The sequence below is a fragment of the Roseobacter sp. MH60115 genome (assembly GCF_015644665.1).
GTDB lineage: Bacteria > Pseudomonadota > Alphaproteobacteria > Rhodobacterales > Rhodobacteraceae > Roseobacter.
The window spans coordinates 1-92,022 of sequence record NZ_JADOBQ010000012.1; the positions used below are offsets into that span (position 1 = coordinate 1).

A 92,022-nucleotide genomic window follows, 5' to 3' on the forward strand; every position below is an offset into this window, starting at 1 on the left:
GGGGGCTCTGCAGAGACCTTCGCCGCGATCTGCACGAAGGTCAGCTTTACCACTTTTCAAAATTTGGGTTACTCATCTTTGATTCGATGCACCGAATTTTCTGAATCCAATCAATGGGCTGCGTCAGACAATAATGACCCAAACGTCAAGCATTCCTGACCCAGACCGGATCTACATCAACACTTGGGCCAAAGCAGCGAAGTACATTGAACCGCCGTTCGCAGTAGCTCCACTGAAGGCCGATCGGGGATACGCACTGACACGGCAATAGACAGATTTAGTCTGAAAGGGCTTTGGTGTGCGACCTCTCGTCCGGACTTAAGGTCTTATTCCGCTGCGATTGCTTTATCAAAAGTCACGTTGGGTATTGAAAGGACGAACACGCTGCCACGTTCATTGGGGCAGTTGACATGAATGCTTCCACCCCATTGTTGCAGCGTCTTGTTGATAAACGACAGCCCTAAGCCAGTGCCCTCGATGTTCGCCGACAACCGCTTGAAAGGCTCAAAAATTGCCTGTCGATATCGTTCTGGAATCCCTGGTCCATCATCTTCAAATTCAATGACAACTATCCCGTCTGCTTCGTGCCCTCGGATCTTGACCATGCCTTCATTGCGATCATGGTGTTTGGCAGCGTTCGAGATGAGATTCCTCACTATAGTGTCGAAGGCCACCGGATCGACGCGCACCATGGGAATCTCGCCTTCGATCTTGACCCGGAACTCATCGGGAAGACCCGCCAGATCGAGAATGTCAGGCAACCTACCATTCAGATCCACGTCCTCGAATTGCTCCGGATTTGCAGCACTACGGGAATGATCGAGAAGATCCCGGATCAGCAGCTTCATCTTGCCGGACAGATCTCTCAGCATGCTGAAGTGCTCAAGGATTTCGTCAGGGAGATCGAATCCGATGTCCGCGATGTCTTCCTCTATGAAGCCCACCAGCCTCGCTTGCTGAACCAGCGGCGCCTTCAAGTCATGGGCGGCAATCGTCGCGAACATGGACAGCCGTTCATTGGCAGCTTCCAATTCAATTTTTTGCTTTCGGATCATGTCGGCCTGCTTGTGGAGCTTAGTGACATCGACCCTCACCGATGCGAATTGATCCCCACCAACGGCGAAATCTGTCGCATCAAACACCCGCCCATCCCTGGTGTGGACAATGCGGTTCTGGGTTTCGCCGTTCGCAAGTCGTCGAACGATACCGTCTGCGAAGCTCTTTGCCTCTGCAGGAGTCATTCCTTTGTCTATGGTTCCATTGACGTAAGACGATGCAATCAGTGTTCGCAGATGGGCTCCTTTGGACAGCGAGTCGACCATTGTGGGCAAGGTTCGTGCAAACCCCTTGTTCCAGTGCACGGCGCGCATGTTTTTGTCGAAAATCACTATGGCTGCATTGATGCCATCCAAGGCGTCGGTAAGGAGGCGGATTTCTGCATTTTCATTGGAAAGATTGCAGGCGCGACGGCTTTGGCGTCGGGAATTGACGGTTGCGCCAATGGCGATGACCAAAATGACTATCCCTGCGATCGAGCCCCAAAAGATGAGTTCATGCTCAGGAAGCCGGGTGGGCTCTCCGAACCATGTCTGTTGGATTTCACTGAGAACTTCGGGTGTTAGCTGCGCTTCGATCTGAGCATTGAGGAGGCTCATCAAGTTGCCAGATGATGGCGATGCGAAAAGTCCGTAAGGGGTTTCACCCAACGGTGGCGCTATTGCTTCAACGAAGATATCCGAACCCATTTGACGCAGCCGTTTATTGAAGCCGTCAGCTGCACTGACCGTTGCATCGACCTCGCCAGTCAGCAACCCCATGATCAGCGCATCGGCGTTTGAATATTCCACAATGTTGGCGTCCGGAATGTCGGTCGCATGTTTGGCTGACAACGAGCCGGTTACCACGCCGACACTCATGCCATGAAAATGATCCAGTCCTCGCCCTGGTCCGTTTTTCCTCGCAAACAGAACGATTTGGAAAGAGCCTAAGGGTAGCGTGGCTCTGGCCATCGCCATTCGGTTCGCAGTGAACCCTAGCAGCGAAGTCATGTCAGCTTCGCCAGAAGCCACCGTCTCTACCATCACGCCGGGATCTTCGGCAGCGATGAACTCCAGTTCGCGACCTGCGCCTTCAATCAATCTTCGCGCAATATCTATGGCCATACCGCGAGCTTGGCCATCCGTATCGGTGAAGCTGTATGGGTAGAACTCGGAGTAGACCATCCTGAACGGCGGGGCTTCTGAGTCTTGCGCGTTGAGCGGTGAACCGACTGTCGCCACCCACATAGTCGCAACCAGTAGAGCCCTGACTATCCTAGTACCACCTATGCCAAACATCGCTCATCCCGCAGCTTTGTGCTTTTCCCGCGATGTGGATACCCCAAGCCAATTACCTTAAAGCAAACATATCTCGGTATTATTCGGCAGGTTTTAGCTAATCTCTTGAGATGGTCGCAGCGCATGTCGCAAATGCACGTAGTGAAAAGTGTCTGACGTCAGCGCCTATGGGTCCAAATAGGGCTATTTGCTAAGAGAGTGTTTGTTGCTCATCGTGACCACCGAGGAGTGGACGATGAGAAAGACAACCAAGAGCTCTGGCGAGAAGATCGTCATGAAAACTTCCTCCACCCAAGATTGGGTAATTTACAGGAAGTATCCCAGGAGTCCGTACATATTTGCATTTTCAAATCGTTCGTCATCTCAGGCAACCCGCCGCAACGCTGTGCCATCCGTGGCAAACAGATGTGCGTTTTCTGTTTGAATGCGCAGGCCAAGCCGCTCGCCGGGCTTCACGGGGATATTGCCATGCTTGCGCACCATTATTGATCCGATGCCCTCGACGTTGACATAGATGTTCGTGTCTGACCCCAGATGTTCAACGACATCAGCCACGGCCGACAGATCACCAGTGCCATTGTTCACGACATCGATGTGCTCCGGCCTCACCCCCAGCTCTTTCGCCTGAGCGGCAAGCGGTTGATCGGGCAGCTTGATTTCGGTGCCATTCCCGGCAGTTACACCGAATTCGGTGCCAACGACGGGCACGACATTCATGGCGGGCGAGCCGATGAACTGCGCTACAAATTTGTTGGCCGGACGTTCGTAGAGTTCCAAGGGGCTGCCGACCTGTTGGATATCCCCGCCATTCAGAACAACGATCCGGTCTGCCAGTGTCAACGCCTCGACCTGATCATGGGTCACGTAGATCATGGTCGCGCTGAGTTTCTGGTGCAGCCGTGCAATCTCCAACCGCATTTCCACGCGCAGCGCCGCGTCGAGATTTGAGAGAGGCTCGTCAAACAGAAAGGCTTGCGGATCGCGGATGATGGCTCTGCCCATGGCAACCCTCTGACGTTGACCACCTGAGAGCGCCTTGGGCAAGCGATCCGTCAGGTTGGCCAGCCCCAGGGTCTCTGCCGCCTGGGCCACTTTTGATTTGCGTTCTGCGAGCGGATCTTTGCGGATTTCCATTGAGAACCCCATATTCCGCGCGACATCCATATGCGGATAGAGAGCATAGGATTGGAACACCATTGCGATGTCCCGATCTCTTGGGCGCACGTCGTTCATACGCTCATCATCGATCAGGAAGTCGCCGCTTGATATCGGCTCAAGTCCCGCAACCATGCGCAGCAGAGTGGACTTGCCGCAGCCCGACGGGCCGACCAGAACGATGAACTCACCATCCTGGATCTCAAGGTTGATGTCGCGCAGAACCTCAACCGATCCATATCGTTTTGCAACGTCACGAAGTTCAATACGTGCCATGATCTGGCCTCCTATCCTTTGACCGCGCCGGACGTGAGGCCCTGCACGAGATAGCGTTGAATGAAGATGAAGAAGAGGCAGCTCGGGATCAGCGCCAGCACGCCGGCCGCCATCATTTGCCCCCAATCAACCGAGAACTTGGAAACAAACGTCAACAAGCCAACCGGGAAGGTCATCGCGTCGTTCCTCGAAATCAGCATCAGCGCAAACAGCAACTCTGACCATGCCGCGGTAAAGACGAAACCAAGCGTCGCCCCGAGGCCAGGTAATGTTAGTGGGAACACCACTTTGCGCAGCGCCTGAAACCGCGAACAGCCATCCATCATTGCGGCGTCTTCCAGATCTTTTGGAATGCCGTCGAAGAAGGACTGCATCAGGAACGTTGCAAAGGGGATGTTGAACGCCGTGTAGACAACGACCAGGCTTGTCAGCGAATTCAGCAGCCCGAGGTCGGCGACGACCTTGTAGATCGGTGCAATGATCATCAGCAGCGGGAACATCTGGGTGACCAGCATCAAGGCGATAATGATCCGCTTGCCCGCAAATACGAAGCGTGAAAAGGCATAGCCTGCCCCGGCCGCAAACAGCGTGGTAAAGAAGGCCGCCCCAAGGGACACCATCAGAGAATTCCGGAAATAGGCCACAAAATCGGTCTGGAAAATGACCGTTGTGAAGTTTGAAAAGGTGATCTCACTTGGAAACAGCCGGGTGCCTTCCGAATAGATCAGCGCATCCGGCGTCAATCCGATCTTGAGCAACCAATAAAGCGGGAACAGCGCGAAGATCAGATAGAACGCAAGCGCCGCGTATTTTCCCACGATCAACGCAGGGTTGGTTTTCTTGACGGCTGACATGGCCAATTCCTCAAATCTTGACCAGCTTCTTGCGAAGCCAGAGCAGGATGACCGCGCAGATCAGAAGGATCACCAAAAGCGCAACGGCAACGGTTGACGCATAGCCAAAATCCAATTTGCGGAAGGCAGTGGTGAAGATATAGGTCGACAGAATCTGCGTTGAATTGGCAGGCCCACCGCCGGTCATCACGTAGATTAGATCAGCGAAGTTTGCGATCCAGATCGTGCGCAGCATGACGGTGATTGCGATCATCGGAGCAAGGAACGGCAAGGTGATCTTGGTGAAGGTCTGCCATGGGGTGGCGCCGTCCACTTCTGCTGCTTCGTAGAGTTCACCGGGTATCGATTGCAAAGCCGCCAACAGCGTGATGGCAAAGAATGGCACACCGAACCAGATATTCGCGGTGATCGGACCCCACATCGCCAGCTTGGGATCGCCAAGGATGTTGTAGGGTTCTGACAAAATGCCAAGCGCAGCCAGCCAATGCGGCAACGGGCCAATGACAGGATTGAAAAGCCACGCCCATGTCAACGCGGACAGAAAGGTCGGGACGGCCCAAGGGAGGAAAACAAGAGCCTGAAAAAGCTTCTTTCCAAAGAATTGGGTATTCAGGAGCATGGCAAGGCCGAGGCCGAGCAGAAACTGGAACGTTATCGACCAGAAGGTCCAGAACAGTGTGTTCTCCATCGCGATCCAGAATTTGCGGTCGCTCCAGAGGTCGACATAGTTTTTAAACCCGATCCAGCCGTAGGCAAAAGGCTTCAACAGCTCGATGGATTGGAAGGAGTAGGAAATCCCGATGATCAGCGGAAGCATGACGACAGCACCGATCAGAATGATCGCCGGTGACAGATAGAAAAACGGCTCGACCATGTATTGCAGGTAGAGCGAACGTCGTGCCCGGGTTTCCCCGGGCCTGACACTTTTTTGAGTGCGGGAGATCACTGGTTTGCCTTCCACTTGGCGTGCTCGTCGGTGAGGAACTCTGCCCATTCATCCGCAACATCCTGCGCGCTGCGCTGGCCCAGCAAAGCTTCCTGGCTGGTTTCCAGCAGAAGCGTGCTGCCAAAGTAACCCCACTGCTCAAGGTTGGTTGGCATTGTGGTCGGCACATATTGCTCGCCATTCAATTCCTCGAACCAGCCTTTAAACTGCTCGGTCTGGAAATGCGGATCCTGATCGGCGCCTTTATGGATCGGAATGACACCGACCCGCTTGGCCCATGTGGCGTTGGCTTCCGGCGATGACAGAGCCGCGACCAGATCAAAGGCTTCTTCTTCGTGATCGGTTGCGCGGAAGATCGACCAGCCTGCGAAACCGATGGTCGGGAACGCTTTGCCCGACGGTCCAACCGGCATTGGAATAACGGCAAAATCTTCGGCTGGCATCCGTTCGGCGATCGCGATCAGCGCATCGGGATCTTGGTCAAGAAACGCGCAGGTGCCGGAATAGAAACCGGCCACGATTTCGTTGAAGCCCCAGCTGACGCTGTCTTTGGGTGCATATCCGTTCTGATACATGTCGATCATGAACTGGATACCTTCGACCGAGCCGGGCTCGTTGATGCGGCTGACGCCGTCTTCGGTGAAGAACTCGTTGGTGCCGTTCATGGCTGCGGCGAACATGATCCAGCCATTGGTGCCGCCGGGACCACCGCGCAAACAATACCCATATTTACCATCAAGTTCGGATACTGCAGCCGAGGCTTTTTGAAACTCTTCCATCGTTGTCGGTGGGGTGTCGATACCCGCTTCGGCCAGCAGTTTCTTGTTGTAGAACATTGCCCGCAGGTAGAAGCCGTACGGGATCATATAGAGATCGCCCGCCTGACTGCCCATCGCGACGGTCTTGTCGGTCAGAGTTGCTCCCTGGTCCCATCCGGCTACATGGTCTTTGAGGCTGACCAACTGATCGGATCCTGCGTAGAGAGCCTGCCACGTGTCGGGCATTTCAACCACATCCGGGATGTCGCCACCCGCCACCATTGTGGCCAGTTTTTCAAATGCGCTGCCCCATGGCAGCGATACGATCTCAACCGTGACGTCAGGATTGTTGGCCTCAAACTCATCGACGATCCCCTGAAGCACCTTGGTACGCTCGGGGCTTGTGATCACCTCAACCAGCTTCAGTGTGGTTTCGGCATAGGCAGCCGAGCCCATCAGCACGGCAGCAGCTGTCATTCCTGCGAGTAATTTTTTCATTTCTTCCTCCAGTTGGTTTTGATTTCTGTGTGGTGCGCATCTCTAAGCAGTGCTTTTGGCGAGCGCTGATGTGAAATCGGCCCATAGATCGTCTGCAGACTCGAGCCCGAGGTTCAGGCGCACCAGATTGGGTGAGACGCCAAACTTCTGCATTGAATTCTGCTCGCCCGCCTGCGCAAGGCCTACACGCGCCGGCAGGATCAGACTTTCGAATCCCCCCCAACTCACGCCGAGGCGAAACAGGCTCAAAGCATCGGAAAACCTTGCGATGTCGACACTGTCATCAAACTCAATCGACATGAGTCCAGACCGTCCCGTCAATCCAGGAACATCGTTGGCGCCCGGTGAATTGACTTGCCGAACCTGTTGAGCAGTGGTCAAGCGATCCATAAACAGGTTGGCCGTCGCCTGGTGCTGCATCATGCGCGCACTCAAAGTCCGCAGGCCTCGCGTCAGCAGGAACGCCTCGAATGGTGCCAGTTTTGCGCCGAGCAAGGGTAAGGTCAGATCACGGATGCGGGCAATATGGTCCAGAGAGGAGACCACCACGCCCGCAACCGTGTCCGAATGCCCCGAGATGTATTTCGAGGCTGAGTGGATGACGATGTCGATGCCCAGTGTGAGAGGGCGCTGAAACACCGGACTTGCCCAGGAATTGTCGATCATCGTCAACACATTGTGACGTTTGGCATGTTCCGCGACACGGCGCAGATCCATTGCTTTAAAAACGACCGATCCAGGGCTTTCCAGATAGGCCAACGTCACATCAGCGAGCAGATCCGGATCATTCTCAAAACGCTCTGGCGCATGGTATTCGATTTGTACCCCGAGCGGGCGCAACATGCGTTCCAGAAACCGGAAGGTATCCGGGTAGACATGCTGGACGCAGGCGATCCGATCCCCGGGTTTGATGAATGCCAGGATCGTAGACGAAATGGCCGCCATCCCGGAGGCAAACCCAACTGCAGCCTCACCTTGCTCAGCTTGTACCATGAGCTCTTCAAACGCTGCAACGGTGGGGTTTTCTATACGGGTGTAGATCGCGTGATCCGATCGGCCCGCCATCCTATCTTCAAAGCTCTGATAGCTGTCGAATGTGAATAGAGAGGTCTGGACGATCGGCGGCGTCACCGCCCCATCCGCGTCGGGCAGTACTGCCGTAAGCAGAGTTGCGAGGTCCTCGTGTTCAGGCATTCTGGCTCTCCATGATCTGGAGAATTTCTGCTTCGACCATGTCCATGATCTCACCGACAATCCGCGCAGCTTCGTCTGCGTTGCGAGAGACAACCGCCTCGGCAAGCAGGGTGTGTATCGGGATTGTCGCCTGACCTAGATGTGGCTGGCCGAACGGTGCTTGGTAAACCTCGTTGAAGCCTTGCTGTATCTGACGGATCAATTGCCCGAACAGAGGGTTTCCGCAGGCGTCATGCAGTGACGAGTGGAACCGATGGTCAGCCTGACGCCAATCTTCGCCGGCTGCATGTGTGGCTATGAGTTCAGCAACGCGGGCAGCAATCAACCGTCCTTGCGTCTTAGTGCAATTCAGTGCCGCCATCCTTGCCGCTTCGATTTCCAAAGGCCTGCGTACTGCGTGGGTTCGCAATAGGCTCTCCGCCTCAAGCTTTAGTGTCAGTGGGAGGTGAATTGCATTAGCCGACACTTCAGCCGCCAAACGTGTCCCGGCTTTCTTGTTGCGAACGACGATGCCCATGTTCTGCCAACTCGTCAGGGCCTCGCGGACCTTTGCCCGTCCAATCCCAAGCCGACGCGCGATTTCCACTTCCGGCGGCAGACGGTCGCCAACTCTCAAACCTTCCGCGTCAATCATAGCGGACAGTGCATCCAGAACATCCCGGCTGTTGCTGCCGGGAGGTAACTCTTTAAGCGAGTTGCCTGCCTCTTCGCTCTGTTCCTGGGGTGGCAAATTTTCTGTCACGTGTAGCCGCTCCGAATCAATGTACATCCAATACTAAATATATTGTCGGAGAAAATATACTATAATGTCCGACATTAATTGAAAGAGGTCTTATCAACGGCTGCCAAAACAGTCTTGCGTGGATCAGAACTGAGGCAGAATGGCCCCAAACTGAAAGATTTTTTGTTTCTTGAAAGCTCAATCCCAAATTAGGAGAAACGGTGCGTCCTACTAAACGCAGGCGACCCACCACGCTGATATGGGTAAGGCCAGAATGAGAAGTGCCAGCAACCAGAATGCCGTCACGAGCGAGGATGCATCCGAGATGAAGTCAATCATTGCTGTGCCGAGGAGAATTCCCGCGTACCCGGTTGTTGTCACCTCAGCAATGGCGATGCCAGGTGGCATTGTCGTCTGACGGCCCGCAACGCTGAACAGAATGGGCACAAGGTTCGCGGCACCCAGCCCGATCAGGACAAATCCAAAAAGAGCTACCGGTACAAACGATGCGACCAAAACGGTCGTGATTCCCACCATTGTGATCAATCCGCCCAGAACGAGAGTTGCGAACCCGCCGATCCTACCGATCAGGCGATCCCCGGTTAGACAGGCGATAAACATTGCAACTGAAAAAAGGATGTAGCCAGCCCCGGCGTTTTCTGCGGGGGCGAGTTCTCTGTCGATCACTAGCAGCGCCCCCCAATCCAGCACCGCGCCTTCGACCAGAAAGATAATTCCGGCAAGGACCGCTAAAAGAAGGGCGATGCCCCGCGGAATGGCAAATGGCTAGGGCTCTTCCCCTGCAACACTCAGGAACCTTGGCCGGGCAGACAATATGGCGACAAGCGCAGTTGCAGCGCCAAATGCTGCGCAGACGGCCACCTGGTTGTCACTGCCGCGTCAGGCCGCAGGACGGGCTTTGTCCTTACCTGCCCTGCCGTTCGGAATGCATGGGCATTCCAAACAACAGAACAGAAAGGCCCGTCAAGTGACTATGGCGTGTTTATATGGTTCATTCTGATGGAGCGCTGAACGGCTATTTTGGGCCAAAAGTTAGGCCGCTGGCGGTATGTGCATTTGACCATTTTGGCGCTAAGAAAGGGGAACGACAGCTTCTTGCATCGCTCACAAAACATCATGCGGATCGCAGGGGCACTTATGTCGTGACCTGACATCAACCTGAACGCCCTCCAAGCCAACTTAATCCGTCCGATGTGGATCGCCGAATTTCAAAAAACTCTCAATATAGTTATCCATGGGATGTGCCGTGCCCAGGGTATGAATTTTTCCAGTCCCACGTTCGACAAGTAGTGGCGCATTCCCAGCCAGAGCATCTATGAGGTTATTTTTCTGCAGATATTCCGCGCGCTGATAGCCAAAAACCCACCCGTAATCTCCGCATGCAATGGGGTTTGAAAGCAGCACTAGGTCCGCGCCAAGTTCACTGACGTGCTTTTTTGCCAATGCCCTTGCATCGTCTTGTGTGAGCACAGTTTGAACTCCGTTCAATGGCGAGTGGCGTGGAGCGCGATCAGAAAAGCTCTTGAAGCTTTATTTACTGAGGCATGGAATCGGCATGAACTCCGAGTGCAAGCCGATGCGTTGTGTTGTCAATTTGCCAGAAAGCCCTTATCGGTCAGGATCATACGATCCAAATCAAGGCCGGATGCCAACGCGCCTTTCTTTACAGCCGTTTTCAATGCGTCCAGCTGCGCCGGATTTGGCTGCATCTCCTGGACGCCGGAATCGATCAGCGCAGCCTGAAGCAGATAAGCCTCCGCGAATTGTTGTTTCTCAGCTTCGGAGGCTGAGGCCATGGCCTTGCTGGACAGCAAGGCGCCTTCAGATTGCTGACGGACAGCCTGGTACTGTCGGCGGGGTGGTGTTTTGGCCGACCCCTGACTGGCCTGGTATGAACTGATCCACCACACCGCATAGGCGTCCGCGACGTTGTTGGCATCCATACCCATCGACGTCATGGCGTCGGCAATCATGGTCATGACATCGGCGGAGGCAAAAATTGCCTCAAGCTTTGCCGCACCCTCTGGATCGCTCTCCCTGATCTGACTCAAGAAGCCTTGCATGTTCTCTGCGCGGCGTCCCTGATCAGGGGTGAAACGCAAGACGGATCTGTCCAGCTGCAAAGGAGCCGGTGCATTTGAAGTGTTGGTGTTATCGTCATTTTGCGCGGCGTTTCGTCTGTCGAGCAGTTCCCTATTCAGGTTTGACATGGCGAAATCCGGCGCAATCTGGATCATTGGCATTGAGAAATCCTGGGCAGAGCCTGTCCGCGGTGAAACGCCGGCGACAAAGGTGAACGTTGTCATGCAGATCAAAATTCTTCGCATCGTTATATGCTCCGTTGAGGGGGGCGTTACATCCCGGCTGTGACGTCTGGTGTTTCGGCTACTTGAGCTGATATGTGCTGAAGTCGTCGTCATAGATGGAGTGGTAGACGACCCCTGACGGCGCATTCTCCGCATGCAGTGGTTTGCCATCATATTCGCCAACCCTGACCAGGTCGCGACCCTCTTTCCAGACCAGTTGTAGACCATGCTCGTCTTCCCAGTCGCAGTTCGCTTCGAGGATCACATAAGGGATCGGATCGGTTCCGGGCCGCGGCGGCCGGGACGTGATCGTGAGCGCCAATGGCCGAACATGGGCCCAGATGTCGGCGGGATGCGCAGGAGCCGTCATGTTCTCGTCGATCCACGCGCCATCCGCATGCATGTGCATGTCACGATAATAAGCATGGACGTGTGGTGTGGTCGCCAACCGGTCCGCGGGTGTCATTTGCGTAAAACGCCGCAGGGCTTCAGCCGCTGCAGGGGATAGTGCGGCTGCATTGCTGTCGAGGTCAACCGACGCGCCATCAAAAAGGGGGAGGTTCACCTTTTCAGCCATACACCACTGACGCTTTTAAGCACGGTCCCGGTCAAGGAGGGTCATCAGCAGTGCGGCAAAACGGCATAAGTCTGCCGACCCTGCACCGGTTTCCAGAAGGAGGCGGCTTTCGGGATGGCTTTGGCTGATGATGTCATCAATCTTTGACCCCTTCCGGTAGAGTTGGGGAGATGTGGTCAATGATCGGGCATCGGTGATGCCGCATGTTTTTTGTTGGAGGAGTGTTGCAAAATGCGGAAAGTCGTCAGAGCTTTTTTAGTGGTGGTCCTGCTGACAGCGGCAGGCAAAGTCCCCGCGCAATTCATGGATATCGGCGGCGGCTTTATCGATGCGGGTGTTCACGGCGCGGTGATGAAGGGCATCACCCGCAAATCGGCAAAACAGAGCGACGTGACCGGGCCCGCGCCTCTGAGCCCCGCGCAAAAGGCGGCACTGCAGTTTGTACCGTCGATGGAACAGCGGCAGCGAAACTATGCAAGCTTTGTCGAAAAAACCCGCGCCGTTGATCCGGCAGGGGCGGATCAGTTGCAGCAAACCCTGTCGCAAAATGACATTCTCGCCGTCGCCGAAGCGCCGTTCAGAGACCTGGGCTTTGACATGTATAATGTTGCAGACGCCTATGCCATGTGGTTTGTGACCGCGTGGCTTGCAGGTCAGGGGCGCGTCGATACGCCCTCCGCTGAAACACTGGGGGCCGTCCGGGATCAGGTGGAAAGCGCATTTGGAACCCTCCCGGTGTTGCTGTCGACGGATGATGCCACCAAACAGGAGGCTGCCGAGGCGCATTATCTGCAAAGCATCCTGATCAGTGTGACGGTAGAGGCTGCGCAGTCGGATGCGGCCTATCTTGAAAAGGTTAAGGTGGCTGTCAAACAGGGCGCTGTAGCGTCCGGGATGGACCTCGATGCGTTTGAGTTGACAGAAACGGGCTTTGTTCTCAGGCAGTAGTCGAGGAAGGCGCGGTTTCTACCGGGAAGCGCTGGCTGCCGCAGGTAAGTGTTTGAATGGGGGGGCGGTTCGATGCTGAGCAAATTGATGATCGGAGCAGGGGTGTTGATCGCGGCAGCGTTGCTGGCGTTGGCTATTTTCGTATTCGAGCCCTTCAAGCGGATCCCTGACATCGGGCGCGGTTTGCCTGGCCGCGACGGCCCCGCAAGTGAAGAACTCAGAGCGCGCGTCAAGGCCCAGTTTCCCTTGCCGATGGCCTCTACCGACATCGTCTCGGCGCTTGCCGCGCAGGGTTTTGACATATCCACCGTTCACAATGTGGCGTCTTTCAGCAAAAACGGATTCCCCTGTCGTACGGTCTGGCAGGTGTTCTGGGAGGTTGATGACGCAGGTCAGGCAACAGCAATAGACGCAGTTTATGGCGGTGTATGTTTGTGAACCGGGGTGGGAGCGGTGATGTGGCCAGGACAACAAAGATGGCGCCGGAAGCAGATGAAGCTTTGCATGCAATTGCGTTGCTGATTGCTCAGGATGAGAAGTACGTGGATCGTGAATGGGACGCGATGTCTCTGGTGGCCATCGTCACGGATACCAGCGTCGACATGACGGGGTTTTCCTATGTCGCGGGCGAGAAACCAAAACCGGGGACGCCGCGAAATGGCGATATCATGGACCAGCTGGTGCAGTTCCGGCAGCTGAAGCGGCGAGATGGAAATGCACCTTGGAAAGCGGTGCTGATCCAGATCGTCAAAGCGGAGATGCGCATTGGTATCACGTTTGAGTACGATGACGCACAGAGATGGAAAGTGACGCCCGACAATCTTGTCAGGATGAGAGAGAAGCTGCGCCCCTTTTTTGCGAAGTGAGGTTGGTCAATGAGTGCAGAAAAGCGCAGAGCTGTCCTTGTGCTATCCGCCCTGTTGGCCCTTGGTGCTGCTGCGGTCGTAACCGATCATCTGGTCAAAAGCGGTGCGTCTGCGGCCGAACGACCGCAATGACCCGCACATCTGGCGGCCCTGCCGTCGAATGAGCCGCGGGGGTAAATCGCTTCCTCGACAGAGGTGTGCCAAACCAAACATGTCGGGAAGGCGCTCAGACCGGACGCTTCGGGCACCCGATACGATGGTCGGCCGATGATAGCGGCCCCGATGATCATCAGGCGCCGGGTTTCGGAATGTGAGGGCGTGATATGAAAGGACTTCTCGACCGCGTGGCGGCAGAGCAATCCAGTGCCGATGAAACCACAAACGGGCCCGCCTTGCCGCAGCAGATCAAGGTGCTGAAATCTGCTGCAGCAGGGCAGCTGTCGGCAGATATCCCTGCTGACTTTCTGGCCCTGTCGAACGGAACCGATTTTAACGGCCTTGTCCTTTATGGGGCTGATCAGTCAACGGACGCGCCGGGCGCTGGGGGCTTCTGGCAGGGGCTTGTCAACGCCAATCTTGTCTGGCGCGAGGACGGCCAGCACAGCGAATACATCATTCTGGGCGAAACCGGCATGGATCTGCTGACCGTGGATTTGAACGGAGAAAACGCCACCAGCCGTGATCGCATCTCCGGCGATGAGGTGGAACGGTTTCCTTTGGTGCGGGCTTTGATTGAGCACTATCTTGCCACACATCTCGTCGCGTGATTTTATGGCGTGGAACTACTCATCCGGCAGGTCTTCGAGATCGAATGGCAAGAACGGCACATCAACGGCTGGCTCGAACCCAAAATCCGCCACAAGTTCGAATCCGTTGGGCTGCCAGGACGGGGATCCAAGTGATCCCAGATCAAACAATGCAATGACAATTGCAGGTTCCGAGGTTCGGTTGTCCGTGACTTCAACGAAAATGCGAGCCAGACCTGCGGCTTGGTCGACCATTTCTGTCTCGCTTGCCCGGAACACAAAATCACCTGCAGCGCGATGCGGTTTGATCTCTGCAAGCCACGCCAGAAGCGGCGGTTTCAGCGCCGTGCGAATGTGATTTTCCTTCATGTTGGGAGGAGCCGAGATCGATAATGGCCCAGCGGTAATCGTACCCTCCTTCGCAGTCAGATGAAACTCAATCGTGTGGCCATATTTTCGGATCAAGGATCCGTCGCTTCCTTTTCTATAGGGGCCGAATTCCAAAACAGGTGGCGCCGCCGGGGGCACATGGTCCGTGATCAAAGGCACGGACAGCAGCACCAGCGACACATCATCCGTTATCAGGTGCCAGCCGGGATTGTCGGTCGGGTCCTGCAGGAGCCGGGTCATGCAGGCTTTGGCAAGGGTCTGAAACCCGTCGGTGTCGTCTTCGACCTGCGCTGATGCCAACAACACGGTCGCATTCAGATCGAGGCTTTCGCCGAGAGGGCGTTGGTCGGAAATCCCGTTCGTTCCCCAAAGCAAATTGATCTCGGGCAGGGCGATGGGGGGCAGACCGCATTGATCGAATGTCTCCAGCATATGAACTGCAACCTCGTGCTGCACATCTCTTCCCCAGAGCGCACTGGACAGGGTGCTCAGACACCGCGACGGGCTACATCGCCTGATTTTAAGCGGTGCAAGCGGGACTGGGTCGCCGGCGCGGATGAAGCGTACTTCGGTGTTGTTACCACGCCCCTCTATGGCGTGGATATGAAGGCCTGCTTCGCCGGTCTGGTCAGCAAGGCGATTAGCTTCGATCCGCGTCAGAGCGCGGCCTGTCAGCGTGCTGTCTGTCGCGACCAGTAGGGCCCCTATAACTAAAATGCCAGAGAGCAGGAGAATTGCACGATATTTAGCGGATGTCATAAGGGACGATCCCTATTGCTTTGAGTCTCTCGTACTACACTGCACAGGCTTTGAGTCTTACAAGATGTATCGAAGGGGTTTGGCGTGATGGGCAAAAAGCGGCCTCGTCGCGCGCTCCACAGGGTTCGTTGCTAAATGCTAGTGTTTTCGCGGAAGTCTATGCTTCAAGGGTTTGTCTGTATGTCGACGAGTGCTACGCAGCCCTGCACGATCTGAACCACGACCTCGTGTTTTATCAATGGTGAACACTCAAGGAATAGAAATCACGACCACACCGAGGGATGCATCCGGCGGTGCGGGCGAAACAGCCCATGTGCTGTCAGTGAGTTGAAGCAAGGCCAGTGTGCCATCGGATGTAGGTACCACGCCCTTGGCCCTCACAATCTGACGATCTGTGGCTAAGTCCTGCGCCAGGGCCTCGACGTCAACTGCACCGTCGAATATTAGCAGCTCGGTATGATGATGCGCGCCATGTGGCTCGACCGCAGGACGGGCGCTGCGGTTCGCAAAGATCAAAGCGTTTGAAACTTGGTCTGCATCAACCACCGGTAGTCCAGGGGCTGTGTGCGCGATTAGGTCGCGAACCGTATCAGCTGCGGCGATGTCCGCCTTGGTGATCACAATCAAATCGGCCGAGTTCAGTTGCCGCTCTATTGTGTCGGTCAGGTAGCTGTTGGCCAGATGCGCGGGCATATGCTCGGCGTCCGCCAGAACGATGATTGAGGACAGCTCGATCCCCGGCACCAGGCCGATGGAGGCCCCAATGGCGCCCGGCATGGCGATGCCAGAGGCCTCTAGCACGATCCTTTGGGGCGGCGGCTCCATGTTGCGCATGCTCATCAGCGCTGACATTAGATCGTCGCCGTAAGAGCAGCAGACGCATCCGCCCGCCAGTGAGATGATGTCGCCATCTTCGGCCTCGATCAAATCGGCATCGACGGCGAGCTCGCCAAAATCATTGACCAGAATAGCGATCCGTTCACCATCTCCCTCTCGCAGGAGCTTGTTGACCAGCGTCGTCTTGCCCGCGCCCAGATAGCCGCCCAGAACCGTCAGCGGCAGGGTCACAGGGCAGCGGCCTCGAATACCCGCCCGCCCTGCACCGTGCCCCAAACACTGATGTCGCGCAGATCGTCGGCGGTTTCGGGATCGGCATCAAGCACCGCGAAATCGGCGCGTTTGCCCGCCTCGATCGATCCCACATCCTGTTCGATCTTCAGCGTGTAGGCCGCGCCCATTGTTATTGCCCAGAGCGCCTCCGCACGCGAGATGCACTCATGCCCGCCTTGCACCCGCCCGCTTGCGGTGATCCGTGTCTCGGCAGCCCATGCTGTGAACAGAGGGCCAAGCGGCGTGATTGGCGCGTCGGAATGGATACCGACCGTCAGCCCCAGATCAAGCGCTGTGCGCGCAGCATTCATCCGCTCCGCACGTTCCGGGCCGACTGTCAGGCGGTAGTGCTCGTCGCCCCAGTAATAGTGGTGGTTGGCAAAGAAATTAACGCAGGCCCCCAGTTTCGCCAGCCGGGCCAGCTGGGCGCGGTCGGCAAGCTGGCAATGCTGTACTGTCAGACGATGATCGATGGCGGGGCGATCCGACAGGATGGTTGTCATCGTCTCGATCAATAGCTGCGTGGCCTCGTCGCCATTGGTGTGCGTGTGGACTTGCAGATCGCGTGCAAAGGCCTCGCGCAGGATCACCTCCAAGTGCTCAGGTGTGATATACCACAGCCCGTTGGGTGCTCCGTTGTAATAGCCCGGCGTACGCAAACGGGCCGAAAAGCCCTGAATCGAGCCATCCATGATCACCTTGATCCGGCCCATCCGGCACATGTCGGTCGAGCGGTCGCGCAAATCCTCCACCTGTGCGATCAGCTCTTGCGGCGTGACGCCGTGATGGAACCGATGACAAACGATGCGGGCGGGGTATCTTGGCTCTTCGATCACACGGAGCATGGTTTTCACCGCATGCTCATCCAGCCGGGCGGCAAGGTCGGTGGCCGTCGTCACCCCTGACCGCACGCAGAGCTTGCCAAAGGCGCGCATCCCCGCTGCATCGCTGGCTAGCATGTCACGACCGAAGCCGACGTGAAGGCCCGCCGGGGTCATCACGTCCGGGCCTTTCAGCTCGCCCGTCGGCAAACCGTCCGCGCCCAGAGGAATACCGGGATGGTTCAGACCGAGTTTCAGCAGCCCCGCTGCCTCAAGCGCCGGGGTGTTGAGGTTCATGATATGGCCAGAGGCGTGCATGATCCCGATGGGTATGCTGTCTGAGACACGATCCAGATCGGCGCGGCTGACGCGCACATTGTCAAAGTAGATCGGGTCCAGACCCCAAGCGGACAAAGGCGCATTGGGGTTTTTCGCCAACGCCTTGGCGAGGCGCGCAACGACCGCTTCGATATCCGTGCAGCCGGCATGGATCACGCCGTCCGGGTCCATCCGGTCGAAAAACCCGGTATAGGATTTGGTCCAGAGCGCACCTTCCAGCATGTGCGAGTGTCCCTCGATCAGACCGGGCATTAGCACCTTGTCCTCGAAGCGTGTGTCGATCACCGGGTCTCCCCAACCGGCAAGCTCCTCCTTGGTACCTGCGCCCAGGATCGTGCCATCGCGCGCCGCGACATGGGTCGCATGGGGCCGCGCCGGGTTCATGGTGATGATCTTGCGGGCGGGATAGAGCGTGACGGTCATCGAGGGCCTCCAAATCTTGAGATTTGACGCTATGTCTCTTCGCTTCCCGAGGAAACTGGAATTATCATAGGCAAAACCATCATAGAATGAGGTAACGATGCTGGATGTCTCTTTGAAACAGTTGGCCTACGTGGAGGCTGCGGGCCGTCTGGGCTCCATTGCAAGTGCGTCCAAGGCGTTGCAAATCAGTGAGAGCTCGATCACCGCTGCCATTGACGGGCTGGAGACGCGGCTTGGTTTTGACCTGTTCGTGCGGGTACCCGCCAAAGGCATCAGCACCACACCGGTGGGAGAGGAGGCGCTGGCGCTGATCTCGCGCTTTTTGAAAGACGCCCGCGCGACCCGTGCCGAGCTTGGCAGCTTGGGCGGGCTGGCACAGGGCTTTGTGCAGGTTGCCTGTTTTGCGACGGCGGCTGCGAATTTCCTGCCCGATCTGCTGATACAATACGCCGAAGATTATCCCAGCGTCGAGGTGCATCTGGCCGAGGGTGATATCGAGCTGGCGATTGAGCATCTTGATCACGGTCGCGCGGATGTGGCCTTCACCTACGAGGATGTGGTTCTCGATACGCAGGACTTTCGCCCGCTGGTCCCAGCCCCAGCCTATGCGTTGATTGCCCGCTCAAACCCTTTATCCGAGGCCCCGGATGTCACGCTGGAGGAATTGTCAAGATATGGCATGATCGCCCTGACACTGCGGCGCACGCGGGATTACTACACTGGTATGTTCGCCAAGGCGGGGCTGCCAGTGCGCGTGGTCCATGCTACCCCCTCGACCGAGATGATCCGACCTTTGGTCGCGGCCGGTCTTGGTTTTACCATCCTGAACGCCCTGCCTCCGAACTATCTGACCGATGATCCGCGCTTCCGCGCTGTGCCGCTGAAAAACGGGCCGGAGCCGCGCATCTTCGGCATCGCGACGATGAAAGGCGTGCGCCAGACTCGGGCCTGCGAGAGCTTCCTGAAAACAGTTGATAACTTCCGCGACAGCGGCGGATTTCAGGCACTCGCCATTTCAACCGCTAAAAATTAGGGGAAGTGGCGCAATATAAAACACTTTTCTACAGTCAGCCGGTCTGCCTAGTCTTTGGGATGTGAAGGCGTGTCGCCCCTTAGGATTTGGTGCGCCCAAAAAACAGGGAGATACTGATGCTTGGTAAAGTACTTGCAATTGGCCTGCTGACGGTTGTTGCGACTGGCGCTTTCGCAGACGGCCATGCCGAACCGAAAGCGGGTGGAACGCTGATCACCACATTGCCGCAAACGCCGCGCCACCTGAACCCGGCGGTGCAATCGGGCATCGTCACCGGTGCCCCCGGTGCGCAGCTTTTTGCGACTCCGCTGCGCTATGACGAGAATTTTGAGCCGCAGCCCTATCTGGCTGAAAGCTGGGAATTTAGCCCCGACGGGCTGAGCATGACACTGAAGCTGCGCGACAATGCCGTGTTCCATGACGGCGAGCCCATCGAAAGCCACGATGTTGCGTTCTCGATCAAGGCTATTCAGGACAACCACCCGTTCAAGACGATGTTTGCGCCGGTGACGGATGTTGACACGTCCGACCCCAAAACCGTTGTGATGACGCTGGATAAGCCGCATCCTGCGCTGTTGCTTGCGATGTCGTCGCAACTGATGTCGATCATCCCCGAACACATCTATGGCGACGGGCAAGACCTCAAGTCGCACCCGCGAAACTCGGCTGATGTGGTGGGCTCTGGTCCATTCAAGTTTGCCGAGTTCACACCGGATCAGCACGTGATCCTTGAGCGGTTTGACGATTTCTTCATGGGCGATGGACGTCCCTATCTCGACCGCATCGTCTTCCGCATCATCAAGGACGCCTCGGCCCGCACCATCGGTCTGGAGAATGGTGAGCTGCACCTTTCCACCTTCGAGAACACGGTCAACAACATCACTCGGATGCAGGAAAATGACGGTCTGGTTGTGACCGATGAAGGCTATGCGGCCATCGGTGCGATCAATTGGCTGGCTTTCAACACACAATCCGAGGGACCGACTTCCAACGTCAAGGTGCGTCAGGCAATTGCCTATGCGGTGGACCGCAACTTTATCCTCAACGCGATCATGCAAGGGATCAGCCAACCAGCGCTGACGGGTATTCACCCGGGCTCCCCGTTCTATGATGACAGTGTGGAGCCGTATGATCTTGATCTGGACAAAGCCAATGCGCTTTTGGATGAGGCCGGGTTCCCGCGTGGTGACAATGGCACGCGGTTCGCCCTGACCATTGATTACGGTAACCCGACCACCCGTCCGCAGGCAGAGTTCACCAAAGCATCGCTGGCCCGCGTGGGCATTAACGTGACGGTCAACGCGCTCGTGGATTTCCCGACATGGGCGCAGAAGATCTCCAATCACGAATTCGACATGACTTGGGACACCGTGTTCAACTGGGGCGATCCGGTGATTGGTGTTCACCGCACCTATTCCTCCGACAACATCAAGAAAGGTGTGATCTGGTCGAACACACAGCAATATGTGAACCCCAAGGTCGACGCGCTGATGGACGCCGCCGGTCAGGAATTGGATCAAGAAAAGCGCATCGCGCTCTATGCCGAGTTCCAGCAGATCCTGTCCGAAGAGCTGCCGGTCTACTGGACCAACACGCTGCCCTATCACACGATCAGCCAGACGGTTGTGCAAAACGCACCCCGCGGCATCTGGGCATCTTCGGCGCCTTATGATCTGGTGTGGCTGAACGAAGAATAAGACATCCGGGCGGGGCCGCATCGCCGCGGTCCCGCCCACCCTTTGCCGGAGCCGTCCTGACATGGCCATTGTGCTGACCATCCTGAAACGCCTCGGCTATGCGGCCGGTCTGTTGCTGGCCGTCATCGTTCTGAACTTCTCGATGATCCATCTAGCTCCCGGCGACGTGGCCGACACGATTGCAGCCGATGCGGGCGGAGCAACTGAGGAGACCATGGCCGCCATCCGCGAGGAATACGGGCTGGATCAACCCTTTGTCGTGCAGCTTGGCCGGTATCTGGCGCGGGTCGCTACCCTCGATCTGGGTCAGAGCTATTTCTACAATCGCGACGTGCTGGACTTGATTCTTGAGCGTCTGCCTGCGACGCTGCTTCTGGTGGTCTCCGCGCAGCTTGTGGCACTGATTGTCGGCACGCTTTTGGGGGTTTACGCCGCGCGCAATTCGCGTGGGATTATCAGCCATCTTGTGACGCTGTTTGCGCTGTTTGGCTATGCCGCGCCGGTGTTCTGGACGGGCATCTTGCTGCTGATCGCGTTTTCACTGAAAATCCCGATATTTCCCGTCGCGGGTATGGTCGATGTCACCGTCGAGGACGGCTGGTTCATCAAGACGCTCGACATTGCGCACCACCTTGTGCTCCCGATGTTCACGCTCGCCACGATCTTCTTCGCGCTCTACTCGCGCCTGTGTCGCGCCTCGATGCTGGAGGTTTTGGGGTCCGACTACGTGCGTACCGCGCGCGCGAAAGGACTGACCCCGCGCGAGGTCACGCTGAAACATGCTTTGAAAAACGCGTTGCCGCCGGTTGTCACGCTGGCGGGGTTGCAATTCTCTGCCGTGATTTCCGGCGCCGTGCTTGTGGAGACGGTTTATTCCTGGCCCGGCCTTGGGCAATTGGCGCTGACGTCCATCTTGGCGCGGGACACACCGACAATCCTTGGTATCCTGTTCTTCTCGGCGCTGGTCGTCATCATCGGCAACCTGATCACCGACGCGGTGCTGCGTGCGATTGATCCAAGGTTGAGGGGGCAGGCATGAGCGACATGTCCGATCCGCGCAAAGCTGCTGGGGAACAGCCCATTGAAAAGCCCCGCTCGCCTGCGTCCGAGGCGTGGTCGATGTTTCGCCGCAACCACGCGGCCGTGGCTGGGTTGATCGTCTTATCGGTCATTTTTGCCATCGCGATCTTCGGCCCGTTTTATTACAAAGAAGACCCGTTCATGATGGTCTGGACTCCGTTCTCCCCACCCGGGGAGCAAGGTTATCTGTTTGGCACCGACTATCTGGGCCGCGATATCATGGCCTTGATGATCCACGGCGCACGGGTGTCGATCACCGTGGGTCTGGCGGCGGCCTTCGTCACCGTCACCATCGGCATCACCGTGGGCGCTTTGGCGGGCTTTTTCCGAGGCATCGTCGAAGAGGCGCTGATGCGCCTGACGGAGTTTTTTCAAGTGCTGCCGACCCTGTTGTTTTCCATGGTCATCGTGGCGCTGTTTGGTGCATCCCTGCCGATGATCACACTGGCCATCGGGCTGGTCTCATGGCCCGCCGTGGCCCGTGTCACCCGGTCGGAATTTCTGCGTATACGCGAATTGGAATACGTCACCGCCGCGCGCTCCGGCGGGGTGCGCAACGCGCGGCTGATCTTCTCGGTGATCCTGCCCAACGCGGCGCCGCCGATTATCGTGCAGGCCGCGCTGATGGTGGGCTCCGCGATTCTGTTTGAGGCGGGCCTCAGCTTTCTGGGGCTGACTGATCCGAATGTCGCCTCATGGGGGCAGATCATCGGCTCGAACCGGCCCTATATTCTGGATGCAGGTTACACGGTGACCGTCCCCGGCCTTGCCATCTTTATCACGGTGTTGGCAATCAGCCTTGTGGGCGACGGGTTGAACGACGCGCTGAACCCAAAACTGCGTGCCAGATGAGTCTTCTGACCGTCGAAAACCTGCGCATCGAACTTGCGCTGCGCTCCGGCCCGGCCCCCGTGATCGACGATCTGTCGCTATCGCTGGAGGCGGGCAAGACCCTGTCGTTCGTGGGCGAATCCGGCTGTGGCAAATCCATGACCGCGCTGGCCATCATGGGGCTGTTGCCTGATGTGGGCCGGGTGGCCCACGGCTCGATCAGGTTTGACGGAGACGAGCTGACCACCCTGCCCGATGCCCGCCTGCGCGAAATCCGGGGCAATGACATTTCAATGATCTTTCAGGAGCCGATGACCTCGCTCAATCCGGTCTACACCGTAGGAGAACAGATCGCCGAGGTGCTGCGCCGCCACAAGAGCATGTCGCAGCGCGACGCGCTGGCCCGCGCGGTCGATCTCTTGGACAGCGTGCGCATTCCCAATGCGAAGTCGCGTGTCTCCGCTTACCCGCATGAGATGTCGGGCGGGCAGCGGCAACGGGTGATGATTGCGATGGCACTGTCCTGCGCACCCAAGCTGATCATCGCAGATGAGCCCACGACCGCGCTCGACGTCACCGTGCAGGCGCAGATATTCGAGCTTCTGCGCGATCTCGCCCGTGACACCGGCACCGCGCTGATCCTGATCACCCACGACATGGGGGCCGTGGCCGAAATGGCCGACGATGTGGTGGTGATGTATGCAGGCCGCGCAGCGGAGGTTGGCCCTGTTCACGCCATCCTCAAAGACCCGCGACACCCCTACACGCAAGGCCTGATCTCCTGCGTGCCGCATCTGAAGGCGGACCCGACCGCCGCGCGCGAAGAATTGACCGAAATCCCCGGCATCGTCCCGCCCCTGTCGGCGTTTGGGACCGACAGCTGCCTCTTCGCCTCCCGCTGCGCCCATGTGCATGACCGCTGCCTTGAACGGCGCCCACCGGCTTTCCCTTGCCCGGCGGGTCAAGCAGCGTCCTGCTGGCTGAAGGAGGACACATGAGCCTGCTCGAAATCAGAAACCTCAGCGTCAGGTTCCGCGTCAAACGCACCTGGGGCCGGTCCACCTATCTGTATGCCGTCGATGATGTCTCGCTGTCCCTGCCCCAGGGCCAGACCCTTGCGCTGGTGGGCGAGAGTGGCTCTGGCAAGACCACCGCCGCGCTGGCCGCCGCCCGTCTGGTGCCGGCCTCTGGCGGCTCGGTCGAATTGGCCGGCACGGACCTTCTCAAGCTCGAGGGTGAGGCGCTCAGGCAAGCCCGCGCCCGGGTGCAGGTGATCTTCCAGGACCCCTATTCCTCGCTCAACCCCCGTCTGCGTGCAGGTGCCATCGTGCGCGAGCCGATGGATGCGCTCGGCACCCCCGCCAAGCCCGACCGCGACGCCCGCGTCGAGGAATTATTCGCGCAGGTGGGCCTGCGTCCCGAGCAACGCGCGCTCTTCCCGCACCAGTTCTCGGGTGGGCAGCGACAGCGCATCGGCATCGCCCGCGCACTGGCGACTTCGCCCGAATTGATCATCTGTGACGAGGCGGTCAGCGCGCTGGATGTGGCCGTGCAGGCGCAGATCCTGAACCTTTTGCGCCGCCTGCAGACCAATCTGGGGCTGACCTATCTGTTCATCAGTCATGATCTTGGCGTTGTGCAGCACATGTCCGATCGGGTCGCTGTGATGTATATGGGCCGGATCGTGGAAGAGGCCGACCGCGTGGCCCTCTTCACCGCGCCCCAACATCCCTACACCCAGGCCCTACTTGCCGCGGTGCCATCTGTCGAACGTGCCAAGCGCAAAAGCGTGAAGGTCACGGGCGAGACGCCCGACCCTCTGAACCCACCCCGGGGCTGCATGTTCGCCAGCCGCTGCCCAAAGGTGCAAGACAGCTGCAAAACCACGCACCCATCGCTGGAGGAGTTGAGCGGCGGGCATAAAGTGGCGTGCTATTTTCCGGGTGAATGATTGGGCCCGTTGATCGGCAACCCAGCTGGTTGCGCGGCGTCAATCTATCCGTTCTCCTCATTGAGTCTGCGGCGAAAACGTTTGTTTTGACCAGCTCGACACCAGCAGGCGTTGGCGCAGTTACGGCAAATGTACACTTTGTCCGGCAAACCGAAAGTTGCGATAAGGTCCAGTTTTCGTAAGCAGAAAAAGGTGTTATGGGCAGAGATCAGATGTTAACGACAGTGGGACCCACTACAGGCAATCATCAGGCGGCGAACTTGGTCATTCTGCATCACCGAAGTAAGACTTCGCTGCGGGATGGTCACGCAGTTGCTTGGGTCTGTACGGTCGCGTCTCTCCGACGTGGGAGACTTGCTCGGCTTCAAGACGTTCAATGACTGATGGATGGAGAGAGAAGGCGGCGTTCACTTCGCGCGGCTCCATCGGCCACCGTCTCCGAATTGGGCCGTATGCAAACATGAAGGTTTCCTCGTGCTGCATTCCAATTGGATCGGGCATGACATAGAGCTTGTGGTCGTTCACTTGGACATCAGGCACACAGGCCTTCAGTTCCTCGAGCATCCAGCCGAGCGCGATGTCGCTGAGACGGGACTCCGGTTCGGGATAGCTGCCTCCAACGTCGCTGTGACAGCCCGCGAACCAGACCTGCTTCAACCAAGGCGGATCACGGCCTTCGGTCTTCTTCGCTTCCGCGACCATCGCCCATTTCACGCGGGGGAAGTTCTTGCGATGCTCGTCTATCGCGAGGGCATGACGGGCGTGGCCTACATCGGAATCCAGCCATTGGTCATAGTTTTCCAGGTTCCACTTGGCGTAGTGGCCATATTTCCAGATCTCGGGCCAGTCGGAGAGACGGGTCAGCTTGAGCGGCTTCATCTCATTCGGTGAGAAGTATTTCCACTGTGACCACTTCAGCTTCGCGTACCAGAATCCGATGAGACCAAGGAGCCCGAGGAGGGGGAGCCAGACGTACCAGGGCCAGGAGAGCCAGAGCGCTGCGCCGAATGTGGCAAAAAGGGCTAAGACGACCACGCCGGCCAGAAGGCTGACCTGGGCGTTCCCGAGCGCAGCGACTGTGTCGAAGACACCAATGAACGTTGGTTGGACGTTACCCTGGACGTCCTCCTCCGCATCCGGCACGAAGCTTCCATACTTTTGTCGGAACCGCCGACCCAATTCCTCGCGGCGCTCATAATAGGGCTTCTGACCGCGGGGGTAGCCGTTTCCATGGTTGTAGACGAAGTTCACGGCGTCGCTCGCGATCTTCCTCAGCCGCGGTCCAAAGCGTGGAACCGGCGATCCGTCCGGCATCTTTGTCGGGACGCCGCAGAGGTTCATCACGTTCGCAACGGCACGGACGGTGTAGGCGCCTCTCGAAAACCCGAAGAGGAGGACGCGGTCACCTGGCTCATAGTAGGAGATGATCTTCTCGTAGCAATCGATGACGTTTTCGTCGATCCCAGTCCCGACCGCGGCCGACAGTATGTTCCTGATCCGCCGGAGCGTGAAACCGCCCACCTCGCCTGCACCAAGACCAGCGTCATAGAAGCAGACCTGTTCCTTCGGGTCGATCGGCGAGGAGGGCCCGGGACGCATCGCGCGATACATCTTGTAAACGTTTGAGAGCCGCTGGTCGGGTCTCAAACCTCCGACCTGGCCAGTGCCATCAGAGAAAATCAGGATGTTTTTCGGCATGCTCGACGGCCCGTGTTCGTTATTCGTTCCACTATCGTAGAGCCCGGCCACTGCGTCAACGTTTACATCCAGAATTAGATCGGAACAGCAGCTGTGCCGATCTATGCATTCTAGACATGTGGATGGGATTGTTGCGTTAACGGGAGACGAGTTGGCAGTCTGGCCATGACAGATAAGGAAGACTCATGCCGAAGCCCCGCGATCCGTTCAAACGTCACCGTTTTCCGAAGGATGTGATCCTGATGGCAGTACGATGGTACTGCCGTTTTGCTTTGTCGTATCGGGATGTTCGAGATCTGCTAGAAGAACGCGGCGTGTTTGTAGATGCGGCGACGGTCTATCGCTGGGTTCGCAAGTGCGGCCCGGAAGTCGCCAAGCGCTCGTTCAAGTATAAGTCCTGTCGGGGTTTGGACTGGCACGTGGATGAGACCTACGTCCGCGTCGGAGGCAAGTGGAGATATCTGTGGCGTGCCGTTGACGCTGCCATCGGTGCGTCTTGCGGCTAAGGTCAGCGAAGAGCCCAATTTGACCAGTGCTGCGCTAAGCATGAAGGGCAGCTTCCGCAGATCGTGCTGCGGCGGCAGCATGGTTTTCCATATGGATTTAGACTTGCTGGCAGGACCGTTTCCAAAGCAAGCAAGGACGCTATTGCAACGGCAGGCATCGGTACCGTCATGGCACATACTACTGCGCCGTTTGATCGGTCCGCTGTCGCACGTTCGCTTCCACTGCTCGACCCGGCACAACAATATGCTCGGAAAGAAGCGCAGCTGCCCCGTCAGCGTCACGGGCATAGCAAGCGTTCAGCAAGGCGCGATGCTCGCGCGACGACCGAGGGTTAAGCCCTAGATCACTGATCGGGATCCGTAGGTATCGTTCCGACAGGCTGTGGAAAGTAGAGATCTGGCGGAGCAGGAGCGGCCGACCCGCCGCTTCATAGAGCGTCATGTGGAATTGGGCGTTTAGAGCGACGAACGCCTCGTCGTCTCCGCGCTCGATCTCGTCCTGGACTGCGGCGGCCGCGTCAATACTGTCGTTGGAAAGCCGCGGTACGGCGTGGCGGATCGCCATCGTTTCCAGCGCTGCGCGCAGGTCGGTGATTTCAAGCAGCTCGTCCGCGTCGATCGGTGCGACCGCAGCACCCCGGTTGGGTCGGATCGTCACCAGACCCTCAGCCGCGAGCGTCCGGAGCGCTTCGCGTAAGGGCATGCGGCTCACATCAAAGCGGGGGGCCAGATCTTCCTGACGAAGCGGTGTTCCAGCTACGATCTCGCCCGCAACGATACGACGGCGCAGGATACAACCTGTACGATATGCTGCGCAAATAACGCTGGCCGGACGTACTGTTGTACACATTCTGATAGTCGCCCTCCGAATCTCGGCCATCAATTTTGACTGCGGGTCCTCGAAATTTCTGCAGTGCCGGTTGATGGTAGAGGATCGCTGCCCTTAGAGATGCGAGCTTTGTGTCTGGTACTCGTCCACTCAATATGTAACCCGAAACTGTTGGCGTAAGCGGGATGTCGATCTTTACCGACTCTAGATCGGGTGATCCACTGGTAGAATCAGCAGAGAACGACATCAGTGGGTGAACTAGCTGGGCATGCCGGTGCAGCATTAGTATGAGGTGGGACATGATTGGAAAACTGAAGAAGTTGAAGGGAGTAGTCAAACCCGCGCTCTTGAAAACAGGCTATGAGCAGTACTGCGAAAACAACTACGGTAAAGTAGCGCGCATTTACGAGTGACGGGGTGTCTCGCTGCACAAAACTCCGCAGTCCTACAATTAACTGCCAAGTCACACAGGGGCAAACGCGGTGCTGATAGTTGAAACTAAGGACATTGCGCGCCTTGGCGAAAATTCAACCCAGAGGGTTGACAAATCTGTGACGTTAATTAGCGTCATAAGGCGGCAATGAATTTATTATTTAGTTCTAGTTGCTTAAAAACAGATGCCGGGAGATTGGCTCTCGCACAGGTTGCGCTGAGCCGAGTTTGAAAATGTCTAAAAGCAGTTTTCCAAATGAAGCTACTTTTGCGTCGGCCATGGGGCAAGCCGTTTGGTTGATGACGGTAAGCAAAGCGCATCGTGACCTGAAGATCAGCGACATTGAAACCCAAGTTACGCCGGCCATCCTGCTCCAACAGTTCAAGATATACATGAAAGACAAACAGCCAATTGCATTTCTTGCCTGGGCGTCAGTTTCGAACGAAGTAAAAGCCCGCTTTGCCAAGGGTAGTCGGCAACTCGAACCGAACGAGTGGCGGTCTGGTCCGAACGTTGTTGTCGTAGAGTGCGTTTCGCCGTTTGCCGCAGCTGATGACATTGAGCAGCAGTTTTTTCAAAGTCTCAAATCCGGTGCTCCGCGCACGTCAAACGTCTGATTGGAGATGCAAATTATGAAAGATCCTTTGCAACGCCCTGACGATTGGATTGATCCTCGCGAACGCAGACAGAACCTCGATGACAGCAAGGTCCCGCGGTATGTCGAGCCGGATGGGCTCGAGCATTGGTGGGATGTCAAAGAAAACGTCATCCGCACAAACGATGCTGGTACATATCTGTCATTCCACAGTTTTTACACACGGGACTACGAAGGACACTCATATGCCAAGCTGTATTTCGACGGTTCTTTTGTCACGATAACGCAAGAGGGCAAGTTCCCGGGTCATGTCTCCTTCTCTCCGAACTATCGAGAGAAAACTGACGCAGGGGAGCTGGTCTGGCATGTTGACCATATTCTCAGGGAATTTGTGCTGCCGGATCATGAGAGCTACCGATGGGTGAAGCACGCGGACGCTTTGCCCAAAGTCACCATAAGCGGTTTGGACCTCTTCGACGATTGCGCTCAGCAAGACCGGTTCATCTACCTTCTCACCACACTGTTGTCTCGCCACGACGGCGTGGTCGAGCTGGCGCTCGTGGGCAAAAAGGCCAAGGGAAAAGTGATCTTTGGCGACACGTTGCTGAACTCTTTTGAAACTGGGGAACTTATCCGATGACCTACCCGCCAGGAACGTTCAACAGTGCTCAAAGTGCATTCGATTATCTTGACAGTCTCCCTGCAGGAACGCCTGCGCCAGCCGACTTTTTTGAACGGGCTCTAAGAGAGTTGCCAGCAGTCGGCCCGGCCGGTTCCAGTTCGGTTTTTTACGGCGGCTATAACACCGCCATTTCTCCAAGCGGAACAACGGTTGGAAATGTTGTTGATGGGTTGACGCAAGGGAATGTCGGAACACTAATTTCGCAAACGGAAGTTGGGATTTTTGCTGGTGCGCTGAATGACGCAGACTCAGTATATCGAGACAAGCTGGTACTCACTTTAACCAATGAGAATGTGCTTGGTGTCGGCACTATCGAAGAACTGTTTTCCGGCAACGCGCCAGTTTGGGATGCTGCCTCGCTCAACTATGCCAATGCTGCGAGCGGCAATATCCTCGCCGTTTTCCCGGAAGGCCTTGACCCTGAGGCGAGCATTTTCACAACAACAGAGCTCGATGCACTGATCAATAGCGGCAAGGTCAACACCATCAACGGTATTGAAGTGTCGCGGCTTGCGAGTCTGGATGACACCGCCCGATTGTCCCTTTTGCGCGAGGGTATGGGTGAACAGATCACCCGCATGGCGTCCCTGTCAGCTGCGGCAGGGGATCTTGACCGAGCCAATTACCTGAATATCGTCGACAGTGGAACAACGACCGATTTTGACCCGCGAACGAATTCCGACTTCTTCATTGATGATACAAAGTGGTCGGACCTCCAATCAGGCCGCATGATCTCGCTGGGCTCCGGCTCCAACACCATAAACCTCGCGCCGCCTGATCTGAACGTCAAAGTTCTTGGCATTCTCGACAAGCTGGACGGGGGCATTGTCGGAACGGCAGCCATCGGCCTGCTTCTCATGGGGGTCGCGAACCAGGCGGATGCGGCGCTGACAGACGAATATGGACCAAACTACAATACAGCCAATGTGCTTGAGTTTGTTGCCAATTCGAACCTCCCGATTTCTCCCGAATTGCTTACGTCGATTGCACAGGGTGCGCTGCAGGATGTTCTGCTGAAGGGGGCGGCTTCTTTGCTCGGGGTCGGCCTGCTTTGGACCGCATTCGATGTGTACCAAAACATCGACGGTTTGACCGAAGCCATGGACTTCGCCGCCCAAGGTGCCGCACCGGGATCCGCACTCAGCGAATTGAACAATACTGTTCAAGGCGTGAAGCAATGGCTTCAAGACCGGTTTGGAAATGATGCAGACTACGTGCCGCAACATGCCGAACTGGCGGCACTCATCGAGAGCCAATTCGACTACGAAACACAGGTATCCATTGGCAGTGCGATCAAGAGCTATCTGGCGGAGTTCGGGGTCACGCCCGGGTTGCTTCGGGAAGACGTCGCAGGTTGGATGGCCGAACTCCAGGCTCTTGTTGATGTTATCTCGTTGGATCTGGACAGTGGCGTCACATCTTTGGAGGACGCGCTCCAAGCCGCATTGTACAAGTCGGATCTGCTGACGATTCAACAAAAGATCGCCATCGATCCGACCCGCTGTTTCCCGGCGGGCACGCAGATTTCGTTGTGGGATGGCTCCAGTAAATCCATTGAAGACATCGCCGTGTCTGACGTGGTGCTGTGTTTTGACAATGCGGGACAACCGCAGCCGGGGTACGTCACGCGCCTCTTCCGCAACCTGACCACGGAATGGGTGCGGCTTGATTTTGTCGACAGGCGCGAAACGATCCACGTGACCCCAGGGCACCGGTTCCTGACCGAAACCGGCGACTACATGGAAATCGGCCACATGCTGCGCCTCGGTGGCGGTGTGGCCCGTGTGGTGATGTCGGACGGGTCGCTGCAGACGGTCCGCGGGTGCGCCATCGAGTTTGGCAAGGAAACCGCCGGGCTCTTTGAAACTGTGGGTTTGCAAAAGGCGGCCGGAACCCCGGACCTGCTGATACGGCAGGGATGGCAGACCTATAACTTCGAGGTTCGGGCGCACCACAATTACGTGGCTAATGACGTCCGCGTCCACAACGACTCGATCTTCGCATTCCTGCAGCCGCACGAATATTCGCAGGTAACCGAAGTGCGGGACACCAACAACGACAGCTTCCCGGACTACGTCCTGCTGAAGGAACCCGGCGTGGCGACCGAGCGGGAAAAATATCTCGACGGTGTAAACGCGGTTGAAGAAATCACCACGTCTGACGGGCGTGGCAACATCATTTACCAAAGGGTCGTCAAGGATACCGATGGCAATGTCATCGAACGGGGCGAACCGCAGTATCTGAGCGGTCAGTTTATTGGGGAAAGCATTGGGTCGGCGCTGACCCCCTTCCTCACCAACGCCTTGCTGGGCGACGGTCTGAACGCCTTCGAAAACATTGCCGCCAACACGGTTCTGGGAACGACGCTGGAGAATGTCAGCGGTGTGATCGGCGCGCTGATCGATCGCGGGTTCATCACCAATTACGGTGAAGTTTCTATCGCCGGTCACTTTGACACAATTGCAGGCGGCGTCTTCGAAGATTTCGGCGGTGAGCTCATCGTGAACGGAATCAATAATGTCACGAGCACCATCAACCAGCTGGTGATGGCAGAAATCTTCGAGTTTATCGATGCGGACGGCGTGCCTGGCGCTGTCTATGAAGCGGTAATCGGTGCCGGTGTGTCCAATGTGGTTTCGTTCGGTGTCGATTGGTTTGTGGACACCGAGCTGTTCGAATCCTTTTTCAGCCCGGGTTCGGAACTCTACCAAGAAATCAACGAGAGCATTCGCGTCACATCCCTCCCGGATGCAATCCTGCCGACATACGATGATGCCGGGAATGTCGTAAGTTCCGGGTGGGCGAGCTTGGTCCTTGGCGCGGTGGTCCGGGAAATTCTGCCGCCGCTGGAAACCACCGAAGGACAGATTGCCTCTGCGATAACAGGTGCTGTGCTCTACACCAGCACGGCACTCAGCTCGATGCTGCTCAACCTCGGAGCCTTTGCCGGCCCGGTGGGGGCGGTGATCACCTGGGCCATCGGGGCCATTGTGGACGCTCTCTTTGACAAGGACCCGCAGGCCTGGACCAGCGTTGGTTTTGATGCGGACACCGGGCGGTTCGTTCTGACCGGCACATGGTCGGATGACGGTGGCGACACGGAGTTGTCGCAAGCTTTGGCGCAGGCCTATGTCAACGGCATGAACGGGTTTGTCGACACCATGATGTCGCAGTCTCACAACTATGGCGCTTTGGCACAGTGGTCGTTCGGCCACTACGAGGAATCGCTGAAGAACGCGGGATCGAACGGGCAGACCTTCGCCAATTTCCAGAACACATACCTTGATGCCTACATCCGTGACCTGGCAAATGTGAACTTGCAGGATGGTCAGATGACGGCCGTGCGGGCTCTGAACAACCTGAACCTCGATATTCTGATCGACCGGAAAATCGCGACACCTTCTGACGAAACCAGGATATTCTCGGAGGTCCTGAACGATGACGGAGTAACAACCTCCGTTGTCGAAGGTGTCGTCGAAGGCGCGTTGCGCCAGATCACTATCGAGGGTGGTGCAACCCACGCCTACGATGGGCGAAACCCTGTCCAAATTTATCAGATGGTCGCAGCCGCTTTGCAGATCGCTGAAGACTACCACACCTACCTGGAAAACACCGAGGCCATTAACGCCCTTATGGTGGCGTCCCCGGATTCAGCCTTTGCTGCTGGGTGGTACACGACGCTTTTGGAAGCAGAGCGTCTTGGCCTGACCGATAGCTATGATTTGACAGGTAGCGCCATTGATAACGTGTTTTACACCGGCGAGGGCAATGACAGCGTGCTCGGCGGTGCCGGAGACGATCTGATCAAGACCTACCTTGGTGATGACACCCTGTCGGGTGACGAAGGCAACGATACGCTACATGCGGGCGCGGGAACCGATCAGGTATCCGGTGGCTCCGGAGACGACTCTTTGGAGGGTGGAGACGGCGCCGATGTGATTGACGGCGGTTCCGGCACTGACTGGGCCACTTTCGCGACCTCCGGTGCCGGGGTGACGGTTGATCTCTTCGCAGGTGTTGGCCTCGCCGGAGAGGCCGCAGGCGACACGTACGTCAATATCGAAAACCTGCGTGGGTCTCTGCATGAAGACGAACTCAAGGGAGACGCGTTTGCAAATGTGGTCGAAGCGGGGGCTGGTCAAGACACGGTTTTCGGTCATGGCGGCAATGACACAGTCTATGGCCAGGACGGCAACGATATGCTGTATGGCGATCTGGCTGAAGACATCTCTGTTGTGGGCGACGACACACTTTATGGAGATGCTGGCAACGATACACTGCACGGCGGCGAAGGTGTCGACAGGTTTGATGGCGGCGCAGATTTCGACGTTGTTTCGTACCGCCATTCAACCGTGGGCACGGTCGCGTCGCTGACGACAAATCTTGCCAAGATACACGGCGACATTGAGTATTTCACCTCCATCGAAGGTCTGATCGGGTCAGCTCACTCTGATATTTTAGTCGGCAATAGCGGTGTCAACACGCTCGAAGGCCTGAAGGGCAACGACACGCTCAAAGGCGGCGAAGGCGGCGACACATATCGCTACAGCTTTGGCGACGGAAATGACCGGATATCGGATTTCCACAATGGTGTGAGCGTCGACCGCCTGATCTTTACAGACCTCAACGTCGATGATGTCTCATTTGCGTCAGACAGCGACGAAGATCTTGTGATCACCATGTCCAATGGTGAGCGTATTTCGGTTGCAGATCATTTTTCAGAGAATACGAACTACGCGATCGAGCAGATCGAATTCGCTGATGGGACCGTGCTCAACCTGCAGGGTATTCGCGACAAGTCCGTTTTTGATCAAAAGGTTACGGGCGGTGGCACCGTGCGCGGGTCGGATCTGTCAGAGGTTTATACGCACAGTCTGGGTGATGGGTCCTACCGGATCAGCGATTTTGACAACGATTCCCGCGTCGACCGGCTGCTGTTTCTGGATGTGAATCCCGAAGACGTTTCGTTCGCGTCTTCTTCAGGAGAGAACCTGATCATCACGCTGGCAAACGGTGAACGTATCTCGGTCATCGATCACTTTGCAGAATCCGGTTCTTATGCGATCGAGCAGATCGAGTTTGCGGACGGAACCATTCTTGATGAGGCTGGCATCCGCAACAAATCTGTCGCGGACCAGAAAAGCGGTGGCACTGGCACCGTGATTGGGTCGGATCTGAGCGAAACCTATGTTCATGCACTGGGAGACGGCTCTTACCGTATCAGCGATTTTGATAATAATGATCGCGTCGACCGGTTGGTGTTTACCGATGTGAACAGCACGGATGTCGTCCTCAGCAGCGATGGCGACAATCTGCGGATTATTGTCATGGGGGTCGAAACTGTAACAATTGCGGGGCAACTGGACAGCAGCAAATCTTATCATATCGAAACCATCGAATTCGCTGACGGTGTAATCTACAGCCCATCCGATTTGCCGGCGTTGCTGGTAGATCCGGCTGCCGTTCCCGGCAATCAAATTGGCCAGGAAACAACGAACAACTACGTCCACACTGCCGGGGATGGATCATATACGATCAAAGACTATGACTACCTCAGCAATAACGGTACTGACACGCTGACATTTTCAGATGTCGCGTCGAGTGATGTTTCTCTGGGCCGTATCGGCAGTAGCCTTGTCTTTACTCTGAACAATGGTGAAGAGATCACGGTTTTGGGTCAGTTGGGCCGTACTCATTACAATGCCATTGAAAGTGTCAGCTTTGCAGACGGCGTGACCCTCAATCAGGACCAACTGCGCGACAGGCTCGTGTCCGATATGAAAGACGCAGGCCGCGTGATCGGAACGGAGAATTCAGAGAATTACACGCATACGTCCGGCGACGGCTCCTACACCATCAGTGACTATGATTACCTGAAGAACGATGGGGTCGACACTCTGACCTTTACGGACGTTACGGCGGATGACGTAACCCTGAGCCGCGTGGGCAATAACGTCATTTTCACCCTTTCGAAGGGTGAACAGGTCACCATCCTGGATCAACTGATCCATGACCGGTGGTGGTCGGTCGAAACTGTCTCGTTCTCGGATGGCACCACCTGGAACGAACAAGCTTTGCGCGACAGGCTCGTTGCAGACATGAAATCCGCTGGAACGGTGGTGGGGTCTGAGCTCTCCGAAGGATATGTGCACGCATCGGGAGACGGCTCCTACACGATCAGCGACTACGACTACCTGAACAACGATGGCACTGACACGCTGACCTTCCTGGATGTGACGTCGACCGAGGTGACTTTTGGGCGCACGGTAGCCGATGTTGTGATCAAGCTCCAAAACGGTGAGCAGATAACCCTACTCAACCAGTTTCATGATGATCAGTGGCATCGCATGGAGAGCATTTCCTTTGCCGATGGCGTTACGCTCAATCTGCAAGGAATACGTGACCGAGCGGTCGCCGACATGAAACAGACCGGTATCGTGATCGGATCGGAACTGGTCGAGAACTACACTTTCACCCTGGGCGACGGCTCGCACTATATTTCGGACTACGACTATCTGAAAAACGGTGGCGACGACCGGTTGATCTTTACCGATGTGAACGCGTCCGACGTCACGTTCTGGCAGGGTCTCAATTTCGATCTCAACATGCGCTTTTCAACCGGAGAAGCGATAACCATCTCTCAACAGTTTGACGTCAAGCAATACAAGGCAATCGAACAATTCGTCTTTGCCGATGGCACGACGCTCGACAAGCAGGCGATCCGGAACAAATCAGTCGCTGACATGAAACCCTTGGGTCTTGTGCTGGGGTCGGAGCAAACCGAAAACTTTTTCCATACGCTGGGGGATGGAACCTATCGAATTAGGGACTATGACTACCTGAACAACAACGGGTCGGACACGCTCACGCTCACGGATACAACCGCAGCAGATGTCACTTTCTCACACGATGGCGATTACGATTTGCTCATCACATTCGCAAACGGCGAGGTCGTGACGATCACAGACCAATTTGTGAATGATCGCCGTCACGCATTGCAGGAAATCACATTTGCCGACGGCACAACGATTGATGAACAGGGTATTCGCGACAAGTCATCAGCGGACATGAAGTCTACCGGTTTCGTGCGGGGATCTGAGTTGACCGACAACTATTTCCATGCACTAGGGGATGGAAGCTACAGGATCAGCGACTACGACTACTTGAACAACGAGGGCTTCGATACGCTGACCCTGACGGATGTGAATGCATCCGACGTGAGCTTCGCGAATACCGGTGGCTACGATTTGACTGTGACCTTCGCGAACGGCGAAACGATTACTGTCACGGATCATTTTGTGAATGACCGCCGCCACGCAATTCAGGAAATTACGTTCGCTGATGGCAGCGCTTTGAGCGAGCAAGGCATTCGCAACAAATCCGCAGCAGACATGAAGGACACCGGGTTTGTAAGAGGATCTGAACTGACGGAAAACTTCTTCCACAGTTTCGGTGACGGTAGTTATCGGATCACCGACTATGACTACCTCAACAACGAGGGTTTTGACACGCTTACGTTGACGGATGTGAACCCAGGAGATGTTACATTCCTGCACAATGGCGATCTTGATTTGGTTATCACCTTCAGCAATGGAGAAACGATCACGGTTACGGATCATTTCCTGAACAACCGACGCTACGCTCTGCAACAGATTAATTTTGCAGATGGAACGTCTTTGGACGAACAGGGTATTCGCAACAAGTCAGCTGCGGATATGAAGGCCACCGGCTTTGTGCGCGGCTCTGAATTGACCGAAAACTTCTATCACAACATGGGAGACGGTTCCTATCAGATCCTCGATTACGACTACCTCAACAACGAAGGCTACGACACACTCACCTTCCTTGATGTGAATTCTGATCAGGTGATGATTACCCAGGATAGTGATCTGGACATGATCCTTCGCCTGGACAACGGCGAAGTCATTACGGTGACAGACCACTTTAACTCCAATAACCGCTATGCACTGCAAGCGGTCACATTCGCCGATGGCGTGACGCTCAACCAGCAAGAGCTGATTGACCGATCGCTTGCGGACGCGCAACGCGCGCGTGACCTCGCGGTGGCCGAACAGAAGGCTTCGGGAGCCGTGGTTGGAACGGAGGAAGTGGAGAACTACTTCCACGCTCTAGGGGACGGCTCTTATACCATCACCGAAAGCAGCGCGACAAATCATGACAGGCTGACCTTTACAGACCTCAATGTCGACGATGTCACGTTTGCGAACACACTTGATGATGATCTGGTTATCACGATGTCCAATGGCGAAACTGTCACTATCGTCAATCACTTCCTCGATTATGCCTCGGACATGGCTTACATCGAATTCGCGGATGGGACGGTGCTCGGCAGCCAGGCGCAGCGGGACAAGGCAGCGGCCGATCAGAAAGCCAGCGGCGCGATCCTTGGGTCCAACAAGGTGGAAAACTATTTCCACGCTCTCGGAGATGGCTCTTACACCATTACCGAACAAAGCACCGACGCGCATGATCGCCTGACGTTCACTGATCTGAATGCCAGCGAGGTCACGTTCAAGGCAACAGCCGATGATGACCTGATTATCGCCATGTCCAATGGCGAGACTGTCACCATCGTCGATCATTTCCTCGATTACGCCTCGGACGTGAGATACATCGAGTTTTCGGACGGAACGGTGCTGGAGAGCCAGGCACAGCGGGACAAAGCTGCAAGTGACCAGAAGGCAAGCGGTGCCGTTCAAGGGACCAACAAATTCGAAAACTACATCCATACCCTGGGCGATGGGTCATACACCATTGCCGAGAAGAGCGCTAACTCGAACGACTTGCTGACGTTTGTCGATATCAATCCCGATCAGGCGGACTTTGGCCGCAATGCCGCCGACGATCTGGTGATTACTCTGTCGAATGGCGAGACTGTCACTGTTCTGGGGCACTTTGCTGGCGGCGATACGGACATCAGTTCCATTGCTTTTGCTGACGCTACCGTCATGGGCCTCGCCGACATCGAAATCAAGATGAATGATGACTCCTACGCCGCGCTATTCTCTGACGTTGACACGGTGTTGCTGGTCGGAAGTATGGATTCAGTTCAGGTCGCTAATGGGCTGAACGGCATGACGGATGCAGACGGGATATTCAACGTCGGCCTCGTGACCCAAGGCACGGATGTCGATCTGTCATTGGTCGCATGGGACATTGACTACGACTACGAAATCGAGGTCTTCCTGAACAACGAATACCATTCGAGCCTGGCCGTTGGCGTGAATGGCGCGTTTTCCGTGCACACAGTCAGCTTTGACGCTGCACAACTAAACGATGGAAACAACGTCATTACCTTCAAGAACCATGATGCAACGTGGAACTGGGGACTCGACGATCTGGCCGCAGTTGATCCGAATACAGGTGTTCCTGCCATCAGTCGCAACGACCTTTTTGTCGGCACGGGTGGCAGTGACAAATTCTACTCTGATACCCAACGCGGTCACGATCAAATCAAGACCACAACATCGAACTACCAGGAAGTTGACAGGCTCTATTTCGGTGCCGGGATCACCGTCGCCGATCTGTATTCTGTGAATGCTCATGTTGGCGGTGGTGGGGACTATGACATGACGATCCACTACCGCAATGCCAATGCATCCATCACGATTCTCGACTACGGTAACAACGGCTCCAGTTCCCAGAAATACCACATCAACGAGTTCATTTTCGCGGATGGTACCGTCATGGGACGCAATGCCTTTATGCGGGCGACCTTGGGCACGGATGGCAACGACCACTTCGATGGTACCGGCGAAAGCGACGACTTTGTCTTTGATATCAACCAAGGCGACGACACCATTGGCGAATCCGTATCCAACTACCAAGAGGTCGACCGGCTGTTTTTTGGTGCCGGAATTACCGTAGACGATCTCTATTCTCTCAACAGTCATGTCGGTGGCAGTAGCGCATATGACCTGACAATTCGCGTCAAGGATCAAGACGGTTCGATCACCATTCTGGACTACGGCGACAACAGTTCCAGCTCTCAAAAATACCACATCAACCAATTCGTTTTTGCAGATGGTACCGTCCTGAACCGCAATGCCTTTATGCGCGAGACGATGGGCACGGATGGCAACGATCATTTCGATGGTACCGGTGAAAGCGACGATTTTGTCTTTGACATCAACCAAGGCGACGACACAATCGGGGAAGCTGTTTCGAACTATCAGGAAGTTGACCGGATTGTGTTTGGGGAGGGGATAACCGTTTCCGATGTATATACCGTCTCAGACTATACAGGGGGCGCACTGAGCAACCTCAGGATAGCTGTTACAGGCGAAGCAGGATCAATCACGATCAACAACTACGGCAACAATGCGTCCAGTTCCCAGAAATACCACATCAACCAATTCGTCTTCAGCGATGGAACGGTTCTCAGCCGCAACAGTTTCATGCTGCAAACAATGGGCACGTCGGGAGACGACATGTTTGATGGAACAGGTGAGTCTGACGACTATAAATTTAACCTCGGCGAAGGCCATGACAGTATCCTAGAATGGTCCAGTAACTATCAGGAGGTTGATCGTCTCGTCTTTGATAGTGACGCGGCTGTCGCGGATGTGTTCTCCTTCCGGGATGATGTGGATGACAACGGAACTGATGATCTCGTTATTGGTGTGACCGGCTATGAGGGATCGTCAATGACCATCCTCAACGCGTACAACGGATCGGACAAATATCGGGTCGCCCTATTTGAATTCTCGGATGGGACTGTATTGGATTATGATAACTTCGTGCTTGCTACTTTGGATCAAAGCCAGGAAACCGGTTTTTTCGTGTAAAGTGGACTTCTCTGCGCGCGCTAACTTAAGATATGATCCGGCCCACAGTTCGAGTTGGCCAGCCCCACCTGTGTGGTCCAATTTGATTGTTAGTGCATGACTGTTTTGAGCTGCTCCCCTCTGTCGGACCACCCGGCTGGAGATTTTCCGGGGGTTTTGAGCTCAGGACGGTTCTTCGAGCCCAGAGCCATCAGATCCGACATTGCGTAAACCACGCCTATCCGGTTCCAATTTCCAATGTGATCTGTGGCCGCAATTTCTTCCCAGCACGCGCGAACAACCGGCTTTGGTCGGCACCAGTCAACCGAGCGCGCACCACAGGCGCGCCCGTGCGTTCCTGGAGCCACTGGACGCCGGCTTTGTGCGGCAGGTGCTCGTCAGACCGCGCTATACGACCTTCAGGAAAGATCGCGACGCTGCGACCGGCCTCCAGTGCGCGTTGGAGCTGTCGCAGGGCGTAAGGATGATGTGAGTTCATCGGAACGACCCAACCGAGGCCCAGGCGTTCCAGCAGCCGCAGCCCACAGCTTGTGAACAGGTTTTCGACGGAGTGTTTCGGCGTGACCGGAAAGACCATCTTGGTCGGGCAGGCAAAGGCAAGGATCAGACCGTCGAGCAGGGATTGATGATTGCAGGTCAGGATCATCGGCACACCAGATGTCACCGCGTCAACATCAGAGAAGCGAACCTTTACCCGAAGCGCGGCTAAGATCATCCGCCGCCATAGGGCCATGTGAACTTGCTTTGGTTTCATCATCAGACCTTTTTTGTTGATCGCATTGAAGCCAAAGCGATCCGTCAGAACTGGATATTGACCTTTGTTCCGGCCGAGAACGGATCGACGTGTTCTGCATCCATTCCACCGGACCTGGTTTCTTCCGGAACAGGACCAGTGGCCCGCCAAGTCTCATAACGATCCGTTAAGTCGATTGGACCATCTGAACCAGCCGCAGGGCCCGTCGCTTGCCAGCTTGTCGGTGCCTCGGGCTCAATCTGCCCCAAGCTGGCAACGCGGGTGGCCGCTTCGGCGACCCGCAGGTCATGTGCCGCCAGGGAATTTACTGTCGGGATGGTTCCGAGCTTACGGGCATACTGATTGTAGAACGCCACCACAGCGGCCACGTAGCCCTGCGTTTCCTTGTAAGGTGGAACCCCGCCAAACTTTTTCACCGCATTGGGACCTGCGTTGTAGGCCGCAAGGGCAAGGGGCATCGAACCGTAGGTCTCCAGCTGATCGAGCAGATACCGCGCCCCGCCATCGACCTGCAGCTCCGGGCTCTTGTAGTAGTCGGGATAGATCCCGAGAGACTTCGCAGTTGGCGGGATGATCTGCGTGAGGCCAAAGGCATCCTTTGGCGACTTCGCCTTGGCAGAGAAGCGGGACTCTTGCTTGATCAGCGCCATGAGCCACGCCCGGAATGCATCTTGGGTGATACCAAGCCGCGCGAGTGCATCGTGGTTGCGGTACTTCTCAGCTGTGGCGAACACGAGTTCTTCCACGTCCTCGTGTTTTCCATCGAACAGGCGGCGACCGATGGTTGGCAAAGCATCGGGGTGCCATTGTTCTTGAATGGCCCAGGGTGTCGATACCGATGCCGCCAAACGGGTCTCGGCTGTATCTTGATCTGCTGGACTAGCGGCGCTGAGCGCACTCAAGACCGCCGCCGCGGCTGTGTTGCCCGAGTTTATCCAATCGGTCATCTGTTGAAACTCGCTGTCAGGGACATGTTGAAGAGGCGGGCCCAGGCCGTCATAGCTGTCATATGAATGCCGGGTATGGACGTGCCGTCAGCCCACCAGAGACTGGCGATACCCAAAACATGATCTGCGCCAGCGAAACGCGACTGGAGCACTGGCCAGACAAGTAATTGCTCATAACAGATCAGCACTGCAGTTGGCCGTCCCTCCAACACCACCACTGGCGCTTGACCAAAATGAGCCTTCGCTGATTGCGCAGACCAGGGACGCCACATCGAGACCGGCACCGGCATACGCTGCCGGTAGACGATCTCGACGTCCGCGCTGGTGACACGAGCGAGCGCATTGTCGTAGCCCTTGCCGTTAGCGTCTTCGACACCGGCATAGATCGTTTTACCAGAATGCTGGGCAAGATCCTTCTATGCCCATTCCCCTGTGTTCGTCCGCCAACCCATTGCGCCCTCTGGAAAGACAACAATGGGTGCATCGGATTGTGATACGAGCCGTTTTCCTTCAGTGACAAACGCGAACGACCGTTGGAAATCACGTGATCCGGCACTGTAGTGCACGCTGCTCTCTATGCCTTCCCAGCTGTCCAGTATGCTTGGTTCTTCACCCATCAGAACGCCACCGGCCCAGAGAACGCTTGTGAGGGCCAGGAGGGCAGGGCGGGCCTTTCCGTAGGCCAGAGCCATGAACAGGCCCAGAGTGGCCACCAGCCCAGCCCAGCCGAGCCTGGGAAGCAGAATACCAGCTGCGGTGGCTGGAGAAACCCACCCCAGGATGCCGAACGGCGGGATCGCCATGAGGATCGTCGCGGCGACGAACCCGAACGCGCGACGAGCGGGCCGAGCTGACCACAGTGCGCCATGCACCAAGACGAAGACCGACGAGGCTGCGAGCCAGAGGATCAGGCCAACGGCGATGTCAGAGCCAAAGAAGGTTGCGGCCCCGACGGGCAGGCCGCGACTGGCTGCAAGAAAGTAGCCCATAGCGAGCATGATCGCGGAGATTCGCGTCGGGGCCAGACCAAAACAGAGAGGGAAGAGGGCGACCAGCGGCAGGAGCGCTGCGTTCTCGTTCCACGCCGCCGCCCCAATGGCACATCCGGCCAGACCAAAGGCCAGGGCGGCGAGAGAGCCTTTTCTGGCGACCAATCTACCAGGTGAGGACAGGCTTTGCGTTGCCAATGATCTGTCTCCGATGAAGCGGGCCAAAATAGCGGCTGTCGAAACTGCCCGCATAGAAGTCCGACAAAAGCAGGTAATGGTTCGGTGCGATCACGCCGCCCTGATAGGGTTTTAGCGGACGGCCCTGGACGTCCGTCGCGGCTAGGTCAGTGTTGCGTTGCATAACGCTGTTGACCGACACCGCAGATCCCACCTCCACGAGATCACCGGGTATTGCAGCCACCTTCTTGATGATGGGTGTGTATCCCGCAGGGCAGGTGCCTCTCCCGATGTAGTGCCGGCGACGCGCCTCGCGGAACGCCTCCGTGTCCGGCGGACAGGCAAACATCAGAGCGCCCAGCTCCGGCGTCCTGTCCAGCCCTTTCAGCAAGTAGAAGCCCATGGGATAGCTGGGCGACCCATTGTAGCGAACGCCACTGGCATAGGCCGCGAGCATCGCGACCATCAGAAGAACGAAGCCACCGAGAAGGACCGCGACCATCTGTTTGTCGCCGCCAATCGAACGCCGTGGTGCCGCGCCGGCATGATCAAGTGCCCTATCCATAAGGCTTCAGAACCATGTCTTTGTCGACAACGATCAGGAACCGATAGCCCGGGCGGATTTCGAGCGTGGGTTGGACGGAAAGGCTGCGTTCCACGCTGCGCGTCGCCACGGAGCTGAACGTGTCCCCAAAGCTATCACGGATGGCATCGGCCACATCATCGGAGTCACCAGAGTCCGTCAGGTTTTCGACACCGGCTCCAATCACGGAAATCAGCAAGGCGCTGCTGAGCGTCCGCCCCCAATGATTGTTGACGCGATCAGTGAAGCCACCCGCTCCGGCCTGATCCGTTCCTGCCATCCCCTCGATGTTGATGGACGATCCGTTGGGAAACACCAGTCGGGTCCAGGCCACCAAGACGCGCTGCTGACCAAAAGCCACGTCATTGTCGTAGCGACCAAAGATCTTGGTGCCTTGCGGGATGAGCAGATATTGCCCGGTCGTACTGTCATAGACGTTCCGGCTCACCTGCCCAATTATGCGCCCGGGCAGATCACTGTTGATCCCGGTGATCATGACACCGGGGATCACCGAGCCTTGCTTCAGCTCGTATGGAGACAGGGGCTTTTGAACCGAGCGCTGCAGGTAATCAGACGTGTCCAACCGGCCAGCGCCTTCCAGAAAGGCGGCTTTGGCAGCCTCGTTGCTCGCCTCACCAGTCTCCGCAGTTCTGGACCCCTGAATGGCGGTGAGCGCTTCACCGGCAGTCAGGGGCTGCCCTGTGCCCTGTGGTGAGGCGGTTGGTGTCGCCTGTGGTCCCGGCAAACCGGGGAAGGCGACACCTGCTGTTGCAACCGCCTGCGCATTGGTTGTTGAACCCTGACCATTGCGCGGGTTCTGGGCACCATCGAGGCCCGGCAGAGCCAGCCGGGTGTTCGAGTTCAGCGCATCAGTCTCAAGCCGATCTTCCAGCTGCATTTGCTGCATCAATCGCTCGTCTTCATACTCTGCAATGCGAGAGGCCAGCCGTGCGGGTCGATCATCCTCCGGTGTCGGCGACGCGGCTGGCGCGGTGGCAGGCCGCGCGGCGCTTGGCGTGGCCGGATCTGACGTTTCAACGGTCTCTGCGTAGGAGGGGCCAAGATCGACCGGCTCTGCGCTGATGATGCCATCGGGCTGTCCACTTGTGAGTGCAGAGGCATCGTCACCCGCACTTTGGCGGCTCTCTTCGCTTGCAACATCGGTGCCCTCTCGAATGGCCGTCCGGTTCATCAGAGCAAGTGTCATGAGCCCCAGCAAGAGAAGTGCGATTGAACAGCCAATGATGAGAGGAAGGCGGTTCAATCGCCGGACGCCGGGGGTACGTCCGGGAGCATCGGAGGGCATGTCCTCTCCCATGTCTTCCGTATTCGGGTTTGGGTTGCCTGTCATTGACCTGCCTCCGGATAACGGATGGTTTCAGGGGCAGCGGCGCGCAACGTGCCGCCTTGCATCGTGTAGACGCGGGCTACGGAGAACGCCTTGTCCACGCTCATGACTGCCCAGACAGTTGGGCCGTCGAAGGGGCTCAGCGAATACCGCACCGAGCGGGCAGGGGACTGCTTGTTGGGTCGTTTCACGACCGTGACTGCGTATCCGGCCTTGCGCAGCTCGCTTTCCAGCAGCGGTGTGAACTCCGGCGAGACCTCGACCAGCTCCAGCTGGTGCGAGCGTGGGATCTCACGCTTCAGCGGCGGGATGAAATCGCTCGCTAGCAAGGACATCGCTTTTGGTGTCAGCTCATAGTCACCGGCCGAAAAGCTCTGTTGCATGGCGCAGCCGCTGACAGAGGCAGCGATTGCGAGGCTGAGAAGGAACCGCTTCATGATCTTGTCCTTGAAATCTTGACGCGGGCGGCGGATTTGCCGGTGCCAGCCACAAGGATTGCTTCGGAAAACACGGTATCGACGACATACCTGCTTCCGACGATCCTGTAGTTGACCTGTTGCTGGCTCCGACCTGGGCCGACCACAAGCAGTGTCGGTGCTTCCCCGTTCTGGAAGCCGCGCGGCATGTCGATGTAGGTTTTCCGGCCATCGTTATAGACACGCACTGGCGTCCAGCTCTGCCGCCCTCTGATCCGGTAGTTGAAGTCGAGATTACCCGCGACCGGAGCCGCGGCCCTGGGGGCTGAAGGCTTGCGAGGCGCTGCGGCTTCTGGGGCAGGCTTTGGTTTCGGCTTGGCGGCCTCCAGTTTGGCCACGACATCCTTTGCCGCCTGCGGATAGCGGAACGCCACCCGGGGCATGTATTCCGTCTCATGGCTCCTCAGGTTGATGTAGTAGGTCCGCCGGTCCGTCATGATCGAGAGCGACGTTTCCACACCAGCAGCCGTGGGCTTGACGAGCACATGAGAAATCACGCCATCGGGTCCGGAGCGTGCGCCATCAAACTGCCACCGCACGATGTCACCGGCATGAACGTTCATGACCGTTTCACCGGGCTCCAGCTGAATGTCGCAGGCCCGCAGAGGTGCACAGACCACCGTTGGGAGCGTTTGGCCAAAGAGGAAGAGCACCGAGCCGTCTGGCCCAGGGGCGATGATACCGGGCGTGTTGCGCCACTCCGCTGAAAGATCTGTGGCCCGCTCCTGATCCGGCGTGAGGCCAGTGGGTACAGGCTCAACCGACGGGGCAGGGGGCGTCGCCGCAGGAGGCGTTTCTGTGGGCACGCTCTGGGCGGAGGCGGTTGTTGCAGTGAGGATGGCGACAGTGGCCGCGACAATTGTTTTGTTCATGACGTTATCTCCGTCAAATCGTAGTCGGTCACATAAAGGCCAACCGGGTTTTGCATGATGAGCTGTTCCGTTGCGGGTGGAATGATCGCGATGGATATGATCGCGCGGAACCGGCGGCGGCCCTGCTCATAGCCTTCGCGGTCGTATTCCACCTCCGACCAATCGACCTGATAGGATTGATCGGAGATGCGGTTGAGCGCATGAACACCCACGGAAACGGTCCGTGTCTTTGCGCGCTTGAAGGGGTCTCCACCTTGCTCACGGAAGTACGTGTTCAGCTTGGCCGTCGCGGCGTCTGAGCTCGACAGATAGGAATAGAGCTTGTTGATGCGGTCTTTCTGCAACCGACCATCCACCGTCACTCCGCGCCAGTTCGAGATAAAATCGGCGATGGCCGCTTCAATCACACGCTCTTCTGTATACTGGACACTCGGGGCATAGGTGCCCGCCTGGGCATTCCCAAGCCGATCCACTTCGACCACGTAAGGAATGATCCGGCTTTGCGATCCAAGATAGAGCGCGTAGCCTGTTGCTCCGATCGCCAGCGTCAGCGAGAGCACCCCGACACCTTGCCAAATGCGCGCTTGTCGCACGAATGAACCATAACGCTCATTCCATTCGGCGCGGGCGGCGAGATATGGGTTTTCGGTATTTGATCTCTGTTTCATCACTATTTGTTCCCTGTCTTATCCGCCGGGCTGATATAAGCCTGCGCTGGATTGCTCTCTGTCTTTGGCGCCGCACCGCCTTGGCTGGCCCGCTCTTGTCTAAGTTTGTCAACCGTGCGGCCTGAGTGCGAACCAAAGCTTGAACCGGGCGTGCCAGTGATTTTGTCGGCCATGGCGCTCGCGGACGCGGCACCAAGGTTCGACATCGTACCCTTGAACCCGGGTGTGCCCTGCGCGCTGGCGAGTTTGGACGCTTCGCGGACGGCGTGTGCGCCACCAAAAGTTCCGCCAGCCATGCCCTTGGCGACCCCAGCCGCCACCGCGCCACCAGCCGCCGTGGTTGCAACGGCACGCATCAGGCCACCGGAGCCACCATAGGCAACACCATTGATGATCGACTGCACCATGTCCGGCAGCGACCAAACCAGAGCAAGAAAGGTGATTGCGACACCCAGCATAGTAAGGGCTTGATTGTTCGGAGCAGTAGCGTTGAACCCCGTCGCAAACCCATTCAAAAGCGTGAGCCCCAATCCAATCACTAGCTGGATGACAAAGAGCTTCGCGCCGACGCTGACCGTGTAAGTAAGAAAGCGGATCGCAATATCCTTGGTGAAGTTTGAACCACCGAAGCCGAGTAAAATAACCCCAGCGTTGATCAGGATGAACATCTCAACAATCGCAAGTAGGAGAATTGCTGCCATAATGGCGAATGCGATTGTCATGATCAGGGCGGTAATGATGAGGCCTAAAGAGCCAGGGGGGTCCGTGATGGATACGTTTTGTGTAATCTGCGTCGCGATGTTGATCCCCATGTCGAGAACATCGGTAGGGGTGAAACCGCTGGGCAAGCCGCTTGCGATGTCTGCAGCCTGTCGAAAGCTATCGACAATCTGGCTAGCGAACCCTGCATTTAGAAGCAGAAAAAGAAACAGACCGATGAACATGATACGCTGGATCAACTCGCCGACCCAGGTTTGAAGATCTGCGCCATGAACAGACAGCCTGATCCCCATCCAGATGAACTCAATCGTTGCCAGTAGAAAAAAGAGATTAGTTGCAAGGCTGACAATGGTTGCTTGCCACGCCGCTGCGGCGTTCTGATACGTTACAAGAATGTTATCAAGAACGTTGTTTTGCGCGATTGCACCGCTTGCGACGCCACATGCTCCACAAAAAACGAATATGAAAAGTGCATACCGTTGAGCCATATCAGAACCTCTGCCCATCACCGACGAAGTGACATTGTGGCGACTGGCCAATTTCAGCCTGAAGAGCTGCATCGAGCCCATCCCAGCCAAGTCTACCGGCTGCATCAATCTTCGACTGAATTTCTGCACACTCAGGAGGTGGTCCCTGATATAAATCACTGCCCACGGTAGCGGGGTCCTCAGCGATAGGAGGCGCTTGCGGTGGTGATAATACAAAAATATTGACGGTCACCGCGATTGCGACAGAGATCGCAACGGCCAATGCTATGAGCGTGATTGGTTTCATCGGTTAGAACCTCTGACCGTCAGTGGTGCTGAATGTTGTCGGCGCACCATAGTATTGGTCAGTGGCTGCCTTTTGCGCATCGCGCACGGCCTCACTCTTCGCGAAATAGGCACCCATCATTTGCGTGTTAGCACCCACCAGCTGCCGGAGTTTCTGGAACTGACCGACTTGCTCGATGGCGACTTGGTTGCCAACCTGCAAAAGCTGTGTGCGCCCCGTGTTGGTGTTCTGGTTGCGCAGGGTGTTCATGAAGGTTTCTTCGGTCGCAATCTGGTCAATGTTGAGGCCCGTGGCTTCCATGGTGGCGGCAATCGTTTCACGGTTCCGCTGCGACCAGCCTTGATATTGCGTGGCATATTGTGCGCGGCTCAGCGGGTTGTTCATGAAGTCGCTGTACTGGCCGAATTCTCGCCGGATCACATCGTCGACATTGGCGATGGTGTAAGCCAACGCCTGACCCTGGCTCACAGCCGAGTGAAGCTGCTGTAGATTGCCAGCAATCGGTGACCAAAGCTGTTGCGGTATTGCAAGCGTGTTCGCCACCATGTTCTGGTAGGACTGCAGAGCAGTCTGGATCTGCTGGATCTGGTTAGTGATCATTGTCACGCGCTGATTGACACCTTGCGCAATGCTGGACGTCTGGTTGGCAAGCTCCGCGAGATTGGCGAGCTGCGTCACTTCGAGCGCGCCGCCAACACCACCTACCGAGCCAGCCCATGCGGGGAGTGCGGGCAAGGACATCACCATGCCTGTCTGAACAAGAAACTTTCTGCGTGTCTGCATTTTAAAGGCCCCTTTCTGTAAGCCAGTGGGTCGTCCAGTCGTCGCCATGCTTCGCGTGAAGCTCACGGACCCGACTGATGCTGTCGGGATCGCTCGCCCCGACGAAGGATAAGGTTTTTGCGCCAAGCTGCATGTCGAAGAGCCGCCGACCTTCCGGTGAGATGACGTAGTAGTCGCGCTTGGGCGCTGCACCCGACACAATGTCGATCTGCCGGCTGTTGAGGCCAAGCGTGCGGTAGAGTGCCTGCGATGTCTCTTCGCGCGCTTCCGGATTAGAAAGCAGCACTTTGGTGGGGCAGCTTTCGGTCAGGACATCGATGATCCCGGACCGCATGGCGTCCGACAGGCTTTGCGTCGCCATCACTACGGCGCAATTCGATTTCCGCAGAACCTTGAGCCAGGCGCGGATCTTTTCTCGGAACACCTCGTTGCCGAGCATCATCCAGGCTTCATCGAGTATGATGAGCGACGGACGACCATTTACCAAACGGCGCTCGATCCGGTTGAAGAGGTAGAGAAGCACCGGGATTGCGGCCGTCTCGCTAAGCTCCAGGATGTCATCCATCTCAAAGGTCAGAAAGTCGCCGTCCCGCAGCGTGTCGGACTCGCTGTCCAAGAGCTGCCCCATCGCACCCTCGATAGAGTAGTATTGCAGCGCCTCGCGTAATTCCTTCGACTGCAACGTGTGGATCAGACTGGAGATCGAGCGATCCGTTTCAGAGGACCGGATCAGGCTCATGGCGCGGTGGATTTCGTTGCGGATCTGTGGTGTGACGCGCAAGCCCTGCAGCTGGATCATGGTGGCAATCCAGTCCTCGGCCCAGGCGAGATCGGCGTCAGTTTCAATCGTTGACAGCGGGCAAAACAGCAACGGCGAGTCTGGAGCTGCAATGTCGTAGTGCTGACCTCTGCAGGCCAAGGTCAAAGGCAGCATCGAGCGGCCTTTGTCAAAGCAGAAGAGCTGAGCACCTGGGTATCTCAGGAACTGCGCTGCGATCAGCGCAAGCAGCGTGGATTTCCCGCTGCCGGTGGGGCCAAAAATCAGCGTGTGCCCCACATCATTGACATGCAGATTGAAGCGGAACGGAGTCGAGCCCGACGACGACACCTGCATCAGCGGTGGCGAGTTGTCAGGATAAAACGGGCAGGGGTTCGCTTCGCGCCCGGCCCAGACCGTGTTCATCGGCAGAAAATGGGCCAGATTGAAGGTGTTTATGAGAGGCCGCCGGATGTTCGGGTATCCATTTCCTGGCAACGATCCGAGATACGCTTCAACCGCATTGACCGTCTCTATGCGCCCCACAAACCCGGCATTGTTCACCACGCGGCGCACGTAGGCGAGCTGATCTTCCAGAACGGCAGGGTCTTTGTGGAAGACGACGATATTGGCGCTGTAGTAGCCGTAGGTCACAATCTGACTTGAAGCTTCTTCCAAAGCAACATCGGTATCGCCGACCATCTTGCTCGCGTCCTGGTTCTCCGCACTGTTCTTGAGATCCAGAACCTGCGCCGTCATGGAGCGGACCTGACCCTTCCATTTCCGCCGGAAACTGTCGAGCCGCGACTTTGCGTCCACGGGATCAAGGAAAATGAACCGATTGTTCCACCGATATTCCAGAGGAAGGCTATCGAGGCTGGCGAGGATACCCGGCATGCTCTCTTGTGGAAACCCGTCTATCGCGACCACACCGATGAACCGATCACCGATCTTTGGCAGGACACCGTGATGGAAGTCTTCGCCAAAGATCGCGTCCAGATACATCGGCACTGGCGGGAGATTAACGGTATGGCCTCTCCCGGTGATGCAATGCTGAATGTGGCTCAGAAAGCCATCCGGCATCGTAACGGTGCCATGCTCATCCTCGGTTTCTTCGGCCCAAAGCCTGCGAACCTGGAGGATGTTGCTCAGCAGATCCTCCACCTCGACGATGCTGGCCTTAAAATCCCAGAGCGCTTTTGTGGCAGCGCTTTGGCGCTTGCCGGTGTCATCCGTATAAATTGCGCGTGCCAAGCGGGAATTGGTGATCTCCGGTGGCAGATACGTCAGGATAAAAACCATCTCGGTTTCGAAATGCGCGTGATCCTGTTCAAAGGAGCGCCGTCGTTCATCATCAATCAACCGCGAGATCGGGTCTGGAAAGTGCGACCTGTCGGCCTCGGGATATCCCGACGATGCGACGCGAATGGCATCCATGTGGATCATGAAGCCAGACCCGAGCCGATTGAGAATACCGTTGAAACGGGCGGCGACAGCATTGCGTTCAAGTGCTGTGCTCGATGTCAGATCAGGCCCTTTCACGGCCCAGGCGGCCATAAGCGACCCATCTTTGTTCGCAATGATCCCGCGATCTACAACTGCCGCGTAGGGCAGGAGATCGGAAAAGCCTTGGTCTTTCGCTCTATGTCTACTCAAAGACCCCATTGATTATCTCCAGGCGCGGATGCGGCGCGACGGGGCAAACACGGTTGGGCGTGCTGCATAAAAACTGCGGTAGGAAATGTGGCGTCGATAGACACCAGTCATCAGGGGATCGCGCTTTGCGATTTGCCGAAGGATCAGCGCGGCGAAGATGTAGAACACAGCTGCGGCGATGACGGTGAACCAGCTCAAGCCAATGAACACGAGCGTGAAGCAGCAGAGGATCAGCAGCAGCATGGGTTCACGTTCGCCCCCAGCAAAAAGCTGGGGGCGCGTGAGCGCCGGATGCAAAGGAACCGGAAGCAGATCGTCCATCTTAGTGTTCAGCCACTGCGACAGACAGACGACGCTGACTGCGAAGTCGCTGAGCCAGCCCGCGGGCGATACCCGCGAGTGCCAGCAACGCCAGAACAGGGACCAGAGTGCCGTTGGTCGCATCGGAACCGATGGATGCGCCTGGTGCTGTGAACAGCGTGTTGAAGAGGGACACGGCACCAACAACCATCGCAACAACAAGTACCACCATGATCAGACGCCGTGCGAACTCGTTGATCTCACCACCAAAGAGCAGGACACCGCCGGCAATCATGATTGCAATGATCGAGATTGCGATGGCCACGGGGCCAGTCAACGAGTTTTGAATGGTCTGAAGTGGTGTTTCCCACGGCAAGTTTTGCGCCGAAGCCATGGCCTGCTGAGCGGCAAATGTTGTCAATGCGAAGACTGAGGGTCCAACGACCCGGTGTAGTTTAAGCTGCATAGATAGGTTTCCCCTTTTGCTCGATAGTTCGGGTGAGGTATCGGCCGCCCATGAAGTCATCGACAGCAACGAGTTCACTCACGCGTCTGCCGCTCTCGGTCTTGCTGATGGAAACGATAAGGTCGATTGACCCGGCGATGAGCCTGCCCATGGGTGCGGTGGTGGCTTCTGCGATGAGCTGTTCCAGCCGTGGCAGAGCCGCAAGCGCGCCGTTCGCGTGAATGGTGGCGATCCCTCCAGGATGGCCAGTATTCCACGCTTTCAAAAGCGTCAGCGCCTCACCTCCGCGCACCTCTCCGACGATGATCCGGTCCGGGCGCATGCGCAGCGTTGACCGCAAGAGCCGCGTCATATCCACCTCGTCTGACGTGCGCATGACCACCGCATTCTCTTGCGCACATTGGATCTCGGTGGTGTCTTCGATGATCACAACACGCTGCTCGCGTGCGATGGTTGCCAGCTCGGCGATCAGGGCATTGGCCAAGGTCGTCTTCCCGCTGGCCGTACCACCACACAAAAGGATGTTCTGACGATCCTTCAAGGCGACCCTCAGCGCGCTTGCGACGGAGGCTGAGATGACACCGGATCGAATGTAGTCATCAAGCGAATAAACCGCGATGGCCCGCTTGCGGATCGTGAAGGTGGGGGAGGCGACGACTGGAGCAATCATCCCTTCGAACCGCTCACCGTTCAGCGGCAGCTCGCCAGAGACGATGGGTGAAGACCGCGTGACGGTTGTTGACACCGACGATGCAACGGTCCCGATCAGCGCCTCAGCCTGGGCGGCATCCATCCTGCCGATCACCTTCAGCCCGGTGGTATGGCCTTCGGTCCAAATCAGGCCATCGGGGTTGAGCATGATTTCCGTGATGTCGTCATCATCAAGGGCCCGAAGAATGAGCGGTCCGAGCTCGTTCCGAAGTTTCGCGATCAGTCGTCGCACTTGTTCATCACGCATCAGCCAGCGCCAACGTAACTACTGAACTGAAAATTAATAGACTTTTGCGGCGACGGGATCGGAAGACTTGGAGCGATGTAATGAAGTTTATGGTAATAAACCATCCGAGTTGAAGCGCGCAACCATGCCTTTGCGCACAACCATCGGTGCAACTCCAGCATTGAGTTCGTAGAGAACGAACCCCCCAAGCCCATCGAGAGTTTTGAGCTCTCTTGGTTCCGTGGGCCTTCTAGCGGTCGCAAGTGTCTTGACGTGACCATCTTGTGTGACGCACCTCAGTATCCAACGGCCTCGATAGCCCGTTGGGAATTTCGAAATAGTCTGGGTGCATTCGACTTCTATGGTCCGACCAGCTCGGAAGTGTGCGACAAACTCATCCTGCAGTATGAATGGGCTACTGCCTTCAGCGTTCATAGTGTCACGCATCGCGTCGAAGCGACCTTCTTTCGGCGCAACACAAACATGTTTTTGAATTCAACTAATGCTAGAGTGTTTCTGAGGGACCAAAAGTTGACTGGCAGAAATTTGCCTTTCTGCGCCCAGATGCTGAGCGGAATTGCTCTGCTGGCCGTGCCATAGGCACGTCTCGCTTGGCAGAGACTCCTGACAAGCGTAGTTTGACTTTGCTGATCGTCGGCAGAATGTGGTTTCTCAATTCTCTCAGTCATAGTCTTGGCATCGTGAGCGGCTCTTGCTCATGTGTTTTCGATTAATAAATTGAACTAATTACATTTCTCTGCACCGAGCTACCTACAAACTACGTAGATCACCGTTGCTCCAAAAGATCGTGCAAACGACCGGATTTTGGTTCGCAGGAAGACCGACAGGCACTCACACACCATCATCCTATCTATGAGATCCTACGCCTCACAGAGAGTATTTTGTGACAGGCCTGATTATGAGCCACTTTATTTCAACGATGCCTAGGCGTCGGAGACTCGCCCTGCGGTTCAGAGTAACATCATGGGTTCTTTTGACGGTAATATGGTATTGAAGCACCTGCCAAAGGCGCCGGCTAGACCTGAAACCATTTTCGCAGGTTGTTCTCTGGGTCAGCTGCGCGTCAAAGCCTGCCAATGGCTGTTGCAATCTCGGCGGGTCGCCTAGATCGAATGAAATCCAAAGGCTGGACACTGTTTCGAAGAAGGGCAGGCTTTGTATGGAATTGTGCTTGTTCCGATGGCCGGACAACAGCGCAGTAGATGGTATTGTTGTCGCTGGGGCGTATGTAGTCGAGCTCACCTCCGAGTCAGAGTACTTCTCACGGACCGATCAGCTGACAAGCTTGGTGGCAAGAGTTGTTCGCTTTTTCAGTATCCCCCTAAATAGCGCAGAAAACTTCATTTGCGATGTGAGTTGGTCCTTTTGGTTGTGCCAAATCTGGACGTTTGGAAAATCGTCTGCGGCGCTACGGTCGTCGGTAATTTCCCTACGAAAGGGGCCGTCATGCGACGGCCCCTTGGCATCATTCGGCGACATCTTGGATGTTCGGCTGAAAGGCAAGCAGTTCAGCGAAGAACAGATCATTTGCATTCTGAAGGGGCACCAGGTTGGGCTGGGCGCGAAAGAGCTGTGCCATAAGCATGGGATCAGCGATGCGACCTTCTACAAGTGGTGATCCAAGTATGGCGGTATGGAAGTGTCGGATGCACGGCGGCTGCCCGTGTACTGGAGGCCGCTTGATCCGGGCAACAGTGTGCAATGGCTTTGCTTTCAGCGCTGTCGCAGCTGAACTAGACGACCCTTCACGCGGTATGAGCTGTCGTTTGCTTGCGCTCTCGCATCAGCCGTTGTGCTGCCATGCCGGGTTCATACCCCAGCCCCGCGACGTACCGGTAGAAGATTGGTGTCAGGAACAGCGTGAATACCGTCGCAAAGCCCAGCCCGCCGACGATCACCCACCCCACGGCGATGCGCGCCTCGGCCCCTGCACCTGACGTCAGGATCAACGGCAGCCCGCCAAAGACGGTCGAGACCATGGTCATCATCACAGGGCGAATGCGCAGACGCAATGCGTCCCGGATGGCACTGTCAATGTCCTGCCCGGCCGCACGCAGTTGGTTCGCGAACTCCACGATCAGGATGCCGTTTTTGGACATCACCCCGATCAGCATCACCAATCCGATCTGACTGTAGTAGTTCAAGGATCCTCCGGTCAGCGACATTGCCAACAAAGCCGCCGCGAGACCAAAGGGCACCGTGAGAAGGATCACTATGGCGCTCGCAAAGCTTTCAAACTGCGCGGACAACACCAGAAATACGACCAGCAGGGCGGTGGCAAAGATCAAGTAAACTGAGGACTGGCTTTCTACGAGAGTCGCGGCCTCGCCGGTAAAGACGATTGCGAACCCCTCGGGCAGCGTATCCGCTGCAATCTCTTCGAGCGCTGTCATCGCAGCGCCCAAATCAACGCCGTCGCCCAAGTTCGCCTGCACCGAAACCGCAAGGGCGCCCGCCTGGCGTTCGATCTCCGACGGGCTGACGATGTGTTCGAGCGTGGCCAGCGCGGAGAGCGGCACGTATTGGCCGTCATCCATGCGCATGAACAGCGCCTCAAGGTCGGAGGGGTCGTCGATGGGTGGACCACCGGGGTAGAGCGTTACGTCAGTTTCCGTATCGTTCTGGAACACGCTCACCGCAACCTCTCCCTGCACGAAGGCGCTGATGGTTTCCGTGATGTCGGCCTCGCTGAGCCCGAACAGGACGGTCATCTCGTCATCGACCTGCAGTTCCAGCTGCGCTTGCACCGAGGCGTTGCTGAGCTGCGGATTGACGAAGGCGGCATCCTCTTCCATGGCGGCGATCAGCTGATCGGCCACGGCGGTGATGTCGTCCACATTCCGACCTGTCACGGCAAAGGTGAGCCCACGCCCGGCGCCCCGGATGTTCAGGCTGTTGGGGGAACGGGTCGACACCTGTACTCCCGGCACGGAGGCAAGGGCTTCACTGACACTGGCTGAGATCTCCTGCTGCGTCCTGTCACGATCGGCCCAGTCGGGCAGCCGGGCAACGATGAAGGCATTTGTGCCGCCGCCGACACCAACGATGCTGAGCACATTGGTGATATCGCCTGCCGCGCGATAGGGGGCGAGGATGTCTTCGATCTGGATCACCTGAGCTTCCAGGTATTCCGTGGTGGTGTCGCTGGCGCCCCGGGCCTGGATCAGGAACACACCGCGATCCTCGCTCGGCGTGATCTCGGATGTTAGCGTTCCAGCGGCGCCCGCCGCGATGATCGCAAAACCGACGGCCACCGCCAGCACAAGGATCGGTGTGCGGATCGACCAATCCATCACGGCGTCGAAACGGCGGGCAAGCAAACCTTGCTGCGGGGGCGCAGAGGTGTCTTGTCCTTCGGTCTCTTTCGGTTTGCCGGGGTCAAAGATCGACGCCAGAACCGGCGCCAATGTCAGCGCGGTGATCGAAGACAGTGTCACGCAGAAGGCCAGCACGAAGCCAAACTCCGAAAACACGCCGCCCGCCTGCCCGGGCAGGAAAGAGATGGGAATGAAGACGGCGGCAAGCGTTGCAGTGGTCGACACAACAGCAAAGAAGACCTCGTTTGTGCCTGCCGCCGCCGCTGCGGCCCGGCCCAGGCCGGATTTTCGTTTGCGCACGATGTTCTCGACCACCACGATGGCATCGTCGACCACCATGCCTGTGGCCAGCACAAAGGCCAAAAGGCTGATGGTGTTGACCGAAAATCCGACCAGCCAGATTGCCGCCAACGCGCCCACCAGCGCAAAGGGGATCGTCACGGCGGGGATGATCGTGGCGCGGGGCGAGCGCAGAAACGCGAAGATCACGGCAATCACGATAAGGGTGGCCAAGAGGATCGACTTGGTCACTTCGGTCATCGACCCTTCGATGAAGACCCCGTCATCTGTGGTGATGAAAAGGGATACCCCCTCCGGCAGATCCCCGCGCAACTCTTCGACTGCGGCGCGCACGTCCCGTGATATGGTCAGCGTGTTGCCTTCGGATTGGCGGGTGATTTCCATTCCGACACCCGTTTGCCCGTTTACACGGACAAACACATCGCTGTCCTCTGCCGTTTTCTGGACGAAAGCCACATCGGCCACGCGTGTTGTGTCATTGATCGGGATATTGGTGATGCGGTCGACTGTGACCTCCGGATTGCCGACCCGCAGCGCGAGGGTTTGGTTTTCGGCGTCCAATGAACCCAGTGGCGTGTCATCGCGCAGGTTCTCCAAGGCATCGGCCACATCAAAGACGGTCAGGCCGCGGCTCAGGAGGGAGGGAATGTTCAGGGTGATCCGAAATTCGTCGGCCCGATCACCGCGCAGCGTCACCTCGGCAATGCCGTCGATCAGCGACAGGCGATCATAAATCGGCCCTTCCGCAAGTTGGGTCAATTCGTCGAGCGTGGCATCACCCTGAAGCGCCAGCCGGATAATCGCATCCGATCCGGTATCGCTTTTCGACACCACTGGATCTTCGATGTCCTCCGGCAGGTCGCGCACCGTGTCCGAGACGATTTCACGGGCTTCGCTGGCGGCAATGTCGATATTGGTGCCATCTGACAGATCCATTGTAATGCGACTGACTCCGGCCTCAGAGCTCGACTCCATGTAAGAGACACCGTCCAGCGTGCTCAGCGCGTCTTCGAGCACCTGTGTAATCTCGGTATCCACGGTGGAGGGCACGGCACCTTCCAATTCCGTACGGACAGAGAGCACTGGCCGATCCACGTCAGGCATTTCGCGCACATCCACATTGGAAAGCGCGGCCAGACCGGCAATCAGGATCAACAGGTTCAGCACAACCCCCAGAATGGGGCGCGCGACAAAGAGATCCGCAATGCCTTTACGGCCCATGCGGTGCAGTCTGCTGACCCTCATGCCGGATCCTCGTCAGGCTGGCTCCGCGCAGGAGTGCGGCCTGCCGGTTCGTCCGCATCCGGCACATCGGCTTGCGGACCGATCAACGCCGCGGGGCGTAGGTGCATGCCGGCCGATGGCCCCTCCTCGGCGGGTCCTTCTGGCCGCTCGGGGCGTCCTCCGGCGGTGCTGACCGCCGCACCCTCCCGCAGTTTCTGTGCCCCTTCCGTCACTATGCGCGTTCCCGCAGGAAGGTCCGTGTCCACCCAGACGTTGTCACCTTGCCGATAAAGGATCGTGACCGGCATACGCGAAGCCTTGCCCTCCTGAACGGACCAGATCCCGGCACCGTCTCGGCTCCAGGTGACGGCTGTCGCAGGCACGACGGGCATTGGGTCTGTGCGATCCTCAAGCCGGATAGAGAACGTCATGCCCGGCCAAAGCCTGTGATCACTGTTGTCGATCAAGGCCTGCACCTTGACACTGCGCGTGACGCTGTCGAGGCGGCTGTCATGGGCCACGATAAAACCGTCAAAAACCTCGCCGACATAAACTGGCGTGTTGGCTCGGACCGGACGGCCCATCTCCAGCAGCCCAATGGCCCGCTCGGGCAGTTCGAATTCGATCAGCAGTTCGTCAAGCGCATCAATGCTGACCAGAACATCCCCTTCACTGACCCAATCGCCGATGTCGAGCGTGCTGAGCCCGACCTGACCGAGAATAGCGGCCCGCACCGCGCGCTCTTCCAGTGCGACACGCGCGAGGTTCAGCTGTGCATCAGCCAGACGCACAGCAATCTCAGCATCGGCAAGATCCACTGCTGACACCGCAGAGCTGTTTACCAGACTGCGATAGCGCTGCAGCGTCTGAGACGCCTGATCCAGTTCGGCCTGCGCGATCTCGACATTCAGCCGCTCGGTCTTGTCGTCCAATTGGAAGAGGACGTCGCCGACCTCGACTTGATCATTCGCGGCGACGTTCACCTCGGTGATCGTGCCGGACACATCCGCCGTCACATCCACGCTGCGGGTCGCCACCGTGCTTCCGATGGCCCGCAGGCTGCGTTCATATGTGGCCGTTTCCAGGGCTTGCGTAACGACGATGGTGGTGTTGGCGCGGCCCGGCCGTCCCCCGCCCCGAAGACGCCCCGCTGGTACGGGGTGCGCCTGCTGTTCTCCCGTCGCATCCCCCTGAGCCGACTCCGGTTGCTCTTGTGGCAGCAACGACAGGATCGCCGCCGGTGCACCAAAAGTCCCGATATAGGTGCCGCCCACAATGACTGCAGCAAGGATGAGGGTGATCGTCGTTTTCATAGCTGCCTCACCGGGTGCCCACATATTTTGATGTTGCACGACGCAGGACGCGATTTCCGTCGAATCTTTTTCGAAGTTTTTCTCAAGCCGCCGTTCGGGCCCGGCATGTCAGCCCTTCCGCGCCCCAACATCCGCGCGATGCGGCTTGCCTGCCCCAAGCGCTTTGGCCGGTGGTCTGCCCCCCAATGCATCGCGCAGCATGAAAGCCAAACTCGCGAGTTGCTCTGCATTTTCTGCACCAACGGCGTTCTGGATGATCTTGTCGACGGCCCGCCAGGCTTTGTGCACATCAGACAGAAGCGCCCGGCCCTTCTCCGTCAGTTGCAGCGTGTTGGTGCGCCGCTCCTCCGGGTCAACCTCGCGCAGGATATAGCCGCCCTGCACCAATCTTTGCGTCATCGTGCTCATACTGGCGGGAGAGACGTTGAATGCGCGTGCCAGATCAACCTGGCTGCACGTGCCTACACGTCCCAGCGCATGCAGAACGCGCGCCTGGCGCGGCCTGAGGCCCAAGGGCTCAAGTTCGATCCGCAAATGCTGCTCGATGAGGTTGGCAGAATGCAGCAAGGCGTGCAGCTTGTGGTCTTTACGTAGCATATAAATAGTTCATATCCTAACTATGATTCTAAAACAACAGTACCGAACCTTGGAGGATGCGCGAGTGACACGACACACAGTCTTTGGTCTGATGCTTGCGCGGCTTGGATATCTGGCCGTCAGTTCCGTGACACCTGCAGCAGATCACAGAACGGGAGCGCTAGGCGTGGGTACCTCATCTTCAAAACGCTTTTGCCGGATAGCACCCGGGCAGGCTGCATTCCGAACGACCCCGACAACCGGCGTGACGCAACTGCTTGGCCACGCCCGCACCACTAGGAAAGATGATCGCGATGTCTGACAGCAATCCCTACGGCCCAATCTCGCGACTGAACCATTGGGTTCTGGCGGCGGCCATGATCGGAATGCTGGGGTTTGGCCTTTATCTTGAATACAGCGGGCTACCGCGAGAGGCGAAACGCCCGTTGGTGAGCATCCATCGCTCCCTTGGCGTGCTGGTTCTGATCCTGGGGGCCTGGCGTGTCGGATGGCGATTGTTCCGCGGTTTTCCGCGCGCCATCGATACCACTCCGGCGTGGCAGCAGCGGGCCGCGACCGCCGCACATTGGATCCTTCTGATGGGTATTCTGCTGATGCCGGTGTCGGGCATCGCCTTCACCGTCTTTCGCGGCAATCCGCTTTCAGTGTTTGGCTGGTTCGAAATTCCCGCTCAGGCCGAGATCCCGTGGATCGTCTCCACTGCGTCCTTTGTTCACACTTACTTCGGCTACATGATCGTTGCCGTTGTCGTCCTTCACGCAGGCGCGGCACTCAAACACCACTTCATTGACCGCGACGCGACGCTGCGCCGAATGCTCTTTGGCCAGTGAACGCCGATCATCACATCCAGATAGAGTTCAACAGACAATGAAAACCATTTTTGCCGCCGCTGTCTCCACGACACTTCTACCCATCCCGGCATCTGCGGAAGCGCCCCAGGTCCAATCACCATCACCTGTCATCTATCTGGCCGACAATCTGGATGAGGCGGATCGCCTTGGCTGGTGCATTGATACTCTGGGACGAGGGTTTTCGGAACAAATACAGGCGCATTCCTGCAAACCGCAGGGCGGTGACACCCAATTCCGCTTTGCCCCCGACACCGGTGCCATCCAATCGATCGCGTTTGACGGAAAATGTCTGACGCTGAGCGTGCCGGAAAGTGACACTGTTCAGTTCGGGCTGCTGGACTGCCAGCCTGGTGCGGACAGCCAATCCTTTGCTTATGACACGGCGTCGATGGAGCTTCGCCTCGCGGCACATCCGTTGCAATGCATCGTGGTCGCCGAAACCAGCCGAACGGCTGGGCCGTTCATGTCGCGCGACCTGATTGTGCAGCCCTGCGACGCCGTTGTGGCCGTGTTCAAGCAATGGGTTATCCGGGAGTGACACCTTCGCGTTCAAATCGCGGAGGCAGATCGCAGATTCAGCGACACATCTTTAACCACAGGGAGAATGATGATGAATGATCAGACACCAGCAAAACGGCTGACAGCGGCGGATTTCGATCAGGAGCTTTTGGATCTTTATGATTACTACGCGCATGGCAAGATCACCAAGCGTGAGTTTCTTGACCGTGCATGCAAGTGGGCTGTTGGCGGTCTGACCGCCGCTGCCATTCTGGGGACGCTTGCGCCAAACTATGCTCTGGCCCAGCAAGTGGCCGAGGATGATCCGGACATTGAAGGCGAAGATATCGTCTATCCGAGCCCGAACGGGACCGGGGACATCACAGCCTATCTTGTCCGTCCGACAGAGGTTGACCCGGAACGCCCGCCTGCCGCCGTGCTCGTGATCCATGAAAACAGGGGGCTGAATCCTTACATTCGCGACGTAGTGCGGCGTTTGGCCAAGGCCGGGTTCGTGGCGATGGGGCCGGATGGGTTGTCGTCTTTGGGCGGGTATCCTGGCAGTGACGACGAAGGGCGCGAGATGCAGCGGAGCCTTGATCAGCAGGCGCTGCTCAATGATTTCTTCGCCGGGTTTGAATATCTGCAAGCCTTGGGCGGCACGAATGGCAAAGTGGGTGCAACCGGCTTTTGCTATGGCGGCGGGGTGGTGAACAAACTGGCTGTCGCCTACCCGGAAATGGGCGCGGGCGTACCGTTCTATGGCGCGTCACCGGACAGTGCGCAGGTTCCGCAGATCGAGGCTCCTTTGATGATCCAACTCGCCGCACTTGATCAACGGATCAATGCCATGTGGCCCGACTATCAAAAGGCGTTGGAAGAAAACGACAAGCGGTACGAGGCGCATATCTATCCCCGCGTGAACCACGGTTTTCACAACGACACAACACCGCGCTACGATGAGCCGGCAGCGAACCTTGCCGAAGAGCGCATGGTCGCGTGGTTCAGGACATATCTGGCGGGGTAATGCATTGCCCGGTGCTCTATGGGCGACTTATGCTCAGAGCACCGATCAATTTAGAAAACAGCGGTGCCAGCATTGCCACGCGATTGACGTCCACTCTGATTGCAGAGTTCGCCGATCACTTTCTGTTCGGCATTTGTGATCGTTCTGGTGGTGAATTTGTCGCAACCGGGGCGGATTGCCAGGGCGTATCGGCACAGCGCTACTGCTGGATGCAATCGGAGAACCCATCGCTGGTTTTGAGTGGGCTGTTAGGCTGGTCCCAGCAACAAGTTCAAATTCATTCGGACAATTCAGCTCCGCCGAGCAACCGCATGGCCAACGCGCGATTGATCCTTGGCCGCGTTTCGTTCAACAACCAATTTTGCGACATCGGCTACGCCGTCGCAATGTGCCCGCGGCACGAGCGAAGCAATGCCGCGCCAGTGAAAATTGAAAATCAAAGATCGGCAAAATCTCGCGACTTGTGCATTCGACTTACTTTCTGCATTTGCGGAACGTGAAGGGATGCAAATGGAACCACAATCGCGTCTACCGCATCTATCGCGAGCTGGAGTTGAACATGCGGATCAAGCCCCGCAAACGGCTGCAACGGGAGAAGCCTGAGCCCCTGGCCGTGCCGGAAGCGCCTAACGAAGTGTGATCGATGGACTTCATGGCGGACCAGCTTGCTGATGGTAGATCGTTCCGTACGTTGAACGTGCTGGATGACTTCAATTGCGAAGGATTGGCCATCGAGGTGGACTTCTCTTTGCCATCAGAACGCGTTGTTCGGACGCTGAACCAAATCATTGCATGGCGCGGTAAGCCCTTTGCCATTCGCGTGGACAACGGCCCTGAATACATCACCGGTCGGCTCCAGACGTGGGCTGAAAAGGCAGGGATCGGTTTGATCTATATCCAGCCAGGGAAGCCCCAACAGAACGCCTATGTCGAACGATACAACAGAACCGTACGGACGGAATGGCTTGGGCTGTATCACTTCAACAGCATCGAAGAGCCGCCTTCAAACCTTTCCATCATGCCCGTCCTGGGCAGGTGCGATCTGCCCTGCGGGTGACGGTCGCTGGGGCGACGGATCTTCGATCCTGATTTTTCATGGTCCCTTGGGGTCCGCGCAAGCGCGATACGCCACTTCGGGACGTCAGGGTGGAGGCACAGACCTCGGTTGATCCTGTCGTCGTTTAGTCTGCAAAGCTGAGACCATTCTCCCTCGATGCAAATCGCACCAATCGACTATCCAGCACACCAGCCTGCCGGTGCTTCATCGCGTCGCGGTAGGTTTCATTTCTCATCATATCCAAGAAAACTTGGACGCTGGGATACTCTGCGATGAAAGCGATGTCCCAAGTCTCGCTCTGTGGGCCAACCATCGTCAATTCATGTCCGCCGCGCCAAATGATCTTTCCATCCAACGCTTGAAAAACAGGCGCGCTCAGGTCGCTATAGATCCTGTAGGCTTCCGCGCCGGTAGAGGCGCGCCCGTCCGGATATTCCGCCCTTGCTCGCAACCGGATAAGGTTCAACATCTGGATGGGTCCTGGCCGCAGATGCGCTTTGAAAGTCGCCCATGTTTCTTTCGAGAAACTGGTGTGAAACTGTCCATCTTCCATCCTAGGCTCCCACGTACTCCGGTGTCCGGCGTGCGATCCACGCGCCTAGGCCTTCATGCACGTCTTTCGTGGCCGCCATCCGCGCGAACTGTTCGCGTTCGATAAGCAGTCCCTCGTCAATTGTTGTGTTGATCCCTCTGGTGACGGCTGTGATGATGCGTGACGCGGCGAGCGGCGAGTGTCGGATGATACGTTCCGCCAGATCAAAGGCGGCTGGGATCAACTCATCGTGCGGAACGACCTTATTCACCAGCCCCATGTCGTAGGCTCGCTGGGGGGAAAAGGTGTCTCCCGTCAGAAGAAGCTCTAATGCCCGTTTGCGCCCTGCGAGCCGTGGAAGTCGCTGCGTGCCGCCAAAGGTCGGGGGTATCCCAATGTTGATCTCCGGCTTGGCAAACACCGCCCTTTCGCTGGCGATGGCCAAATGAACAGCCTCTGTGATCTCACATCCGCCGCCAAAGGCGATCCCATTGACGGCAGCAATGATCGGTTTTGAAAAGCCTTCGAGCCTGGCGGTCATGGTCTGGCCGCGTTTGCAAAAGTCTCTCACGGCTTCATCGACGCCTGCTTTGACGCTTTCAGTGAATTCGTGAATGTCGCCACCGGCGGAAAACGCCCGTTCACCCGCGCCCGTGAGGATGATCGCTCGTATGGACGGATCAGTTTCGATGGCGTCCAGCAACGACAGCAGGCAGTCGTTCGTAGCGTAGTTGAGGGCGTTCAGCTTTTCGGGCCGGTTCAGGGTAAGGAGGGCGATGGCTCCTTTTTTGTTGTAGGTTATCAGTTCTGTCATGGTGATCTCCGTTGCGTTTTGAGGACCATACGGAGGTTCCGATTTGACGTATACTCACCGAGTAGTATACATAGCTATGCTGTCAGAAAAACTGTCCGCCAAAGAGCGCATCCTCGATGCAGCCAACCGCCTGTTTTACAGCGAAGGTATTCGTGCCGTCAGCGTGGATGCCATTGCTGCAAAAGCGGGGATCACCAAAAAGACGCTCTACTACCATTTCAAGAGTAAGGACGATCTAATCGAGGCCTATCTGGCGTCCCGTGACCAACCGAATCTCGCATTGTATAGGAAATGGTTTGATGAGGCTGATGGTCAGCTTGCCGACAAGGTTGAAGCGATTTTTTTGAACCTTGCCCAATCTGCGCGCCACCCAAGGTGGAAGGGCTGTGGTTTCCTGCGCACAGCCGCAGAGTTGGCAAACATGCCGGGTCACCCGGCGATGAAAGTTGGCGCCGCGCACAAGAAGAAGTTCGAAGCATGGCTTTGCGATGTCTTCGAAGATGGGAAAACCGATAGTCCCGGCGAACTGGCGCGGCACATCGTTTTGCTGATGGACGGCGCATTCTCTACCGTGCTGGTCCATCGTGATCCAGAGTATCTCGTTTCTGCCGGAGTGGCAGCAAGAACGATCGTGGCAAACGGCTCAATATAGATGACCGCTCGAACTTGCACCCGAGAAGCAGCCATTGGCGCAACCGCGGCGAAAGTCAGTTCTGTCCCGCATTGCGGCCATCCAATGAGGCTATGACCAATGTCAGCATAGAAGATCGTCGTCCAAATTTGTTTTCCAGTACTGTCTTCATTCATTTCGCTAGCTGCTAACTAGTGCTTTTTCATATTGCGCCGATTGGCCTGTTGACCGCAGGCCGCTGCGACGCACACGAAATTCGGCTGATGCAATACTCCTCTGCATTTCGGGGTGTTGGGGTGCATGGCATTCAGCGCGATCCTGGATGGTTCGGTTGATCCAGAACCACCCAAGCCGGCTTGGGTAACGTAGTATCTTCGGCAAGTATCAGCTACTAGATGTAGAAAATCCTTGCGCGAATCTGCCTCTTGAGACAATAGTCACGGAAAAGAGGCGATAAACGTCAGTTTCCGTGAACACGACACGGAGATGAGAGGGCAGATGAACAAGGTATTCGCGCAGGACGACCTGAATGCTGTGATCCGGCAGCATTCGGAATGGCTGGCAAGCCAGCTGCATACGCAGCGTGAAAGCCTATTTCCCCCCGATGCCGAAAAAACCATGCGCACATTCACCTCCGGTGAGGCAGCGGCGCTTCTGGGCGTAAACGATTCCTATCTGCGCAAACTGCATCTCGATGGCAAGGGCCCCTCCCCCGAACTGACGCCGGGCAACCGCCGCCATTATTCGGCGCAGGACATCCTGGCCCTGCGCGAGCTCCTGGAAAAAACCGCTCGCAAACCCGGCGATTACCTGCCGGGACGGCGTGAAGGCGACCACCTTCAGGTCATCGGCGTGATGAACTTCAAGGGCGGCTCCGGCAAAACCACGACCTCCGCCCATCTGGCGCAACGCCTGGCGCTCGACGGCTACAGAGTCCTGGCCATCGACCTTGATCCGCAGGCCTCGCTTACCGCGCTTCACGGCGTCCAGCCCGAGTTTGATCTTGAGGATGGCGGCACGCTCTATGATGCAATTCGCTACGACGACCCCGATCCGATCCGCTCAGTCATCCGCAAGACCTATATCCCTAATCTCGACCTGATCCCCGGCAATCTCGAACTGATGGAGTTTGAACACGACACCCCCCGCGCTCTGGCGCAAGGCAATGCCGGGCTGTTCTTTTTTCGGGTGAAAGAGGCTCTAACACAGGTGGAAATGGACTATGACGTGGTGGTGATCGACTGCCCGCCGCAGCTCGGCTTCCTCACCATGTCGGCGCTTTCGGCCGCCACCGGCGTGCTGGTCACCATTCACCCCGAAATGCTCGACGTGATGTCGATGTCGCAATTCCTGCGCATGACGGCTGATCTGATGGACGTTATCGCCGAAAGCGGCGCCGACATGTCCCATGACTGGATGCGCTACGTCCTCACCCGATACGAGCCCGCCGACGCGCCGCAAAACCGCATCGTCGCCTTCCTGCGCACCATGTATGGCGACGCGGTGCTGAACGCGCCGATGCTCAAATCCACCGCTATCTCCGACGCCGGCCTGACCAAGCAGACGCTTTACGAGGTCGAACGCAGCGCCTTCACCCGCACCACCTATGACCGGGCCATCGAAAGCCTGAACGCCGTCAATGACGAAATTGCTGGATTGATTCAGCAGACCTGGGGGCGCCCATGACCAGCAGCAAGAAAAAACGCATGTCGATGCTCGACAGCCTCGCAGGTGCCGGGGCTCCCTCCCCTGCCCCGCCTTCCACGGTGACGACGCCGATGATGTCCTCGAACCGCGCGCTGCGTTCGGCCCGCGATGCGGTTGATGCCCACCACGTCTGGGAGTTGGACCCGGCCACAATCACTGATGACCGAATGGCCGACCGGCTGAATCCAGCGGACGTGCACGATTTGCGCGATGCGATCGAGGCAAACGGCCAGACCGTGCCGATCCTGGTGCGCCGTCACCCAAGTGACGCCGACCAATACCTGTTGGTCTATGGACGGCGCCGGCTCGAAGCAATCCGTGGCTCCGATAAGGTGGCAAAGGTCCGCGCGCTTGTCGCCAATCTCGACGAAGACGCGGCCCTCAGGGCGCAGATTTCCGAAAACATGGCGCGGCGCGATCTGTCCTATATCGAAAAGGCTCTGTTCGCGCAGGAACTGGTCAAATCGGGCTTCGGAACACAATCACAGGTTGCAGAGGTGCTGACCGTCACCAAATCCGCGATCTCCATGGCCCTTGCGGTCGTAGACATGGTTGGTACCGACCTGGCGCGCGCCATTGGCGCGGCCCATGGCATCGGCCGTCCGAAATGGGAGGCTCTAGGCAAGGCGATCGAGGAAACCAGCGCGGATCAGGGCAAACTCACCCGCCTCGCGAACGAGGCGCACGACAAAGCCGCCGTCGCGATGGTGGTCGAGGAAAGCGGACCGTTCGAAGATCCCTCCGTGCTGGCCTTCGAGGCCGTCGCCAAAGCCGTGGGGAAAAGTGCTCGGACCGAGGCAAAACCCCCCTCCCCTGCCCGCTCAAGCAGTTTGGCACTCAAGCTTGCAGGTCGTCGCGGCGGATCGGTCAAACGCACCGCCAAAGGCCTGTCCATCAGCCTTGAGAATGGCGCCTTTGCTGACTGGGTCGAGGCGGAGGCACAGGAGTTGATAGAAGAGCTTCACGGGCGCTGGCTACAGCGCTCGGAAGACTGAGGAAGAGCAGAAACTAAAAAAAGGAGGCACGATCAGGCCAAAGAAAAGGTCCCGCAAAGACACCGCTCCACGAGACCCTAACTTGTTTCTCACACTCTCAAGCTAGTGCCCGGAGCCATTTTTCGCAAGTCCAAAGTGATTCGCGGGCCGTATTTTCTTTGTCTTCGTGATGCAAAAATGGACTACACCCCCGTAACGCCGTTCAGGCGAAAAGTGGATGCTGCCATTCTGAAACATCAGGCGACAGCTCGGCAGGACCTGCCGCCCACCGGCGCCAACAAGTGGGAGGCGCTGCGCGAGCTGGCTGCTGCCCGCGTGGCCTTTGGCCTCTCGGATCGGGATATGTCGGTGCTTCAGGTGCTTGTCAGTTTTCATCCCGGCACGATCCTCGGCGGCAATGAAGACAATCTGATTGTGCATCCGTCGAACAAGGCGATCTGTGAGCGTTTGAACGGCATGCCCTGCTCGACCATGCGCCGGCATCTCGGCAACCTGGTGCAGATCGGCTTTGTCGTGCGTCGCGACAGCCCCAACGGCAAACGCTATGCCCGGCGCTATGGCGACGACAAGATTGCCTTCGGCTTCGACCTCTCACCGCTCGTCCGGCGCTTTCAGGAGGTCTGTGAGGCCGCCGAGGCCGTCCGGGCCGCCAAAGAGCGCTACAAGCGCCTGCGCGCCACTGTGAGCCTGATGAGGCGTGATCTGGCCGGCCTAGCGGAATATGGCCGTGCGCAGCGCCCTGATCTGGGGGTATGGGACCGTTTTTCAGACATTGCGGTGCTCGTGGCCCGCGATCTTCGGCGCAAACTGGATATGGCCGAGCTAAAACGGATCGAGGGAGATCTCAGTCTCGCCCTGAACGAGGCCCGCGACCGCATTGATCCGTCTGAAACAGAAGAAATGAGCACCAGTGATGATGATATCGAGCAGCACTATCAGAATTCAAATAAAGACTCTTATGACTTTGAACCTTGCTTAAAAAAAGCAGGGGGTGCTGGCGATGCGTTGGTCCCTACTCCATCAGCTACAAAAGATACCGAAAGGGATGACGAGGAAGATTTGGAGCCGCCTGACATTGGCGATGATAAGTTACCGAACATTCCGCTCGGTCTTGTCCTTGCGGCGTGCCGGGAATTCCGAACCTATTGTGAAAGCCCCGTGCGCCACTGGCACGATTTGGTAAGAGTTGCCGATATTCTCCGCCCGATGATGGGTATTTCTCCGTCGGCTTGGGACGACGCCAAGCGCCACATGGGTCCTGAGGAAGCAGCGGTTGTCGTGGTGGCGATGCTCGAAAGGTTTACGGAGATCCAGTCGTCCGGTGGTTATTTACGATCGCTTACGGACAAAGCTGCCGTTGGAGCGTTTTCCTGCGGACCGATGGTCATGGCACTGATGCGACGCGATGCGGCCTGAGATGTTCACAGTTGTGAACTGCTTTGGTGATGGCGCTTTCAAGTGGTGAATTACTTGGTTCACAACTGTGAACTCATGGCAGAAGTTCTAGGTCTGACCCAACCCGGAATACCATTCACCGTGATTGCCGCCATGGTTTTCCATCCCGGGTTTGGTCAGGCAGCTCCTGGGATTGATAAAACTGTCGATCCGGCGTCTTGGCGCTTCGTTCCAGTGGATGTTGAAGGCGCAGAGCTTGGGATATAACTCCAGATGCGCGTAGGGCAGGTGATCGTGAATCCAGCAGGCCATCGCGCGCCAGTCTGCGCCTTGGGCGCAGCGATCGGCGAACCAGGGAATGACGACGCAGGCGGCGCCTTTGTGGCCAGTACCATCCAGCATGTCCCAGATGTGATACCCCGCGTTATTTTTGACGCTCGCACCGTGTCCGCGTTCGTTGCCAAAGGCGGTTACCTTTGCAGAGCGGTAGCCTGATCGAATGGCAATGCGGCCGAATTTGCTCTGGAGCGGTTCCAGCAACTCCTCGCAGAGCCTGCTGCCTGTCTCGATCGCCAGATCCGGATGTTCAGGAATATTGGGAATGCCGTAGAAATTGGCGATCTCCGACATCAAGAAATCCCGCAGGTAGAAGTTCTGGCTCAATCGAATGCGGCCAAGCTCCTCAAGGCCTTTCATGGAACCGGGTTTGCGCATCGCCTCAGAGCCCTGCCGCCTTGGTGAGGTTTACCCGGAATCTGTCGCGACGGCGTTGATACCGGCGGGTCATTTCGGCGGAGGCGTGACCGAGTTGTTTCTGGACATAGCGCTCGTCGACTTCTGCCGAGGAGGCGAGACCGGCCCGCAAGGAGTGTCCCGAGAACAGGGCGAGGCGGTCTGTCTCAGGCAGCTCGGCCCGGATGCCACTTTTCAGAACGGTGGTCTTGATGAGACGGGCGACATGTTTGTCTGAAAGCCGGGCTTCCAAAGCGCGTTTGCCATCCCGTGAGGTGCGCACAAAGACCGGCCCGAAATCGATCCTGGCGAAGTGCAACCACTGCTCCAGCGCATGCACCGGGCAGGTCTGGTCCGATGAGCCGCGGCCGATCTCGACCTCGCGCCAGCCGGTTTTGGAATTCAGCGTCAGCACCGCGCCTTCCTCGAGGATCTCGATCCACCCGCCGCTGTCGGGAGTATCATCCTTTCCGACATCCAGGCTGACGATTTCGGAGCGTCTGAGACCCCCCGCGTATCCTAGGAGCAAGATGGCCCGGTCACGCAGCCCGCGTAGATCGAAACCCAAAGTAGCCACTATGGCGAGGATGTCTTCGGGCAGGATCGCTTCCTTCTGAACCGGGGGGCGGGCATGTTTGCGCTTGATCCCAGCCAGGACGGTGGCGATGTGGCGGTCTTTTCGATCCAAAGTGAACCCACGCTGCGCGTAGTTCCAGGCAAGTCCGGACAGGCGGCGGTCAATGGTTGAAACGGATAGGGCAGGGGTGCCGTTCGTTGGCGCGGCCAGATCGGTTAGGTAAAGACCGATCATCTCCGGAGATTGCGGCAGCGGATCTGCGCCCTTCAGCCTGCACCAGCGCGCGAAGTGCTTCCAGTCGGCCGCGTAGGCCTTGTTGGTGTTCTCTGCGGTCGAGGCTTTGGCGTAATCGCGGGCAGTGTCGATCAAGCGATCAAGGGTGCCGGACCCTGCCAGGCCTGCGAGGCCCCCGGCATGCGAGGGCAGGGCAATTGTATCGCGGTTTGAGCGATCTCTCTCGTCGCGCTGAGCTTCACCAGACGTATCAAAGGGCATTGAGCTCGATTTCTCGTGCTGTGGGGGATCATTTCCGGGTGTTTTGCTCATATTTCTGAGCCTATCTCATATATGTCCGATAAGGCAAACTTATTGGACATAGAAAAAGTTCGCAGGGTAGGGCGGTTTATACAGTATATGGTGGCGGAAAGCGCCGTCATAGAATAATGTTGTGGCATGACCTATCAGCCAGCTACCATCTCGGACGACTTGAGTACCTTACCGAAGCTGCCCGCGTGGGTCACCTCGGCTCGGGCGGAAACCCCTGAAGATGTGGCGTTTTTGTCAGGCGCAGCATTGAACCATCTGCATCTTGTGTTGAGCCACGACGACGTCCCCCAGACCTTGCTCCGGGCACGGCTGGCACTGCGCGCCGCGGAGGCCTGCGTGACGCACCAGGGACGCCCGGAACGGGCTGCAGAGTTACGCGATGCGGTGGCGTTTCTGCAGCCCGGCGATAACCCGGGTCCCGCAGGCGAGACCTATCTCTCTTGGCGACGTGCGGTGGAGCGGCCGATCTCAGTAAATGTGCTGCGCCGCGCGTTGCCTGATCTTGAGCCAGAGCAGATTGCAACCTGGCTCGACGCGGGGCAGGGGGCTCCGGGCGCGCGGGCTGCAGGGGTGCTGGAAGCCGTTCTCACAGATCGGCCCCGCGACCACACCGGGGCGGTGCTCCTCGCCGACGCCACTCTGGCGCAGGCGCTCGGGTGGAGCCATGTCGTGCCGCTGCTGGCGATCGGACTCAAGCGCTCCGATCTGCGAAAGTCGGGCATGGATCTGCGGCAGGCCTGCTATCTGGCGATCTCGTCGGGTGCGGCCGAGGCAACACGTGAGGTTGGTGAGTTGACCCGACGTGCGGCCCGATTGAAAGCAATCGCGCCGAAGCTCCGGGCGAAGGGATCTGACGATGCAGTGGCGCTGTTCCTGAGCCGGGACGCTGTGGCTCCGATGGCGCTTTCCTCGCTGCGATCCGATCGCGCCGCGCGGCGGTTCTGTGACCGGTTGGTCGAGTTGGGGGTCGTGCGCGAGTTAACCGGGCGCGACACCTTCCGTCTCTACGGGATCTGAGTGATGGTGAAGAATCACGCAGATCAGGAGTTCGACCGAGAGCTGGAGGACCTGCCTCAAGATCTCCGCTGGCGCGAATGGATGCGCCGGATCGAAGCCGTGTTATTCGCTTCCGCTTCGCCAGTGCCGCGCGAGGACTTGGCCCGTGTAGTGGGGCAGGGGGCTCCCATTGATCTCTTGATCGACGACCTCAACACAGATCTTGATGGGCGGTCTTTCGAAGTCGCTAAGGTGGGACACAGCGTGTCAGGCAAAGGCGGCTGGATGCTGCGGACCCGACCCGCCTATGGGACCGCAATCCGGGCCGCCGCGGATGTGGGCGATCAGGATTTCGACCTGCGCGAATATGACGTCGCGGTGCTGGCCGCCATTGCCTACCACCAGCCGATCACCCGCGATGGGCTGAAGGACATTTTCGGCAAGGAAATCAGCCGGGATTTGATTGGGCGGCTGCATGCGCGCAGGCTGATCGGTACTGGTCCACGATCCCCGCGGCGCGGGGCGCCCTATACTTATGTGACCACGGAACAGTTCCTCGTTGCCTTCGATCTGGAGACGCTCCAGGACTTGCCGGACCGGGAGCAGTTGGAGGATGCGGGGATCACAACCGCTGCGGATCCTCGAGCCGAGACAACCTAGCAACGGTTCAATCGCAACGCACCATTAGTCGGCCGAAGAGTCAGCCGAGGAGTTTCTCCAGCTCTTCCCTCTGCTGGGCGTGTTTTCTCGGGCTGTCCTGGATCAGTCGCTTCAGGTTGAGAAGCTTCCAACGCACTGCGGGAAGCTCAGAAGCCTGTGGTCGATCTATGGCAGAGAAGTCCGGGGTGCCATCCTGCAAGCTTAGCAGGAACTGTTTAGAGCTTTCGTCGAAACGGGATTGAATGTCCGCGATCAGTTGGCGGCGTGTTAACAGGAGGTCATCAAGTTCGACAGGTGATTTGGTCATGCCTTCGAACTCACGGACGTAGGCCTTGTTGAGATCTATGAGATTGGGGTTCAGCAGCTCATGCGCAGGACGTGATGAACAGGCGACGTAGATCAAGAAGGTCCTGAACAGATCGTCCGTCAGGCCTTCGTGATCATAGAGCAGCTTCACGTCGTAAAGGTCGCGCGGGTGCTGGCGATCGACTGCGGCATGTAGCTTGCCGCCGAACAGGTCTTCGAACGAGACGATTTGCATTTCTGCATACCCGAACGCGTCTGCCACCGCCTCGGAGACCGAACGGATTTCGGGGTCATGGACAACGCCTCGCGTGACCGGCGAGGTTTCGATTTTGATCTCGGCACCCCCCAGACGTGCGAGTACGCGTGTGGCACCGCCCCCACCACCCAGAATTCGTTGAGCTCGCGCGCCGTTGATGCCTCCTTCGATTGAGGCAGCGATGCGATCCATAGTTTCGTTGATCTCGACGAGGCTTTCAGCACGCTCTTTGATCGGCAGGTAGGTCAGATCAATATCAACCGAGAGGCGCGGCAAATCGCGATAGAACAGGTTGATTGCGGTGCCTCCTTTGAGCGCGAAAATTTCCTCTTTCGCGACATGAGGCAAGACGCGTACCAAAAGAGCGACTTGGGCTTCATAGGTCTGACGTGCCATCTTCGACCTCCTTTCTCACAAACTCCTCCGGTACCATAATGCGATACTGTGGGTGGATCTTCCCGCCCTTGACCAGCGCACGGTCGCCTGCCCCAAGGTCGAAGGCTTTGGGATCGAGGCGTTTGCGCCACGGGTGATTGTGGCGATCAGCAAACACAAAGAAGAGTCGCCGAACCTTGATTTTGGTGCAGCTCAGTAGCAGTGCAGAGAGCAATTTCGGACGCAGCGTTGTCAGGCCTTCAAATATCATGTCGAGGTTATGAAAGCTCCCATGATCCGGCAGTTCGTCCATGGCTTCTATAACGGCTCGTTCGGGAGCAGACATCCGCAGTTGCCACTCCCAAGGCAGAGCATTTTCTGACTTGCCGATGTTCTCTTTGAGACCAAGTGCTGGATCAGTGAACAGCGATGTTTTTCGTGTCTCGATGGGGGCGTCGAGTGGGAGTTTGCCCAGCCACGTTGGTGTGGCATCGCCATAAATCCAGACAGGAGCATTTTTGCCAAGACGCAGGTAGTGATCATAGCCCTGTTGGGAAAGCGCAGTGGTGCCACCGATGTGGACCTCGTGGTTCATGATGTGCTGCATTGAGAGCAGGCAGGCATTCCAAGGTATGGTGTTTGATCCTGACGTGTTGGGGACAGGGCGGCGGAAGACGCCGCGATGAACGCGCTCAAGCCATCCACGTTTCACGTAGTCGCGAAAGGTCTCGTAAGCGACACCTTGGCCAGTGAGCCAGGCGGCATCCACAAGATATCCTGGTGGCACCGCCTCGAGAACTTTCTTCAGATTTTGCGATCTTCCAGCGCTCATGGCGCTTTAGATGCCATTTTTTCAAAGAGATTGCAATAGGAGTTCTTTGAAGAATCGATCTCTTCGGTGTTTATAGCACTGAAAACTGGAACTCAACAAAAAGAGGAATAGGATCCGAATGTCTGCCAGACATGCGTGATAGCCGGAAAAATCCGATGCTAAGGACGGAAAGCGTCGCCTGAGTTCTGGGCTGTTTCGTTCGCGAAGGCGTCCATGCTCAGGTGTGTACCACGATCTGCTGCACGACTGGATGCATCCAGGCCGGGACATGTCGGCTTTGCTTTGCCAGCTGCGCCCGGTCCTTCGCATCCAGCATGCGGGCGATCTTCCCGATCACACGATCGTCCACGCGATCCTTGCCGAAATAGCGTAGAGCCTGGAACACAATGCCCGTCTTTGAACCGGCACCGACCAATGTCTTCGGAGAGGCATTGCGGAACTGGATAACCTGCCGCCCGATCTTCTTGGTTCGTGTAGGCCCGTCGGTCATGTAAGTCGGATTGGACGGGACCTGGGTGGACAGACCCAACTGGTTCGCCGCCATGGCAGGGGAGGGCTGCAGAACCTGATTGTCCTTCCGGGCAACGGCGCGTGCGATGTCGTCCGCAGAAGGCACCAAAGCACCGAAACGGGGGCTGTGCTTGGGATAGTCGTAGAGCCCACGTGTCAGCCGCCGGATCACGCCCTGATCTGCCAGGCGTGACAGTGCCTGATCCACGCTTGCTCGCGATCCGATGTCGAGGAAGTCCGACGGGGCGAAGATGGCGCCTCGACCCTTTCCAACGATACGTTGCTTGATTTTCGACGTGATCATAGATCAACTCCATGTCAGAAATTAGGGTATGTTTTCCTGAACATCAAGATGGAGAGATTCTGGCAGAGAGGGGCGGGAAGGAGACTTTCGCTACGGGTGCAAACAGACTGAGAGCCTCACGCGAAACCGGACGTTCGAATCCCATCTGGACCGCCACTTGCCCTCGCGAAAGCGTTCTCAAACACCGGCTGCGGCCGGATTTTCTCGTTGTATTCGAGGGTCATGCGTGAAGGGCTGAGCACTGGCCCTAGCGGCAGGAAGCCCGGAAGCGGTCTCTCAGGGCCCATATTCTCCGGACCTCATGACTACGCCGATTTGGTGATTTGATTGTAAGCCATTGGTCCGAATTGCTTTTCGCGGGCCGCGCCTTGAACACTTCGACGGCGGTCGTGCTCTAAAGATGGAACACAGATCGAACCAGCACTGGTCAACTGTATCGGTGGAAACCAGGCCGCTTCAGTCATCGCGCATCGCTTTCTGCATCCCCCATGAACATGAGGAACAAAGGCCATCAAGGGTGTTGTAGTCTTCCGGATCACACTCGGTTTCGCATAGATCGCAGATCAAGCGGTCCTCGTTGCAAAAGACGCATTTGCGATCCCAGCGACTCCAAGACTCTCGGTCGCAGATCGGACAAGTCGTGACCGAAGGCATTCCGCCATCTTTCGCGACAGAGTAGGCCTCTTGATCGTTCACATCGCCAAAGGCTTTTTCAAATAAAGGTTCTCGGTCGATCTCCTCACCGCATTCAGCACACTCAATCCAGAGATTATCGAACGCCATGTTCTCAGTCTCAACACACCGGACCAGCGGCGACGAACAATGTGGACACCTGAGAAATGGCAAAGCACGTGTGAATATCTCACCGCTCCACGCCACGGTTTTGAACGTGTCGCGGCACCGGGCCTGTTGCGTGTCAAATATCTCTCTGTTTTCTAGAAGCTTCTGCCAAACCGTATCTTCAAATACCTCCAGTGGCTCCTCTTCCAGATGCTCGACCATCAGCCGCTCAATTAGGGGCATCGCGGAGGCCAGCACCTCGCGCGCAACGGTAGGTGTCGCCTTAAGGAAAAGGTGCTCGGCGTCGTTGCGGATGTTCGCCAACTTCGTAAGCCGATCCCAGTCGAGTTCGAGATCGAGGCTCTTGAACCGCTCTTCGATGAGGCGTCGATCGACAGTATTGCGGTGTGCCTTCTTAGGCTTCATAAGCACAGTGCCGTCGGCCTGCTTCTCCGGCACCAAATCCTTATAGATCAAGGCCCCCTCCGACCCCGCGGGGGACTCATTCCAGAGTACCTGCTTGCAGAGCAAAAGAACGCCCGCGTAGAGGTTTCGGATTGCGGAAAGCAAGCGGCGCTCATCGTCGGCCTCAAAATCCTCGACGCCAAGTTCGATGGACAGAACCGCATTCTCTAACAGTTCTTTCATGTTCAGTAGTACTCTCGGATATAGCCGTAGGCCCGCTCGAACAGTTCAGCGTCTTGGTGGAGCTTGTATTTGAACAGGGTCTGCCGAAGCGCCTTCTTCACCTCCCGTTCGCCGGCATGGGTGGCCTGCCAGCCATCGAAACGCACTGCACGGACGATCTCGTCGATGTCGTCCACGACGCGTTTGACCATGATCGGCGTTTCGCCATTCTTTGCGTCCTCGAAGAGCTCGGTGAGAGCAGCTTTGCCGCGGTCAATGTCTTCCTCGACGGGCGTCTCACGCTCCATCTTCACAACGTCTTTTGCGAGTTCGAGCAACTCTTTCAGAAAATCGATGCTGAGCAACAGCCCCTGCTGGTGGCGGTTCTTTAGATCCTCAAGACGCTCGGCCAACGCCTTGTACTGAGGATTGCCAGTGTGTTTGCGCAACCGGCCCGTCAGCTTGACGGAGATTTCCTTCGCTTTCTTATCAGGGTCCGGGTTGCCGAGAACCGCCTCCAGCAGTTCTGCGTCCATCACCAGAGTGTCGAGGTCATCCCGTACGGCATCGACATGAACATTTTCGTGGATCAGCTCGATCGTCTTCGCGCCCAGACGGTGCCAGAGCAGCCGCCCAGTGCCCGTAGACGGCTTTAGCGACTCGTAGACCTGCGCGAGCCAGCGATAGTCCTTCTCGTGGGGCGTCAAGACCGGGTCCGGCGATAGCGCTTCCCAGATGCGGCTCAGCACACTGAAATCCGACGCGAAGGCGTCTCGGCGCTCATCGTTCGGCAGGCAGTCCTGCGCGGCGATCAAGCCCTCGTAGCCGGTGAGGGTCCGGTCGACACCGGCGAAGTACTCCAGGCACTTCTGGATCGCGGACGGCAGCATCGCGGCCAGTTCGGCGATGTTGGACACGGCCTTCTGAACGCCCTTCTCGTCGAACTTCAGCGCCTGGGCGACGTCGTCGAAGATCCCGAGATAATCGACTATCAGCCCGTGGGTCTTCTGCACGCCATAGGGACGGTTCGTTCGGCAGATCGCCTGGAGCAGCGTGTGGTCGCGCAGCGGCTTGTCCAGGTACATCGTCTGCAGTATCGGGGCATCGAAGCCGGTCAGCAGCTTTGACGTCACGATGATGATCTTCAGTGGATCCTTCGGGTCACGGAACCGGTCCAGCAGCTTCTCTTCGGCATCCCGGTCGCGCCGGTAGGCGGCATACTCATCCTCGCCGCTGTTGACCGACATGACGATGTCTGACGTTTCAGGCGGCAGGTGCTTGTCGAGTTCCTTTTTGTACAGAACGCAGCTTTCCCGGTCGAAGGTGACCACTTGAGCGCCAAACCCGTTCGGCTGGACCTTCGCTTGGAAGTGTTGCGCAATGTCGGCGCAGATTGCGCTGATACGTTCTGGCGCCTTCACCAGGATCGACATCTTCGCGGCGGCGCGGCCGAGCTTGTCCCTGTCCTCGTCCGTCAGACCCTCGGTCAGTTCCGCATAGGCCGCCTCGATCGCCTGCTGGTCGATGTGCAGGTCCACAAGCCGTGGCTCGAAATGAAGCTCCTTTGTCGCGCCGTCACGGATCGAGTCGTTGAGCCCATAGCGGCTCATGTAGCCGTTCTCGTCGATCTCCGAACCGAACGCATAGAACGTATTGCGATTGGCGCGGTTAATGGGCGTCCCCGTCAGGCCGAACAGGAATGCGTTCGGCAGCGCCTCTCGCATCTTACGCCCCAAGTCGCCCTCCTGCGTGCGGTGCGCCTCATCGACCATGACGATGATGTTGTCGCGGTCGTTCAGCACGCCGTCCGCCTCGGCGAACTTGTGGATCGTGGTGATGACGACCTTGCGCACGTCCTTGGCCAGCAGATCGGACAGCTCCTTGCGGCTGTCGGTGCGCACGAGGTTTGCCATGTCGGCGGCATAGAAGGTGCCGGCGATCTGACTGTCGAGGTCGATGCGGTCGACCACCACCAGCACGGTGGGGTTCTTCAGTGCCGGGTGCAGACGCAGTTTCTTTGAGGCGAACAGCATCAGCAGCGATTTGCCGGAGCCCTGGAAGTGCCAGATCAGGCCCTTGCGCACCTGACCGGCGACGACACGCTCAACGATCTTGTTGACGCCTTCGACTTGCTGGTAGCGGGCGATGATCTTGATGCGCTGTTTTCCCTTTTGGGTGGCGAAGGCTGTGAAATTGGCGAGCAGGTCCAGCACCATCGCCGGGCGCAGCATGTCGGTGACGGCCTTCTCAACCTCTCCCATCGATTGCAGAACATCGTCATCCGTCCGCCATGGGCCCCAGAGATCGACGGGCATCCGGACAGAGCCGTAGCGGTATTCCTTCCCCTCGGTGGCGACCGAGAAGACGTTCGGCACGAACAGCTCCGGCACGTTCTGCTCGTAGTCGTCATGGACCTGGAGCGCGCCATCAAGCCAGCTCTGGCTGGAGCGGACCGGCGTCTTGGCCTCGATCAGGACGAGCGGCAGGCCGTTGACCAGCAGCATCAGGTCCGGGCGTTTCTCTGTCTTGCCCGCGCGGAAGGTGAACTGCTGGGTTACGACGAAGCTGTTCTGCTCGATGTCGTCGAAGTCGATCAGGCGGATGGTGACATGCCGGCCATCCGCGTCGAAGGGCATGGAGCGTTCGCCGAGCATCCAGGCGGCGAATTCCTCGTTCGCCTTCACCAGCCCGTCCGAGCGCGCACTCATGACGATGGCGCGCAGGCGGTAGAGCACGTCGTCCACGCGGGACGGGTTGGCGGCGATGTCGGGGTTCAGGCGGATCAGGGCGTCGCGCAGATAAGGTTCGACCAGCGCCTCCTGCGACTGGCGCGGCAGGTCGGCGGGGCCGACGAAATGCCAGCCGAGGCCGGAGATACGGCTTCCATGACGTGCGAGACCATGCTCGGCCAAGGCAGGGCCATCGCTCCCAGCAAGGCGATCCCGAATAAACGCCTCAACTGTATTCGCTTCGTTAAAATTGCTCATCCGTCTAACATTTCCCTCGAAATTCGAAGGCACATCGCCATTTGCAGAAATACTGATCAGTCTGATTGGATTCAAAAGAGCGCGCAATTGCTCATGTGCTTTCGGCGAAAGTAGCAACCTTTGCGCGGCATCTTCCGGAACTCGGACGGTCAAAACGACACTGCCTTCCTCAACAGATAGAACGTAAACGTCCTTAGGGCACGCATCGAGAGCAGCAGAGATAGCCACGAGGATCCGTTCTTTGTCTTCTTCGAAGCAGTCTTTGGTCGTATCCAGCTTGAGCGATAAGACCTGCTTTGCCCCATCCTTGACCGGCACACCTCTGTACCGCGCCACCCAAGGTTTGGCCTTGTAAAGTTGCATCGTTTTCTTGTCCCAGCCCTCATCATGGGACTTCTTATGACAAAGGCTGCAGAGCACGATCAGGTTTTCAAACGAATGATCCTGCGTTTCTGCCCAAGGAATAATGTGGGCTTTTTCGAGTGAGACATGCTCCCCACACGCACAACAGCGGTGGCCGCATTCGACCATGAGTTCTCGCTGAATATCAGCAGGTATTGCTGGGCGAGAGGACACTAAGAAAAAGCCGTTCGAGGTGCGTTGTTCGAAGCAAAAAGCCTCAAGAGGCGTTCGCGAATGAAGGCTTCGACGGTGCTGGCTTCATTTAGGGTCATGGTTGCGAATTCGATTCAGACGCAAGGAATTCAAAGAACTTTGTCCGATCCAATAGTGCGTGTCGCTGACGCAATTGCACTGCATTCAGTTGCTCGTCGATCGAACGACAGGCTTGAATTACCTGAACTTGCTCGTCCCGATCTGGAAGCGGGACCTTGAAGGGCGAAAGGTGCTCCCAAAAGAGATGCTTGATCTTGCTCCCCTCGCACATTCTGATCGCGTGCGTCTGGAAACGTGAACTCTGCAGAACCCTGAAAACAAACTCTGGCAATACTTCGTCGGCGAAGGATCGGAAACGCCCGATACGCTGGTTCAGAAGTGACTTATCGCCTTCACGCGCAAGGCAAACCCGGCCCATGAAGCCCTCCTCAAGCGATTGGGCGGTGAGGTTGATGACCAGATCGCCCTCATCAATGATGAATGCCTCGGCTTCGCTCTCGACGTGTGTAGGCAAGTATTTTGTCGCCGACTCACTCCATTCCAAATACCCACTGCTGCCCAGGTTGCCCGGTCTCAATAGACGGACGCCTTTGTCAACATACGAATCCCCGGGAAATGGGCGTCCGTTTTGCATTTCGCACAAGCTTCCGAAACTGGTATCGGAAACTCCGTCCAGCCTTGCGAAGTGATCCAGTGTGGCTTGGCGCAACTGGCGTGTTTGCGTGGTGAGTTGAAATAGGGTCTCAGATACTTCCTCTGAAGCCTTAAGCGCCTCCACTAACCGTGCCTGCTCTTGGATCAGCGGCAGCAGGAATTCCTCCGTCGCCAACGCCTTCCAGTTGATTGTAGGCGAGAGCGAGCCGACTGATATGCTCAGCGCCCGTTCCATGAACAAATCGCTTTGCATGAAAAAGGGCAGAAACTCTGGCAGCACGGTGTCTGGCCTGGCCCGCAGCACCATCGCGTGCGCCGAGCAGATCCCCTCGAAATCCGCCACCGCCACCTTGCGCTGATAGACCCGACGCTTTCCAAAGATGATGTCGCCCGGCTGGAACAGCAGTTTGGTGGACTCCACCTCGCTGGTGTCGCCCCACCGGCGGATGCGCAAGCTGTCGGGGTCGAGATGTTCCAGCCCAACATAGCGGTCCACGTCCGCCTCATCCGGCATGACACGTTTGTTGATCTGGTCCGCCAGTTGATCAAAGCGGTAGGAGACGAGTTTTGAGGGTCGCTCAAGCATCGGCGTCCTCCGCCGGAGCAAGCCCATCGAGCATGTCGACCAGCCCATCCATGCCCGTCCAGAACTCCCGCCCCTCGGCATCGAAATTGCCCCAGGCCAAAGCCAGCGACACGGCGTCCTCTGCGGCGACCTCCGCCTTTGGCTTTTTCACATAGCGGGCGATGGACAGGTTCCCCTCTGCCGCCAGCACATCGGCATTGCTGACTACAGCTGCAAAACCGGCTTCGTCCGCGAAAGCCTGATAGGCCGCGAAGATGCGGTCCTGATGCGCTTCGCGCAGAAAGCTCTGCGCCCGCTCGCGCGCGATCTCGGCCACCGCGTCGATGAACAGCATGCGTCCCTGCCGCTCGGCCGGCTTGCGGCCGCGGCAGATGATAACGCAGGCCTCCATCGGCGAGTTGTAGAACAGCCCCGGTCCGAGCCCGAGCACGCATTCCACCAGATCGGCCTCGATCAGCTTGCGCCGCATCTCGGCCTCTTCGTTGCGGAAGAGCACGCCATGCGGGAACAGGATCGCGCAGCGCCCGGTCTCGGGGTCCATGCTTTGCAGGATGTGCTGGAAAAAGGCGTAGTCCGCGCGCCCCTGCGGCGGGGTGCCGAGGAAGTTGCGCCCCCAGACATCCTTCTCCCACGCGCCGCGGTTCCATTTCTTGATGGAATACGGCGGATTGGCGAGGACCACATCGAAGGTGCGCAGCGCGTCGCCTTCCGCGAAGGCGGGTGCGGCCAGAGTGTTGCCGCTGGAGATCTGGAAGTCTGACACGCCGTGGATCACGAGGTTCATCCGGGCGATGGCGGCGGTGATGGTGATGAGCTCCTGACCGTAAAGGCCCATCGTGCGCGTCTCGCCGCCGCGCCGTTTCACCTCGGCAAGGCAGGAGATCAGCATGCCGCCGGTGCCGCAGGTCGGGTCGTAGATGCTCTCGCCTGATTTCGGCTCGAGCATCTGCGCCATGAGGTGGACCAGCGTGCGGTTGGTGTAGAACTCCTGCGCGGTGTGGCCGCTGTCGTCGGCGAACTTCTTGATGAGGTATTCGTAGCCGCTGCCAAGCTCGTCCTCGGGGACGGCGGCGAGCGTCAGGTCGTGCTTCGAGAAGTGCTCGATCAGGTTCTTGAGCGTGGCGTCGGGCATCTGGCCCTTGTCGGTCCAGTTGGCGTTGCCGAAGACACCCTGCAGCCGTTCCGGGTTGGCCGCTTCGATTGCCAGGAAGGCTGAGAGCAGTGCCCGCCCGACATCCTTCGGCGCGCTGCGCACGTCGTTCCAGTGCGCGCCCTCTGGGATGACAAAGCGGTCGTTCGCCGTGGCGGTCGCGTAGCCCTCGTCGCCGGTTTCGTCGAGCGCCTCCTGGTAATCCTCGTCCCAGACGTCGGAGAGGCGTTTGAAGAACATCAGCGGGAAGATGTACTGCTTGTAGTCGCTGGCATCGACAAGGCCGCGGAGCAGCGTCGCCGCGCCCCAGAGATAGCTTTCGAGCTCGCGTTGGGAAAGGTGTTCGGTCATTGCAGCCAGCCACCCTCAGTCAGAACCTTGCGCAGGTGATCCTCGGCCGCGCGCGCGTCCGCAAGGGCCGTTTTGAACGCATCGACAGCCTCGGCGAGCGGCGGAATGTCCTCGCCGATGGGCGGGAGCACGTAGCGCGAGATGTTGAGCGTCCAGCCTTCCTTCTTGATCTCGTCGATGGTGGCGACCTTGGCGCGATCCTCGACATCCTCAAAGGCGCGGTACCAGGCGACGATCTGGTCGCTGTGCTCCTGGTCGAGGAAGTTCTGCGCCCGGCCTTTGCGGAACAAGCTGGAGGCGTCGATGATCAGGACCTTGTTCTTGCGCTCTGCCGGCTTCTTGCGCCGGAGCATGACCACGCAGCCCGCGAGCTGGGTGCCGTAGAACAGGTTCGGAGCCAGGCCGATGACGGCTTCGATCATATCGTTCTCAAGCAGCGCCTGACGGATCGTCCCCTCGGCCGACTTTCGGAACAGGGCGCCCTGCGGCAGGACGACGGCCATCCGGCTGTTTCCGGTCGGCGCCATCGACGAGATCATGTGCTGGACGAAGGCATAATCGCCGTAGCTCTCGGGCGGTATGCCGTACTGGGCTCGACCCCACGGATCTGCCTCCCAGAGTTCGCGCCCCCATTCCTTTAGCGAGAATGGCGGGTTCGCGATGACGCAGTCAAAGGTGGCGATGCCGCTCGTGCTCGAGTCGGTGAAAGCGGGGCTGCGCAGCGTGTCCTCGCGCGCGATCTGGAAGTCCTCGATCCCGTGCAGGACCAGGTTCATGCGCGCGATGGCGGAGGTGGTGAGGTTCTTCTCCTGGCCGTAGATCTTGCCATAGAACGTCCGCGGGTCACCGCCCTTGCGCATGACGTGCTCGATCGCGCCCAGCAGCATACCGCCCGTTCCGCAGGCAGGGTCATAGATACTCTCGCCTTCCTGTGGATCAAGAATCTCGACCATCATCCGCACGACGCTGCGCGGCGTGTAGAACTCGCCGGCCTTGTTGCGCCGGGTGACGTCGGCGAACTTGCCGATCAGGTATTCGTAGGCGTCCCCGAGGACATCGGTGCTGACTGCCTGATTACCGAGCCCAATGTCCGAGAAACCTTCGATCAGATCCTTGAGCAGTTCGTCCGAAAACTTCTCCTTGTTACCCCAGTCGGCGGTCCCGAAAACGCGGAAGAGCGTGTCTGGGTTGGCCCGCTCGATCTCCTGCATGGCGCGGTGAAGCGCGGCACCAACGTTCGTCGCGGTTTCGCGAACATCGTTCCAACGGCAACCTTCGGGAACGACGAAACGGTGGATCTCGGGGAACAGCGAAGGATCCGCCTCGCCATAGATCTCCTGCGCTTCGGCAGTCTCTTCATGCCAAACATCGGAAATGCGTTTGAAGAACAGGAGCGGCAGGATATAGCCCTTCCAATCGGTCCGATCGACTGCCGAGCCCCGCAGAGTGTTGGCACCGTCCCACAGGGCGGATTTGACTCCATTAGCACCCAAGGAAGATCGATCCCTTTGAATTTTGGCGGCTTTCTCGCTCATGCAATCGTCCAAATATCTGCGGCAGCTTCAACCATTTTAGCTTGCCGAAATTCTATGAAATCTGGACGCCAGTCATCCTGCTCCAGGATGAGCTTAGTGGTATCAAATGACACCTTGTTGTTTCTTTCTGAATAGATTTTCTTTTTCCGGTCAAAACTGAAGTACTGAGCTTTGTAGTTCTTGATGCCAGCAAGAAGGGCAAGGTTCCCGAGGCGGTGCAGCCATTGACGATGAGCATCATCCGTAAACCGCTCGCGCCAGTAATCTTCCTTCAGGGCCTGAGGGAGCACATGCTCAATAGTTATTTTTCCGCCATAGTCTTTCGTGACAGATTCGTCTTGATCTGCTTCCTCCAGCCGAAGGAGAACAGCCTGCGCGAATGGCTTCCCATAAACTTCACCATTGAGCAGTGAACGAAACTCTTCATTCTGCGCGTTTTGCCGAAATATCAACCTAATTTCATCGGCCGACTTTCCCGAACGTATTGCTGTAATCAGCTGGAAATAGGCTGTAAGACGAGCGGTAAACGCAAGTCGCCTGATCCAGTTCTGGTAGGTGACTTTCTCAAGTAAATCGATGAATTCGGCTTCCGATATGCCTTCAACTGGATTGTTAAGATAGGCGAGCAACGGTGGCACCCATTCCTCGAACGCAACGCGATGGAGGGAACGCAACGATCGTCGCGCGGCGACATCCTCAAAACCGTTTTGCTGGATACGGAGATAATTCCGAGCAGATGTGGTTATGCCATCCAAGAAACTGAACGGGCTATCACTTGCCTCAATAAGCGGTTTGTACTCCTCATGGAGGGTTTTCCGAGCTTTGATCGCTGTAACCGATGATCGATGGTGTGCCAGAAACTGATCTAGTCGCTCGATGCCAATCGCTTCCTCGAGTTGTAGCCACTGTTCGTCAAGCTCTTCGCTTTTTGACGATGCACCGCCCATACGCGCAAATAGCATGTTTTTGATCAAGTCTGCGTTCGACAGCGGCATTCCGCGCGCGTTCAAAACGTTAAATAGCCGGTATGCCGACTGCCATGATGCTGTTGTGACAAACACCACGTACACCTTCGTCAGAAGGTAATTCGCAAACAGCTTTAGAGACTTCTCATCTCGCTGAGCCAAAAAATGGTCGATCACGCCAAGGTTCTCAGTGAGCCTTATTTTTGGTGCATCCTGTTTATTTTGAATCTCGCGCGATATCGCGTCGGTGATTTCCTCACTGGCCAAAACGTGGCGGCGGAAAAAGCTCTGATCTTTTTGTCGGAGCGTGAGCCGCGGCGTCTCTTCTTCGCCGGTTAGTTCGTTCTTGGGTAAGACCCGTTTCCCAAGCGTCGATTTTGCCGGCTCACTAACCGCATCTCTTAAGCGTGCGAAAATCAGGTTAAGTGTCGTCAGCCGCTGCTGCCCATCGACGACGTCATAAAGCTCGTCCTTGCTTCGCTCGATTGTAATGAGGGACCCGATGAAATATTCTTCGTCATCGGCTTCAAAAGCATCCCACACATCATCTAGAAGCTGTTCGACGTTTCCTTTCTCCCATGAGTATGGTCGTTGGTACGGGGGGATTTCATAGCGTATTTGTTCTGTGAGAATCTTGCTTATTGTTCTTTCCGCAGCTTCCATTCGCTCGAGCGCCCCTCAAAGAAATGCTATTTTTTTGGTAGTTGAGCGCATCAACTTGATCGCGGCCCGTCACATCCTGTTCTTCAAGTGTAAGAGATTGGCCGTCTGCGGTACAAGCCGAATCCCCTGAGACTGAGACCGTTAGCGGCGCTGATCTCACCCGTCACACGGATACGGCTCAAGCAGCTTGGACAGCGTCAAGTCTAATCCTTGACTGCCCTGCTAGATCGTCTCGACTGTAACCGGTACGAGCTGCGATCGGCGAAGCACGCCGGTTATTTAAGAGGGGGTGATCCCCGCACGTTTGGCAAGTTCGGTTTTCCGCGTGCGCAGGAAAGACGGTTCTGATCTCAGCCCTTCAGTTCGTTTCTTGCTCGGGCAGCGAATGTCCGGAAAGCGGGCTGCGACCGCAGCATCTTGACCCATTGGCCAACGGCAGGAATGGGCCGCGAGTTACGACACTCTGAAGCTGGGATGTGCCAGAAATCGGACAATTCTGTCATCCTGTCGCAAGTTGAAATTTGAGGAAGGTCGCCCCGTCATAATCGACTTCGCCAACCCGCCAAGCACCAAGTCTGTCGAGTGCCCGCAGGTTCGTGCGTGACGGTGGTAAAAGGAAGGTCACAAACGGGATGCGTTCATCGAAAATTGCAAAGTCGATCGCCTTTCGCGAGATGCGCGGCCCGAGGCCAAACGTGTCGGGCCGCAAGACCAGTCCGAAATCCCACTCGGCCCCTTCTTTTTGAAATCCACCCCAGCCGACATATCGGTCATCGGACAAGAATGCCCAATGTCCAAGTCCGTCACGGTGCCAACACTCTTCCTTTTTGGCGACAAACCGCGCCACTGTTTCGGCATTCCAACTAAATTTCAGAAGCGGCATATGCTCGGCGACACGCGGGTCGGACATGTGCGCCAAGATTTCGGCTGGGTCAATTTCCGACAATCGGACGAATTTTATTTCAGATCCCATATCGACCTCTTTCGATGTGCTCGTGCTCATTGTCAGCTGGACAAGATTTTTTTATCAGCCAACTCTTTGCCTGGCGTCACGCTGGGACATAGGCATTCAGTTTGTTGCCATCCAGATCCCGGAAATATCCTCCGTAGAAACCATGATCTCCGCGTGGGCCGGGGGGCCCCTCATCTGTTCCGCCAAGTTCGAGGCACTTGGCGTGAAGCGTATCGACGGCTTTTCTGTTGGTCATTTTCAAAGCGACCATCACCCCGTTTCCAACGCTTGCCGGCGCCCCATTGAATGGACAAGCAAGGCATAACGCAGGCTCGGCCCTTGAGCGGCCCCATGCGGCCATATCGCCGTGTTTCCAAAGACGGTTTGCGCCCACGCTCGAAAACAAGGCGTCGTAGAATTTCAGCGCGGCCTCGAAGTTGTTGGTTCCGAGGGTAACATATCCGATCATGCTTGATCTCCGTAAATCTGTGGGCGCTATTTTCAACTCTAAGCCCGACTACAAAGGCGCCTGGGTTGCTGCGCCAGACCGCCTTGCAAGCAGGGTCGAGGCCGGACCATGGCTCGGAATTGCCCGCACTTCAAAATTTTCGAAACGCTCGATTGCCTGCATCAATCGGGAGCGGGACATAAACCGGCCGGTCCCGCGAAACAAAAGCGCCTGCCGTATAAGGCTGTCGGCAAGACCACGGGCAGGCTCATCCGCGCAGAACGCGAGACAAAGCGCGCCGCCGGCTCGAACAACCCTGCAAAGCTCACTCAAAGCCTGGTGGGGATCGGGGACGGTTTCCAAAGCCCAAGCACACGTCACAAGATCGAACGTGCCATCTTCAAACGGCAGGGACTCCAACCGTCCTTGTATCTTCGGCACAGGAATGTCGGCGCAGCGTGCAAGCATCGCTGCGGACGGGTCGAGAAGGGTCATCAAATTCGGCGGCATGCCCTCGGCGATCAGTCTACGTGCCAGGTTGCCGGTGCCGCAGCCAGCATCCAAAAGCCTCGAATTCGGCGTCGCAAGTGCACGCACCAGACCTTCCAGGGCGGCCTGCGCTTCGCCGCCCGCATGACGCAGCCAGCGATGATGAAGTTTGTCATAGCGAGGTGCGAGCTTGTCATAAAGATCAACCGCATCGTCTAAAGGCGTTTCTGCCAAAATCTCTTTGGTCCTATTACTCATTTATAGTATCCGCGGAGCGCACACGCTTTTTTTGCGGAAAACTTGCGTCGGACTGCGGCGCGGTGTGTTCGCGCTCGGGCCACGTCCATGCGGTCCAGAGAATTGCGATTAGAGCCACGATCTCGATAACGAGGTGAAAGGTGTCATCCATGTCGGTGGGGGCCGAGGAAAGGAGCGTACCCGTCGTGACGATCACTGCAAGAAAGGTGACAGGGCGGCCGATCCTGCGGGTTAGCAAAAGCGAAAAGAGCACCATCGCAATCGGCACTTGGACGAGGAAACCGCCCAGAAGCATCAGCCCTTCGGTGATCTTGATGCCGTTATAATGGCCTGTCAGCAGCATCTCGATATGGGACGCGAGGACAAACTGGTGAATATCGCGAAAGATGATGTTGAGCAGTATGAACAGCCACAGGGCCGAAAGAAGAATATGGGGATCGAGCCGTCTCATTTTGGTGTCTTCTTTCTGTGTTTCTGGAGTTTGCCGGATCAGGCCGCGAGCACGACCGGGTTCAGATCACGGCACCGGATGCGCGCGTTGCAAAGACGCGGCGGATCAGGAGTTCCGCAATCGCAAGATTGATGGCCCACGCCCCAACCATCAGGAGGTCACGGGAAAACCCCAACGGCTCAGTGTCAAAGAGGCCCATCGTGACCAGAAAGAGCGCGGTCTGCGTTGAGGCCCCTTGGCCGATAGCATAGGCGCGCAGCATCGCAGCGCGGTGCGCGGCGACGTCTCGCGACCGGATCGCGACAACGGCCCATGCGATGAGAGCGACCATCGCGAGGCTAAGTGTGACCCTCGCCCCATAAAGCAATGGTCCCTGCAAGGCGTCGGGAAATGCATAGGCCACGGTCATCCATAGCCCGGTAAGCGCGCTGACGCATCCCGCTGCCGCCACGATCCGCCCGAGGGTCCTGTGCAAGGTGGGACGGTAGCGCCTCAGGCTCGGCAGGAACTGCACAGCCCCGACAAGGCAGAAAACTGAACTGCCAAGGATATGCAATGTGATCGGTAGGGGATCGATCACCGCACGCGGGTTCGGCGGTATGATCGCCGGAGCGCCGAAAAGTTCCGGAATCCGGACCAGCCCGATAACTGCCGGAATGAAAGAGTAGAGGAACACGAGGGCAAGGAACGCCCATTCGCGACGGCTGATAAAGTACATGCTTCGGTCTCTCAGTATAAGGTGCCGGTCTGCCTCAGGCGGGCTTGCGGGCGACGATAAAGGGGCTCAGTCGGTTCTTTCCGAAGTACCGCGTCTGCTCGATTTCGAACCCGGCCCGGATCAGGTGCCGGGTCAATCCAGCGCGGCTCAGGATGATCACATTAGGCGCGATCCGCAGGGCCATGAGCACACGAACCATGGCGCGCATCCAGCGCGGCGCGTCCTTCAGACAAACCGTCTTTGATATGAAGTGACCGCCGGGCTTCATTTGGTGGAATACTGAATCCAGCACGGTGGGTATGTCATCCACCAGATGAAGCAGGCTGAACGCGCAAATGACCTCGAACGGTTGGCCAGGAATATGTTGCGCCGCCTCCGCCTGAAGGAATTCTGGTGTTCCCGCGGCATCGCCGCCTGATCGTGACCGGGCGATCCGGATCATCTCGGCAGAGAGGTCGGTTGCGGTCACATGAGCGACAACAGGCGCGATCTTCCTGGCTGTGCCGCCTGTGCCGCAGCCGATTTCAAGAACGCGATCGGTCGATCGAAGAAGCGCAGTGACGCATTCCAGCTTTTCTTCGTAGGCGGTGACATCGGCGATGGGCTTTTTTGCGTATTTGGGCGCATGCCGGTCCCAGAAGGCTTGGGCAGTCATGTGGGTTTCCTTTGCGTGTTGCACTTCAGGTTTGAAGCAGCGCGGTTGCGCCAGTCGTAAGAAACTGCGGAATACATTGTGTCGCTTTCGGTTGCCGAGACCGGGCCGATCTCGTTTCGCAGCCGGTATCATCCATGCGCTCATGAAAGGTCGATTGCTTAAATTCGTCCACCTGCTATACGCTCATGAATGAACTGGCAGGCCGTCTCCTTCGATTGGAACCAGGTACGCGCCTTCCTCGCGACAGCGGAGGAAGGCTCGTTCAGCGGCGCGGCGCGCGTCCTGAAGACAACGCAGCCGACGATAGGACGGCAGATCGGTGCGTTGGAGGAGGCACTTGGCGTCACGCTGGTAGAACGCAGCGTCCGTGGTCTTACCTTGACGGAAGCAGGGCGCGACCTGATTGATCACATGCGCACGATGGGCGAGGCTGCGACGCTCATCTCGATGGTGGCCGACGGTAAATCTCAGGAAGTCACCGGAGAGGTCACGGTCACTGGAACCGACCTCTTGTCGGCAGCGATCCTGCCGGGCGTGCTCAAGCCGTTGAGACAGATGGCGCCGGGCATCCGCGTCCGCATTCTTGCGTCGAGTGAAATGCAGAATTTGACGCAGCGAGAGGCGGACATTGCGATACGCCACGTCCGCCCGGATCAGCCAGACCTGATCGCACGGCACTTGGGCGACTTTCGCGCCACTCTTTATGCCGCGACCGACTATCTCGATCGTGCAAGCCGCCCACGGACACCGCGCGATGTGGCCGCACTCGATTTCGTCGGCAATGCCGACCCCGAGCGGCTAATGGCCCCACTGCACAATATGGGTGTGCCCGTCCGCGCAGAGAGCTTCGTGATGTCAAGCGAGAGCGGTGTCGTCGCATGGGAATTGGTGAAAGCGGGCTATGGCGTCTCGATGCAGCCCGAAATGTTGGGCGAGGCCGAACCTGGCATAGAGAAGGTCTTGCCGGATTTCCCTTCGTTGGAATTTCCGATCTGGCTGGTCACCCATCGTGAGTTACAGACCAGCCGCCGTATCCGGATCGTATTCGACCTGCTTGCGCGGGGTCTGTCAGACGTTGCGAAGCGCCGAAGTGGTCGCGATTGACAGGTGTCAATGCACCGAACCCGGACCAAGTGAGGTCGCGTGGCTATAGTCGAAGCTGCGGTTGCACGAGTTCGTTTTGTCCGATGAGTGTACGCTGATGTTGGAAATGCCGCGCAATCGATCAACGTCCGCTTTGGGGAAGCTGCAATGCGGCAACTTATCTCGCGATGAACGGCTGGTTTGGGCCGTCGGTGACGGTTGTCAGGACTGTCAGGACGCCAAAAAGTATGGATGCCGCGGCGCATCTGAAGTCCGGTAGGAGCCCAA

77 protein-coding genes and 3 pseudogenes are annotated in these 92,022 nt (G+C 57.4%); 27 read left to right on the top strand and 53 right to left on the bottom strand.

What is annotated here, in order from left to right; genetic code table 11:
* Positions 1-326 precede the first annotated feature (326 nt).
* The 11 genes from ISX84_RS22045 to ISX84_RS22095 all read right to left on the bottom strand — a co-directional run bounded on the left by ISX84_RS22045 (position 327) and on the right by ISX84_RS22095 (position 11,642).
* Complete coding sequence (locus ISX84_RS22045; protein ID WP_195822580.1) at positions 327-2,285, bottom strand: ATP-binding protein; 1,959 nt, start codon at positions 2,283-2,285, stop codon at positions 327-329.
* A gap of 414 nt (positions 2,286-2,699) precedes the next feature.
* Positions 2,700-3,767 (bottom strand): ABC transporter ATP-binding protein, encoded by a 1,068-nt coding sequence (locus ISX84_RS22050; RefSeq protein WP_195822581.1) that lies wholly within the window; start codon positions 3,765-3,767, stop codon positions 2,700-2,702.
* An 11-nt stretch (positions 3,768-3,778) separates the two neighbouring features.
* The gene (locus ISX84_RS22055) at positions 3,779-4,621 is read right to left on the bottom strand and encodes a carbohydrate ABC transporter permease (protein ID WP_195822582.1); all 843 of its coding nucleotides are present in this window, start codon (positions 4,619-4,621) and stop codon (positions 3,779-3,781) included.
* Positions 4,622-4,631: 10 nt separating this feature from the next.
* Entirely contained in the window at positions 4,632-5,567 is a 936-nt protein-coding gene (locus tag ISX84_RS22060; RefSeq protein ID WP_326838782.1) for a carbohydrate ABC transporter permease, read from the bottom strand.
* Positions 5,564-6,823, bottom strand: coding sequence for an ABC transporter substrate-binding protein (locus ISX84_RS22065; RefSeq protein ID WP_195822584.1), 1,260 nt, complete (start codon positions 6,821-6,823; stop codon positions 5,564-5,566). The genes ISX84_RS22060 and ISX84_RS22065 overlap by 4 nt, the downstream gene beginning before the upstream one ends.
* A gap of 42 nt (positions 6,824-6,865) precedes the next feature.
* A complete protein-coding gene (locus ISX84_RS22070; protein WP_195822585.1) occupies positions 6,866-8,017 on the bottom strand; it encodes an aminotransferase class I/II-fold pyridoxal phosphate-dependent enzyme in 1,152 nt (383 codons plus the stop codon).
* Positions 8,010-8,759, bottom strand: coding sequence for a FadR/GntR family transcriptional regulator (locus tag ISX84_RS22075; protein ID WP_326838783.1), 750 nt, complete (start codon positions 8,757-8,759; stop codon positions 8,010-8,012). The genes ISX84_RS22070 and ISX84_RS22075 overlap by 8 nt, the downstream gene beginning before the upstream one ends.
* 210 nt (positions 8,760-8,969) lie before the next feature.
* Complete coding sequence (locus ISX84_RS22080) at positions 8,970-9,449, bottom strand: hypothetical protein (protein WP_195822587.1); 480 nt, start codon at positions 9,447-9,449, stop codon at positions 8,970-8,972.
* Positions 9,450-9,938: 489 nt separating this feature from the next.
* Positions 9,939-10,229, bottom strand: coding sequence for a YrhB domain-containing protein (locus tag ISX84_RS22085; RefSeq protein WP_195822588.1), 291 nt, complete (start codon positions 10,227-10,229; stop codon positions 9,939-9,941).
* A gap of 119 nt (positions 10,230-10,348) precedes the next feature.
* Positions 10,349-11,065: a DUF6683 family protein gene (locus tag ISX84_RS22090; protein ID WP_195822589.1), complete on the bottom strand. Its 717-nt coding sequence runs from the start codon at positions 11,063-11,065 to the stop codon at positions 10,349-10,351.
* A gap of 79 nt (positions 11,066-11,144) precedes the next feature.
* Positions 11,145-11,642: a DUF6985 domain-containing protein gene (locus ISX84_RS22095; RefSeq protein ID WP_442800635.1), complete on the bottom strand. Its 498-nt coding sequence runs from the start codon at positions 11,640-11,642 to the stop codon at positions 11,145-11,147.
* A 231-nt stretch (positions 11,643-11,873) separates the two neighbouring features.
* Between ISX84_RS22095 and ISX84_RS22100 the strand changes: the two genes are divergently transcribed.
* The 4 genes from ISX84_RS22100 (at position 11,874) to ISX84_RS22115 (ending at position 14,223) form a co-directional block, all read left to right on the top strand.
* Positions 11,874-12,590 carry a DUF6683 family protein gene (locus ISX84_RS22100; protein ID WP_195822591.1) on the top strand — a complete coding sequence of 239 codons (717 nt, stop codon included), beginning with the start codon at positions 11,874-11,876 and terminating at the stop codon, positions 12,588-12,590.
* Between the two features lie 72 nt (positions 12,591-12,662).
* A complete protein-coding gene (locus tag ISX84_RS22105) occupies positions 12,663-13,028 on the top strand; it encodes a hypothetical protein (RefSeq protein WP_195822592.1) in 366 nt (121 codons plus the stop codon).
* Positions 13,029-13,066: 38 nt separating this feature from the next.
* Positions 13,067-13,456 carry a hypothetical protein gene (locus ISX84_RS22110; RefSeq protein WP_195822593.1) on the top strand — a complete coding sequence of 130 codons (390 nt, stop codon included), beginning with the start codon at positions 13,067-13,069 and terminating at the stop codon, positions 13,454-13,456.
* Positions 13,457-13,779: 323 nt separating this feature from the next.
* Positions 13,780-14,223 carry a YrhA family protein gene (locus ISX84_RS22115; RefSeq protein ID WP_195822594.1) on the top strand — a complete coding sequence of 148 codons (444 nt, stop codon included), beginning with the start codon at positions 13,780-13,782 and terminating at the stop codon, positions 14,221-14,223.
* Between the two features lie 15 nt (positions 14,224-14,238).
* Here ISX84_RS22115 and ISX84_RS22120 read toward each other — a convergent pair whose 3' ends face one another.
* From ISX84_RS22120 to ISX84_RS22130, 3 genes are all read right to left on the bottom strand, one after another.
* Entirely contained in the window at positions 14,239-15,024 is a 786-nt protein-coding gene (locus ISX84_RS22120) for a hypothetical protein (RefSeq protein ID WP_195822595.1), read from the bottom strand.
* A gap of 576 nt (positions 15,025-15,600) precedes the next feature.
* The gene (locus ISX84_RS22125; protein ID WP_195822596.1) at positions 15,601-16,419 is read right to left on the bottom strand and encodes a CobW family GTP-binding protein; all 819 of its coding nucleotides are present in this window, start codon (positions 16,417-16,419) and stop codon (positions 15,601-15,603) included.
* Positions 16,416-18,044, bottom strand: coding sequence for an amidohydrolase (locus tag ISX84_RS22130; protein ID WP_195822597.1), 1,629 nt, complete (start codon positions 18,042-18,044; stop codon positions 16,416-16,418). The genes ISX84_RS22125 and ISX84_RS22130 overlap by 4 nt, the downstream gene beginning before the upstream one ends.
* 97 nt (positions 18,045-18,141) lie before the next feature.
* On the opposite strand from ISX84_RS22130, the gene ISX84_RS22135 reads away from it, so the two are divergent.
* The 6 genes from ISX84_RS22135 (at position 18,142) to ISX84_RS22160 (ending at position 24,636) form a co-directional block, all read left to right on the top strand.
* The gene (locus tag ISX84_RS22135; RefSeq protein WP_195822598.1) at positions 18,142-19,077 is read left to right on the top strand and encodes a LysR family transcriptional regulator; all 936 of its coding nucleotides are present in this window, start codon (positions 18,142-18,144) and stop codon (positions 19,075-19,077) included.
* Positions 19,078-19,193: 116 nt separating this feature from the next.
* On the top strand, positions 19,194-20,774 hold the full coding sequence (locus ISX84_RS22140) for an ABC transporter substrate-binding protein (protein WP_195822599.1): 1,581 nt from the start codon (positions 19,194-19,196) through the stop codon (positions 20,772-20,774).
* Between the two features lie 61 nt (positions 20,775-20,835).
* Complete coding sequence (locus ISX84_RS22145; protein ID WP_195822600.1) at positions 20,836-21,813, top strand: ABC transporter permease; 978 nt, start codon at positions 20,836-20,838, stop codon at positions 21,811-21,813.
* A 5-nt stretch (positions 21,814-21,818) separates the two neighbouring features.
* Positions 21,819-22,706, top strand: coding sequence for an ABC transporter permease (locus ISX84_RS22150; protein ID WP_195822652.1), 888 nt, complete (start codon positions 21,819-21,821; stop codon positions 22,704-22,706).
* Entirely contained in the window at positions 22,703-23,683 is a 981-nt protein-coding gene (locus tag ISX84_RS22155) for an ABC transporter ATP-binding protein (protein ID WP_195822601.1), read from the top strand. The genes ISX84_RS22150 and ISX84_RS22155 overlap by 4 nt, the downstream gene beginning before the upstream one ends.
* Entirely contained in the window at positions 23,680-24,636 is a 957-nt protein-coding gene (locus ISX84_RS22160) for an ABC transporter ATP-binding protein (RefSeq protein WP_195822602.1), read from the top strand. Before ISX84_RS22155 ends, ISX84_RS22160 begins: the two co-directional genes overlap by 4 nt.
* 264 nt (positions 24,637-24,900) lie before the next feature.
* Here ISX84_RS22160 and ISX84_RS22165 read toward each other — a convergent pair whose 3' ends face one another.
* Positions 24,901-26,334: a phospholipase effector Tle1 domain-containing protein gene (locus tag ISX84_RS22165; RefSeq protein WP_195822603.1), complete on the bottom strand. Its 1,434-nt coding sequence runs from the start codon at positions 26,332-26,334 to the stop codon at positions 24,901-24,903.
* A 185-nt stretch (positions 26,335-26,519) separates the two neighbouring features.
* Here ISX84_RS22165 and ISX84_RS22170 point away from each other — a divergent pair.
* Positions 26,520-26,816, top strand: a pseudogene (locus tag ISX84_RS22170) (IS6 family transposase); the annotation flags it as partial.
* A gap of 202 nt (positions 26,817-27,018) precedes the next feature.
* On the opposite strand, the gene ISX84_RS22175 reads toward ISX84_RS22170, so the two are convergent.
* Entirely contained in the window at positions 27,019-27,690 is a 672-nt protein-coding gene (locus ISX84_RS22175) for a GntR family transcriptional regulator (protein WP_195822604.1), read from the bottom strand.
* Between the two features lie 645 nt (positions 27,691-28,335).
* Here ISX84_RS22175 and ISX84_RS22180 point away from each other — a divergent pair.
* From ISX84_RS22180 to ISX84_RS22190, 3 genes are read left to right on the top strand one after another with little or no spacing between them, the layout of a single operon-like run.
* A complete protein-coding gene (locus ISX84_RS22180) occupies positions 28,336-28,719 on the top strand; it encodes a toxin-activating lysine-acyltransferase (protein WP_195822605.1) in 384 nt (127 codons plus the stop codon).
* Positions 28,720-28,734: 15 nt separating this feature from the next.
* Positions 28,735-29,337 (top strand): hypothetical protein, encoded by a 603-nt coding sequence (locus ISX84_RS22185; RefSeq protein ID WP_195822606.1) that lies wholly within the window; start codon positions 28,735-28,737, stop codon positions 29,335-29,337.
* Positions 29,334-40,187: a calcium-binding protein gene (locus ISX84_RS22190; RefSeq protein WP_195822607.1), complete on the top strand. Its 10,854-nt coding sequence runs from the start codon at positions 29,334-29,336 to the stop codon at positions 40,185-40,187. Before ISX84_RS22185 ends, ISX84_RS22190 begins: the two co-directional genes overlap by 4 nt.
* 217 nt (positions 40,188-40,404) lie before the next feature.
* On the opposite strand, the gene ISX84_RS22195 is transcribed toward ISX84_RS22190, so the two are convergent.
* The 15 genes from ISX84_RS22195 to trbB form a co-directional block, all read right to left on the bottom strand.
* Positions 40,405-40,944 carry a lysophospholipid acyltransferase family protein gene (locus ISX84_RS22195; RefSeq protein WP_195822608.1) on the bottom strand — a complete coding sequence of 180 codons (540 nt, stop codon included), beginning with the start codon at positions 40,942-40,944 and terminating at the stop codon, positions 40,405-40,407.
* 41 nt (positions 40,945-40,985) lie between these two features.
* Entirely contained in the window at positions 40,986-41,888 is a 903-nt protein-coding gene (locus ISX84_RS22200; RefSeq protein WP_195822609.1) for a lytic transglycosylase domain-containing protein, read from the bottom strand.
* Positions 41,885-42,274, bottom strand: a complete 390-nt coding sequence (locus tag ISX84_RS23595; protein WP_195822653.1) for a nitrilase-related carbon-nitrogen hydrolase — start codon at positions 42,272-42,274, stop codon at positions 41,885-41,887. Before ISX84_RS23595 ends, ISX84_RS22200 begins: the two co-directional genes overlap by 4 nt.
* Positions 42,275-42,304: 30 nt before the next feature.
* Positions 42,305-43,075, bottom strand: a complete 771-nt coding sequence (locus ISX84_RS22210) for a hypothetical protein (RefSeq protein WP_195822610.1) — start codon at positions 43,073-43,075, stop codon at positions 42,305-42,307.
* Positions 43,044-43,619 carry a conjugative transfer signal peptidase TraF gene (gene traF, locus ISX84_RS22215; protein WP_195822611.1) on the bottom strand — a complete coding sequence of 192 codons (576 nt, stop codon included), beginning with the start codon at positions 43,617-43,619 and terminating at the stop codon, positions 43,044-43,046. The genes ISX84_RS22210 and traF overlap by 32 nt, the downstream gene beginning before the upstream one ends.
* Entirely contained in the window at positions 43,612-44,988 is a 1,377-nt protein-coding gene (locus ISX84_RS22220) for a TrbI/VirB10 family protein (protein ID WP_229884500.1), read from the bottom strand. Before ISX84_RS22220 ends, traF begins: the two co-directional genes overlap by 8 nt.
* Positions 44,985-45,422 carry a hypothetical protein gene (locus ISX84_RS22225; RefSeq protein ID WP_195822612.1) on the bottom strand — a complete coding sequence of 146 codons (438 nt, stop codon included), beginning with the start codon at positions 45,420-45,422 and terminating at the stop codon, positions 44,985-44,987. The genes ISX84_RS22220 and ISX84_RS22225 overlap by 4 nt, the downstream gene beginning before the upstream one ends.
* Positions 45,419-46,333, bottom strand: coding sequence for a P-type conjugative transfer protein TrbG (trbG, locus tag ISX84_RS22230; protein ID WP_195822613.1), 915 nt, complete (start codon positions 46,331-46,333; stop codon positions 45,419-45,421). Before trbG ends, ISX84_RS22225 begins: the two co-directional genes overlap by 4 nt.
* Positions 46,330-47,001, bottom strand: coding sequence for a VirB8/TrbF family protein (locus tag ISX84_RS22235; RefSeq protein WP_195822614.1), 672 nt, complete (start codon positions 46,999-47,001; stop codon positions 46,330-46,332). Before ISX84_RS22235 ends, trbG begins: the two co-directional genes overlap by 4 nt.
* A 2-nt stretch (positions 47,002-47,003) precedes the next feature.
* Entirely contained in the window at positions 47,004-48,281 is a 1,278-nt protein-coding gene (trbL, locus tag ISX84_RS22240) for a P-type conjugative transfer protein TrbL (protein ID WP_195822615.1), read from the bottom strand.
* Between the two features lie 217 nt (positions 48,282-48,498).
* Positions 48,499-49,278: a P-type conjugative transfer protein TrbJ gene (gene trbJ / locus ISX84_RS22245; protein ID WP_195822616.1), complete on the bottom strand. Its 780-nt coding sequence runs from the start codon at positions 49,276-49,278 to the stop codon at positions 48,499-48,501.
* Position 49,279: 1 nt separating this feature from the next.
* Entirely contained in the window at positions 49,280-51,700 is a 2,421-nt protein-coding gene (locus tag ISX84_RS22250; protein ID WP_195822617.1) for a TraG/VirB4 family ATPase, read from the bottom strand.
* Between the two features lie 3 nt (positions 51,701-51,703).
* Positions 51,704-52,012, bottom strand: coding sequence for a conjugal transfer protein TrbD (trbD, locus tag ISX84_RS22255; protein ID WP_195822618.1), 309 nt, complete (start codon positions 52,010-52,012; stop codon positions 51,704-51,706).
* A gap of 1 nt (position 52,013) precedes the next feature.
* Positions 52,014-52,457: a TrbC/VirB2 family protein gene (locus ISX84_RS22260; RefSeq protein WP_195822619.1), complete on the bottom strand. Its 444-nt coding sequence runs from the start codon at positions 52,455-52,457 to the stop codon at positions 52,014-52,016.
* Positions 52,447-53,415 (bottom strand): P-type conjugative transfer ATPase TrbB, encoded by a 969-nt coding sequence (gene trbB / locus ISX84_RS22265; RefSeq protein ID WP_195822620.1) that lies wholly within the window; start codon positions 53,413-53,415, stop codon positions 52,447-52,449. Before trbB ends, ISX84_RS22260 begins: the two co-directional genes overlap by 11 nt.
* Positions 53,416-54,907: 1,492 nt before the next feature.
* Here trbB and ISX84_RS22270 point away from each other — a divergent pair.
* A pseudogene (locus ISX84_RS22270) lies at positions 54,908-55,030 on the top strand (transposase); the annotation flags it as partial.
* Between the two features lie 130 nt (positions 55,031-55,160).
* On the opposite strand, the gene ISX84_RS22275 reads toward ISX84_RS22270, so the two are convergent.
* From ISX84_RS22275 to ISX84_RS22285, 3 genes are all read right to left on the bottom strand, one after another.
* A complete protein-coding gene (locus ISX84_RS22275; protein ID WP_229884501.1) occupies positions 55,161-58,277 on the bottom strand; it encodes an efflux RND transporter permease subunit in 3,117 nt (1,038 codons plus the stop codon).
* Positions 58,274-59,569 (bottom strand): efflux RND transporter periplasmic adaptor subunit, encoded by a 1,296-nt coding sequence (locus ISX84_RS22280; protein WP_195822621.1) that lies wholly within the window; start codon positions 59,567-59,569, stop codon positions 58,274-58,276. The genes ISX84_RS22275 and ISX84_RS22280 overlap by 4 nt, the downstream gene beginning before the upstream one ends.
* 108 nt (positions 59,570-59,677) lie before the next feature.
* Entirely contained in the window at positions 59,678-60,166 is a 489-nt protein-coding gene (locus ISX84_RS22285) for a MarR family winged helix-turn-helix transcriptional regulator (protein ID WP_195822622.1), read from the bottom strand.
* A 293-nt stretch (positions 60,167-60,459) separates the two neighbouring features.
* Between ISX84_RS22285 and ISX84_RS22290 the strand changes: the two genes are divergently transcribed.
* From ISX84_RS22290 to ISX84_RS22310, 5 genes and pseudogenes are all read left to right on the top strand, one after another.
* The gene (locus ISX84_RS22290) at positions 60,460-60,996 is read left to right on the top strand and encodes a cytochrome b (protein WP_229884502.1); all 537 of its coding nucleotides are present in this window, start codon (positions 60,460-60,462) and stop codon (positions 60,994-60,996) included.
* A 37-nt stretch (positions 60,997-61,033) separates the two neighbouring features.
* Entirely contained in the window at positions 61,034-61,555 is a 522-nt protein-coding gene (locus ISX84_RS22295; protein ID WP_195822624.1) for a ricin-type beta-trefoil lectin domain protein, read from the top strand.
* A 72-nt stretch (positions 61,556-61,627) separates the two neighbouring features.
* Positions 61,628-62,542 carry a YghX family hydrolase gene (gene yghX, locus ISX84_RS22300; RefSeq protein WP_195822625.1) on the top strand — a complete coding sequence of 305 codons (915 nt, stop codon included), beginning with the start codon at positions 61,628-61,630 and terminating at the stop codon, positions 62,540-62,542.
* A gap of 29 nt (positions 62,543-62,571) precedes the next feature.
* A complete protein-coding gene (locus ISX84_RS22305) occupies positions 62,572-63,042 on the top strand; it encodes a hypothetical protein (RefSeq protein WP_195822626.1) in 471 nt (156 codons plus the stop codon).
* A pseudogene (locus tag ISX84_RS22310) lies at positions 63,021-63,539 on the top strand (DDE-type integrase/transposase/recombinase); the annotation flags it as partial. The gene ISX84_RS22305 and the pseudogene ISX84_RS22310, both read left to right, overlap by 22 nt.
* 184 nt (positions 63,540-63,723) lie before the next feature.
* On the opposite strand, the gene ISX84_RS22315 reads toward ISX84_RS22310, so the two are convergent.
* Positions 63,724-64,152, bottom strand: a complete 429-nt coding sequence (locus tag ISX84_RS22315) for a DUF1330 domain-containing protein (RefSeq protein WP_195822627.1) — start codon at positions 64,150-64,152, stop codon at positions 63,724-63,726.
* 1 nt (position 64,153) lies between these two features.
* Entirely contained in the window at positions 64,154-64,945 is a 792-nt protein-coding gene (locus ISX84_RS22320; protein WP_195822628.1) for a crotonase/enoyl-CoA hydratase family protein, read from the bottom strand.
* A 76-nt stretch (positions 64,946-65,021) separates the two neighbouring features.
* On the opposite strand from ISX84_RS22320, the gene ISX84_RS22325 reads away from it, so the two are divergent.
* The 4 genes from ISX84_RS22325 to repC all read left to right on the top strand — a co-directional run bounded on the left by ISX84_RS22325 (position 65,022) and on the right by repC (position 69,694).
* Positions 65,022-65,597: a TetR/AcrR family transcriptional regulator gene (locus ISX84_RS22325; RefSeq protein ID WP_195822629.1), complete on the top strand. Its 576-nt coding sequence runs from the start codon at positions 65,022-65,024 to the stop codon at positions 65,595-65,597.
* A 477-nt stretch (positions 65,598-66,074) separates the two neighbouring features.
* The gene (gene repA, locus ISX84_RS22330) at positions 66,075-67,262 is read left to right on the top strand and encodes a plasmid partitioning protein RepA (RefSeq protein WP_195822630.1); all 1,188 of its coding nucleotides are present in this window, start codon (positions 66,075-66,077) and stop codon (positions 67,260-67,262) included.
* Complete coding sequence (gene repB, locus ISX84_RS22335; protein WP_195822631.1) at positions 67,259-68,278, top strand: plasmid partitioning protein RepB; 1,020 nt, start codon at positions 67,259-67,261, stop codon at positions 68,276-68,278. Before repA ends, repB begins: the two co-directional genes overlap by 4 nt.
* 177 nt (positions 68,279-68,455) lie before the next feature.
* The gene (repC, locus tag ISX84_RS22340) at positions 68,456-69,694 is read left to right on the top strand and encodes a plasmid replication protein RepC (protein ID WP_195822632.1); all 1,239 of its coding nucleotides are present in this window, start codon (positions 68,456-68,458) and stop codon (positions 69,692-69,694) included.
* 87 nt (positions 69,695-69,781) lie between these two features.
* On the opposite strand, the gene ISX84_RS22345 is transcribed toward repC, so the two are convergent.
* Together ISX84_RS22345 and ISX84_RS22350 are read right to left on the bottom strand one after the other, a co-directional pair.
* On the bottom strand, positions 69,782-70,387 hold the full coding sequence (locus tag ISX84_RS22345; protein ID WP_195822633.1) for a hypothetical protein: 606 nt from the start codon (positions 70,385-70,387) through the stop codon (positions 69,782-69,784).
* A gap of 4 nt (positions 70,388-70,391) precedes the next feature.
* A complete protein-coding gene (locus ISX84_RS22350; RefSeq protein ID WP_195822634.1) occupies positions 70,392-71,528 on the bottom strand; it encodes a tyrosine-type recombinase/integrase in 1,137 nt (378 codons plus the stop codon).
* Positions 71,529-71,654: 126 nt separating this feature from the next.
* Here ISX84_RS22350 and ISX84_RS22355 point away from each other — a divergent pair, with 126 nt between their 5' ends.
* Both ISX84_RS22355 and scpB read left to right on the top strand, forming a co-directional pair.
* Entirely contained in the window at positions 71,655-72,545 is an 891-nt protein-coding gene (locus tag ISX84_RS22355) for a DUF1403 family protein (RefSeq protein ID WP_195822635.1), read from the top strand.
* 3 nt (positions 72,546-72,548) lie between these two features.
* Positions 72,549-73,184, top strand: coding sequence for an SMC-Scp complex subunit ScpB (gene scpB, locus ISX84_RS22360; protein WP_195822636.1), 636 nt, complete (start codon positions 72,549-72,551; stop codon positions 73,182-73,184).
* A 40-nt stretch (positions 73,185-73,224) separates the two neighbouring features.
* On the opposite strand, the gene ISX84_RS22365 is transcribed toward scpB, so the two are convergent.
* The 15 genes from ISX84_RS22365 to ISX84_RS22435 all read right to left on the bottom strand — a co-directional run bounded on the left by ISX84_RS22365 (position 73,225) and on the right by ISX84_RS22435 (position 90,651).
* The gene (locus ISX84_RS22365) at positions 73,225-74,142 is read right to left on the bottom strand and encodes a nucleotidyl transferase AbiEii/AbiGii toxin family protein (RefSeq protein ID WP_195822637.1); all 918 of its coding nucleotides are present in this window, start codon (positions 74,140-74,142) and stop codon (positions 73,225-73,227) included.
* Positions 74,123-74,953 carry a type IV toxin-antitoxin system AbiEi family antitoxin gene (locus tag ISX84_RS22370; protein WP_195822638.1) on the bottom strand — a complete coding sequence of 277 codons (831 nt, stop codon included), beginning with the start codon at positions 74,951-74,953 and terminating at the stop codon, positions 74,123-74,125. The genes ISX84_RS22365 and ISX84_RS22370 overlap by 20 nt, the downstream gene beginning before the upstream one ends.
* A 217-nt stretch (positions 74,954-75,170) precedes the next feature.
* Positions 75,171-75,767, bottom strand: coding sequence for a DUF6088 family protein (locus ISX84_RS22375; RefSeq protein ID WP_195822639.1), 597 nt, complete (start codon positions 75,765-75,767; stop codon positions 75,171-75,173).
* 456 nt (positions 75,768-76,223) lie between these two features.
* Complete coding sequence (locus tag ISX84_RS22380; protein WP_195822640.1) at positions 76,224-77,195, bottom strand: hypothetical protein; 972 nt, start codon at positions 77,193-77,195, stop codon at positions 76,224-76,226.
* 2 nt (positions 77,196-77,197) lie between these two features.
* A complete protein-coding gene (locus tag ISX84_RS22385) occupies positions 77,198-80,692 on the bottom strand; it encodes an HsdR family type I site-specific deoxyribonuclease (protein ID WP_195822641.1) in 3,495 nt (1,164 codons plus the stop codon).
* 139 nt (positions 80,693-80,831) lie between these two features.
* Positions 80,832-82,016, bottom strand: coding sequence for a restriction endonuclease subunit S (locus ISX84_RS22390; RefSeq protein ID WP_195822642.1), 1,185 nt, complete (start codon positions 82,014-82,016; stop codon positions 80,832-80,834).
* On the bottom strand, positions 82,009-83,517 hold the full coding sequence (locus ISX84_RS22395) for a type I restriction-modification system subunit M (protein WP_195822643.1): 1,509 nt from the start codon (positions 83,515-83,517) through the stop codon (positions 82,009-82,011). The genes ISX84_RS22390 and ISX84_RS22395 overlap by 8 nt, the downstream gene beginning before the upstream one ends.
* Complete coding sequence (locus ISX84_RS22400) at positions 83,514-85,052, bottom strand: type I restriction-modification system subunit M (protein ID WP_195822644.1); 1,539 nt, start codon at positions 85,050-85,052, stop codon at positions 83,514-83,516. Before ISX84_RS22400 ends, ISX84_RS22395 begins: the two co-directional genes overlap by 4 nt.
* Positions 85,049-86,680, bottom strand: a complete 1,632-nt coding sequence (locus tag ISX84_RS22405; protein WP_195822645.1) for a DUF262 domain-containing protein — start codon at positions 86,678-86,680, stop codon at positions 85,049-85,051. The genes ISX84_RS22400 and ISX84_RS22405 overlap by 4 nt, the downstream gene beginning before the upstream one ends.
* Before the next feature lie 499 nt (positions 86,681-87,179).
* Complete coding sequence (locus ISX84_RS22410; protein WP_195822646.1) at positions 87,180-87,653, bottom strand: GNAT family N-acetyltransferase; 474 nt, start codon at positions 87,651-87,653, stop codon at positions 87,180-87,182.
* Between the two features lie 76 nt (positions 87,654-87,729).
* Complete coding sequence (locus ISX84_RS22415) at positions 87,730-88,101, bottom strand: VOC family protein (RefSeq protein WP_195822647.1); 372 nt, start codon at positions 88,099-88,101, stop codon at positions 87,730-87,732.
* A gap of 48 nt (positions 88,102-88,149) precedes the next feature.
* Positions 88,150-88,827 (bottom strand): methyltransferase domain-containing protein, encoded by a 678-nt coding sequence (locus ISX84_RS22420; RefSeq protein WP_229884503.1) that lies wholly within the window; start codon positions 88,825-88,827, stop codon positions 88,150-88,152.
* A complete protein-coding gene (locus ISX84_RS22425) occupies positions 88,820-89,278 on the bottom strand; it encodes a DUF6326 family protein (RefSeq protein WP_195822648.1) in 459 nt (152 codons plus the stop codon). Before ISX84_RS22425 ends, ISX84_RS22420 begins: the two co-directional genes overlap by 8 nt.
* 61 nt (positions 89,279-89,339) lie before the next feature.
* Positions 89,340-89,996 carry a DUF2306 domain-containing protein gene (locus tag ISX84_RS22430; protein WP_195822649.1) on the bottom strand — a complete coding sequence of 219 codons (657 nt, stop codon included), beginning with the start codon at positions 89,994-89,996 and terminating at the stop codon, positions 89,340-89,342.
* 34 nt (positions 89,997-90,030) lie between these two features.
* A complete protein-coding gene (locus ISX84_RS22435; protein ID WP_195822650.1) occupies positions 90,031-90,651 on the bottom strand; it encodes a class I SAM-dependent DNA methyltransferase in 621 nt (206 codons plus the stop codon).
* 189 nt (positions 90,652-90,840) lie between these two features.
* Here ISX84_RS22435 and ISX84_RS22440 point away from each other — a divergent pair, with 189 nt between their 5' ends.
* Complete coding sequence (locus ISX84_RS22440) at positions 90,841-91,755, top strand: LysR family transcriptional regulator (protein WP_195822651.1); 915 nt, start codon at positions 90,841-90,843, stop codon at positions 91,753-91,755.
* The last annotated feature ends 267 nt before the right edge of the window (positions 91,756-92,022 follow it).

Excerpts from the sequence above, each read along its gene's own strand:
- ISX84_RS22045 (WP_195822580.1), bottom strand. The coding sequence starts at position 2,285 with ATGTGGGTGGCGACAGTCGGTTCACCGCTCAACGCGCAAGACTCAGAA.
- ISX84_RS22050 (WP_195822581.1), bottom strand. The coding sequence starts at position 3,767 with ATGGCACGTATTGAACTTCGTGACGTTGCAAAACGATATGGATCGGTT.
- ISX84_RS22055 (WP_195822582.1), bottom strand. The coding sequence starts at position 4,621 with ATGTCAGCCGTCAAGAAAACCAACCCTGCGTTGATCGTGGGAAAATAC.
- ISX84_RS22065 (WP_195822584.1), bottom strand. The coding sequence starts at position 6,823 with ATGAAAAAATTACTCGCAGGAATGACAGCTGCTGCCGTGCTGATGGGC.
- ISX84_RS22070 (WP_195822585.1), bottom strand. The coding sequence starts at position 8,017 with ATGCCTGAACACGAGGACCTCGCAACTCTGCTTACGGCAGTACTGCCC.
- ISX84_RS22090 (WP_195822589.1), bottom strand. The coding sequence starts at position 11,065 with ATGACAACGTTCACCTTTGTCGCCGGCGTTTCACCGCGGACAGGCTCT.
- ISX84_RS22095 (WP_442800635.1), bottom strand. The coding sequence starts at position 11,642 with ATGGCTGAAAAGGTGAACCTCCCCCTTTTTGATGGCGCGTCGGTTGAC.
- ISX84_RS22100 (WP_195822591.1), top strand. The coding sequence starts at position 11,874 with ATGCGGAAAGTCGTCAGAGCTTTTTTAGTGGTGGTCCTGCTGACAGCG.
- ISX84_RS22105 (WP_195822592.1), top strand. The coding sequence starts at position 12,663 with ATGCTGAGCAAATTGATGATCGGAGCAGGGGTGTTGATCGCGGCAGCG.
- ISX84_RS22110 (WP_195822593.1), top strand. The coding sequence starts at position 13,067 with ATGGCGCCGGAAGCAGATGAAGCTTTGCATGCAATTGCGTTGCTGATT.
- ISX84_RS22115 (WP_195822594.1), top strand. The coding sequence starts at position 13,780 with ATGAAAGGACTTCTCGACCGCGTGGCGGCAGAGCAATCCAGTGCCGAT.
- ISX84_RS22120 (WP_195822595.1), bottom strand. The coding sequence starts at position 15,024 with ATGCTGGAGACATTCGATCAATGCGGTCTGCCCCCCATCGCCCTGCCC.
- ISX84_RS22130 (WP_195822597.1), bottom strand. The coding sequence starts at position 18,044 with ATGACCGTCACGCTCTATCCCGCCCGCAAGATCATCACCATGAACCCG.
- ISX84_RS22135 (WP_195822598.1), top strand. The coding sequence starts at position 18,142 with ATGCTGGATGTCTCTTTGAAACAGTTGGCCTACGTGGAGGCTGCGGGC.
- ISX84_RS22140 (WP_195822599.1), top strand. The coding sequence starts at position 19,194 with ATGCTTGGTAAAGTACTTGCAATTGGCCTGCTGACGGTTGTTGCGACT.
- ISX84_RS22145 (WP_195822600.1), top strand. The coding sequence starts at position 20,836 with ATGGCCATTGTGCTGACCATCCTGAAACGCCTCGGCTATGCGGCCGGT.
- ISX84_RS22150 (WP_195822652.1), top strand. The coding sequence starts at position 21,819 with ATGTCCGATCCGCGCAAAGCTGCTGGGGAACAGCCCATTGAAAAGCCC.
- ISX84_RS22155 (WP_195822601.1), top strand. The coding sequence starts at position 22,703 with ATGAGTCTTCTGACCGTCGAAAACCTGCGCATCGAACTTGCGCTGCGC.
- ISX84_RS22160 (WP_195822602.1), top strand. The coding sequence starts at position 23,680 with ATGAGCCTGCTCGAAATCAGAAACCTCAGCGTCAGGTTCCGCGTCAAA.
- ISX84_RS22165 (WP_195822603.1), bottom strand. The coding sequence starts at position 26,334 with ATGCCGAAAAACATCCTGATTTTCTCTGATGGCACTGGCCAGGTCGGA.
- ISX84_RS22175 (WP_195822604.1), bottom strand. The coding sequence starts at position 27,690 with ATGTGTACAACAGTACGTCCGGCCAGCGTTATTTGCGCAGCATATCGT.
- ISX84_RS22180 (WP_195822605.1), top strand. The coding sequence starts at position 28,336 with ATGTCTAAAAGCAGTTTTCCAAATGAAGCTACTTTTGCGTCGGCCATG.
- ISX84_RS22185 (WP_195822606.1), top strand. The coding sequence starts at position 28,735 with ATGAAAGATCCTTTGCAACGCCCTGACGATTGGATTGATCCTCGCGAA.
- ISX84_RS22190 (WP_195822607.1), top strand. The coding sequence starts at position 29,334 with ATGACCTACCCGCCAGGAACGTTCAACAGTGCTCAAAGTGCATTCGAT.
- ISX84_RS22195 (WP_195822608.1), bottom strand. The coding sequence starts at position 40,944 with ATGATGAAACCAAAGCAAGTTCACATGGCCCTATGGCGGCGGATGATC.
- ISX84_RS22200 (WP_195822609.1), bottom strand. The coding sequence starts at position 41,888 with ATGACCGATTGGATAAACTCGGGCAACACAGCCGCGGCGGCGGTCTTG.
- traF (WP_195822611.1), bottom strand. The coding sequence starts at position 43,619 with ATGGATAGGGCACTTGATCATGCCGGCGCGGCACCACGGCGTTCGATT.
- ISX84_RS22220 (WP_229884500.1), bottom strand. The coding sequence starts at position 44,988 with ATGACAGGCAACCCAAACCCGAATACGGAAGACATGGGAGAGGACATG.
- ISX84_RS22225 (WP_195822612.1), bottom strand. The coding sequence starts at position 45,422 with ATGAAGCGGTTCCTTCTCAGCCTCGCAATCGCTGCCTCTGTCAGCGGC.
- trbG (WP_195822613.1), bottom strand. The coding sequence starts at position 46,333 with ATGAACAAAACAATTGTCGCGGCCACTGTCGCCATCCTCACTGCAACA.
- ISX84_RS22235 (WP_195822614.1), bottom strand. The coding sequence starts at position 47,001 with ATGAAACAGAGATCAAATACCGAAAACCCATATCTCGCCGCCCGCGCC.
- trbL (WP_195822615.1), bottom strand. The coding sequence starts at position 48,281 with ATGCAGCTCTTCAGGCTGAAATTGGCCAGTCGCCACAATGTCACTTCG.
- trbJ (WP_195822616.1), bottom strand. The coding sequence starts at position 49,278 with ATGCAGACACGCAGAAAGTTTCTTGTTCAGACAGGCATGGTGATGTCC.
- ISX84_RS22250 (WP_195822617.1), bottom strand. The coding sequence starts at position 51,700 with ATGGGGTCTTTGAGTAGACATAGAGCGAAAGACCAAGGCTTTTCCGAT.
- trbD (WP_195822618.1), bottom strand. The coding sequence starts at position 52,012 with ATGGACGATCTGCTTCCGGTTCCTTTGCATCCGGCGCTCACGCGCCCC.
- ISX84_RS22260 (WP_195822619.1), bottom strand. The coding sequence starts at position 52,457 with ATGCAGCTTAAACTACACCGGGTCGTTGGACCCTCAGTCTTCGCATTG.
- trbB (WP_195822620.1), bottom strand. The coding sequence starts at position 53,415 with ATGCGTGATGAACAAGTGCGACGACTGATCGCGAAACTTCGGAACGAG.
- ISX84_RS22275 (WP_229884501.1), bottom strand. The coding sequence starts at position 58,277 with ATGAGGGTCAGCAGACTGCACCGCATGGGCCGTAAAGGCATTGCGGAT.
- ISX84_RS22280 (WP_195822621.1), bottom strand. The coding sequence starts at position 59,569 with ATGAAAACGACGATCACCCTCATCCTTGCTGCAGTCATTGTGGGCGGC.
- ISX84_RS22285 (WP_195822622.1), bottom strand. The coding sequence starts at position 60,166 with ATGCTACGTAAAGACCACAAGCTGCACGCCTTGCTGCATTCTGCCAAC.
- ISX84_RS22290 (WP_229884502.1), top strand. The coding sequence starts at position 60,460 with ATGTCTGACAGCAATCCCTACGGCCCAATCTCGCGACTGAACCATTGG.
- ISX84_RS22295 (WP_195822624.1), top strand. The coding sequence starts at position 61,034 with ATGAAAACCATTTTTGCCGCCGCTGTCTCCACGACACTTCTACCCATC.
- yghX (WP_195822625.1), top strand. The coding sequence starts at position 61,628 with ATGAATGATCAGACACCAGCAAAACGGCTGACAGCGGCGGATTTCGAT.
- ISX84_RS22305 (WP_195822626.1), top strand. The coding sequence starts at position 62,572 with ATGCTCAGAGCACCGATCAATTTAGAAAACAGCGGTGCCAGCATTGCC.
- ISX84_RS22315 (WP_195822627.1), bottom strand. The coding sequence starts at position 64,152 with ATGGAAGATGGACAGTTTCACACCAGTTTCTCGAAAGAAACATGGGCG.
- ISX84_RS22320 (WP_195822628.1), bottom strand. The coding sequence starts at position 64,945 with ATGACAGAACTGATAACCTACAACAAAAAAGGAGCCATCGCCCTCCTT.
- ISX84_RS22325 (WP_195822629.1), top strand. The coding sequence starts at position 65,022 with ATGCTGTCAGAAAAACTGTCCGCCAAAGAGCGCATCCTCGATGCAGCC.
- repA (WP_195822630.1), top strand. The coding sequence starts at position 66,075 with ATGAACAAGGTATTCGCGCAGGACGACCTGAATGCTGTGATCCGGCAG.
- repB (WP_195822631.1), top strand. The coding sequence starts at position 67,259 with ATGACCAGCAGCAAGAAAAAACGCATGTCGATGCTCGACAGCCTCGCA.
- repC (WP_195822632.1), top strand. The coding sequence starts at position 68,456 with ATGGACTACACCCCCGTAACGCCGTTCAGGCGAAAAGTGGATGCTGCC.
- ISX84_RS22345 (WP_195822633.1), bottom strand. The coding sequence starts at position 70,387 with ATGCGCAAACCCGGTTCCATGAAAGGCCTTGAGGAGCTTGGCCGCATT.
- ISX84_RS22350 (WP_195822634.1), bottom strand. The coding sequence starts at position 71,528 with ATGAGCAAAACACCCGGAAATGATCCCCCACAGCACGAGAAATCGAGC.
- ISX84_RS22355 (WP_195822635.1), top strand. The coding sequence starts at position 71,655 with ATGACCTATCAGCCAGCTACCATCTCGGACGACTTGAGTACCTTACCG.
- scpB (WP_195822636.1), top strand. The coding sequence starts at position 72,549 with ATGGTGAAGAATCACGCAGATCAGGAGTTCGACCGAGAGCTGGAGGAC.
- ISX84_RS22365 (WP_195822637.1), bottom strand. The coding sequence starts at position 74,142 with ATGGCACGTCAGACCTATGAAGCCCAAGTCGCTCTTTTGGTACGCGTC.
- ISX84_RS22370 (WP_195822638.1), bottom strand. The coding sequence starts at position 74,953 with ATGAGCGCTGGAAGATCGCAAAATCTGAAGAAAGTTCTCGAGGCGGTG.
- ISX84_RS22375 (WP_195822639.1), bottom strand. The coding sequence starts at position 75,767 with ATGATCACGTCGAAAATCAAGCAACGTATCGTTGGAAAGGGTCGAGGC.
- ISX84_RS22380 (WP_195822640.1), bottom strand. The coding sequence starts at position 77,195 with ATGAAAGAACTGTTAGAGAATGCGGTTCTGTCCATCGAACTTGGCGTC.
- ISX84_RS22385 (WP_195822641.1), bottom strand. The coding sequence starts at position 80,692 with ATGGTCGAATGCGGCCACCGCTGTTGTGCGTGTGGGGAGCATGTCTCA.
- ISX84_RS22390 (WP_195822642.1), bottom strand. The coding sequence starts at position 82,016 with ATGCTTGAGCGACCCTCAAAACTCGTCTCCTACCGCTTTGATCAACTG.
- ISX84_RS22395 (WP_195822643.1), bottom strand. The coding sequence starts at position 83,517 with ATGACCGAACACCTTTCCCAACGCGAGCTCGAAAGCTATCTCTGGGGC.
- ISX84_RS22400 (WP_195822644.1), bottom strand. The coding sequence starts at position 85,052 with ATGAGCGAGAAAGCCGCCAAAATTCAAAGGGATCGATCTTCCTTGGGT.
- ISX84_RS22405 (WP_195822645.1), bottom strand. The coding sequence starts at position 86,680 with ATGGAAGCTGCGGAAAGAACAATAAGCAAGATTCTCACAGAACAAATA.
- ISX84_RS22410 (WP_195822646.1), bottom strand. The coding sequence starts at position 87,653 with ATGGGATCTGAAATAAAATTCGTCCGATTGTCGGAAATTGACCCAGCC.
- ISX84_RS22415 (WP_195822647.1), bottom strand. The coding sequence starts at position 88,101 with ATGATCGGATATGTTACCCTCGGAACCAACAACTTCGAGGCCGCGCTG.
- ISX84_RS22420 (WP_229884503.1), bottom strand. The coding sequence starts at position 88,827 with ATGAGTAATAGGACCAAAGAGATTTTGGCAGAAACGCCTTTAGACGAT.
- ISX84_RS22425 (WP_195822648.1), bottom strand. The coding sequence starts at position 89,278 with ATGAGACGGCTCGATCCCCATATTCTTCTTTCGGCCCTGTGGCTGTTC.
- ISX84_RS22430 (WP_195822649.1), bottom strand. The coding sequence starts at position 89,996 with ATGTACTTTATCAGCCGTCGCGAATGGGCGTTCCTTGCCCTCGTGTTC.
- ISX84_RS22435 (WP_195822650.1), bottom strand. The coding sequence starts at position 90,651 with ATGACTGCCCAAGCCTTCTGGGACCGGCATGCGCCCAAATACGCAAAA.
- ISX84_RS22440 (WP_195822651.1), top strand. The coding sequence starts at position 90,841 with ATGAACTGGCAGGCCGTCTCCTTCGATTGGAACCAGGTACGCGCCTTC.